Here is a 113,507-nt window from a genome sequence, read left to right as displayed (position 1 = left end):
GCTGGTGGAAAAACCCAGCGGCAAGCTTGGCCCCGAGCATTTCAAGATGATGGATGGCACGGTACCGGAGCCAAAGGATGGCGAGGCCCTGCTGCGCGTGCGTTACATCTCGCTCGACGCCGCCAACCGCGCCTGGATGCACGGCGCGACCTATCGCTCCGCCGTCGAAGCCAACAGCGTGATGGCCGGCGGCGCCATCGCGGAGGTCGTCAGCTCGAACGTGCCGGAGCTTGCGGCGGGCGACATCGTGTTCGGCGACACCGGCTGGCAGGAATTTGCCGCAGTGCCGGCAAAGCATCTCACCAAGATGCCGAAGCTCGAGCCGATGACCCATCTGCTCAGCGTGTTCGGCATCGCCGGCCTCACTGCCTATTTCGGTCTCCTGGAGATCGGCAAGCCCAGGGAGGGCGAGACGGTCGTGGTCTCTGCGGCTGCGGGCTCGGTCGGCTCGCTCGTCGGACAGATCGCAAAGATCAAGGGATGCCGCGTGGTCGGCATCGCCGGTGGCACTGATAAGTGCAACTGGCTGACCTCCGAGCTCGGCTTCGATGCTGCCGTGGACTATAAGGACGGCGCGGTGTTCAAGGCGCTGCGCGCCGCCGCCCCTGACGGCATCGACGTCTATTTCGACAATGTCGGCGGCGACATTCTGGAAGCCTGCCTGCCGCAGATGAACAATTACGGCCGCATCGCCTGCTGCGGCGCGATCTCGCAATATGACGGCGCGCCTGCCGCGCACGGCCCGCGCGGCGTGCCCGGGTTGATCGTGGTCAAGCGGCTCGTCATGCAGGGCTTCATCGTGATGGATTACATGAAGGAGAGCCAGCGCGCGCTCGCCGACCTGCAAGCCTGGGTCAAATCCGGCAAGCTGAAGGTGCAGGAGGACATCATCGACGGCCTCGAGAATACGCCGAAAGCGCTGATCGGACTGCTCGCGGGCGAGAACCGTGGCAAGCGCATGGTGAAACTGTAGCGTCGCCTCACAGCGTCGTCCTTGGACACAATCTGCTTGCGGTAGCGGACAAAGCGGCCAATGATGCCATGCACCGCATGGCTCGCGACGATTGCAATCGCATCACCTTTTTTAGAGCGCCGAACGGTCATTTGAACGCTCCAGCTATAGGGCAGGGACTCATACCGATGTTCGAGACATTGAAGCATGGCTCCACGCGCAGCGCATTGCTGGCGGCAGTGCTGTTCGCAACTGCAACAGTCGCCGTCGCGCAAACGCCGACCGACGCCCAGAAGCGCGCTATCCGCTCCGCATGCCAGTCGGACTTCATGGCGCACTGTTCGAGCGTGACGCCCGGTGGCGCGGAAGCGTTTCAATGCCTGCAGAAGAACATGTCCAGCCTGTCATCGGGATGCCAGACCGCCGTTCGCGCACTCGAGCCGCCAGCGGCACCGAAGGCTGAAGCCGCTCCCGCCGCACCGAAGACTGAAGCCGCGCCGGCGGCACCCGCCGCACCGAAGGCCGAGGCAGCGCCTGGCGCGCCGCCCCCTGAACCTGCCAGGCCTGCCGCGCCAGCGGCGGCGGCAAAGGCTGCTCCCGCCAAGCAGCCGAGCAGCGCGCAGGTCTCCGCCATCAAGAGCGCCTGCCGGTCTGACTATCCAAAAGTCTGCGCCAGCGTGACGCCGGGCGGCGCGGCTGCGCTCGAGTGCCTAGAGAAGAACAAGGCAAGGGTCTCACCCTCCTGCCAAAGCGCGCTGAGCGCAGCATCCGGCACAGCGGCCACGGCGGCACCTGCAGGTGCGGCTCCCGCGACTGCGCCCCCCGCGACACCGACCGCGATCGTGCTGCGGCCATTGCTGCCGCGCGAAGAGCTGTTCATCGCCAGATCGGCCTGCGGCGCCGATATCCGCACGCTCTGCGCCGGGGTGGCGCCAGGCGGCGGCCGGATCATACAATGCATTTCCAATCGGGCGGCATCGCTCTCGCCGGCCTGCAGAGACGTACTCGCGCCTTTCGCCGCGAGATAAGACGAAGCGGACTACGTACGTCCGCAGCTCAGACATGAATTGCGGCGTGCGCGACCGAATGTTCGCACGCTGGCGCGTGATTTCGCAGATCCTTTTTGAGACTCAGTTTCGATCACGATAAGACCGGGAGGACAACATGCGTTCATTGCTGCTCGTTGCTTCTGCTCTCTTCGCCTTCACCGCGACAATGACGTTCGAGACCACCGATGCCAATGCGGTGGTGTGCGCCCGCGGCGTCTATCGCGCCGGCTGCGCCGGTCCGAACGCCGCCGTCGTGGTCCGCAAGCCCGCGCCCGTGGTCCGTTGCACCAGGGTGCTGGTGAACGGGGTCTATGTGAGGCGCTGCGTCTGACTCGCCCGGGTGGCCAATCCGGCCCGGTTTCGCTATGATTCGTACCTGACGGTTTCGGGCACCCGCAAAACGTGTGCCTGAAGGCGAGCTATGGCGTGCCGGCCATGTCGATAATTCCGCTGGCGCCGGGCGCTGGAGCACATTAGTCTACCCCTAGATAGTAAGTATACTGTCAATTAGGGAGGCAGACGTTGCGGATCGCCGTGATCGGCGGGGGGCCCGGTGGGCTCTACTTCGCCTATCTCTGGAAGAAGCGTCACCCCGAGGATCAAGTCGACCTGTTCGAACAGAACCCGGCCGACGCGACCTGGGGCTTTGGTGTCGTGTTCTCCGACCAGGCCCTTGAGTTCCTTCGCGCCGATGACCCCGAGACGGTCGATGCGATCGCCCCGCATATGGAGAGCTGGGAGAACATCACGCTGAACCTGCACGGCGACAGCGTCGCAATCGACGGCGTCGGCTTCTCCTCGATCGGACGGCTCGAGCTCCTCAAGTTCCTGCAGCAGCGCGCGCTCGATGTCGGCGTCACGCCGCGCTTCGACACGCAGATTCAGGCGATCGACCAGCTCAATGGCCACGATCTGATCGTCGCCGCCGACGGGCTGAATTCGCTGGTGCGCCGGGCCTATGAGGGCGATTTCGGCACCTCGCTCTCCTACTCTTCCAACAAATTCGTCTGGTACGGCACGTCAAGGCGCTTCGACACGCTGTCGCAGACCTTCGTGAAGACCGACCGCGGCACCTTCAACGCCCATCACTACCGCTATTCGCCGACCATGAGCACCTTCCTGGTCGAATGCGATCACGCGACATGGCAGGCCTATGGCTTCGCCTACAAGGACGTCGAGCAGTCCAAGGGCGTCTGCGAGGAGGTGTTTGCCGACACGCTTGGCGGTCATTGCCTCGTCTCCAACAAATCGGTCTGGCGCAACTTCCCCTGGGTCTGGAACGAGCACTGGTCGTTCAAGAACATGGTGCTGATCGGCGATGCGCTGCATTCCGCGCATTTCTCGATCGGCTCGGGCACGCGGCTCGCGATCGAGGACGCCATCGCGCTGGTCAAGGCGCTGGAGTCGGATGCGCATCTTGCGACCGCGCTGCATCGCTATCAGGCCGCGCGCAAGCCCGTCGTGCAGAAGCTCGTCAATGCCGCGCGCACGAGTGCGTTCTGGTACGAACATTTCGCCGAGCACATGAAGCTTCCCCTGATGGACTTCGCCTACAGCTATATCACTCGCTCCGGCCGCATCGACGATTCCCGGCTGCGCGCGATGTCGCCGGCCTTCATGGCCCGCTACGAGGCGGCCAAGAACGGCGGAGATGCCGCATGAGCAACGAGATCAGAGACCAGGTGCCCGCCGACACCCCGGGCGCGCGCGAGATCGGCTTTGCCGTTCCTGAAACTTACAATGCCAGCCGCGTGCTGTTCGACAATCTCGGCAAAGGCCGCGGCGACAAGCTCGCGCTCATCGGTCCGGCGGGCACGCGGACCTATGCCGAGCTCTGCCGCGAAGCCTGCCGCTGGGGCAACGGTTTCGCCTCGCTTGGCCTCAAGCGCGGCGACCGCGTGCTCTTGTTCCTCGACGACACGCCGGCCTACCCGGCCGCATTCTTCGGCGCGGTGCGTGCCGGCTTCGTGCCGCTGCTGATCAACACGCTGACGCCGCCGGATCTCCTGCAATTCTATCTCGCCGATTCCGGCGCAACTGTTGCGGTCGCGGACGCCGAGTTCGCGGCGCGATTCAATGCGGAGGCCTGCAAGGACACGGGCTTGCGGATGCTGATCGTCGTCAATGGCGAGGCGGGCGATCACGCGGCGCCGCGGTCGGTCGCGGCGGGGAGCTGGCTCGCGCAATTCCCGGCTGAGCTGGCGGAAGCGCCGACGCATCGCGACGAAATGGCGTTCTGGATGTACTCGTCCGGCTCGACCGGTCGGCCCAAGGGCATCGTGCATCTCCAGCACGACATGGCCTACAGCGAAGCCGCCTTTGCGCGGAACGTGCTAAAGCTGACGCCCGATGACATCTGCTTCTCGGTGCCGAAGATCTTCTTCGCCTATGGCTTCGGCAACTCCGTCACGTTCCCGTTCTCGGCCGGCGCCGCAACACTGCTGCTGCCGGGCCAGCCGAAGCCTACGTCGATCTTCGCGGCGATCGAGCAATACAAGCCGACGGTCTTCTTCGGCCTGCCGACGCTCTACACGTCGCTGACCAAGGCCGAAGGTGCCGACAAAACCGACTTCTCCTCGCTGCGACTGTCGCTCTCCGCCGCCGAGGTGCTCTCGGCCGAGGTCTTCAATGGCTGGAAGACGCTCACCGGCCTCGAAATCGTCGAAGGTCTCGGCTCGACCGAGGTGCTGCACATCTACCTGTCGAATCGCGAGGGGCAGAAGAAGCTCGGTGCCGCCGGCTTGCGCGTGCCCGGCTACGAGGTCGCGCTGCGCGACACGGATGGAAGCGAGGTCGGCGACGACGAGGAAGGCATCTTGTGGGTCCGCGGCGATTCCAACACGCCGCTGTACTGGAACCGGCCGGACAAGTCGGCCGAGACCATCCGCGACGGCGGCTGGATCTACACCGGCGATCGCTTCGTCCGTGATGCCGACGGCTTTCACTTCTTCCGCGGCCGCGCCGACGATCTCATCAAGATCTCCGGCCAATGGGTCTATCCGCTCGAGGTCGAGCTATGTCTCGCCGATCACCCCGACATCCGCGAATGCGCGGTGTTCGCCGCCGAGCTGCCGGACCGTCGCATGACGCTGAAGGCGGTGGTGGTGATGAACGACCGCGCTGCCGATCAGGGCGAGGCAACGCGCAGGCTGCAGGATTATGTGAAGGGCAAGCTGCTGCCCTACAAATATCCGCGCGAGGTGATTTTCATCGACGAGCTGCCGAAGACGGGCACGGGCAAGATCGACCGGCAGGCGTTGCTGCGGATGTGAGGCAGGCGTCGCCGTACGTTCAGCAATCGTAGGGTGGGCAAAGCGAAGCGTGCCCACCGCTTCTGGTCCATTGGGGAGGATGTGGGCACGGCGCAAGGGCGCCTTTGCCCACCCTACGAGATCTCGCACTGGGCTCGCAAACAGTATGTTCGTGCCACCCCTCTCCTCACTCCGCCTTCCCCAGATGCTCCAGAGCATCCTCGGCCCGTAGCGGCACGCGGGAGGCTTCGTTGTTGAGATCGACCAGTTGCACCAAGAGCCCCATCAGCGTCTTGCGGTCTGCGGGCTTGAGCGGCTCCAGCATCCGCGCCTGGGCGCGCTCGACCGCGGGGATGATCTCGCGCAGGATCGCCGCGCCTGACTTCGTCAGATACAGCAGCTTGATCCGCTTGTCCTCGGGTGCCGGTTTGCGCTCAATATAGTCCTTGGCTTGCAGCCGCTCGATCACGCTGCCAAGCGTCGAGCGATCGAAGGCGATCACCGCCGACAGCCGCGTCGCGTCGATGCCGGGATGGGTATGGATCGCGATCAGCGCGGCATATTGCACCGGCGTCAGATCGAACGCCTTGCACTCCTCCATGAAGATCGAGACCGCGATCTGCTGCATGCGCCGGAACAGGTAGCCCGGCGCGGCGTAGACCGCGTCCATCGTGATCGGAGCGGCAGGCTTACTCGGCATCGGGCTGCTTCTCCGGTGCGGCACCGGCAAACGCCGGCAGCGCCTTCGCGGCGGCCTCGGCCTGGAGCAGGCGCGGATAGGCCGAGACATCGACGCCGAAGCGTCGCGCATTGGCGAGCTGCGGCACCAGGCAGAGGTCGGCGAGCGTCGGCGCATCGCCGAAGCAGAACGGACCCACTTCGTTCTTGATCAGCGTCTCGCAAGCCGACAGGCCCTCGCGATTGACCCAGGCCGCCCAGTCCTGGACCTTCTCCTCGGGCAGGCCCAATTCGCGCAGCCGCGCCAGCACTTTCAGGTTCTGCACCGGATGAGTATCGCAAGCGATCGCGAGCGCGAACGCGCGCACCTTGGCGCGCCGTAGCGGATCTTTCGGCAACAGCGGCGGATTGGGGTGAGTCTCGTCGAGCCACTCGATGATCGCGACCGATTGGGTCAGCACCGCACCCGCATCGTTCTCCAACGCCGGCACCAGGCCCTGCGGATTGATGGCAAGATAAGCGGGCGCACATTGCTCGCCCTTGCGCAGATGATGCGGCAAATGTTCGGCGCCGAGCCCCTTCAGGTTCAGTGCGATCCGCACCCGATAGGCAGCGCTGGAGCGGAAATAGCCATGCAGCTTCATCGGAACCCTCCTGTTTTCTCGTTGCTTGTACGTTGTTCGCCACGTTGACGCTAGCCAGATTGGCAGTATACTGTCAATTTAGGAACGGACAGGAGGCGGCGCCATGGAAGCCGTGACGAAGACGCCGGAACGCGAGGCGTTTTACAGGAAGATCGACGGCGAGAATCTCACCGCGCTCTGGACGGTCATGAGCGACCTGATCACGCCGGAGCCGAAGAGCGCGTGCCGCCCTCATCTCTGGAAGTTCGACGTCATCCGCGACTACATGCTTGAAGCCGGCAAGCTGATCACGGCCAAGGAAGCCGAGCGACGCGTGCTGGTGCTGGAGAACCCCGGCCTGCGCGGGCAATCCAAAATCACGACGTCGCTCTATGCCGGCGTGCAGATGGTGGTGCCCGGCGACGTCGCGCCTGCGCACCGCCACAGCCAGTCGGCACTGCGCTTCGTGCTCGAAGGCAAGGGCGCCCACACCGCCGTCGACGGCGAGCGTACCGCGATGGCGCCCGGCGACTTCATCATCACGCCATCGATGACCTGGCACGACCATTCCAACGAGACCGATCAGCCGATGTTCTGGCTCGATGGCCTCGACATCCCCCTGGTGCAGTTCTTCGACTGCTCCTTCGCGGAAGGCTCGAAAGAGGACCAGCAGAAAATTACAAAACCCGCAGGCGACAGTTTTGCGCGCTATGGCCACAACCTCTTGCCGGTCGACGTCAAGCGGAGCTCGAAGACATCGCCGATCTTCAGCTATCCCTATGCCTACACGCGCGAGGCGCTGGAGAAGGCCCGCGCGAGTCAGGAGTGGGACGCATGTCACGGGCTCAAGCTGAAGTTCAGCAACCCCGAGACCGGCGATTTCGCAATGCCGACCATCGGCACCTTCATCCAGCTGCTGCCGAAGGGCTTTAACACCGCACGCTATCGTTCGACCGATGCGGCGGTGTTCTGCCCGATCGAAGGTAAGGGGCGCAGCCGCATTGGTGACACCGTTTTCGAGTGGGGCCCGCGCGATTTGTTCGTAGTGCCGAGCTGGCACTGGATAACCCACGAGGCGGATGAGGACGCCGTGCTGTTCAGCTTCTCGGACCGGCCCGTGCAGCAGAAGCTGGATCTGTTTCGGGAAGATCGCGGCAACGCGTGAGGCTCCGCTCTCGTAGGGTGGGCAAAGGCGCCCTTGCGCCGTGCCCACCATGGCTCGATGATGCATGAGGAAGTGGTGGGCACGCTTCGCTTTGCCCACCCTACAGCGGCGGTGAATGCGGCTACCGCCAATGCAACAGCCGCGTCTCCAGCCAGCCGATCACCTTGCCCACTGCCAGCCCGAACACTGACAGGATCACCACGCCCGCGAGCAGCTGATCGGTCTGCATCAGATTGCCGGCCTGCAGCACGAAGGCGCCGATGCCGTATTGCGCGCCGATCATCTCGGCGCTGACGACGAGCAGCAGGGCCACCGACGCCGTGATGCGGAAGCCGGCGAGGATGGCCGGCAGCGCGCCCGGCCAGATCACCTTGCGCACGATGGTGGCGAAGGGCACGTTGAAACTCTGCGCCATACGGATCAGGTTGCGCGGCACCGCATCGACGCCGCTATAGACCGAGATCGCGGTCGAGAAGAACACGCCCAAGGCAATGGTCGCGATCTTGGGCTCTTCGCCGATGCCGAGCCAGAGGATCAAGAGCGGCAGGAGCGCGATCTTCGGGATCGGGAACAGCGCCGAGATGAAGGTGATGCCGACGCTGCGCGCCAGCCGCGACAGGCCGATGGCAAAGCCGACGCCGACGCCGGCCGCTGTCCCAAGCAGCCAGCCGACGCCGACTCGCAAGAGCGAAGCGGACAGATGCTGCCAGAGCGCGCCCGAGATCGCGAGCTGGTAGATCGCGCGTGCGATCGCCGAGGGCGTCGGCAGGAACAGCGGGTTGACCAGCCCGATGCTGCCGGCGGCCTGCCAGATCGCGATGACCAGGGCGAGCGCGATCCAGCCGCCGAAACGGCTCGACGCAGGCACGAAGCCTGCGCCGCGGAAGCGAACCCGGCGCGTCGTCTCATCCTTCGCAGGCAGGCCGGCGCGATCAAGCATGCTGGACCTCACGCTCGGCGTCGATGGCTTCGTTGCGGATCAGCGACCAGATCTGGTTCTGCAGCGCGAGCAGTTTTTCGCGCGCCGTCGTTTCGCCGCGCGCCGCCCGCGTCATCGGGACGGTCACGACCTCGCGAATGCGCCCCGGTCGCCGCGACAGCACCACGATGCGGTCGGCGAGCCGCGCCGCTTCCTCGAGATTATGGGTGACGTAGACCGCGCCCATGCCGCCATCGGCGAGCAGGCGAACGAAATCCTCCATCAGGAGCTCGCGAGTCTGCGAATCCAGCGCCGAGAGCGGCTCGTCCATCAGCAGGATGGCGGGCTTCACCGCGAGCGCGCGCGAGATGCCGACCCGCTGGCGCATGCCGCCGGACAGCTGCTTTGGATAAGTCTGGCGGAAATCGGTGAGGCCGGTGCGGCGCAGGGCGTCCTCGACCAGCGCGCGGCGCTGCGCGGCTGCGAGCTGCGTGTGTAGCAGCGGGAATTCGACGTTCTCCTCCACGGTGGCCCAGGGCAGCAGCGCAAAATCCTGGAAGACGAACGTCAACGGATTGAGACTGTCCGCCGGCGGCGCCCCGCGCAGCTCGGGCGCGCCGGCGGTCGGCTGCAACAGCCCGCCGAGAATCGACAGCAGCGTGCTCTTCCCGCAGCCGGAGGGACCGACGATCGCCACCACCTCGCCAGCGCCGACGGTGAAGGAGACGTCGTCGAGCACGGCGAGATCGCCGAAGCGATGGGTGATGTGGCTGGCGATCAGGTCCATGCGATGCGCTCACCTTCTTCACCCTCTCCTGGAGGGGGAGGGTCGGTTTGCATGCAGCGAAGCGACATGCAAACCGGGGTGGGGTGACAGTCCATCCACAATGATGCTGACGACGCCTGCCCTCGAACTTTGCGCGAGCGGCTGGCGCGAACGACGGACAGGCCGCCGCCGTGGCTCACCCCACCCCGCTCGCTCCGGACGATGCTGCGCATCGCCGGTGCGATCGACCCTCCCCCTCCAGGGGAGGGTGGCAGATCGCCCGTCGCGAGAGTCTGCATCGTTCGCATCAATCCGCCTTCACATAGTCCTTGGCGATGATCGCGTTCGCGTCAAAGCCCTTGTCGGCAAAACCCTGGTCCTGGAGCCATTTGATCTGGTTGTCGACGTTCTTCACGTCCAGTTTGCCGTCGGGATCGATATAGGCGCAATTGCCGACGACCTGCTCCACCGGCAGATTGGTGTACTTCGCGATGATCTCCAGCAGCGGCTTGGTCTGCTCGTTGATCGGCGCAACGCCGTTCTTCATCGCGGCGAGGATGACGTCGTGATATTCGCGGTCGGCTTTCGCGAGCACGCCGAGGAATTTCGTCACCAGCGCCTTGTTGGTCAGCGTCTTCGGCGAGGCGAACACCGCCCCTAACTGCCACGGCGTCTCGTCGCCGACCCAGCCCAGGAATTTTGCGCCACCCTCGTCCATCAATTTTCGCGCGGTCGAGATGGGAAGCAGCGCCGCATCGACGGTTTCGCCCTTCAGCGCGGCGGCCGCATTCGACAGCGATTGCAGCGGCACGATCTTCACATCCGCGAGCTTGAAGCCGTATTTGTCGGCGAGCAGGCCGAGCGAATAGTGAAAGCTCGATCCGACCTGCGTAACCGCAACGCGCTTGCCCGCGAGATCCTTCGGCGTCTTCAGCCCGGCGGCATAGGCATTGTTGCTGGCGAAATAGCCGATCAGGGGATAGCCAGGCCTCTCGCGGCTCATGCCGCCGATCACCTTCAGCACGCCCTTGCCGGCGAGATTGTAGAGGCCCGCGGTGAAGGCGGTGACGCCGAAATCGACGTCGCCCGAGGTGGTGGCGACCGCGATCGGCTGCGCCGCGTCGAAGAACTTCAGCTCGACCTCTAAGCCAGCCTCGCGGAAATAGCCCTTGTCCTGCGCGATGAAGACGGGCGCGGAGGACGACAGGCGGAGCACGCCGATCTTGGCCTTCAGCGCGTCCTCGGCCCGCGCCGTGCCTATCGCCATGATCGCTACCAGGCCCGCGAGCGCGAGCCGCACCATCCCGATCATCCTGTTTCCTCCGCCGTCGTTGTCTTGCAGTCCGTTAAAGCCCTTCGGGCACCGCCTGGTCTCGCCCGATGAAAGCGCCCTGTTGTTTCAACGTTTCCTGCAATTTTTCAACGGGGAAGTCACGCGGGATCCGATTTCCGGAGAGCGCCAGCGCGGCGGCGGAACCGGCGGCCTCGCCCATCACGAAACAGGCGCCTGAGACCCGCGCCGCCGACTGGCCCTCATGGGTCATCGAAGCACAGCGGCCGGCGACCAGGAGATTGTCGACGCCCTCGGGCACCAGCATCCGGTAGGGCAGCTCGTTGTAGCCGCGGGATTCCGGGATCGGCGGGAAGGTGAAGACGACGTCGCCGGGAACATGGGCCTCGATCGGCCAGCCATTGACGCCGATCGAGTCCGCGAACGAGGCGCAGCCGAGCACGTCCTCGCCGCTGAGCTGATAGCCACCCCTGATGCGGCGGGTCTCGCGGATGCCGAGCTGGGGCGGCAGGTCGACGATGTAGGACTTTTCAAACCCGGGCACGGTGCGCAGGAATTCAAACGCGGCGAGCGCCTGCTTGCGGCCTTCGATCTCGCCGCGGGTGAGGTCGTCGGGCTCGATGCCGTTGATGGCGTGGCCGTCCTCGCGCGCGATTTGCGTAAAGTTCACCCGCCATTCGATGCCGGACTTTTGCGGCCGCACGATCGCGCTCTTGCGCGGGAATGTGTGGGTGCCGGCGGCCGCGGCCTTTTCCATCAACTGCGGAATGGTCCGCCAGGCTTCGCCCGCCTTCTCAGGATCGATGCCATTGAGGCGGAGCATCATCGAGGGGTAGAGCGGATGACCGTGCGCGTCGCCGATGTCGAACGGCGCGCCTGCCCAGACCGCGAGATCGCCGTCGCCGGAGCAGTCGATAAAAATCTCCGCGCGCACGGCCTGCCGACCGGCCTTGGTCTCGACCAGCAACGCGTCGATGCGGCAGTCGTCGCCCATCACCACACCGGCGCCGAGCGCGTGGAAGAGGATATTCACTTTGTGACCTGCGAGCAGCTCGTCGGCCGCGATCTTGTAGGCCGCGCTGTCGTAAGCTTGCGCGAAGACCTTGCCGAGGATCAGATGCGGCGCGTTGAGGCCATTCAGATGATCGATCCGCGCCAGCAGCTCCGACGCCATGCCCTGCACCAGCCGCCGATGCTCACCATGGACGTTACCGTGCAGGCCGCAAAAGTTGGTGACGCCGGCCGCGGTGCCCATGCCGCCGAGAAAGCCGTAGCGTTCGATCAGTAAGGTCCGCCGTCCGGCCCGCGCCGCCGAGGCCGCCGCGATAATGCCGGCAGGACCGCCGCCGAGCACGACGACTTCATACTCGCCATAGAGCGGCACTTGTCGTGCCGGTTCTTCAATCGTCGTGGCCCGCATGGCGCGTCCGCTCCCGGAAATCTCTTGCTTGGGGCGACTATGAATTAACGCGAGGGAGCGTACAATCCACCAAGATACGCGATCAGCTTTCGCGAATCGAGAAAGGGCGACATGGACATCCTGGTGAACCTGCAGGCCTTCCTCGCCACCGCGGATGCCACCGGCTTCTCTGCCGCCGCGCGAAAGCTCAACGTCTCGACGTCGGTGGTCGCCAAGCGCGTCACGCAGCTGGAGACACGGATCGGCACGCCGCTGTTTCACCGCTCGACCCGGCAATTGCGGCTCACCGAAGCCGGGCAGCGCTATGTGCATCGCGCGCGCGGCGTGGTCGCCGACGCGACCGATCTGCTCTCGCGGATGGGCGAGAAGGGCCATGATCTCGTCGATCACCTTCGCATCAAGGCGCCGACTTCGCTGACCGTGGCGCGCCTCGCCGACGCCTTCAGCGCCTTCCAGACCCAGAATCCGCGACTGAAGCTCGAGATCGTGCTGATCGATCGTCCGGTCGATCCCGTCACCGAAGGTTTTGATATCGCCATCGGCGCCTTCCCGCATTCGTTCGGCGGTGTCATCGACGAGCCGCTGTGTCCGCTGAAGCGGCTGCTCTGCGCCTCGCCGGCTTACTTGAAGAAACATGGCACGCCAAAACATCCGCGCGACCTCGTCGAGCATCGCTGCCTCAGCTTCATGCCGACCGGACCGGAATGGGTCTTCGACGGACCGCGCGGCCGCATCAGCATCCAGGTCAGCCCACTGCTGTCCTCCAACGAAGGACACGTGCTGGCACGCAGCGCGATCGCCGGCAACGGCATCGCACTGATCTCGCATTATCTCGTAGCCGATGCGTTGCGCGATGGCAGGCTGAAGCCCGTGCTGCGCGACTTTCCGATTCCGGAATTGTGGGTGAAGGCCGCGATCCCCGAGCGGCGACGCAACGCCGCCGCGGTGCAGGCGCTGCTGACACTGCTGAAAACGTCACTGGCGCCGTCGCTGTGAGCCGTGTGAAGTGCCGTAGCCCGCATGAGTGAAGCGACATGCGGGATTTTTCTCGGCCTCCCCGGATATCGCTTCGCTCATCCGGGCTACGCACGGCAGAAGTTGCAGTTGCCCTCGATCAACGGACCTGACAGAAGTGTCCGCATGGATTCGACGCTCTTGAAATTCGCTCTGCTCGCTCTCGCGATCTCCGTCGCTCCCGCCGCAGCCCTGGAGCAAAACTGCCGCTTCATCCAGGCCAAGCCCGATCGCGAGGCCTGCTACAAGCGGCAGGAGGAAGAACTCGCCGCGAAGCGCAAGCCCGCCGCGCCGACCGACGAGAGCAAGACATTCGAAACGCTGCGCCAGATGCGGCAGGGCGACGACGCCGTCTATCGCAGCATCAACAACATCTGCCGCGGCTGCTGACGTTCACGTTTTTCCGCCGCTCCAATTCGCCGCCCGCTTCTCGGCGAACGAGGCCAGCCCTTCCGCAGCTTCCGCGCTCTGGCGCTTGAGCGAATGCAGCTGCACGAGCCGGTTATAGACGGCATCGTCCACCGCCATGCCACCGAAAGAGCTTTCGAGCGCCAGCTTCTTGGTTTCAGCCATTGCCTCCGGTCCGTTGGCGAGCAGTTGCTCGACCACCTTGCTGCCTGCAGCTTCGAGATCGGCGAGCGGCACCACCTCATGCACGAGGCCGATGCGGCGGGCGTCCTCGGCGCCGAAGCGCTCGCCGGTGAGCGCGTAGCGGCGGACTTGCCGGACACTGATGGCGTCGCAGAGCTGCGGGATGATGATCGCCGCGGTCAGGCCCCAGCGCACCTCAGTGATCGAGAACAGCGCGTTGTCCGCGGCAATCACGACATCGCAGGCCGCGATCACGCCGGTTCCGCCGCCGAAACAGCCGCCCTGCACCAGCGCGACGGTCGGGATCGGCAAGGTGTTGAGCCGCTGCACGGCCTCGAAGGTCGCACGCGAGGCCGCCTCGTTGGCTTCAGTTGATTGCGGCCGCACGCCGTTGATCCATTTGAGGTCAGCGCCCGCCTGGAAATGCTTGCCATTCCCCTTGAGAACGACGACGCGGAGGTTCGGCTTTTTAGCCAGATCGTCCATGGCCGCGAGCACGCCTGATATCAGCGCGCCGTCATACGCATTGTTGACCTCCGGCCGGTTCAACGTGACGGTCGCAACCCCACGCTCATCAAGGCTCCACAGGACGGGGCTGGCAGTCATCGGCGATCCTCCGGTCGTTTGTTTGCCCTGCACTATGGCCGAGGCTGCATGTCCCGATCCATATCTTTCCGGCGTAGGGCGGCCGCGTCCATCGCATGGCGGCTTGTGTCATGCTGCTGCCAGACGGCACCAAGGGATGGATACGGGATATCATCATGCGCATCTGCATTTTCGGCGCGGGCGCCGTCGGCAGCCACATTGCGGTACGGCTGGCGCGCGCCGGCCATGAGGTGTCGTGCGTGATGCGGGGGGCGCATCTGGAGGCGGCTCGCGCCAATGGCCTCAAGTTGCGCGTCGAGACTGAGCAAGAACTCGGCATTTTGGTGAGTTGATGTACGATTCTGTTCATGACGAATCGCACATTCAAGACCGGCGAGAGCCGCGACCAGGCCAGCCTGCTTCCTGCTCGGATTGAGGACTATGTCGGACCGGACAACCCCGTCCGGGCGATTGAGAGCTTCGTTCGTGTCCTCGACCTTGCCAAGCTCGGCTTTCGCCATGCGGATCGCAAGGCTGAAGAGGTCGGCCAGCCGCCATACGATCCAGCCGATCTGCTGAAGCTCTACCTTTACGGCTACATCAACCAAATCAGGTCGTCGCGTCGGTTGGAGCGGGAGGCCGGCCGCAATCTGGAACTGATCTGGCTGCTGAGGAATCTGAAGCCGGGTTATCGGACGATCGGCAATTTCCGCAAAGAGAACTGGGCGGCTCTGAAGGCAGCTAACCGCAGCTTCGTGCTGCTGATGCGCGAGCTTGGTCTTGTCGGCGGCAGCGTTGTTGCAATTGACGGCTCGTTCTTCCATGGCGACGCCAGCAAGGCCAGCATCTTTACGCGCAAACGGCTTGCCGATCAGATCATCAAGCTGGACCAAGAGATCGAGGCTTACGGCAAGTGCCTTGAGGACAATGATGCCGCGGAAGCCAAGAAGCCGGGCAAGGATGGCCCCGATGGCGGCGGCGGAGGTGGCGGCGACATCGGTGCGAAGATCGCGGCGCTGCTGGCGAAGCGCTTGCGCGCACAAGGCGACCTTGCTCGGCTGGAAGAGAATGGCGCGACGCAGCTATCCCTGACTGATCCGGATGCCCGGCTTCTGGTCAAGAGCGGCCAGGGCGTCGCAGGCTACAATGTGCAGACCGCCGTCGATGACAAGCACAAGCTCATTGTCGCCAGCGAGGTGGTGAACGACAGCAGCGATGTCGGCCAGCTACATGCGATGGCCATGGCGGCAAAAGAGGCTCTCGAGGTCGGGGCCCTGCAGGCGCTGGCAGATGAGGGCTATTACAGCAGTCGCGAACTGAAGGCCTGTGAAGACGATGGCATCACGCCCTATGTGCCGGTGCCGGAGGGCAACGCCCGGCTCGAGAAGCAAGGCCGCTTTGCCCTCAAGGACTTCAACTATGATGGCGCAACCGACACCTACCGTTGTCCTGCCGGCCAACCGCTACATCCGATGAAGAGCAGGCAAAAGAACACCAGCGGCCGCATCGAGATCCGCTATGCGGCGCGCGGAGCGATCTGCAGGACCTGCCCGCTCAAGGTCCAGTGTCTCTCGTCGAACGCGGCCTACCGGACGATCGGTCGCTGGGAGCATGAAGGCGTTCTTGAACGTCATCGCGCGCGGATGCAGGGTGCAGGCGAGCTGATGCGCCGTCGTTTTGCCATCGTCGAGCATCCGTTTGGCACGCTCAAATGCCGCGCCGGCTATCGTCATTTCCTGGTCCGCGGCTTCGATAAGGTCCGCGGTGAGTGGAACCTGATGGCGCTCTGCTACAACTTTACCCGCGTGCTCAACATTCTTGGCTTAGACGTGTTTCTGGCCGCCCTCGCAAAGACGCTCGCTCCTGGCCGAGGCACCCTCGCAGCCCTCCTGCAGGGCATCCAGCTTGCTCCAGAGGCCTTCTGGATCAATCACCGCCTCCGATCGCAATCGGTCGCCCACACCGGCCTGACTCCGCCAAAACCAGTAATTCTTGCTCAGTCTCGTCGGCGATTCCGAGGTCGGCGCCAAGGTGAACGCATCGGGCGATCCGGCCCAGCTCGGCGCGCAGGACGTCGTGATCTCTACGCTGAAGGCGACCGCGCTGCCGGGACTGGTGTCCAGCATCAAGCCGTTGCTGCAAGACGATACCGCGATCGTGTTCGCCCAGAACGGCATTCCTTGGTGGTACGGGATCGGGCTGCCGCCGCGACACCCGACCCCGCCCGACATTTCCTTCCTCGACCCCGGCGGCCGCCTGCGCGCCTGCATCCCGAAGGAGCGCATCATCGGCGGCGTCGTCTTCTCCTCCAACGAGGTGACCGCGCCCGGCGTGGTGCAGAACCTCACGCCGGACCGCAATCGCCTCCTGATCGGCGAATGCGATGACCGCAATTGCGAGCGGATCACGAAGCTTCGCGGCGTCTTCAACGATGCGCGGCTGGAATCGCCGCCGGTGGCCGAGATCCGCGAGGCGATCTGGTCAAAGCTGCTGACCAACATGTCGCTCTCGGTGCTGTGCCTGCTCACCGGCCAGACCGCGCGTGGCGTGCGCGACGACCCCGCTTTCGCGGAGGTGATTCCGCGCATGCTGAACGAAGCCAACGAGATCGCCCAGCATTTCATTCCCGAGGTCAAGCGCGTCACCCGCAGCGGCCCCGCCCCCAACCACAAGCCGTCGCTGCTGCAGGACTACGAGCTCGGTCGCGCCATGGAGATCGACGTGCTGGTGAAGGCGCCCCAAGCCTTCGCGCGCACCGCCGGCCTGTCGACACCGACGCTCGACCTGATCGCCGCGCTCGCGATCCAGAAGGCGCGCGACAAGGGGCTCTATTCGGCCTGAGCCTCAGGCGAGCGCATCGATCCAGGCCGCGAGCGCATCCAGCACCTCGGTGAGCGCCTCGTCATTGCTACGGCCGGACTTCTTTAGCACCGCAAACGAATGGTCGCCGCCTTCGACCTGGTGCAGCGTCGCCTTCGGGCCGAGCTTCTCGACGACAGGCTTGAAATAGCTTAGATCGGCAAGCGCATCGCGCGTGCCCTGCAGGAACAGCATGGGGATGGCGATGCCGGAGAGGTGCTCGGCGCGCTCCGACGACGGCTTCTTAGCGGCATGCAGAGGAAAGCCGAGGAAAGCGAGGCCTTTGACGTCAGGCAAAGGTGCCTTCGCCTGCGCCTGCGAGGTCATGCGTCCGCCGAAAGATTTGCCACCCGCAATGAGCTTCACGCCGGGACACAGCCGCGCCGCCTCCTCGATCGCCGCGCGGATGGCGGCGTGCGCGACGGCCGGCTGGTCGGGACGCCCCTTCTTCTCTTCCATGTAAGGGAAATTGAATCGGAACGTCGCGATGCCGCGCTCCGCAAGGCCAGATGCGACCTTCTCCATGAATGAATGCCGCATATCCGCGCCCGCGCCGTGCGTCAGCACGTAGCAGGCGCGCGCATGATCCGGCCGCGTCAGCATCGCCGAGACCGTGCCGATGCGCTCGATGTCGAGCTTGAGCTCTTGAGTTTTGACAGCCACAATCAGCCATCCCGACAGACGCTGTTACGGTCGCCTTGGTAGCGTCCCCAGCGCAGCCTGAAAACACAATAATTGCCGCGGCGGACTGGCCTACCAAGCCGGAACGCCGCACCAACCGAGGTAATCATGTCCTACCGCTCCTCCTGGATGACCGAAGAGCTCGACGTTTTCCGCGACCAGTTCCGGAAATACCTCGCCAAGGACTTGGCGCCGCACGCCGAAAAATGGCGCGCGCAGAAGATGGTCGACCGCTTCGCCTGGCGCGGGCTCGGCGAGATGGGCGCGCTGCTGGCGAGCGTGCCCGAGGAATATGGCGGCCTCGGCGCGACCTTCGCCTATGACGCCGCCGTGCTGGACGATCTCGAGAGCACGGTGCCGGAGCTAACGACCGGCGTCTCCGTGCACAGCGCCATCGTCGCGCACTACATCCTCAATTACGGCTCGGAGGAGCAGAAGAAGCGCTGGCTGCCGAAGATGGCCTCGGGCGAGATGGTCGGCGCCATCGCCATGACCGAGCCCGGTACCGGCTCGGATCTCCAGGCGGTCAAGACCACGGCGAAGAAGCAGGGCAATTCCTACGTTATCAACGGCCAGAAGACGTTCATCACCAACGGCCAAGCCGCCGACCTCGTCATTGTGGTCGCCCGCACGGGCGAAGCCGGCGCCAAGGGCATCTCGCTGATCGTGATCGAGACCGCGGGCGCGGACGGCTACAAGCGCGGGCGCAACCTCGACAAGATCGGGCTGCACGCCTCCGACACGTCCGAGCTGTTCTTCGATAATGTCGTGGTGCCGCCGGAAAACCTGCTCGGCAAGGAGGAAGGCCAGGGCTTTGTCCAGCTGATGCAGCAATTGCCGCAGGAGCGGCTTGCGCTCGCGGTCGGCGCCGTCGCCTCGATGGAGCGCGCCGTGAAACTCACCACCGAGTACACCAAGGAGCGGAAGGCGTTCGGCAAGCCACTGATGGATTTCCAGAACACCGCCTTCACGCTGGCCGAGCGCAAGACCGAGGCGATGATCGCGCGCGTCTTCGTCGACTGGTGCATCGAGCGCTTGGTCGCAAAAGACCTCGACACGGTCACGGCATCGATGGCGAAGTACTGGTGCTCGGAGAAGCAGGTCGAGACGGCCGACGAATGCCTGCAGCTGTTCGGCGGCTACGGCTACATGCAGGAATACCCGATCTCGCGCATCTTCATCGATTCCCGCATCCAGAAGATCTATGGCGGCACCAATGAAATCATGAAGCTGTTGATCGCAAGGTCGCTGTAGCGCTCAGCGCGTCCGCCAGTCGCGCGGACGGCAGCCAAAGCGCTGCTTGAAACGGCGCGTGAAATGGGAGAGGTCCGAGAAACCCCAGTCGAACGCGATGGCGCCGATCGCCCGATCCGCCATTGCGGCATCCCTGAGATCCTTGGCCGCCCCGTCGAGTCGATGGTCGATGACGTATTCGGTGAAGCTGGAGCCTGACCGCGCCAGAAGCTTGTGCACATAGCGCTCGCTGATGCCTACGGCCTCGGCGACATCGGCAACCGCAAGACCGGGCTGACGAAGCCGCTGGTGAATGGCTCGTTTCAGCGCCAGCGCGGTCGCATCGGCAAGACTCTCGGACTCTGCAGCACCTGCCCGGCTGCGCCGCGACAGGCTGACGGCGACCAGCTCGATCAGCGCGCGAAACAAAAGCACGCCCTCGTCCTCGGTCATGCGCAGCGCCCCGTCGCTGAGCGTGCGCGCAGTCTCGACGATGAGATGGCCGACGAAGGGATCGTCGGAGACGCGTACCGCGGAGATCTCGAACGAGGCCGGCAACCGCTCGCGCAAGGCCTCTGCCGGCACCCAGAACGAGGCGACCTGCAATTGCGGACCCCGGTCGTGCAGGAGGGCGAACTGCCGATCGCTGTCGAAGATACCGACCTGCCCGGGCGAGAGGCTGATCTCGCGGCCGTCCTGCTGGATGCGGCAGCGGCCGGCCAGCTTCAGGTTGAGGTAGAAACAGCTGCGGTCGGACGCCGCGATGTCGGCCGCGGAGCGGCGTACCACATGCTCAGGAAAGCTGACGCGGTTGATCGCAGCATCGCCAAGACGGACGTGCTCGACGCTGGCGGGAAAGCCAGCCGCGGCCGCCGGCTCCGGCGTCAGATTCATAAATGCCTGGCAGATCGCCTCGCGGTAATAGGCGAATTGCTCGTTCGGCCGCATGCCCGTGGTATTCCAGGCCGATTGCCGTGACGGAATGGCGCGCTCGATCTGCTGCATCGGTTCACTCCGAGACCAATCCGGTTCACTTCCAGCCAAGCGGCAAATCAGTCGCCGGTCCACAATTGACGCACGGCAGCGCCGCACCGGCTAGGGCCCATCGCAACCTCAATCTAACCACACCCTCGGGAGGAGCCACAACATGTCGACCTACGTTCTCGTTCATGGCGCCTGGCACACCGGTGCCGAGTTCGAGCCCGTCGCCGCGCCGATCCGCGCGGCTGGCCATCAGGTCCATACCCCCACCATCAAAGGCAACCGACCGGGCGATGCCAAGACGACCGGGCTGAAGGCAGCGATCCAGTCGATCGCCGACTACCTTGCGGAGAACGATCTGAAGGACGTCATCCTGGTCGGCCATTCCTATGGCGGCATGATCATCACGGGGGCGGCCGACCTCGCGCCGGAGCGCATCCGTCGCCTCGTCTACTGGAATGCCTTCGTGCCCAACAATGGCGAATGCCTCAACGACATGGTGCCACCGCACTATATCGGACTGTTCGACGCGATCGCGGCCGAGCGCGGCGACGGCTCGGTGGTGCTGCCCTTCCCGATCTGGCGCGAAGCCTTCATCAACGATGCGGATATCGAGCTGGCGCAGCGCGCCTACGACGTGCTCAATCCGCATCCGCTGGCGACCTTCACCGACAAGATCGTCCTCAAGACCAATCCGGCCGAGATGCCGCTGGCCAAATCCTACATCAACTGCACCGAGGACACCGCGCTGCCGCACAGCTATGGCTGGCATCCGCGTCTATCGGAGAAGCTCGGCCTGTTCCGTCTGGTGCAGGTCGCGGGAAGCCACGAGCTGTGCTTCTCCGATCCGGCGCGGCTCGCCAAGGCGATCATGGAGGCGGGACGCGACTGACGGGTAGATTCGGTGACGGCGCTCACGATCCGTGAGCACCGGTCAATTCGGATGCCACCAGCGGCCGCCGATGACGACGCCTTCGGACACGATCTTGCGATTCCCCGTCAGGTGCTCGCCGACGACGTCTTCATAGTCGAACTGGCCTTGTCTCACCGAAATCAGCGTGGCGTCGCCGACGCTGCCCGGTTTGAGGCTGCCGAGCTCGGGGCGTCGCAGCGCCATCGCCGCGTTCACCGTCGAGGCCGCAATCACATCCGGCAGCTCCATGCCCATACACAGGAACTTCGACATGGTCGTGACCTGGTCATAGGCCGGGCCGTCGATGCAGAGCTGATGGATATCGGAGGAGATGGTGTCGGGATAGAAGCCGTTGGCGAGCATGGCGCGCGCGGTCTTGAAGGCGAACGAGCCCTTGCCGTGGCCGATGTCGAAAAGCACGCCGCGCTCGCGCGCGTCCAGCACCGCCTTCTTCACCGTGCCTTGCGCGGTCGCGGGCGTGTTGGGAAAGGGGCGGAACGCATGGGTCAGCACGTCGCCGGGACGTAGGCGGGCGAGCACGTCCTCATAGCTCGGCGGCGGATGGTCGATATGCGCCATCAGGGGCATGCCGACCTCGTCCGCGACCTCGAGCGCGATGTCGAGCGGCACCGCGCCCGAGGTGCCCGAGGAATGCAAGCCGACGCGCACCTTGATGCCGACGATGAGGTCGCGATTGGCATCGGCCACCTTGGCCGCCTCGATCGGATTCATCAGCCGCAGCTCCTCGCTCTCGCCGACCATGATCCGGTGCGAGAAGCCGAAGATGCCGGCATGCGAGACGTGCAAATAAGCGAGGATGCGGACCTGGCTCGGCTCGATCACATGCTTGCGGAAGCCCGCGAAGTTACCGGGACCCGCACTGCCGGTGTCGACGGAGGTGGTGACGCCTGAGGTGCGGCAGAATTCCTCGGCATCGATGCCGAGCGAGGTGCCGCCCCAGTAAACGTGGGTATGGAGATCGATCAGCCCCGGCGTGACGATGAACCGTGAGACATCGCGCACATCGGTGCCCGGATCGGCCTTGAGCCCGCTGCCGATCGCCGCGACCTTGCCGTCCGAAAATGCGACATCCGTCACGGCATCGAGCTTCTGCGAGGGGTCAAGGACCCGCCCGCCACGCAGGATCAAGTCAAAAGGCATTATGGTCTCCGGATGTCGCGGTGAAGCGGCCGACCGGCAGTCAGCCGAAAGAAGGAAAGCCTTACACTTCTAGCAATTTTTGCGCCGGAGCCCCTGGCAAATGGGAACGATGCCCATGATAAAATGGCGGTCGATCCCAGGAGGAGTTGCGCTTCCGGCTCGCGGTGCCGCAAGCCCTCTCCTCCCGGATCGTCTCGAAGCGGCCTACGCGGAGCGGACCGTGGCGAGGCGCTCCAGCGCTTTGCGGACGCCGGCGCCATAGGCAGGATCGGCTTTCGTGCAGTTCGCGATGTGCCGCTCCTGGATATGGACCGCCGCAGCGCCGACGCTGCGTGCCGTATTGTCGAACAGGATCTGCCGCTGCGCCGCGTTCATCTTGCGGAACAAGTCGCCGGGCTGTTGATAGTGGTCGTCATCGACACGGTGATCCCAATGGGCGGCCGCGCCGTCAACGTCCAGCGGAGGCTCGTTGAGATCCGGCTGATCGGTCCACTCGCCGTGGCTGTTCGGGAAATAGGTCGGGGTCCGCCCAAGATTGCCATCCGTTCGCATGGCACCATCGCGATGGTAGCTGTGATACGGACATTTCGGAGCATTTACCGGTATCAAATGATGGTTGACGCCAAGGCGATAGCGCGCCGCATCGCCGTATGAGAACAGGCGCGCCTGCAGCATTTTGTCAGGCGAGAAACCGATGCCGGGCACGACGTGGGCGGGCGAGAAGGACGCCTGCTCGACCTCGGCAAAGACGTTCTCCGGATTGCGGTTCAGTTCGACAAAACCGACCTCGATCAGCGGAAAATTCGCCTTGGGCCAGACCTTGGTCAGATCGAACGGGTTGAACGGAAACGCTTTGGCTTCTTCATCGGTCATGACCTGCACGAACAGAGTCCAGCGCGGAAATTCACCGCGCTCGATGCTGCCGAACAAATCGCGTTGATGAGACTCCCGGTCCTTGCCGACGAGCGCTTCGGCCTCAGCGTCCGTCAGGTTCTCGATGCCCTGCTGTGTGCGGAAGTGAAACTTAACCCAGGTCCGTTCATCGGCAGCGTTGACGAAGCTATAGGTGTGGCTGCCGAACCCGTGCATATGACGATAGCTCTTCGGAATGCCGCGCTCACTCATGAGGATGGTGACCTGATGCAGCGCCTCCGGGAGCAGCGTCCAGAAATCCCAATTGTTGTCGGCGCTGCGCATGCCGGTTCGCGGGTCACGCTTGATCGCGTGATTGAGGTCTGGGAAGCGCAGGGGATCGCGAAAGAAGAACACCGGGGTGTTGTTGCCTACCATGTCCCAGTTACCTTCCTCGGTGTAGAACTTGAGCGCAAAGCCACGAATGTCACGCTCGGCGTCGGCCGCCCCGCGTTCACCAGCGACGGTCGAGAACCGTGCGAACATGGGCGTCTGCTTTCCGATCTGTGAGAAAATCTTCGCCTTGGTATAGCGGGTGATGTCATGGGTTACGGTGAAGGTGCCGTAGGCACCCGATCCCTTGGCATGCATCCGCCGCTCGGGGATCACTTCGCGGTCGAAATGAGCCAGCTTCTCGATCAACCAGATGTCCTGGAGAAGAGCGGGGCCACGGCGCCCAGCGGTCATGATGTTCAGATTGTCGCTGACGGGAGCGCCGTTCGCGTGCGTGAGATAGGGTGGCTTGTCGCTCATGTGATGACTCCTGATCGGTGATTTGGGGAGAGAGGCGGCAGGGCCGCGCTGCAGCGCCGAGCGCCCGCTCAGCCGTGCCAACGCGAGCCGCGGATAACGCTGCAAAAGTTGCCGCGATGAAAATGCGGTTCCTTGTCGGCGATGACATCGGCCTTGACGTTGCCGAAGGTGGTATCCGGCCTGTGCTTGATGCCGTCGTAGAACGCCTGGATGATGTCCTCCTTGAAGTGCGGCGTTCGCGGAAACGCCTTCACAACCGCCTCGCGTTCCTCGTCGGAATAGTCTGTGTAGGTAAGTCCGAGGACGTCCATCTCGACACCCGCCGTCACCAGCGCGACGACGGGATGCATGTGCTGCGGCACGCCGGGCGTGGTGTGCAGAGCGATCGCGGTCCAGACCGTGTACGCGTCAGCTTCAGAGACGCCGTAGCTGCGCAGGAAATCGCGCGCGGCGTGCGCGCCGTCGACCTCGAACCGCTCGTGCTTGCTGCCATGGCTCGGCATCAGGCCGACATCATGAAACATCGCGCCGGCATAAAGCAGTTCGCGGTCGAACTTCAGCCCGCGGCGGATGCCGGCCAGCGCGCCGAAATGATAGACGCGGCTGGAATGATTGAAGAGCAGGTCCGTCTCGGTATCGCGGATGTAGTCGGTGATGGCGCGCGCAAGCTTGCTGTCGGGGATGGCGGCGGCTTTGACAATCTGTGGCATGAGAGTCTCCTGAAATCTTTGGTGGCCCGCAAGCTAAATCCGGGCTATTCTGTCTTCAATTGACGTAACACGTCTAAAACGGACAAATACCGACCGAGGCGGACATGAGTGGGAAGCCAAGACCGAGAACCGTTGTGATCGTGGCGCTGCCCGGGGTGCAGCTTCTCGACGTGGCCGGACCGCTCGACGTTTTCGCCGAGGCCAACCTGCAGGCAGGCCATCAGGCCTATGTGCTTTGTGTGGCGGGGGCGGAGCCAGGCCCGATCCGCAGCTCTTCAGGCGTGCGGCTGATGCCGGACCGGATCATCGATCGCGGCTTCCAGGAGAGCATCGACACATTGCTGATCGCCGGATGCCCGCACGCCGCCGATATGCCGGCAGACGGCGTCGTGATCGATTGGCTCCGCCGGCGGGCGACCAGGACCCGGCGCTTCGGATCGGTTTGCAGCGGCGCGTTCTTCCTTGCAGCGGCGGGACTCCTCGACGGCAGGCGAGTCACGACGCACTGGGCAGTCGCCGACCGGCTTGCCGAAAAATTTCCGTCAGTCACCGTGGACAAGGACGCGATCTACGTCACCGACGGCAAGCTTCGCACGGCCGCCGGCGTGACCGCGGGACTCGATCTTGCGCTCGCTCTCGTCGAGGAGGATCTCGGGCGCGAGACGGCGATGAAGGTTGCGAGCCAGCTGGTCATGTTCTTCAAGCGGCCGGGCGGACAAATGCAGTTCAGCCGCAAGGGCGAGACTGTCCCCGCCGGCCGCGCAGCGCTGCAGGAACTGCAGCGCTGGGTCGCCGCCAATCCTGGACTGGACCACAGCGTCGCGAGCCTCGCGGCACGCATGGACATCAGCCCGCGTCATTTTGCGCGGCTGTTCCGTGCCGAAATCGGAACCACCCCCGCAACCTGGGTCGAGGAGGCCCGCGTCAACGCCGCGAGACGCCTGCTGGAGCTTGGAAACGAAGCGCCCAAGCAAGTGGCCCTGCATTGCGGTTTTGCGGACGCGGACACGTTGCGCCGCGCGTTCGCCCGCCATGTCGGCGTGACACCCGCCGAATATCGCAAGCGCTTTGCGCGGATCTCGACCTAATAAGCGATATGGGGGAAGATGAGATTGGCGATCCCGGGAAGACTCGAACTTCCGACCTACGGTTTAGGAAACCGCCGCTCTATCCGGCTGAGCTACGGGACCGCGGAACCCGAAAGGTGCGGGTTCGGCCTCCTCATAGCAGAGCAGGATGCGGTTCGCCAGCCGCAAGGCGGGCCAGATCAACTGCAAGCTGAGCAAGGCGGCCGTACAATGCGCCGAGGTCCCTCTTGGCGGAGCAGCCCACATGATCGAGAGCATCAGCGCCATCACGCTCGGCACCCATGACATGGCACGTGCCGTGCATTTCTACCGCTCGCTCGGGTTCGAGCTGCTGTATGGCGGCGAAGCCGCGGCATTCACGAGCTTTCGCGCCGGCAGCGGCTATCTCAACCTGACGGCGCAGCCGGACGACAAGCACTGGTCCTGGTGGGGCCGCGTCACTTTCTATGTCGCCGACGTCGACGCCACCTATGAGCAGGCGCGCGCTGCAGGATGGCAGCCGTCGACCACACCGCGCGATGCGGAATGGGACGAGCGCTACTTCCATCTCACTGACCCCGACGGCCATGAGCTCAGTTTTGCGCGGCCGTTGTCATGACCGGATAAGTCGCATCTGCTGACGTTCCAACGCGCAAGTAGCGCTCTCTTGCCCGCCGTGGCAAGCTCGGCACGCGTTCCTCAACTTCTAACCAGGGAGGACGACCATGGTAACCTATGTTGTGCTGGGGAACTTCACGGATCAGGGAGTCCGCAGCGTCAAGGACTCGCCGAAGCGGGCCGACGCCTTCAGGGAGATGGCCAAAACGTTCGGCGTGACTGTGAAAGAAATCGTCTGGACGCAGGGACGATATGACGTTGTGACCGTTCTTGAGGCTCCAGATGAGGCTGCCGCGATGTCGCTCAGCCTTAGTCTCAGCGCACTCGGCAATGTCCGCACCGAGACGCTGCGCGCGTTTTCGGCAGCGGATATGACAAAGATCGTTGGCAAGATGCTCTGACGCTCAGGCCCGCGCGAGCGCACCGGACCTGCCACCGGACCCGGGATGGCAATCCCGGGCAGAGGCCTTTTACGCCCTGATATTATTGTCCTTCACCACCTTGCCCCAATAGGCGACCTGCTTGTCGAAGAAGGTCTTGAACGCGGCGCCGTCCTCAAGCCGCAGCGTCATGTGCTGGGTGTCCTTGAGCTGGGCGGCGGTCGCGGGCTCGCTCAGGATCTCCCTGGATGCTGTCGCCATGGCCGCGACGACATCGGGAGGCGTGCCGGTCGGCGCGAAAATGCCCCACCATGCCAGCGTCTCGAAATCGGGAAAGCCGGCCTCGATTGCGGTCGGCGTATCCGGCAGGGCCGGCAGCCGCTCGCGGCCGAGCTGCAGGATCGGGCGCAGCATGTTGGTGCCGAGCTGGGCGGCGACCAGCGCCGCCGATCCCGCGATGAGATCGACATGGCCGCCGAGCACGTCGTTCATCGCCGGGCCGCCGCCGCGATAGGGCACGTGCATGATCTCGACGCCGGCCTTGCTGCCGAGCACGGTCATGGCGAGATGGCCGAGCGTGCCGATGCCGACCGATGCATATTTCACCGCGCCGGGCGTCGCCTTGCAGGCCGCCACCACATCGGCAAAGCTCTTGTAAGGGCGACCGGCACCTGCGGCGATCACGTAAGGCGCGGTGCCGATCAGCAACACCGGCATCAGCTCGCGCTCGACATCGACCGGCGGCTTGTCGAGGATCGACGGAATCACCGCATGGGAATCGAACGTCACCAGGAAGGTCGAGCCGTCCGCCGGGCTCTTCGCAACCTGCGCCGCACCGAGCGCGCCGGCCGCGCCGGATTTGTTCTCGACCACGACGATGCGATTGAGCTTGGTCTGCAAATTGCTCTGCAGCAGCCGCGCCATGGCGTCGGTTGATCCGCCCGGCGGAAACGGTACTACCAGCGTGATTTTCGAGACCTGCGCGCTCGCCGGTGCCATCGCGAGGATGGCGGGCGCGGCCAGCAGCGCCCGTCGTGTGATCGTCATGGTCCCCTCCCTTTGTGTGTAGCGCTTTGCTTTTTTGCTTTTGAGCGCTAGGTCGTTCCGAAGCCCGACCCTGCCTTTTTGTATTCTGGCCGCGGCGGACTGAAGATGTCCAGCACGCGGGCGCCCTCGGGGCCGGCGCGCATGGTGTGCGGCACGTTGCCGGGCGTGCGCCAGAGATCGCCCTTCTTCACCGGGATTTCCTCGTCACCCTGGACGCGAATGGCCGAGCCGTCGAGCAGCACGCCCCATTGCTCCTCGGGGTGATGGTGCAGCGTGCCTTGCGCATGCGGCGCCAGCGTCACAACCGACAGCATCGCCTGCTCGCCGGAGAAGATGCGCGTCGTCACGCCCGCGGCAAGCTCGCGGAAGAGGCCGTCGTTAGGATTATCGATGTTGTGGAATTCGTCCTTCTGGCTCACGGCATTCTCCCCTCTACGTTTATTTTGCGGCAGACTGGCTCACGACAGTCAGAAGCCGATCTTTGAACTCCCCCTTCAGGGTCACGTACACGCTGGACCAACGCCCAGCCTTGAAGTCGCAGCCGCCTTTCGGACAATAATCTTTATCGTGATGGTCGCCACTCAGAACGCCAAACAGCGTCATTCGATTGTCGCGCATGCGAAACAGGGCGCTACCGGACGCCCCAACTTCAAACTCGCAGTTCGTTTGGAATATCGCCCAGTCCATGACGGCGCGCACCTGACACTCCTGCATCGTCTTGTTGAACTGCCCGTACTTGTCCTTCTTTCCCGTGGCTTCGATATCATAACCGACGACCGCCAGAACATGCTCCAGCTCGGCCAGAATTTCCGTCCGTTCGTAGATCTCGTAAGGCGTCACTTCCGCGGGAAACACGAGTTTTGCGATAGCCCAATCGTTGACGGCCGCTCTCGGGGCAGCATCGGCGCAGGTGCCCATCCATAGGGCCGGCGACAAAGGAATGATCCGCCTCTCCGTTTCCGAATAGTACTCGAAGATGCACTTCTCGGGTAACGTATGTGGTTTGCAAAGATCCCGAAACGCGTGAGCCGCCGTCGTGATCACGTCGCGCGCTCCGGTTACTTGAGCGCTGCTAACTCCGCCCGGGCACCGCAGGGCTCCACTCGCTGCAAAGCGCTTTCCTACCTCACTCGGAGACAGACCATTTGCCTTTGCGTACGCCTCTTCCGTCATTCGCCGTACTGAACCTGTTGAAGCGACAGTGACGAACGGCGGGAGGGAATCATTGCTGTTGGCCTCGCGCATTTCCCGAGGGCCAACCTCGTTGTTTCCAGAGGCCAACAAAAAGATAACACTAGGCAGGGCGAACGCGTATTTCCCTATCATCTAAAATAATCCAGTATCAAAAGCATGAGACAAGTTCGGCCGAAACAGGACTCGTGAAATCACTTTAGAAAGTAGCAATGGCCGACCTCGGCTTTCAATCGCCTCAGCCATTGCCTGAGTTAGGACCCGCCTCGATCAGGCCTTGCCGTAGGAGCCCTGATAGCGCCCCTCGCGGATCGCCTTCATGGTCTCCTCCTCGCGCGCGACCTGGGCGCGCACCGCTTCGAGCAGCGCCGCTGCTCCCGCGGCGGGAAACGACACCACGCCGTCCTCGTCGCCAACCACGATATCGCCGGGCGCAATCACGCTGCCGCCGACCGTAACAGGCACGTTGATCTCGCCGGGGCCGTTCTTGTAGGGGCCGCGATGGATCACGGCGCGGGCGTAGCAGGGAAAGTCATCGGCGGCGAACGCCGCGACGTCGCGGATCGCGCCGTCGATGACATAGCCTTCGGCTTTGCGCCACTGCGCGATGTTCTTCATGATCTCGCCGACCAGCGCGCGCGTCTCGTCGCCGCCACCGTCGACCACGATGACGTCGCCGGGACCCACCAGGTCCAGCGCGCGATGGATGGCAAGATTGTCGCCGGGTCGCGTGCGCACGGTGAAGGCCGTCCCCACCAGCTTGCCGCCGCGGTGATAGGGCCTTAGCCCCACTGCTCCCGGCAGCCGGGCGAGATTGTCTGAGATCACCGAGGTCGGCGAGTGCCTGAAACCTTCGATGATATCGGCCGACGGCTTCGGCACGCTGCTCGCTGCGATGGTGATCGTCATGTCAGTCCTTCCGTATTTGTCTTATTCGGCGTGCGCCCGCGCCTTCGGCAAAATCCGGAAGGCGCGCCCCTCCTTCATCCACGCCGCGCGCTCATCGCGCAACAGCGTGCGGCGAACTTTTCCGGAATCATCGCGCGGCGGGGCACTGACGAATTCGAAGCTCTCAGGATGCTTGTAACGGCTGAGCCGGTCCTTGAGGAAATCTGCCATGCCGTCAGCAATGGCCTGGCCGTCGACATCGGGCTCCGGCTCGATGATCGCATGCACACGCTGGCCCAATTCCGGATCGGGAAGGCCCACCACGACGCACGAGCGCACGCCGGGAGCCTCGGACACCGCGGCCTCGACCTCGGCCGGATAGATGTTGGCGCCGCCGCGCAGCACCATGTCGGCGAGGCGGTCGCCGAGATAGAGATAGCCTTCCGCGTCCAGCCGGCCGATATCGCCAAGCGATTCCCAGCCATCGGCGCGACGCTTCGGCTCGGCCCCGAGGTAGTGATAGGTGGCATCCTTGCCGTCATTGTTGAGGAAGTAGATCTCGCCGGTCTCGCCCGGCGCGACATCGTTGCCGTCCTCGCCGATGATGCGAAGCTTTGCCATGTCGCCGATCTTGCCGACCGAGCCCTTGTGCGTCTGCCACTCGGTGCCGGAGATGATGCAGGCGCCCTGGCGCTCGGTGCCGCCATACAGCTCCCAGATCCGTTCAGGTCCGAGCCAGGCGATCCAGTTCTCCTTCAGCCACGGCGGCATCGGCGCCGCCATATGGAAGACCGTCTGCAGGCTCGATAGGTCGTATGAGTTGCGCAGGCTCTCCGGCAGCGCCCAGATTCGGTGCATCATGGTCGGCACGAAATTGACCCATTGCACGCGTTCGTGCTCGATCTGGCGCAGCGTCTCCTCGGCATCGAATTTGGTGAGGCCGGTGAGCTTGCCGCCGGCGAACAGCGCATAGTGCGACACGATGAACGGCGCATTGTGATAGAGCGGGCCGGGATTGAGCAGCGAGACGCCGAAGGGAATGTTGAGCGGCGGCGCGGCGACGGTGTCGATCACCGCTGGATGGTGATCGAGGATCACCTTGGGACGGCCGGTCGAGCCACCTGAGGTCATGGCCTTCCAGTAGCGCGCCACCGGCGGATTGAGCGGCTCGTCCGAAAAGCCTTCCGGCACAAAGTCCGCAGGCAGACGGTTCGGTGTATTCCAATCGGCCTCGCCGCCGACCACCAGTGCAGGTTTGAGAATGTCGAGCACCGCGGCGGCTTCGCCGCGCGGCAGCCGCCATGACAGCGAGGTCGGCGTCGCCCCGCACTTCCATACCGCAAAGGAGGTCTCGAAGAACGCGTTGCCGTTGGGCAAACCGATCGCGACGAAATCGCCAGGCTTGACACCCTTGGCCGCGAATGCCCGCGCGCGCCGGTTGGCGCGACGCTCGAGCTCGTCCCATGTCAGCGTGTCCTGCCCATGACGGATAGCGATCGTGCCTTGCGGTTTGCGCTCGGCGTACCAGCGCGGCACATCGGACAGGGGGAGCAGCATCAGGCGTTTCCACTTCGTTTTCTTGGCGTCGCCGCGGGGAGTGAGGCGTTCGCAACGCAAGTGTAACAGCCTGCCGGCGCAGCGCTGTGACTCCCACGCCACGTCAAGCACAAAATGTCAGCATCCCAGCCATGAAATTCCCGGGTTCCATGGGTGACAAGGCGGCGATAAAGGGGCAAAAATCCGGCTCGACTCAGTTCGAGTTGAGTCTTGTAGGGAATGCTCTCGTAGAATGTCGGCCGTCGTTACATCGCGTCGTGCAGCGCTGCTTGTCGTTGCCGCAACAGGGTTTTACCTGCTGATGCATGCGCATGCCGAGGCGCAATGGTGGAAACGTGCGCCGGTCGATTTCGAGGAATGCGCCGACGCCGCCGAAAAGGCCGCAACCAAGACCGAGAAGACAGCTGCGCTCGCCGATTGCAACGCCAAGTTCGCCGGCCGCCGCAAGCCGGGCGGCGGCTATTCCTACTACGACTTCCTCCAGGATCGCACCTTCGACATCGCTGGGCCGAACCCGACTCCGGAGGAGCAGAAGAAGATCGACGAAGCCTACACCGCCTATCTTGCCAACCAGCGCCGCAGCAATGAAGCGGCCCAAGCCACCGCGCGGCAGCAGCGCGAGCAGCAAGAACAACAGGTGCAGCAGCTTCAGCAGGTCGCGCTGCGAACCGAAGTCGAGCGCGTGCCGATCCCGGTCGAGCGGCCCAAGGTTCAGCAGGCTGTAGGCGCGAGGCCAAAGAGTGCGCCCTGCACCAAGGGCTCGTTCTCCTGCGAATGGCCGCGGCTATCGGAAAGCCTGAACGATCTGAAGAAGCTGTTCAACCCGACACCGAGCAAGCCCGCAAAGAAGGGGTGAGCTCACGACAGGCGTCATTGCGAGCGCAGCGAAGCAAATCCAGAGTCTCTCGGGAAAGATCCTGGATTGCTCACATGGGGATTTGATGTGTCAAGATTTATGGTCAGCTCTTTGTTCGATTGCAGGCCAGCTCTTCGTCCCGACCGCGGAACTTTTCGGATGGCGCGCGCAGATCAGGTCAAGACCGGCCCGTGAGGGCCGCCGCGAAGCGGCTTGGTCTTGACCTGAGCGAGCACGCCTTCAGGCTCGTTAGGTCGGGAAGTGCGGCGTGAACTACTCCTATGGTTGGCGATCCAAGGGTCGAGCCGGTTTTGGCAATCTGGTTTGCATGCCAGATCAAACTCACATTCGGTCGTTGCGCGGTGGCAACTGCACCAACATTCCGCTTGCGGCGGGCAGGCTCGAGAGGACGAGACCCTTCTTCGTTACGGCGTTTGAAGCCATGCAATCCATCGGTTCGTCCACCCGGATCGGCCGAGGCTGATCAACCTCGGCGGATTGGTTTTGAGGCTGAGAGGCGTGGTGTCAGGCGCCGGGCTTCACCACGGCTCCCTCGATCACGACGCCGGCGGTCACGTATTTCCACAGGGCCACGAGCAGCTTGCGCGCCAGCGCCACGATTGTGCGCTTGCGGCCGCGCTGGCTGTTGGCCTTGAACCACTGGGTCAGAGCCGATTGAGGCTGGTGACGTATCCACAGCCAGGCGAGCTGGATCATCGTGGTTCTCAGGCGCGGATTGCCGGCCTTCGACACGCCCTGCTCACGCTCAATGCCGCCACTGCGCCATGGCGTGGCCGCAAGACCGGCATAGGACGCAACCTGGCGGCGGTTGGTGAACTGACGGTGGAAGGCCTCCGACCAGAGAATGGCAGCAAAGTTCGGGCCCAGGCCCTTCAAGTCGAGCAGCATCGCGACCGGGTTCGATGCAGCCTTCTCGCCTGCTGGTCGGCTTGCAGCCAGCAATGCATCCTGCTCGCGCTCTACCGCCGCGATCTGGTCGAGCAGAAGTTCGAGCCGGTCGAGCTCGCGGCTGATCTGCGCCTTCAAATGCGCCGGCAGCAGCCGCCCGTCCCCGTGCGCAAGGCCTCGAGCCGCGTCCGTCGATCGCGCCGCAGCGGCACGTAGTCGAATATCCCTTGCGCAAACAGAACACCCTTGATCCGGTTCACATGCACGATCCGCTCCGCGATCAAGGTCCGCCGCTCCCGGCAAAGCCTGCGGCGGTCCTCTTCTTCCGGAGAGGGGGCAACGACCATCGCGCAGACCCGTGGCTCGCCGCGCTTGTAGGCCAGAAGCGACCGCAACAGCGTCTCGCCGTCCAACCGGTCCGTCTTGGCCCGCCGGCGTCGGCGCGGCGTCGCGATCGAGGCCGGATCGACCACGTAGCTCTCGACGCCCTCCGACTGCAGAGTGCGGTGAAGCCAGAACCCATCCAGCCCCGCCTCCTGGATGGTGATGATCGGATAACTCTCGCCCGTTCGCGCCTGGGCCTTACGCTTCAGCGCTGCAAAGAGCTTCAAAAGCTCCGCAATAGCGCCGGCCTTCACGCTGTGTTTGGACATCTTCTCGCCCTTGCCGGGCGACAGCGATGTAACCAGCCATGTCGAACGGCTCAGTTCCAATGACACAAAAATTGCGCCAATCTGCGTCCGGATAGCGGCCAGTCCGTCGGAAAGATGATCGAGCAACATCGTTGTCTCCAGGTTGAGTGCTTTCAGCAACCTCAGTCTGGCCTCAGACCCGGTCGCTATCCACTCCCCATGGAATCTTCGCTGCGCTCGCAATGACGAGGTGGATGGAGCTCCGCTTCCAATCCTCAGTTCGTGTGCTTCTTCTTGCCGCGCTTCGGCTTGACCGCCGGCGCACTCGCGGGATCCGCAATCGAACCACTCAATTGCGACCTGCTCTCCTGCAACCGCCTGTCATAGCCGGGAGAGTTCACGACCGTCGGTGGCCTCGCATAGGCGAGCGTCGATGCGCCGCAGAGCGCGGCCAGCGCGACCCCGATCATCAGACAACGCTTCATGGCGTTCCTCCTTCGCACTCACGCCACCCCCCGGATCTGCTGCGGCGTCAGCCGCGGCGGGCCGTTGCCGGCCGCCTCGGCTTCCTTGATCAGCGCAACAATGCGGCGCATCAGCGGCACGTTCACGCCGTTTTGCTCGGCGAGCGCGATGACCGCACCCTGGAGATGGTCGATCTCGGTTTTACGGCCCTGCTTCAGATCCTGCCACATCGAGGAGCGCGCCTCGGGATCGATCTTCATGGTTCGCCCGAGGATCGCGTTGAAGATCATGTCAGGCAGCCGCAGCAACGTCGGCGTCCACTTCATCGGGATCGGCGTCGACGAGACCGGCGCGATGCCGGCGGTGTTCAGCGCAGCCAGCCCTTCCGCCATCTGGTCGGCGAACAATCTTCGCCAGTCGCGATTCGCCAGTTGTGCGGCAAGCGGCATGTCGGACAGCGCGCTGAGCGCATTGTTCAGATTGATGATCAGCTTGCCCCATTGCACGCCGGTGATGTCACCGCTGGCGCGCACCGCAAGACCGGGCACCGAGAGCGCCCCGGCGGTGTTCGCCTCGTCTTCACCGACATGGATGTCACCGGAGCTCGAGCGGTGGAAGCGCCCCTCGCCCATCGCGACCACGTTGAATGGCACCATGCCGGCGAGCACGCGCCGGCTGTCGAGGCGTTCGCGCAACACCGCGACATTGCCGATGCCGTTCTGGAGCGAGACGATGACCGCATCCTGCGGCGCATGCTGCGCAATCTGGTCCGCGATATCGGCGGTGTCGGCGCTCTTCACCGTCACCAGCACGATGCCGGCGCTGTGGAAGATCGCAGGATCCTCCGACAACGCGAGCTGCCCCGCGCCGAGGCTCTTCTCGGAGCCGTCGAAATTGGTAAGCCGCAGGCCGAATCGCTCGATCTCGGTCTTCACCCGCGGCCGCACCAGCAGCGCGACACGGCGGCCGGCAACGGCCAGCATGCCGCCGACGAAACAGCCGATGGCGCCGGCGCCGGCCACCACGATCGGTCGATCCGTAACCACTGAGCTCGCTCCCTGAATGACCGGCCTTCGATAGCAGAGGTGAGGCCAGCTGCCCATCGCGTCGCAGGTGCCTTGTAACCGTCATGAGTGCCCCATATGTTTTCGCCCCGGGGGCAGTCAGCGGCGAGCACTCGCCGAACGAGAACGCCAAAGGAGAGTACCATGGGTCTACTTGACGTCCTCAACGGCATGCAGAACGGCCCGCGCGGCCCAAGCACGCCCAGCTCCGAGCAATCCTCCGGCGGCATGTCGCCAATGACTATGGCGCTGCTCGGCTTACTCGCCTGGAAGGCGTTCAAGCATTTCACGGCCAACCAGTCCGGCTCGGCGCCGCAACCGTCACCGTCGCCCGCGCCTCCGCCGGTGAACGCGGGTGCGGGTGGCGGTCTGAGCGATATACTGAAGGGCGGCCTCGGCGGCCTGCTCGCGGGCGGCGCGGCCGGCACAGTGCTCAGCGGCGGGCTCGGCGATCTCCTCAACCAGCTGCAGCAGAGCGGTCACGGCGACACCGCGAATTCCTGGGTCGGCAAGGGCGAGAACAAGCCGATCGCGCCGGGCGACCTCGCCAGCGCACTCGGCGCCGACCAGATCGACAGCCTGTCCGCCCAGAGCGGCCTGTCACGCGAGGAGCTGCTCTCCGGTCTCAGCCAATATCTGCCGCAGGTGATCGATCATCTGACGCCGGACGGACGGCTGCCGACTGAGAACGAACTCTCGCGGCGAATCTGATGGCAGTCTCGGGAAGGGGAGCACACTCATGAGCATGGGCGGCCTGTTGTGGATCATCGTCGTCGGCTTCGTCGCCGGCCTCATTGCGCGCTGGCTTGCGCCGGGACCGAACAATCCGAGCGGCTTCATCCTCACCACTATCCTCGGCATCGCCGGCGCCTTTCTGGCGACCTTCGTCGGCCAGGCCATCGGCCATTACAGCCCCGACCAGGGCGCCGGCTTCATCACAGCGACGATCGGCGCCGTGGTGGTGCTGTTCATCTGGCACCGGCTGGTGGCCAGCGGCGTGATCAAGGGGTGACGGCTTAATCTGTGGATTGAGGCACACCGTCTCCTCACACTCCGTCATTGCGAGGAGCCCTTGCGACGAAGCAATCCAGGTTATTTCCGTTGAGGGATTCTGGATTGCTTCGCTTCGCTCGCAATGACCAGTCACGTAATCAAATGCATCCCCGCATCCATGCGCACGACCTCGCCGGTCATGTTGCTGGAGGCCGGCATCGCCAGGAAGCAGACGAGCTGCGCGATGTCTTCGGCGGATGAGGCAACCTTGAGCGGCACCTTCGCCACCACGCTGTCGCGCACCTGCTTGGCGCCCGCCTCGCCGCGGCCCTTGGTGAACCAGGGCGTGTCGATGTAACCGGGGCAGACCGTGTTGACGCGGATCAGCGGCGCGAGCGCGCGCGACAGCGACAGCGTCATCGTATTCAGCGCGCCCTTGCTCGCAGAGTAGGCGATCGACGAGCCGACGCCACTGATGCCGGCGACCGAGGACACGTTGACCACTGCCGATGGACGCCCCGAAGCCTTCGCAGCGGCTTCCAGCAGGCTGCGCGCCGCGCGCACCATCTGGAACGGGCCGATGGTGTTGACGCCGTAGACCCGCTGGAAATCTTCCGCCGACAATCCGTCGAGATCGGCGTGAGCTACGTGCTTGGTGGTGCCGGCATTGTTGACGAGGATATCGAGCCGGCCCCAAGGCGCAGCGGCAGCGACGATCTTGCGGCAATCCTCATCCTTTGAAACGTCGCCCTGCGCGACCAGGACTTCCGCGGCGCCGGCCTTGCGGCAGAGCTCAGCCGTCGCCTCGGCCTCCTTCTGGCTCGACGCATAGTTGATGACGAGCCGCGCCCCGCTCCGTGCCAGAATTTCCGCGGTTGCTGCGCCAAGGCCTGAGGCAGACCCCGTCACGATTGCGCACAAGCTATCCTTTGCCATCCCGATTCCTTCCCCTGTCTCTGATCTCGGCGTCCTCTTTAGCGAGTTTGCCGCGCCCTGCAAATCGAGCAAACTCCGCTAAGCGGAATTAGCCTCTTATTGATCCTTGCGCCCATGCCCGCGCCGCAGGTTGACCTGCGATCAACGCTTGTCAGGGCCATGGCTTTTTCCGATCATCGGGCGCAAGAAGAACCTGCGCGCCGGCCCGCGCCAATGGCAAGACACGGGGAACGCTGTGGCGGAGAGTGACAATATCGTCGTCGAGACCGCGGAGAAAATCTTCGCCGATCTCGCCGATCCGCAAGAAATCAACAACGACAAAAAGAATACGTGGCAGGCGCCGCTATGGCAGGCGCTAAGCGAAGCCGGCCTGCCGCTGTCCTGGGTGCCGGACGATCTCGGCGGCTCCGGCGCAAGCCTCGCCGACGGCTTTGCGCTGCTGAACGCCGCCGGCCGTTTCGCCGTCGCGGTTCCGCTGGCCGAGACCATGCTGGCCGGCTGGCTGCTGGCGCAGGCCAGGATCGCCTCGCCCGACGGCGAGATGACGGTGCTGCCGGCGTCTCCGAAGGACCGCGTCAGCCTCGATGCCGACGGCTCGCTCTCCGGCCGCGCCCGCGGCGTGCCATTCGCAAAGGCGGCAAAGCATTTTGCGGTGCTGGCGCACGGCAAGGACGGTGTTTCCATCGCGCTGGTCGATGCGACCAAGGCGCGGATCGAATCCGGCCTCAATGTCGGCTACGACCACAGCGACACCGTCACGCTCGACAGGGTTCAGCCAATCACCATCAAGCCCGCCCCGAAGGGCCTTGACCAAACCGTGCTGATGCTGATGGGCGGTGTCGCGCGTAGCCTCCAGATCGCCGGCGCGCTGGAATCCATGCTCGACATCTCCGTGCGCTATTCCAACGAACGCGTCGCCTTCGAGAAGAAGATCTCGAAATTCCAGGCAGTGCAGCACAATCTCGCGCGGCTTGCTGGCGAATCGGCCGCAGCGCTCGCGGCTGCGACCTCGGCCGCCGATGCGATTGCGAATGCAAGATCGTTCAACGACGAGGTCTATCTCGAAGCCGCCTCCGCAAAAATCCGCTGCGCGGAAGCAGCCGAGAAAGGCGGCGGCATCGCGCATCAAGTCCATGGCGCGATCGGCTTCACCATGGAGCACATCCTGCATCGCTATTCGCTGCGGGCGCTGGCCTGGCGCGACGATTTCGGCTCGGAGAGCTACTGGGCCGTCGAGCTCGGCAAGCTCATAGCAAACCGCGGCGCCGACGAATTGTGGCCGCTCGTCGCTTCGCGCTGATCAGGGGACGAGACAACAATGACCGCTGCCCTCCGTTTCGATCCGATCCGCCTGCCCGAGAAATGCGAACAATTGCGCAAGGAAGTCCGCGCCTTCCTCGCCGAGGAAATCGCTGCCGGCACCTTTGATCCGCACAAGCCCAACCGCGAAGACACCGACGCGCCGGAATTTTCCCGCCGGGTCGGCGCCAAGGGCTGGCTCGGGATGACCTGGCCAAAAAAGTATGGCGGCCAGGAGCGCTCCTTCCTCGAGCGTTATGTGGTGACCGAGGAGATGCGCGTCGCCAACGCGCCGACGCGGCGCTTCTTCGTCGCCGACCGCCAGAGCGGCCCGGTGCTGCTGAAATACGCACCCGAGCACATCAAGATGGACATCCTGCCGCGCATCTGCCGCGGCGAGATCTGCTTTGCCATCGGCATGAGCGAGCCGAACTCCGGCTCCGACCTGTTCGCGGCGAAGACGCGCGCGACCAAGATCGACGGCGGCTATCTCATCAACGGCACCAAGATCTGGACCTCGTCGGCACACATTGCCGACTACATGATCGCGATCTTCCGGACCTCGCCGCCGACCAAGGAGAACCGCCGTCACGGCCTGACCCAGTTCCTGGTCAAGATGAAGCAACCGGGTATCAAGGTGAACCCGATCGGCCAGATCACCGGCCAGTACGAGTTCAACGAGGTCGTCTTCACCGATCACTTCATTCCCGACGATCACGTTCTCGGCGAGGTCGACGGCGCCTGGAAGCAGGCGACAAGCGAGCTCGCCTATGAGCGCTCGGGCCCCGAGCGTTTCCTCGAAACCTACTACGTGCTGACCGAGCTGGTGCGCGCAGTCGGGCCCAATCCCGATACGCGCAGCGCCGAAGGCATCGGGCGCCTGGTCGCGCAGCTCCACACCATGCGGCGCATGTCGGTCTCGGTCGCCGGCATGCTCGAAGCGGGCAAGGAGCCCGTGGTCGAGGCGTCCATCGTCAAGGACATCGGCACGGTCTGGGAACAGCAGCTGCCGCACCGCGTGCGCGATCTCGCCGCCTTCGTCGAGGAGACCGCGACCAACCGCGAGACCTTGGAGCGGCAGCTCGACTTCGCGATCAAGACCGCGCCGAAACTCACGATCCAGGGCGGCACCACCGAAGTGCTGCGCGGCATCATCGCCCGCGGACTTGGCTTGCGGTAACGCTCGTGGCGACCTGTCAGCCTCGCGCTCCGATCACCTCTCCCATAGGGAGAGGTCGATTTGCGTCAGCAAATCGGGTGAGGGGTTTTGCTCTCACGAGGGGCCGTAACCCCTCACCCGGCGCTCCGCGCCGACCTCTCCCTATGGGAGAGGTGGTTCTTCGCTACGGACGTATCGAGTTGTTTGGAGACAATCTATGAGCACGTATAAAGATATAGGCGTCGAGAAGGTCGGGCATGTCGGCACCATCGAGATCCGCCGCCCGCCGCTGAACTTCTTCGACATCTCGCTGATCAACCAGATCGCGGACGCGCTCGACGAATTCGACCGCGACATCGAGATCCGCGCCTCTGTTCTCTCCGCGCAGGGCAAGGCATTCTGCGCCGGCGCCAATTTCGGCGACCCGGCACGGCAGGCGCAGGAAGCGCGCGAGGCCGAGCAAGCCAAGAAAGGCGATCCGGCCGACAATCTCGGGCCGATCAGCCACCTCTACATCCAGGCGGTACGCATCTTCCGCGCCAAGAAGCCGATCGTCGCGGCCGTGCAGGGCGCGGCCATCGGCGGCGGCCTGGGCCTTGCAGTGTCGGCCGACTTCCGCGTCACCTGCCCGGAAGCGCGCTTCTCCGCGAATTTCACAAAACTCGGCTTTCATCCCGGCTTCGGCCTGACCGTGACGCTGCCCGAGCTGATCGGCAAGAACAATGCCGAGCTGATGTTCTACACCAGCCGCCGCGTCACTGGCGAAGAGGCCTACAAATGGGGCCTCGCCAACGAGCTGGTGCCGCAGGACCAAGTGAAGGCGGCCGCGATGAAGCTCGCCGGCGAGATCGCCGAATGCTCCCCGCTCGGCCTGCTCTCGACCCGCGCCACGATGCGCAATGGCCTCGCCGACCGCGTCATGGCCGCGACCAATCACGAGCTCGCCGAGCAGACGCGCCTGCGCGCGACGGAGGATTTTAAGGAAGGCGTGAAGGCCACGGAAGAACGGCGCGTGGCGAATTTCAAGGGAAGGTGATTGCGGCGGGATCTCGCCGTATCAGTTTGACATCGCAAGAGCCTCCCCTGTCGTCCCCGCCTAGTGCGCAAACTCGCACGTGGGGCGGGGACCCCTCAAGCCACAAGCCGGAACGTCACCCCGCCGAGCAGAAACTCATTGCCCGCGACCGCGAGCCCCTTCGCCTTTGCGGTATGCAGCACCTGAGCCGTGTCAGTCACCCGAAACTCCAGCGCGCTCATGATCTCGCTGGTGCCCTTGACGAAGCGGAAGGTTGCGTTCGGCAACTTCAGTTCGGCACCGCTACTCGGCGCAACGCCGATGATCTTCCCCCAATGCTCGGCGAGTCCCTGCGGGTCCGGGCTCTGCATCTCCACCGCCGTCAGCGCCTCCGTCACATCCGTGCGGATGAATTTTTGCCAGTCGGGTCCCGCCGGCGGATAGGCGCCCAGAATGTCGTCGCTGCCGTCGGTGTGGTTGAACTCGATGAAGGCGGCGCGGCAGTCGCGGGGGTGAAGCTGCACGCCGTGATAGGGCGCATGGTCGATGACGTTGGCCGTGCGCACGCCGAGCGCGTTGGCGTTGCGGCCGCGCTCGTCCGGATCATCGCAGCAGAAAATCGCCATGTAGCCGCCGCGGCCGCCGGTCTTCTCGATGAAGCGGCCGGCCGTGGTGCCGTCCTTGAAGGGCGCCACGACTTCCAGCAGTATCGTGTCGACCGGGAGCAGCGCGTTCTCCAGGCCGTATTTTGCGACATTACCGTCGCGATAGCAGATGGCCAGACCCATGATCCGGGCGATGTCGGAGATCACCGGCTCGAGGTGCGGCGCGACCAGGCAGATCTGCCGCAAGCGCATGTAGGACGACATGGTCACTCGCCCCTGAAGACGGGCTTGCGCTTCTCGACGAAGGCTTTTGCGGCCTCCTTGTGATCGGCGGTGTCGCCGCAGCGGGTGTGGTGGATCGCCTCGCCGTCGAAGCAATCCTCCAGCGCCAGATGCTCGGCATTGTTGATGTTGCGCTTGATGTAGCCGAGCGCGATCGAGGGCCCTTGCGCCAGCGACAGCGCGAGCTCGTGCGCAGCGGTGTCAATCTCGGCGTCGGGCACGACCTTCGTCACCAAGCCGATCGCGTGCGCTTCCCTCGCCGTGAGCACCGGCGACATCAGATAGAGCTCGCGCGCCCGCGCGCTGCCGAGCAGCTGCGTCAGGAAATAGGTGCCACCATAGTCGCCGGAGAAGCCGACCTTGGCGAACGCGGTGGTGATCTTGCAGGATTCGCTGGCGATGCGCAGGTCGCAGGACAGCGCCATCGACAGCCCGGCACCGGCCGCCGCGCCATCGAGCTGCGCCACGACGGGCTTCGGCATCTGATGCAGGATGCGCGAGACCTCCATGCCACGGCGGAGGTTTGCGAGCTTCTGCTCGAACGGCAGCGGCGCGCGGCCTGCTGCCATCGACTTGACGTCGCCGCCGACGCAGAACGAGCCGCCCGCGCCCTTGAACAGCACCGCCCGCACCTCGGGATCATCCGCCGCGCGACGCGCCGCCTCGACCAGGCCGGCGACCATCTCCGGGTTGAGCGCGTTCTTCCGCTCCGGGCGGTTCATCGTGATGGTGAGCAGCCCGCCTTCGAGCTTTTGCAGGACCATGTCGTTCATGGGGCGCCTCCCTTGTTGTTGTCTAGCCGAGCCATCTGCCCACCCGTCATTGCGAGCGAAGCGAAGCAATCCAGAAATGTTTCCGCGGAGACAGTCTGGATTGTTTCGTCGCCAGCGCAAAATTGCTTCGCAATTTGTCGCGGGCTCCTCGCAATGACGATCTCTATTTCTTCACCAGCGGGCAGCGCGACTGCTCGAGCGACTGGAACGCCTCGCTGCCGGGCACGGTCGCGAGCAGCTTGTAGTCGTCCCAGCGGCCCTTCGACTCCGAGGGCTTCTTCACCTCGAACAGGTACATATCGTGGATCATGCGGCCATCCTCGCGGATCTTGCCATTCTTGGCGAAGAAGTCGTTGATCGGCGTCTCCTTCATCACCTTGATCACCGCCGCGGCGTCGGTCGTGCCGGCCGCCTTCACGGCTTTGAGGTAATGCGTGACGGAGGAATAGACACCGGCCTGCGCCGAGGTCGGTACCCGCTTGGTGCGCTCCATGAAACGCTTCGAGAATGCGCGCGTGTCGTCGTTGAGGTCCCAATAGAACGCTTCGGCGAGCAGCAAGCCCTGCGCGGTCTCCAGCCCGATCGAGTCGATATCGGTGACGAAGGCGAGCAGCGGCGAGACCTTCTGGCCACCCTTGGTGATGCCGAACTCCGCCGCCTGCTTGATGGCGTTGATGGTATCGCCGCCGGCATTTGCGAGTCCGATCACCTTCGCCTTGGACGCCTGGGCCTGGAGCAGGAAGGACGAGAAATCCGACGTGTTGAGCGGATGGCGCACGCTGCCAAGCACCTTGCCGCCGGTCTTGGTCACGACGGCACTGGTGTCCTTCTCCAGATCCTGGCCGAAGGCGTAGTCGGCGGTGAGGAAGAACCAGCTGTCGAGGCCCGATTTCACGGCCGCAAGACCGGTCACATTGGCCTGGCCGTAGGTGTCGAACACGTAGTGGATGGTGTAGGGACCGCAGGCCTCGTTGGTGAGACGGATCGAGCCCGGGCCGTTGAACATGATGATCTTGTTGCGCGCTTTCGCGATCTCGCCGGCGGCAAGCGCGGTCGCCGAGGCCGCGACGTCGTAGATCATCTCGACACCCTGGTTGTCGAGCATGTCGCGGGCGATGTTGGCGGAGAGATCGGCCTTGTTGAGATGGTCGGCTGCCAGCACCTGGATCTTGCGCCCCAGCACCTCGCCGCCAAAATCCTCGACGGCCATCTTGGCCGCGGTCTCGCTGCCGGGGCCCGTGATATCTGCATAAAGGCTCGACATGTCGAGGATGCCGCCGATCTTCAGTGGCGGCTTGTCCTGGGCCTGCGCGGCGCTCGCATTGAGGGCAAACGCGGCGGCAAAAATGCCGGACAAAATAGTCTTCATCGAATACGACCTCCCTTTATCGCCTGTCTTCTAATGGCGGCTTAGTTATTGCTGTTGCCGCAATCATGCCGCATGCGCGAGAGGGCAGCAAGCGCGGGGTGCTGCAAGCGTACGATTGCCGCGCATGTTTTCCGCAAAACGGAATGGTGAGAAGCGGACAAATGCTTCCACGTCATTGCGAGCGCAGCGAAGCGATCCAGGGCCTTTCCGCAGAGGCGGTCTGGATTTGCTTCGCTACGCTCGCAATGACGGAGTATGGCGAAGCCTCTTCGCGGCCCACTACGCATGGGCTATGATTGCCGCGCAATGCAACCTATCCGGGCCACGTGACGCGACTGCTCCATCTCATCGTCGCATTTCTCATCATCGCGGCTAACACGGCGTTCGCGACGCCGTGCCAGTTCGAGTCTCAAGGCGAAGGCCGCGTCGCTGCCATCGTCGATGCGCGCAGCGTGCGCCTCGATGACGGGCGCGAGATCCGCCTGACCGGCATCGAGCCGACGGCGACCACGAAGCAGGCGCTGGCATCTCTGCTCACCGGCCGCGACGTGACGCTGCGCAGCCCCGACGACACGCCCGACCGCTACGGCCGCCAGGGCGCGCTGGTCTTCATCGGCGAAGCCGATACCTCGGTGCAGGCGATGCTGCTCGCCCAAGGCGACGCCATCGTCTCCGCGGAGATCGCGGACAAAGACTGTGCGGCCGCCCTGATGGCGTCCGAGGCCACGGCACGGCGCCAAAAAATGGGCAATTGGGCTGACCAGTCGGCCATAAAAAACGCGGAAAGTCCGGACGATATTTTGGCAGGGATCGGGCGTTTTATGGTGGTCGAGGGCAAAGTCCTGTCGGTCCGGCAAGCTGGGGCAATGACCTACCTCAACTTCGGACGAAGCTGGACACGCGGCTTTGCGGCGACTATCTCAAAGCGTTCGTTACCGGCGTTCGAGAGCGCCGGAATTACCCTTAAGTCCTTGGAAAATCGACGTGTTCGAGTTCGGGGCTGGGTCGAGGGGAACACGGGGCCGCGTATCGATGTACGCCTCGTGGGACAGGTCGAGCTGCTGGGCGCAAACGAGCCGACAGGGGTAAGGCCCTAAAAGGGCCGGGCACGGGTTAAGCGACGTGAATGGGGTGCTAGAACGGCACGAACGAGGTGATGGCTGCCGCCTGCGGGCGACGCCGGCTGCACTGTGCCTTGTCCTGGGCACGGCCCTCGCCGGTTGTGGCGATATGGGCCGGTTCCAGACCGCGGCGCCCCCGGCGACCGTGGTGATGCCGAAGCCGAAGCCCGCCGTGGCGCAAACCCCCGCCACCGAGAAGGAGCACGAACGCATCCTGGCGAGCTATGGCGGCACCTATGACGATCCCAAGCTCGAGGCGCTCGTCAGCAAGACCGTCGACCGGCTCGTCGCGGCCTCCGACCGTCCCGACCAGGGCTACAAGGTCACCATCCTCAATTCCGGCGCAGTGAACGCCTTTGCGCTGCCGAACGGCCAGCTCTACGTTACGCGTGGCCTGCTCGCGCTCGCCAGCGACACTTCGGAATTGTCCTCCGTGCTCAGCCACGAGATGGCGCATGTGCTGTCCAAGCACGCCGCGATGCGCGAGGACCAGGCCCGCCAGGCCGCGATCGTCACCCGCGTCGTCACCGACATGAGTAACGATCCCGATCTCACCGCGCTGGCGCTCGCCAAGACCAAGCTCACCATGGCGAGCTTCTCGCGCAAGCAGGAGCTCGAGGCCGACGGCATCGGCGTCGGCATCTCCGCCAAGGCGCATTTCGACCCTTATGGCGCTGCTCGCTTTCTGTCGGCGATGGAGCGTAATGCCGAGCTGAAGGCCGGCAAGAGCTCGCTCGATCCGCGCGCGCAGGATTTCACCTCGTCCCATCCGGCAACCCCGGAGCGGGTGCAGAACGCGCAGAATATCGCGCGGCAATACACTGCGCCTGAAGGCGCCGAGCGCGACCGCGAAAGCTATCTCGCCGCGATCGACAATCTCGTCTATGGCGAAGACTCCAGCCAAGGCTTTGTCCGCGGCCGGCGCTTCCTGCATCCGAAGCTCGGCTTCACCTTCCAGGCGCCGGACAATTTCACGCTCGACAACACCGCGCAGGCCGTGATCGGCGTGCGCGAAGGCGGCGCACAGGCGATGCGTTTCGACGTCGTGCGCGTGCCGGCCGAACAATCGCTCGGCGACTACCTGAATTCGGGCTGGATGGAAGGGGTCGAGAAGGCCTCGACCGAAGACCTCACCATCAACGGTTTTCCGGCGGCGTCCGCCACCGCCAAGGGCGATCAGTGGCAGTTCAAGGTCTATGCGCTGCGCTTCGGCAGTGACGTCTATCGCTTCATCTTCGCGACGCGGCAGAAATCGACCGAGAGCGAGCGCAACGCGCGCGAGACCGTCAACTCATTCCGCCGCCTGACGCTCGACGAGATCCAGGCCGCGCGCCCGCTGCGCATCAAGGTCATCACCGTGCAACCCGGCGATACCGTGGAATCGCTTTCCCACCGCATGGCCGGCGTCGACCATCCCGCCGAGCGCTTCCGCGTGCTGAACGGCCTCGATCGCACCGCGCAGGTGAAGGTGCGCGATCGCGTGAAGATCGTGGCGGATTGAGCTGCGCTGGCGCGCGTCGTAGCCCGGATGGAGCGAGGCGCAATCCGGGATTTGTGCGGCCGGTCAGTCTGCCCCGGATTACGCTGACGCTCCATCCGGGCTACGTATCGCGTGCTGCTTGAGCCTTAACGCCCCGTGTCCATATCACCCTTCTCGCGCTGGCCGCTGAGCCAGAGCGCGAGCAGGGTCCAGAACGCGCCGGACAGCAGATACGCGCCCGAAGCGATGACGCCGAGATTGGTGGCGAGCAGCAGCGCGACCAGTGGAGCAAAGCCGGCGCCGAACAGCCACGCCATGTCGGAGGTCAACGCCGAAGCCGTGTAGCGGTATGCCTGCCTGAAGTTCGAGGCGATCGCGCCCGAGGACTGGCCGAAGGACAGGCCGAGCAGGATGAAGCCGATCACCATGTAGATGGTCTCGCCGAACGCGCCGGCATCGAGCAGCTGCGGCGCGAAGCCGCTGTAGATCGCGATCGCGATCGCCGATCCCATCAAGAGCGACTTGCGGCCGACACGGTCGGCGATGATGCCGGAGACAACGATCGCGGCGACACCGAACACGGCGGCGACGATCTCGATGATCAGGAAGCGCACCGGGCTTTCGCGGGTGAACAGGAACACCCAGGACAGCGGAAACACCGTGACCATGTGGAACAGCGCGAAGCTTGCCAGCGGCGCGAACGCACCGAGCATGATGTTTTGGCCTTCGCGCGCGACGGTGTCGGAGATGCGCGAGGGCTGCAATTCGCGGGTCTCGAACAGCGAGGCATATTCCTCGGTCGTCACCATGCGCAGGCGGGCGAACAGCGCCACGACGTTGATGGCGAAGGCGACGAAGAACGGATAGCGCCAGCCCCAATCGAAGAAATCATCGGCCGAGAGGTTGCCGGCGAAATAGGCGAACAGCGCGCTCGCCACGATCAGTCCGAGCGGGGCGCCTAGCTGCGGCACCATCGCGTACCAGCCGCGCTTCGAGGCCGGCGCGTTCAACGCCAGCAGCGAAGCCATGCCGTCCCATGCGCCGCCCCAGGCCAGACCCTGTGCGATGCGCGCCAGCGCCAGCAGCCAGATCGCGGCAACGCCGATGTCGTGATAGCCGGGCAGGAACGCGAGCGCCACGGTCGCGGTGCCGAGCAGGAACAGCGCCGAGATCAGCTTCGCCGTTTTGCCGTAGGCACGGTCGATCGTCATGAAGATGACCGTGCCGATCGGCCGCGCCATGAAGGCCAGCGCGAAGATCATGAAGGAATAGAGCGTGCCGGTCAGTTCGCTCGCGAATGGGAACACCAGGCGCGGGAACACGATCACCGAAGCGATCGCGAAGACGAAGAAGTCGAAAAATTCCGAGGTGCGGCCGATGATGACGCCAATGGCGATCTCGCCGGGACTGGCCTGGTCGTGGCCGTGTTCGCCCGTGTGGAGGTCTGCCATTGCGGGGGTCTGTGCCGTCGCCATTCGTGCGCCCTTAACGTCCTGAAAACCAAAGCCGAACGCCCGGCCGGACGCCAGGCAATCTGCCCCTGTCTGACCTAACCTCCCGCACTGCAACATTGGACAAATTGTCCAATGTCCGGATTGTTGCGCCGCAGCTACCCGTTGGCCCCGCAAAGGAAACTCATTTTCTCAAAGGCTCGGCCCGTGTCTCGTCTCAAGATCCTGGCGCTACTACCTCTGACTGCCGCACTCAGCGGCTGCGACTACGTCGTGCTGGCGCCAGCCGGCGACATCGCTGCCCAGCAGCGCGACCTCGTCATCATCTCCACCGTCCTGATGCTCCTCATCGTCCTCCCCGTGATGGCGCTGACGGTGCTGTTCGCCTGGCGCTATCGCCAGTCCAACACGGCCGCTCGCTACGAGCCGGAATGGGACCACTCGACCAAGCTCGAGCTGGTGATCTGGTCGGCGCCGCTCTTGATCATCGTCTGCCTGGGCGCGCTGACCTGGATGGGCACGCATCTGCTCGACCCCTATCGCACCCTCGGCCGCATCCATGCCGACCGCGCCCTGGACCAGTCCAAAGCCCCGCTCGAGGTCGACGTCGTCGCGCTCGACTGGAAGTGGCTCTTCATCTATCCGGACTACGGCATCGCCACCGTCAACGAGTTGGCCGCGCCGGTTGATCGCCCGATCAACTTCCGCATCACCGCCTCGTCGGTGATGAACTCGTTCTACATCCCCGCGCTCGCCGGCCAGATCTATGCGATGCCGGGCATGGAGACCAAGCTCCACGCCGTCGTGAACCACGTCGGCACCTATAAGGGCTTTTCGGCGAACTACAGCGGCGCCGGCTTCTCCGGCATGCACTTCAACTTCCAGGGCCTCGACGACAAGGGCTTTGACGCCTGGATCGCCAGCGCCAAATCCGCCGGCGGCTCGCTCGGCCGGGCCGAATATCTCCAGTTGGAGAAGCCCAGCCAGAACGAGCCGGTGCGGCGCTGGGGCAGCGTCGATGCCGATCTCTACCGCCTGATCCTCAACATGTGCGTCGAGACCGGCAAGATGTGCCAGAGCGAGATGATGGCGATCGATGCCAAGGGCGGCAACGGCCATGAAGGCCTGAACAACACCCTGCCGCTCACCTACGACAAGTACGCCCGCCGCGGCACCGTGCTCGGACCGGAGCCGACCTTCGTCGCCGGCACCTGCACGCCGGATGCGCCGCAAGGCCAGACCACGGCGTCGATCAAGGCGCCCACTGACACAATGCCGCTCATCGGCGCCGGCCTGAAGCGGCCGTCGTTCACGCCGCTGAAGTCCTCGTCCTTCTTCCTCGGACTGCGTCCGAAGTCAGACTCCTAAAGAGAACGCGCATGTCTCCTGATCTTCTCAAGCTCATCTTCGGCCGGCTCGGTTTCGAGTCACTGCCGCTGCACGAGCCGATCGTCGTCGGCACTTTCGTGGTGGTCGCGCTCGGCGGCGCCGCACTGCTTGGCGGCCTCACCTATTTCCGCCTCTGGGGCTATCTCTGGCGCGAATGGTTCACCACCGTGGACCACAAGCGCATCGGCATCATGTACATGATCCTCGGCATCGTGATGCTGCTGCGCGGCTTCGCCGACGCGCTGATGATGCGCGGCCAGCAGATGCTCGCCTTTGGCGGCTCCGAAGGCTATCTCAACGCCCATCACTACGACCAGGTCTTCACCGCCCACGGCGTGATCATGATCTTCTTCGTGGCGATGCCGCTCGTCACCGGCCTAATGAACTACGTGGTGCCGCTCCAGATCGGCGCACGCGACGTGTCGTTCCCGTTCCTGAACAATTTCAGCTTCTGGATGACGGTCGGCGGCGCGGTGCTGGTGATGGCCTCGCTGTTCATCGGCGAGTTCGCCCGCACCGGCTGGCTGGCTTATCCGCCGCTCTCGAATATCGGTTACAGTCCCGATGTCGGTGTCGACTACTACATCTGGGCGCTGCAGGTCGCCGGCGTCGGAACGACATTATCCGGCATCAACCTGATCTGTACCATCGTCAAGCTGCGCTGCCCCGGCATGACGATGATGAAGATGCCGGTGTTCACCTGGACCTCGCTCTGCACCAACGTGCTGATCGTCGCATCCTTCCCGGTGCTGACCGTCGTGCTCGCGCTGCTGTCGCTCGATCGCTACGTCGGCACCAACTTCTTCACGAACGATTTCGGCGGCAGCCCGATGATGTACGTGAACCTGATCTGGATCTGGGGCCACCCCGAGGTCTACATCCTGATTCTCCCGGCGTTCGGCATCTTCTCGGAGGTCACCTCGACGTTCTCGGGCAAGCGGCTGTTCGGCTACACCTCGATGGTCTACGCCACAGTCGTCATCACCATCCTGTCGTACCTGGTCTGGCTGCACCATTTCTTCACGATGGGCTCCGGCGCCAGCGTCAACTCGTTCTTCGGCATCACCACGATGATCATCTCGATCCCGACGGGCGCGAAGATGTTCAACTGGCTGTTCACGATGTACCGCGGCCGCATCCGCTACGAATTGCCGATGATGTGGACGATCGCGTTCATGCTGACCTTCGTGATCGGCGGCATGACCGGCGTGCTGCTCGCGGTGCCGCCGGCCGACTTCGTGCTGCATAACAGCCTGTTCCTGATCGCGCACTTCCACAACGTGATCATCGGCGGCGTGGTGTTCGGCGCCTTCGCCGGCATCAACTACTGGTTCCCGAAGGCGTTCGGCTTCAAGCTCGATCCGTTCTGGGGCAAGATGTCGTTCTGGTTCTGGGTCACCGGGTTCTACCTGGCCTTCATGCCCCTCTACGTGCTCGGCCTGATGGGCGTGACCCGCCGCCTGCGCGTGTTCGACGATCCGTCCCTGCAGATCTGGTTCGTCATTGCCGCGATCGGTGCGCTCTTCGTCTTCATCGGCATCCTCTCGATGCTGATGCAGTTCGCAGTCAGCCTGCTCAAGCGCGAGCAGCTCAAGGACGTCACCGGCGATCCCTGGGACGCGCGTACGCTGGAATGGGCGACGTCCTCGCCGCCGCCGGACTACAACTTCGCCTTCACCCCCGTCGTGCACGACAATGACGCGTGGTGGGACATGAAGAAGCGCGGCTACCAGCGTCCACTCACCGGGTTCAAGCCGATCCACATGCCGAGCAGCACCGGCACCGGCATCATCCTCGCCGGCTTCGCCACCGCGATGGGATTCGGCCTGATCTGGTACATGTGGTGGCTGGCGGCCGTGAGCTTCATCGCGATGCTCGCCGTCGGCATCGGCCACACCTTCAACTATAACCGCGACTTCGACATTCCGGCTGAAGACGTCATCCGGACCGAGGACGCGCGCACCAAACTGCTCGCCGGAGCCAAGTAAATGACGATCGCTGTCAATCCCACCCAAACCGGCGAGCCGGTCTTCTATCTCGCCGACGAACATCCGCATCCGGAAGGCTACAGCACCTCGCTCGGCTTCTGGATCTACCTGATGAGCGACTGCCTCATCTTCGCGATCCTGTTCGCCACCTTTGGCGTGCTCGGCGGCAACTACGCCGCCGGGCCCGCGCCGAAGGACCTGTTCGACCTGAACCTGGTCGCGGTGAACACGTCCATGCTGCTGCTGTCATCGATCACCTACGGCTTTGCCATGCTGACGATGCAGCAAAACAAGATCGCCCAGACCCAGATGTGGCTGGCGATCACCGGTCTGTTCGGCGCCGCCTTCATCGGCATCGAGCTCACCGAGTTTGCCCATATGATCCACGAGGGCGCCACGCCGCAGCGCAGCGCCTTCCTGTCCGCCTTCTTCACCCTGGTCGGCACCCACGGCCTTCACGTCTCTTGCGGCCTGATCTGGCTGGTGACGCTGATGGTACAGGTCCAAAAGTTCGACCTGATCGAGGCCAACCGCCGCCGCCTGATGTGCCTGTCGATGTTCTGGCACTTCCTCGACGTGGTCTGGATCGGCGTCTTCACCTTCGTCTATCTCCTGGGAGTTCTGCGATGAGCACCGATACCCACGCCGCCCATGCGGACGACCATCACCACGGCGACGGCCACGCCCATGGCACGTTCTCGAGCTACATGCTCGGCTTCGTGCTCTCGGTGGTGCTCACCGCGATCCCGTTCTGGCTGGTGATGAGCGGTACGCTGCCGAGCAAGCAGATCACCGCGCTGGTGATCATGGCCTTCGCGGTCGTGCAGATCGTGGTGCACATGATCTACTTCCTGCACATGAACACGACGTCCGAGAACGGCTGGAGCATGATGGCGCTGATCTTCACCATCGTTATGGTGGTGATCGCACTGTCTGGCTCGCTGTGGGTGATGAGCCACCTCAACAGCAACATGATGCCGGTCCACCAGATGACGGGAATGAAGTGAGCGAGGCTCCAAAGTGAGCAAGGCCCGGGCCGTGACGCGCAAGACAGGAGGGACGCACATCGAGGCTGTGCGCGCCCCCACCCTGTGGCTCACGGTCCTCTCGCTTGTCGCCTTTGTACTTCTGATCGCGCTCGGCGTCTGGCAGATCGAGCGCCGCGCCTGGAAGCTGGCTCTGATCGACCACGTCGAGCAACGCGTCCACGCTCCGGCCCAACCGATCCCCTCGCCCGCTTCATGGCCCGCCATCAGCGCAGCGAACGACGAATACAGGCACGTCAGCGTCAGCGGCCGCTTCCTGCATGACCGCGAGACGCTGGTCCAGGCCGTCACTGAGGAAGGCCCGGGCTATTGGGTGCTGACGCCGCTCAAGCGTGATGACGGCACGCTGGTGCTGATCAACCGCGGCTTCGTGCCGTCCGAGCGGCGCGACGTGTCGACGCGCAGGGACGGCAATCCCGACGGTCAGGTCGAGATCACCGGCCTGCTTCGCGTGACGGAGCCGAAGGGCGGCTTTCTCCGGAACAACGTGCCCCAGCACAACCGCTGGTACTCGCGGGACGTCGCCGCCATTGCGGCGGCACGCGGCCTTCATGACGTCGCGCCCTTCTTCGTGGATGCCGACGCCGGATCACAAATTGCCGGCGGTCCAATCGGCGGATTGACCGTGATCCGCTTTCCCAATAACCACCTGATCTACGCGCTGACGTGGTTTGCCCTGGCTTTCATGCTGGCCGGCAGGTTTTTCGTCACATTCGGCGGCGGGCTGTTCCGCCGCAAGCGCTTCGTCCAGGAACCGGCTGGCGGCTCGGATGCTGCCGCCCGCAGGACGGGATCAGATGCTGGAACGATCGTCGAGCCGACCTGACGACGGGAAGACACTTCCCCAAACGCTTGCCCATGGCGGGGGGCCCGTCACGCTGCAATCGCAGGCGGACGCGCGCAGCGAGCTGATCGGCCCGGCTCCCACCGACGACGATACTAACCGCAAGAACATGGCGCTGCTGATCCAGCTGCGCTGGACCGCGGTGGTCGGCCAGATTGTCACCATCGGTGCCGTGCATTTCGGCCTCGGCATTCCCCTGCCGCTGGAGCGGATGGGCGCGGTGATCGGCGCGCTGGTGCTGCTCAACGTCTCCAGCCTGGTCTGGGTGCGCCATCGCGCCGCGATTACCAATAACGAGCTGTTGGTCGCCTTGATGCTGGACGTCGCTGCGCTGACCGCACAGCTCTATCTCTCCGGCGGCGCCACCAATCCCTTCACCTCGCTGTTCCTGCTCCAGGTGACGCTCGGCGCGGTGCTGTTAGATGCCCGCTCGACGTGGTCGCTGGTCGCTCTGACCTGCGCGAGTTTTGTCTGGCTGACATTGGCATACCGGCCGCTCGACCTGCCGCCAAATCCGTTGAGCGAGACTTATACGCTCACCGTGCTCGGCATGCTCCTCGGCTTCATGCTCAATGCCGTGCTGCTGGTGGTGTTCGTCACCCGCATCAACAGGAATTTGCGCGAGCGCGATGCGCATCTGGCGGCGCTGCGCCAGCATGCCGCAGAGCAGGATCACATCGTGCGCATGGGCCTGCTCGCCTCCGGCGCGGCACATGAGCTCGGCACACCGCTCGCTTCGCTCTCGGTGATCCTCAGCGACTGGCGCCGCATGCCGGATCTCGCCGCCGACCAGGAGCTCGCCGAGGACCTCGCGGAGATGGAAACCTCGCTGCAGCGCTGCAAGTCGATCGTCACAGGCATCCTGGTCTCGGCCGGCGAAGCGCGCGGCGAAGGCTCCTCGCCGACGACGGTGACGGCCTTCGTCACCGCGCTGGTCGACGAATGGCGCAACGCGCGCTCGGCCCGCACGCTCTACTTCGTCAACACCTTCGGCGAGGACGTCGCGATCGTCTCCGACGTCGCGCTGAAGCAGGTGATCTTCAACGTGCTCGACAATGCCTATGAGGTCTCGCGCGACTGGGTCGAGCTGGTGGCCGAGCGCGAAGGCGACAACCTCGTGCTGTCGATCTCCGACCGCGGTCCCGGCTTTGCGCCGGAGATGCTGGCGCAGCTCGGCAAGCCCTATCAGTCGAGCAAGGGGCGCGCCGGCGGCGGGCTCGGCCTGTTCCTGGTGGTGAACGTCGTACGCAAGCTGGGCGGCAGCGTGACCGCCGAGAACCACAGGAAGCGCGGCGCCACGGTACGCCTGACGCTGCCGCTCGCAACGCTTGCGATCGGAGGGAATTTTGACGCCTGACCGTTCGCTCATCGTCGTCGAGGACGATGCCGGCTTCGCCCGCACGCTGAAGCGCTCGTTCGAGCGCCGCGGCTACGAGGTCGTGCTCGCCGCCTCGATCGAAGAGGTGCGCCAAGTACTGGAGGAGCGCACCTTCGGCCATGCCGTGGTCGACCTCAAGCTCGGCGGCGCCTCGGGCCTCGCCTGCGTCGAGCTCTTGCACACGCATGATCCGGACATGCTGATCGTGGTGCTGACCGGCTTTGCCAGCATCTCCACCGCCGTCGAGGCGATCAAGCTGGGCGCCTGCCACTATTTGGCAAAGCCGTCGAACACCGACGACATCGAAGCCGCTTTCCACAAGGCCGAAGGCAACGCCGAAGTCGCGCTCGATGCGCGGCCGACCTCGATCAAGACGCTGGAATGGGAGCGCATCCACCAGACCCTGATCGAGACGGAGTTCAACATCTCGGAAGCGGCAAGACGGCTGGGGATGCATCGGCGTACGCTGGCACGAAAGCTCGAGAAGCGGCCGGTGAAGTAGGCCGCCTTCGCGAGGCTAATTCGCCGCCGACAATCCAGCGATCGACATGCGAAGGCGGAAGACGCAGTCCGCCACGTGCGACCCCGGACGGAGTCCAGTTGCGACCTACGCTTCCGCCCTCGCTGTCTGAGCGTTAGCAGACGACATCACTAGCAAGACGATGACAGCGGCTCACACTGTTATTGCGATGCCACGTTCCCGTTGGCGTCGCGGTCGTTCTTCGGGTTGTAGCCGGAGTCGTGGAGATTCTGCAGGTACATGGCGTGATCGCCGCTGTTCGCACCGCCCATCAATCCCATTGGCGGCGGAGATGCGGGAGTGGCAGCGGTTGCGTTCACCGCGTGGTGATGACGGTGATGCGCTGCCGAGGCGGCAGAAGCCGAGAGAGTCACGATCGCGAGAGCGACGAGCAGTTTTCCTGTCATGGGTAGCTCCTCCTAGGTTTTTGCCCCACTAGGTTTGGCCCCTGTAGCGTTACAAACCATGGCACAACCTAAGCGTTTGCAGAACCCGCAGCGCGCTCCGTCACCACAAAGTGAAATGCGCCTCGACCTCAGCAGTCATTGCAGCAGAGTTGGCTCACTCGGCATCGGTGCTTCCGAATGAAGAGGGAGGTGTCGCCTTCGCTTTCACCAACCTTGCAACGCGACGTCCATCGAACAAAAAGCCCGGCCGAGCGGCCGGGCTTTGATCTGTTGCGATCGACGCGACGTGGGCTTACGCCGCCTCGTCGGCGACGGTGGTGTCGTCGCCATCGGTATCGTCGGTATCGCCCTCGGCATCCGTGTCGGCTTCGCCATCAGCGGCTTCCGCCTTGGCGCTGGCGCGGCGCGGGCTCTTGGCGAGCTGGGCCTCGATCTCCTTGACCGCTTCGGTCTCGGTCGAGTGCTGCACCACCGCGATCTCGCGGGAGAGACGGTCGAGCGCCGCTTCATAGAGCTGGCGCTCCGAATACGACTGCTCCGGCTGCGACTCCGAGCGATAGAGGTCGCGCACAACTTCCGCGATCGCGACGATGTCGCCCGAATTGATCTTCGCTTCGTATTCCTGGGCGCGGCGCGACCACATGGTGCGCTTGACGCGGGCGCGGCCCTTGAGCGTCTCCAGCGCCTTCTTGACCAGCGCCGGATCGGACAGCTTGCGCATGCCGACATTGGCGACCTTGGCGGTCGGAACGCGCAGCGTCATCTTGTCCTTGATGAAGTTGATGACGAACAGCTCGAGCTTCGCACCGGCGATCTCCTGCTCCTCGATGGCCAGGATCTGGCCGACGCCGTGAGCGGGATAGACGACGAATTCGTTGGCCTTGAAGCCCTGACGCTGGGTCACGACCTTCTTTTCCTCGACCTTCGGCGCAGCAGCGGGCTTGGCAGCCGGCTTGGCGGCGGCGGGAGCCTTGGCAGGCGCAGCAGCAACAGGGGCCTTCGTCGCGGGCTTGGCAGCGGGAGCCTTGGCAGTCACAGGCTTGGCAGCAGCAGGCTTGGCAGCGGTCGCTTTCGCGGCCGGTTTGGCAGTCTTGTTAGGCATTGCGCTTCTTTTGTTCTTCGAGGACTTTGCAGCCGGCGCCTTCGTCGCGGTCCGACCCTTGGATGCGCTACGGCTGGCCGCGGCGACTTTTTTGGCCTCCTTATGGGAAGCCCTCGCTGAAGTACTCTTTTTACGCGTTTTCTGTGACACAGCCTGCGCGCGGAAACTGCCACGCCCCTGTTCGACATTCGGTTTCACGGGAACCCAGAGGGGCCAACGGGGCTGACGGGGTTCGGCTTAATGTGCTCAATATAGCACATTTCCCGCAAAAATCAATGATTTAGGGGTCTTGAGGGCTGGTTTTCGGCGGCAACGCCGCTATTAGGGTTAAGTTTGGGCGCGAATTAGTCTCCCGAGCCCGGGTTCGGAGAAAAATATTTCTCGAACTTACCTTCCATGCCGTCGAATTCCTTGGCGTCGGCCGGTGATTCTTTCTTCTGGGTGATGTTCGGCCAGCTCTTGGCGTATTCGGCGTTGACCTCGAGCCATTTTTCCAGGCCCGGTTCCGTGTCCGGCTTGATGGCGTCGGCGGGGCATTCCGGCTCGCACACACCGCAATCGATGCACTCGTCGGGGTGGATGACAAGCATGTTGTCACCCTCGTAGAAGCAGTCGACCGGGCAGACCTCGACGCAGTCGGTGTACTTGCACTTGATGCAGTTTTCAGTGACGACGTAAGTCATCCAACGCTCCGAAAAGCTCTTTTAAAAGTCGCGGCTTGCCTAGCGCGGATGGCCCGGCGCCGCAAGGTCGGGAAGGCCCGATCATGACGGCTTTGTGCGTTTGATCGACCAAGAAATGAATAGGAAGCGCAATTAATTGCGCGTCCCGAGCTCCTCGTAGAGCACCCGCGCCGAGGCGGCATCGCCGCGGCGCTCGTTGAAGGCGATCACCTTCAGAACGCGCACGGTGCGATCGAGCGCGATGGTGAGCACGTCGCCGGCCTTGATCGCATGCCCCGGCGATGTCTCGCGCGTGCCGTTGACGCGAACGTGGCCGGTGACGACCAGCTCAGCGGCGGAGGTGCGCGCCTTCACCACACGGGCGTGCCACAGCCATTTGTCGATGCGCTGGCGCTCGGTCGTGGGGCTACTCCTTCCGCCCCGACAGCTGCTCTTTCAGCGCGGCGAGCTTGGCGAAGGGCGAGTTCGGATCAATGGGACGATCGCGCTCGCGCGGATTGGCGCTCGAAGCGTAGGGACGCAGCGAGGGACCGGACTCGCGATCGCGACGATCGCGGCCCTTGTCGCGGTCGCGGCCCCGGTGCTCGCGGCCGCCGTCGCGATCGCCGGGCTTGCCCTTGCCCCGATCGCGATCCTTGCCTTCGAAACGGCGGTTGTTGTCGCTGCGCTGCTCGCGGCGATCGCCACCTTCTTCGCGGCCCTTGCGGAAATCTTTCCGATGTCCGCCATGGCGATGGCGCTCACCCGGCTTCGCGCCTTCAGCAGCTTCACCGGGTGCAGCGCCAGCTTCGGCTGCCGCCTGCGGACGCGGTTGATGGTGGTGACGCTGGTGACGATGGCGCTCGTGGCGCGGCTTGCGATCCTCGTGACGGCCGGCCGGACGCCAGACCTCGACGAGCTCGGGCTCGGCGGGCGCGGCCGCAGCCTCAGGCGCGGCAGCGTCGGGCGATGCGGCAGCTTCCGTTGCAGCCGTCTCGGCGGCGGCGGCTTCGAGGCCGGCAGCCTCGGTGGACGTCGCAGCCTCCTCTGCGGGCGGCGCGATGCCGGGGGCGTCCTCGGGCGTGACGGGCGCTTCTGGTGACGCCTCGAGCGCCGGCTCCTCATGAACCTCCCCTTGGGCCTCCTCTTGGGCGGGCTCGTCGTGCGGCTCCATGCCGGGGGCGTCTTCGACCGTGACGGATTCGGCCGCGGCTTCGGTGGTCGCAGTCGGCTCCTCCGGCAGGCCGGCAACGGCCTCCGCCGCGGCCTCGGTCGAGGTCTCCGCGCTGCCCTCGGCGGGCGGCGTCTCGGCCGCAACCGTTTCGGCGATGACGGGCTTCTGCGGCAACGGCGGACGCTTCTCCATGCGATAGCCAAGCGCGCGCAGCACGGAGGCAAAGTCTTCGCCGGCCGAGCCCGTGAGCGAGGTCATCGCCTGCGTGACGACGAAGCTGCGGCCATCGAACGCGCCGGCGGGCTTTTCGCCCGGCGAGTTCTCGCGCCAGGCCAGCGCCGGCCGGATCAGATCAGCCAGCCGCTCCAGGATATCGACGCGCACGGCGCGCTCGCCGGCCTGCTTGTAGCCGAGCACGCGATAGGCATCGCGCGGCAGCTGCTTGTCGACCGGGAACGACGTGCGCCCCGACGATGCCAGATGCTGTGCACCCGACAACGCGGAGAGATCGACATTGTCCTGCTTCAGCGCCCAGAGCAGCGCGGCGAGCGCACGCGCGGCGGGCTTGAGCAGGCCGGGGAAATAGATGTGATAGGCGCCGAAGCGGACGCCGTATTTCCGCAACACGGCGCGCGAGGGCTGATCGAGATCCTTCAGCTCGCTTGCAATCTTCGGACGCTCGAGCACGCCGAGCGCCTCGACCAGCTGATAGGCGATGCCGCGGGCAATGCCGGTGACGTCCTCGGCCTTCGACAGCTCGAACATCGGCCCGAGCAGTTTCTCGATATGGGTCTTGAGCCAGAGCTCGAGCCGCGCCTGCACCTTGTCGCGCGGGCCGCCGGTCAGGCGCTCGTCGGAGATGATGCGGATGCGCGGATGCAGCGCGTCCTCTGCGGCGGCGAGGCGCGCCACGGCATCGCCGGTCCAGCGGATGATGCCCTCGGAGGTCAGCACGAACTGCTCGTCCGGCGCGTTGCCCAGCTTCTCGGCGCGCGCATTGATCTCGCCGGCGAGCACCGCTTGCGCTGCAGCCTGCAAGGCTTTCGCATCCGAGCCGGCCTCCGCCGCATCCGGTGCAAAGGTGAAGCCGTCGAGGCGGCCGATGACATGGCCTTCGACGATGACTTCGCCGGTCTTGCCGATTTCAGTATTCAAGCTCGTGTTCTCCCGCAGGCGGCGCATCAATACACTGGTCCGGCGATCAACGAAACGCTCAGTCAAGCGTTCATGGAGCGCATCCGATAATTTATTTTCGACCTCCCGCGTGATCCCCTGCCAGCGTTCGGGGTCTCTCAGCCAGTCCGGGCGGTTGGCGACGAAGGTCCAGGTGCGGATCTGGGCGATTCGGGCCGACAGCGTATCGATGTCGCCGTCGATACGGTCGGCCTGGGTGACCTGGGCCTCGAACCAGGAATCGGGAATGCATCCCTTCCGCATCAGGAAGCCGTACAGCGTCGTCACCAGCTCGGCATGGGCGGCCGGCGACAGTTTTCGGTAGTCCGGGACCTGGCAGGCCTCCCAGAGACGCTCCACGGCGGCCTTGCCATGCGCGATATCGCGCACCTCGCCGTCGCGGGCGGCATGATCGAGCACGCGCATGTCCTCGGCGATCGGCGCGCGCGTCAGCGTCTCGTGGCCGGGGCCGAGATTCAGCGACACCTGCAGGGCGCCGAGCGAAGAGAAATCCAGCTTGGAGTTGCGCCATTGCAGCACCTTCACGGCATCGAAGGTGTGGTTCTGCAGCGCGTTGACGAGCTCGGGCTCGAACGGTGCGCAACGGCCGGTGGTGCCGAAGGTGCCGTTGCGGGTGGCGCGGCCGGCGCGGCCGGCCACTTGCGCGAATTCGGCCGGCGTCAGGCGGCGGAACTGGTAGCCGTCGAACTTGCGGTCGGAGGCAAACGCGACGTGGTCGACGTCGAGATTGAGGCCCATGCCGACGGCATCGGTGGCGACGAGATAGTCGACATCGCCGTTCTGGAACATCGCGACCTGCGCGTTGCGCGTGCGGGGCGAGAGCGAGCCCAGAACAACGGCGGCGCCGCCGTGCTGGCGGCGGATCAGCTCGGCGATGGCGTAGACCTCGTCGGCGGAGAACGCGACGATGGCGGTGCGGCGCGGCTGGCGCGTGATCTTGCGGTCGCCGGCGAATTCGAGGCGAGACAGGCGCGGCCGCGTGATCATGGAGACGCCCGGCAGCAGCCGCTCGATGATCGGGCGCATGGTGGCAGCACCCAGCAGCAACGTCTCGTCGCGGCCGCGGCGGTTGAGCAGCCGATCGGTGAAGACATGGCCGCGTTCGAGATCGGCGGCGATCTGGACCTCGTCGACGGCGAGGAAGGAGACGTCGAGATCCCTGGGCATCGCCTCGACGGTCGACACCCAATAGCGCGGATTCTTCGGCTTGATCTTCTCTTCACCGGTGACGAGCGCGACGCTGGCCGCGCCCGCGCGATCGGCGATCTTGTTGTAGACCTCGCGCGCGAGCAGGCGCAGCGGCAGGCCGATCATGCCAGAGGGATGCGCGAGCATCCGCTCGATGGCGAGATGGGTCTTGCCGGTGTTGGTCGGCCCGAGCACCGCAGTGACGCCTGCGCCAGGCACTCGATCGGAAAGTGCGCGCTCGGAAGCGAAGGGGGAGGAAGAAAAAGCCATGTCCAGGGATTAGGTAGTGGCGATTTGGGCGAATGTCAGTGCTGGATGAGGCGGTGAGGGGGCTGGGTGTCGGTGATGTCTCCGAACGCTGCGCGGGCAGCCACGCACTCCGCTGTCATGCCCCGGCTTGACCGGGGCATCCAGTACACCGCGGCCTCTCGCTCGACCACAACCGCCGCGGCGTACTGGATCGCCCGGTCAAGCCGGGCGATGACACCGTGGGTGTGGGCACGCTCTCCCCAATTCCCGCGCAACTGTCTCACTTTGCGACGCTTTTCCCGTTCGCTTTAAGCTTCGGAACGACTCTAGAACGAATCGCGGCCGAATCGCTGACTCCCTGACGAGTCCTGTTCCGTTCACGCAACATGTCGCGGGACTCGTATTGGTTGCGCACTAGATGGAGTTTTGCGCGGCCGCACAAGCGACCGGGTTCGTTAAAGCTGGGGATGGGCGTTGAGTCGAATCAGAATCGGGGAGGAGTCAAATGGATTCCCTGGACATGAACGCTGCCGAAGCAAAATGTGCGAAAACAACCCCATGCACAGTAGGTAAGTGATTGAAATAATGCGACTTCTTTTTACCCTCCCCTGGAGGGGGAGGGTCGGCTCCCAGCGCGCAAGCGATGCGAGACGGGGTGGGGTGATCTCTCCGCTCGGGCAGTCCCCGTGTTGAGAGATCACCCCACCCCGCTCGCGCTGCGCGCGATCGACCCTCCCCCTCCAGGGGAGGGTAAGGTCACTGCGTCTTGGCCACCCTTGGCGGCTGGGGGGAGGTGACGAAGCTGGTCGCTTCCAGCATGGCCGGGCCCAAGGGCGTCGGCACTTTCAGCCAGAACGGGACCAGGATGCGCGTGCCCGCCACCGGCGCAAAGGCGATCTCGATATTGCGCTGGGCGGCGAGATATTTGATCACGGGGCGATCGGGGATGTAGCCCGCCACAGGCACGAAATAGAGCGCGCAGACCACGACCGGGCCCTTGTAGCCCTTCTCCGCCTTCACGGTCTCCATGCGCTTGAAATCGAGCTTGAGGTCGTAGCGCATGCGGCCGTCGAACACGGGCGCCGCGTTGTGGCAGGCCTCCGGCGCAACGGGGTCGCTGGTGCCGGGCACGCGCAAGAGCGAGGCCGTCATCGGGTCCCAGACGCCGCGGCGATGCGCGTCGGTGACGACGATACGATCCGGGTCGACCGGCGGCTCCGGCAAGATGGCAAAATCCTTCACATTGCCCTTGTCGAGGGTGATGCGGATCTCTTCGGTCTTCTTCTGGGTGGTGGTGGAGGCCTGATAGCCGGTCGCCACCAGCGCGCCATTGACGACGCGCCCTTGGCTGGCGCCGGTGCCCGACCCGCCCGTGAACGACTTCAACAGCCCCGTGGTGCCGCCGGAGGCCGCCGCCGAGAACACGTCGTCCTGGATGTCGATGTTCCAGGCGCCCTTGCCGACGGGAATGCCGGCCAGCGAGGCCTCATATTGCGCCTCGAGCTTGCCCTGCGCCGCGGCCGGCACCGCGCCCCAGGCCAGGGCCAGCACGCAAAAGGCAGCCAGCCAGCCGGCCAGGCGCGGACGGGCCGGGCGCAGGTTTTGTGCAAATAGGGGGGTTGTCAGCACGAAATAATCCAATCGGAGCGCGATGCGCTGTTACTTAAGCCAAAAACCGCGGCAAACAATGTGTTGGGGCCATCGTGGCCCTGGGAACTCCACCGGACTCTTCGGCGGCGAATACGCCCTTTATGTGATGGTAAGGTGCGACAATCATTGCCGTTTTTGTGATCGGGCGGTAGCCGGGGGCTCCCACCTCTCCCGCTTGCGGGAGAGCACAGGCCGCCTTCGGCGGCCGTCCTCTTGAGAACGCCGAGGCGAAGCCTCGGCTATGGCGCAGCGCGGGTGAGGGCTCTCTCCTTTGGGGGGCACTCGCGACTGCCCCGCCGCGGAAAGAGCCCTCTCCCCAACCCTCTCCCGCGCGCGGGAGAGGGGGCGCACCAGCGCCGGGACGGGGCACGAATCCCCGCCCAAATCCTTGACTACCCGCCCCTTCCCCCCTATACGTCCGCCCGCTCCCTGCAAGGACAGAGAATTTGCCCCCGTGGCGCCCAGAATGGCGGCCGCAAATCGTTGGGGGTTCAGGATAAGGATTTTGCCATGTCTCGCCGCTGCGAACTGACGGCCAAGGGCCCCCTCGTCGGCCACAAGGTCAGCCACTCCAACATCAAGACCAAGCGCCGCTTCCTGCCGAACCTCGTCAACGTGACGTTCATGTCGGAAGCTTTGGGGCGCAACGTGCGCCTGCGCGTCTCCACCAACGCGGTCAAGAGCGTCGACCACAATGGCGGCCTCGATGCCTTCCTGCTCAAGGCCAACCCCGACGCGCTCTCCCCGCGCGCGGTCGAGCTGAAGCGTGCCATCCAGAAGAAGGTCGGCGACACCGCGCCGGCGAAGCAGGCGAGCTGAGATTTTTTGAATCGGGCGGGGGCTAAGTTGCGTCGCGTGGCGTAGGCTTAGCCAGTAGAGTTTGAGTAGCGGCCGGATCGGGAGATCCGGCCGTTTTTGTTTTTCACGCGCTAGGCTTTCTCGCTTCCGCAAAACCTGTGCCTAACTGGCTCGCCCTAAAGTTATACCGCAGCAACTCGCTCGAAAAGGTTGTACCCATCCTTATTGCTCATTTTTCATTTTGTGAGCTGAGGATTGTGTCAATGTCAGCTTCGTTCTCGGAAGTGACCAAACGACTCTTGGCCGGCCAAAGCGTGGCTTGGCAGAAATTCGGCGACCACAAAGCAGGGAGCATAAGGTTAGAAAAGCCCGAGCAGCGCCGCTTGCTTGAGTTCTTATTGAACGCTGACCCTGACAAGATCGCTAGCGGTGACGAAAGTCTTTTCACCGGCCTGGTCGCTGCATGGGAGAACAACAAGCACGATCCGGCGAATGTGGCGGCAGCGGCGCCAATCTCATCGGGCGATAAATCTTGGCGTCTCACACGCGTTGAAGCTTCTGGCTTCGGCGGCCTTACTATTTTTGGCGGCAAGTCTTTCGATCTATATGTCGGCGGGCACAACTGGTGCCTCGAAGGCCAAAATGGGTCCGGCAAAACATCGCTGGTAAGCGCTATTCTGTGGGCACTGACCGGCTACCGCATTCGAGAGCACGAAGGACCCGTGCTCGAACAAGGATTGCGCGAAGACGTTGACGGCGAGGACGGGAAACGGATTGGAACGTGGCCTCCTCTAGCGGCCTATCCGACCAAAGTTGCTGACCTGCAGAAATCTGCTGAGGTTTGGGTTCCGTTCGCTTCCAGCGACGGCAGTACGGTAACGGCTTTTCGCCGCATCGTTAGCCCGGCTCAAGGAGCTCCAACGTTAGAAGAAGAAATCGATCCTGCGATTGTTGATGCGCTTCGGCTTGCCGAAATCGGCATACTCATGCCAGCGCGCATCACCAAAGTCGGCTTCGGCAAGAGCAGCCTAACCCTCTATGAGGCTGTTAAACAACTTACCGGGCTCGATCGATTATCCGATATCGCAGATGGTTGCGCGGCATTCGGAGCCGCCAACCGAAAATTCATGAAATACGCAAAAGACAATCGCATCGATCTACACGAAAATCGATTCTACGAAAACATCGAGAAGGCAAAGCAAAGCTCCTTGAGTTAGAACAAGCATTGAACCACGCGCGCCCCCTAATCGAGGCACTCGAAGTTGTCGGCGTCCTCTTCGAACTGCCGAACAGCTAAATCACACTGACAAGACACTCTGGGCAAAGCAGAACAATATGACCGCCGAAAGTGAGCACAAGGTTATCTCCTTTGAGGAGGCCATCGGGTTAACCGAGAACGTTGAACGCTCAGTCCTGATTGGCAACGGTTTCTCATATGCCTACTTCAACTACACGAACCTTCTTAAGAACGCCGGACTAGAGACAAATGAATCGCTATTGAACTTGTTCGAAGCTCTCAAGACAGTTGACTTCGAATATGTAATAAGAACTCTTGAGGACGCTGCGCTTGTAGAGGAAAAATATCACAAGGCATCGAGAGCGCATGTATTGCGCAAAGAGGCTCAGAAACTTCGACGCGCCTTGGTCCACGCGATACGCGCGGTTCATCCGAATTTCTACACAGAGGTAGCAGGTATCGAGTTTGCATTTGAATTCATCGAACATTTCTCCAACCTATTCACATTGAACTACGATTTCTTACTCCATTGGGTTCGGCTGCGGGACACTGACACATTCACCGATGGATTTGGACTCGGCAACGACGATGGTGAATTTCGAGGCCCCTTCAGCGAAGAGGCATGGTGCAACGTATACAACGTGCACGGTGGACTTCATTTGTTTTCTGATGCTGATGGAGCCGTACGCAAACGCATTGGAGAACCAGCAATTGTCGAGGCTATTGGCAAAACCATAGTCGAGGGGAAACGGCTACCGCTCTATGTGGCCGAAGGAACCTCATCGCAAAAGCTCGCAAAGATATTTGGCTCCCCTTACTTGCGTTATTGTTACGAACAAATCCGACTGTGCAAGGGCGCGTTTTTCGTTTTTGGCCACTCGGCAGATAGAAACGATGAGCACATTTATCTGCAGATTTTCCGATCCGGCGTAGGCCACCTATACTTTTGCGTGCACAACCCGACGCCTGCCAAACTTGCCCAATTGAATGCAGATCTTGTTCGCTATCGAGCGCTTTCTGAATCTAACGCGGACTTCACCTTCGTGGACTCAGCTTCCGCAAACGCCTGGGGCGCATGAAGCCGCTCGTTTACAGAGCTGTTCATGAAGAAGACGTATGGATACCATCCTTCGCGAGTAAGAGGGGTTTTGCGATAACCGGGGCTCTCCTGCCACCCATTTTCCGCTATACTCGCCCCGGTAGCATCACCCGGAGGCGCATCCCATGGCGTACGCAGCCAGCACCGACCGCAAGCCCACCGGCAAGAACCTCGTCATGCTGTGACGGCACCGGCAACGAGATCTCGGAGAACATCTCCAACGCCCTGAAGCTCTAGCGCTGCCTGCGCAAGCCGGACCGGACGCCGGCGCAGCAGTGGTGTCTTTCGATACCGGGATCGGCGCGTTGACGACATTCGTAAACAGCGCCCCTCGTGCGTTAACCGTCCATTAACCAACGCAGCCTAGCCTGCTGCAATCGTCCAGCCATCACTAGCTCGAAATGCCTTCCCGGTTCGCTCCAGGAGAAGCGCCGATGTGCGTTGAGTTGTTGACGTATGCCGATCTCAGTGCCCGCCTCGATATCTCCCGAGAGGCCGCGCGTTCGCTGGCGAGACGCCGCCGATTGCCGCGTTCGCGGTCGGCGGACGGCAAGGCCCTGGTGAGCGTTGATTTCTCCGAGCTCCGCTACACGCCCCGCCCACGACGCGGCCGCCGGGCCGACCCGATCGATGCCTCCCTGGCAAAGATCGAGGCCGTCAAGATCGAGGCCTTCAAGGCGGAGGTCGCGCGGCTCGCGATGTTGCTAGCCAACACAAGGGCCGATTTCGAGCGGGAGCGCGAACGTGCCGATCGCCTCGCCGTCGAGCTGACGCAGGCGGCCGCAGAGACGGCGGCAGCCAATGCGTTGGCGGCACGACTGGAAGACGAAGTGGCGGTTCTGCGGACCGGTCGCCGGGCGGGCGGCGCGATCGCGGCACACGCCGCGCGCCGATTGGGACATCTGGCCGCCGCGATCGTGGAAGCAGACCGCGCGGCTTGCAGGTAGCACTCGAGACTCATCTCTATCCCCGGCTTGCCGGATCAATCACGAGGTAAGCATGACTGCCATCACCGATATCCAGGAAATGAAGGCCCGCATCGTCGTGTTCGGGGTGGGCGGCGCCGGCGGCAATGCGGTCAACAACATGATCACGGCCGGGCTGCAAGGAGTCGAGTTCGTGGTCGCCAATACCGACGCGCAGGCACTGGCCATGTCGAAGGCGAAGCGCCTGGTCCAGCTCGGCACAAAGGTGACCGCGGGCCTCGGCGCCGGCTCGCAGCCGGAATTGGGACGCGCCGCAGCCGAAGAGGCGATCGATACGATCCGCGATCAATTGACCGGCGCACACATGGTGTTCGTGACGGCCGGCATGGGCGGCGGCACCGGCACCGGGGCTGCACCCGTCGTCGCCAGGACCGCGCGCGAGCTCGGCATTCTCACGATCGGCGTGGTCACCAAGCCGTTCTACTTCGAGGGCCAGCGCCGCATGCGCTTTGCCGAAGCGGGCATCGATGAGCTGCTGAAGACGGTCGACACCCTCTTGATCATCCCGAACCAGAACCTGTTCCGGGTGGCCAGCGAGAAGACCACATTCGCCGATGCCTTCGCCCTTGCCGACCAGGTGCTCTATTCTGGCGTGGCCTGCATCAGCGATCTCATTGTCAAGGAAGGCTTGATCAACCTCGATTTTGCCGACGTCCTCTCCGTCATGAAGGAGAAGGGCAAGGCCATGATGGGACGGGGCGAGGCGTCCGGCGAGAAGCGCGTGCTTGCCGCCGCTGTCGCGGCGATCTCCAATCCATTGATCGAGAATCCCTCGATCAAGCGCGCCAGTGGCCTCATCATCTCCATCACCGGCGGCAAGGATCTCATGCTGTACGAGGTCGACGAAGCCGCGACCCGCATTCGCGACGAGGCCGACCCGGACGCCAACATCATCGTCGGCGCGTCCTTTGACGACAGACTAGACGGCATCGTCCGCGTCTCGGTGGTGGCGACCGGAATCGACAATCTCGACCCGGTGCCGCAGGCGCAACCGGTGGAAACCGCGCTCGCGCAGCTCGCCGGCAGGCTGCGCAACGACGGCCGCCGCATCGCCGATCGGATCGAGCGCAGTGCTTCCCTTCCGCAAGTGGAAAGCCCGCCGCTCCGCCCGCAGCCGCACCACCCCGTGGGGCCACCGGCAAGGCCGGGTCTGGATTATGCACGCCAGGCGACCGACCGGCCGCTCGATCCTTACGGCCGCGCCGCTGCGCGCAATGCGCCGGATGATGCCGTTCTCGATATCCCGGCCTTCCTGCGCCGCGCCGCCAACTGAGCGGTGGCGGGAGCTGGAGTTGCTCGTCTGCAATGCCGGATATGGACCGCGGCGACGCGGCTCCAAAGCGGATGAAATCAGGTTCGTCGGAGGTCCACCTCTCCCCGGCAGGGAGAGGTCGGACTGCCATCGCGCGCATTGCGCGCCTGAGCAATCCGGAGGAGGGGCCGCTGCGCTCAGTGAGACCGTATCCCCTCACCCGGATCGCATCTTACGATGCGCTCCGACCTCTCCCTCCGGGAGAGGTGGTCTGAGCGCTCGGCTGGCATCGACTCGAACAACACCCATCAAGCTTCTTAGGCTGCGCAGCGCGCCGATCGCTCACGCTGCCGTGCTGCGCGGGCTCTCCGCTGTTTCCTTCTTGTCCGCCTCCTTGTCGCGAGACAGCCATGCTGGAAAACGAAGCAGGCGTTCGTTGCTGTCTTTCGGCAGCTCGATGGCCGGTTCATCGGCCGAACTCGGGAGGTCTAGCGCGACGTGGCCTGTTCGCACCGCATCGGCGCGCTGATCGAGTTCGCGCAACAGGGGATCGAGCACGCTGTCGATTTCAGTCGCCACCGACACCAGGAAACTGTTGAGCTCGCGCGCCTCGGGCACGACTGCCGCAGCCGACTCGATCGCCTTGGAGAGACCATCGACGACGGGTGCAAACGCGCCGGCGGCTTGCTTGATTCGCGCCTTTATCGCTTCGATTTCAACCAAAACGCGCTCACGCTCCCGCCTTTTCTTCTCCTCCGAAAGGCGGGCTTCAATTTCGGCGATCTGGGCCGTCAGGGTCGTGGCTTCGGATGCGAGTGCATCGCGTCTTCCGCGCGCGCGATCGAGATCGCGGCTGAGATTGTCCACTAAGTCGTCCTTTCCAAACATGGCTTTGCTCCGTACGACAGCCGTTTTGGTCTGCAGGACGGCCTTGGCGCGAACCGCCAGCCTGGCAAGCAAACGGAAGGCTGGATCGGCCGAAACAGGCATCAACTTCGGTCGCGTCACATGGGCCGACATGGTGATCCCCCACTCGTCAACATTAGGCGACGGCATGGTTAACAAGTTGTTAATGTCAACAGATGATAGTGGGGGCACCCTGCCGGCGACGTCGCCTTCGTCTCCTAGCTGCCGTCCATTTCCGCTATACTCGCCCCGGTAGCATCACCCGGAGGCGCAGCCCATGGAGTCCGCAGCCAACACCGACCACAAGCCCGCCGGCAAAAACCTCGTCATCTGCTGTGACGGCACCGGCAACGAGATCTCGGAGAACATCTCCAACGTCCTGAAGCTCTATCGCTGCCTGCGCAAGACAGAGAAGACGTCGCCGCGGCAGCTGGTGTTTTACGATCCCGGGGTCGGCACGGTGACGGAGCCGACGACGTGGCACCGCTGGAAGGCCAACATCAACCTGGTGCTGGGGCTCGCCACCGGCTATGGGCTCGATGACAACGTGCTCAGCGCCTATTGCTTCCTGGTTCAGCATTACGCGCCGGGCGACAAGATCTATCTGTTCGGGTTTTCGCGCGGGGCTTACACCGTTCGCGTGCTGGCGGGGCTGATCCACAAGATCGGGCTGATCTCGCCGGAGCAGGCGAACCTCGCTGGGAGCGGGCTCATTGCCTACAAGCAATATTCCGGCACCGGGCGCGGCAACGATATCGAGGACCTCAAGGATATCGCCGTCGACGAGAGCGGGCCACTGCCGAAGGGCCCGTTCGACCTCGCCGCCCAGTTCGCGCGCATCACCTCGACGCGCTGGCCGACCATCCACTTCATCGGCGTCTGGGACACGGTGGCGAGCGTGATCGTGCCGCGGCGCGACAATTTCTTCTTCCTGTTCAGCCTGGAGGAGCTCGCCTTCACGCTGCGCAATCCGAGCGTCAAGATCTTCCGGCAGGCGATCGCGATCGACGAGCGGCGCTGCATGTTCCGCCTGAAGCAGTATGAGGAGCCGCAGGAGTTCTGGAGCAATCGCTACGTGCCCGACGAGAAGAAGGTGGCGCAGGACATTCTGCAGGTGTGGTTCGCCGGCGTGCATTGCGACGTCGGCGGCGGCTATCCGGAGGCCGAGAGCGGGGAATCCAAGTATCCGCTGCTCTGGATGATCGCGGAGGCGGAGAAGGCCGGGCTGAAATTCAACCCGCGCACGGTGAATCAGCTCGCCTGGGGCGTCCAGCGCAAGAACTCGCCGTTCAGATATGTGGAGCCGGCCTATACGGGGAAGACGGGCGAGTTGCACAATTCGATGAATGCGGCCTGGCGCGTGCTGGAGTATGTGCCGAAGCGCGCGACGTACAAGGAATGGCCGGAGCGGAAGGTCTATTTCGGCTTCTACATCCCCGATTGCGAGCCGCGCGTCATCCCCGAAGGCGCACATGTGCATGAGAGCGTGTTGAAGCGGATGGCGGTGGAGCCGGGGTATCGGCCGGTGAACCTGCCGAGGAGTTACGTGACCGTGCCGATGCCGGTGGGGCCGCAGCATGCGGAGGCGGCAGAGGCTGTGACGGATGAGAGCGTGACGGGGTGAGGCGGCGTGGTCCCGCTCTCTTACCCTCCCTGGAGGGTAGGGCTATCGCATATGGCCGAGGGTGGAGAGAAGGAAGTCATTATTCCATCTGGCTTGGAGCATTTTATGGCTGATGCGCGCAGGACCGGGGTTGCCTGCAGCGTATTGATGGCCAGCTTGCGGATGAGGGCGAGATTTTCCGCAGCGTGATCCTTGCGGCTGCGGCAGGCATCCTCATCGAACAGAACGTCGAGGACCCAGTGCAGGTTGTTCTCGATGCTCCAGTGGGTACGCACGACCTCGAGCAGCTTTTTGGCCGACAGCAGGCGCGAGGCCAGGAAGTATCGGACCGTATGCTTGGCGGTCTTGCCAGAGTTGGCGCGCCAACTGTCGATGCGAGCGACGGCGGCGATAGCGGGGAAGTCATATTGCTTCGCCAACTGTGGCGCCGGCGCGACGATGGCCTGCCGGCGCTCGACGCGGCCGTGCGCGGCGGCCTTCCGTTGACTCGCCCGTGCGGGCTTTCGGGCTGTGTCGATCAGCGTCTTGACGGCCTTGAAGAGCCGGCCACGGTTGCTCTTGATGGCCAACACGTAGTGCCCCTTCCGGTCGCGGATGGCCTGTGCGGTGTCGGGCCGGCAATGCAAGGCGTCGGCGGTGACAAGAGCCCCGTCCAGATCGAGCAGCGCCAGGACTTCGAGAGCCCCGGCAACCTCGTTGCGATTGGGAGCCTTCCGCTGAGCCAACGCCATGCGAGTGCCGGCCGCCCAGACATTGACCATATGCAGTGGCGTGGCCTGCCGGCCACGCGTGAAGGCTCCGCGCAGAGCCTTGCCGTCGATGCTGACCACCCCCTTGATGCCGAAGCTCTTGCTGAACTTGCGCAAAACCGCTTCCAGACCCTTCGGGTCCAACGCACGGAAGACGTTGCTGAACGTATCGTGGCTCGGAATGCCGTGCCTGAGCTCCAGAAATCGCCGCAACAGCTCCTCGCGGCCTTGGCCAAAGAACTCGAACTCGGTGCAGGTCTTGGCGCCAGCCAGCGTGGCTGCCAATGCAATGACAAGGACATCCACCAGATCGTGTCGGGTGTTGCTGGCGCGCGGATCCTTGAGCGGTCGAAACAGGCGCTTGAGCTTGCGCATTCAGGGCTCCCTCGAGAAGCGAGAGACACCCTAAGAATCCAGTTCCAACCCCTTTGCAATACCCCTCTAGCGCCATATGCGATTCCCCTACCCTGGAGGGGGAGGGTCGGCTCACGTTGAGCGCAGCGAAATGTGAGGCGGGGTGGGGTGACGGTCTCTCCACGCATGCGCTGCCCGTGTTGAGAGATCACCCCACCCCGCTCGCGCTGCGCGCGATCGACCACGGGCGAGCTACGCTCGTCCCGGACCCCTCCAGGGGAGGGTGGGCACCCCGCTACCGCCACTTTCCGCAGTCGCCGCAGCTTTTCATTAAAATTCTCCCGCCAACCTTAGCCGTATCGCATCATCTCTTTTCCATCATCGGGACAGACCACCCGCCGCGATACCTGCGGAATTGGAGGAGACGTGCCAATGCATCCGCGCAAATATGTCCGCGTGAAGCCCGCCGGGCTGGTGTCGCGACAAGCCAAGATCATCACCGACCCGCGCGCGCCGGCGATCAACTGCACACTGATCGACTATTCGCCCGGCGGGGCCTGCGTCGATCTCGGCGGCCAGGTGAAGATTCCCGATCGCTTCGAGCTGCTGCACGTCAACACCAGGAAGCGCTGCCGCATCGCCTGGAAGCGCGGCACGCGCGTGGGCGTGGTGTTTTAGGGAAATAGCGAGCTGTTGGCTTGCCCTCCCCTGGAGGGGTGAGAGCCGCACTACTTCCGCATCCTGGCCTTGGCGCCGGCGACGATCTGCATGGCGACGCCGCCGATCCAGCCGACGAAGACGAGCCAGGTCCAGGCCAGGTGCGGATCGAGCCGCAGCACGATCACAGCGACGGAGGCGAGCGTGGTCAGCGTGGCGCAGAGCGTGCCGGCCGAGCTGAGGAATTCCGCGGCGTCGATCTCGCTGTGCGCGTCGTCGAAAGGCATCTGCGGCGTGTCGATGCCGAGATAGAAGCCGACGGCGCCCAAGGCCATCATCAGCAGCAGGAATCCCTGCGTGGTGAGCGTGGGGATCGCCGAGCCGACATAGGCGCCGACGAACAATCCGCACGCGGCCCCCGCCATCGCAAGACCGACGCGCTCGAACACATGGGCAGTTTTGCGGATACCAAAGCGCATGGCCGGCCTCCGTGAGGCGTTGAATGCGGAGAGGTTAGGCCAGTTTTGGCGGACGTGGAAGGCGAAGGGGGTTATAGCGGGCGGCTTAGCTCCCTCTTCCCGCTTGCGGGGCCGGGACGAACTTCGTTCGCTCTGAGAGGATTGGGATGAGGCGGAGTCTCCGCGAAAACGCTGACAGCTGGACTCGTGGAGAGTCCCCTCACGGGGAATTTGCTCTCGCAAATTCCGGCCTCTCCCCGCACGCGGGGAGAGGCGAGAAGACCTCACCTCGCCCCGAACGTGGTCTTGCCGAACAGCGCCTTTTGCGTCGAGGGCTGCGAGCGCCAATATTGTGGCGGGACCTCGACCTCGCCGCCGAGCTCGGCGGCAGCGTGCCAGCCCCAGCGCGGGTCGTAGAGCATGCCGCGGGCGAGCGCGACCATGTCGGCTTTGCCGGATGCCACGATCTCCTCGGCGTGCTTGACTTCCGTGATCAGGCCGACGGCGATGGTGGGCAATCCCGTCTCGCGCTTGATGGCCTCTGCAAACTGCACCTGATAGCCGGGGCCGAGCGGGATCTTCTGCAACGGCGAGACGCCGCCGGAGGAGGCATCGATCCAGTCGACGCCGCGCGCCTTCAACGCTCTCGCAAATTCGATCGTCTGCGCCAGATCCCAGCCGCCCTCGACCCAATCGGTCGACGACACCCGCATGCCGACCGGCTTGTCAGCGGGGAACGCGGCGCGCACCGCGTCGAACACTTCGAGCGGAAAGCGCATGCGATTCGCGAGGCTGCCGCCATATTCGTCGGTGCGCTTGTTGCAGATCGGCGACAGGAATTGATGCAGGAGATAGCCGTGCGCGCCATGCACCTCGATGGCGTCGATGCCGAGCCGCGCGGCGCGTTTCGTGCAGTCGACGAAGGCCTCGCGAATGCGCTTCAGGCCCGCCGCATCCAGCGCCAGCGGGGCGGCCTCGCCCTCCTTGTGCGGCACCGCCGATGGCGCCACCGTCTGCCAGCCGCCATGCTCGACCGGAATCAGCTGGCCGCCGTCCCAGGGCCGCGCACTACTGGCTTTGCGGCCGGCATGGGCGAGCTGCATCGCGACCGCGGCGGAGGAATATTTGCGCACCGAATTGAGAATCGGCCTCAAGGCGGCCTCGCAGGCATCGTTGTAGAGCCCGAGACAGCCCGCCGTGATGCGGCCGATCGCCTCGACATGCGTCGCCTCGATGCAGAACATCGAAGCGCCCGACAGGCTGAGATTGTTGATGTGGGTGAAGTGCCAGTCGGTGGCGACGCCGTCCTCGGCCGAATATTGGCACATCGGCGACACCACGATGCGGTTCTTCAACGTCAGGCCGCGCAGCTTGATCGGGTTAAACAGGGCGCTCATGCGGGGGGAGTTCCGGGGGATGGGGGATCGTGAGGAGAGTGTAGTGAGCGAGGCGCGGATTGCCAGCCGCGCGGGGAGCATGACGGCTGGCGGCGCCATGCATTGCGCAAGCGTTCCGGTCGCAGCCGGCCCGCTACCGCTCGAAAACCCCAAGCTTCAGCTTGCCGACGCGGTTGCGATTCCCTCGCCCGATCGTGACAGTGGCGTGGGCGGCGAACTCGATCGAATAGCGGCCGTCCTCCATCTTGGTCAGGCTGCCGAGTTCGCCGATCTTCTCGGCAAGCGTCTTGTCGTTCTCGACGAAGAGACGGTAGTCGTTGAAATCATAGCGGCGCGGTCCCCGCCACTTCACCGTTGGGACATAGGTACGCATGTCGCCGTCGGTCTTGACGATGACGGTGCGGCCCGCCGCCTTGCGAAACAGGTCCGGCGTCTCGATCAGCCGGGCGCGATTGCCTTCGATCGCATAGATGTTCAGCGTCATGATGTGACGCTCGGTGCGGAAGGAGACCGCGACATAGCGCGAGTCGGGCGACCACTCCGCGTAATAGGCGTCGGCATCGGTGTCGAGATTGTTCTCGTGGCTGATGTTGTCAAGCACGGCCAGCCTGCGATGCTGCGGCTCCGCCATCAGATAGGCGTGAAATTTGTCGTGCGCGCCCTCCCCCTCGCCATGGACCGCGATGGCGAGCCGCTTGTTCGGCGCCCACCCGCCCGTGATGATGGCGTACTCGCGCTTGGCATAGGTGTGCTCGGCCGTGGCGTGCGCCTGCGGCAGCCCGGCAAGCAGGAGGACGAGGGCGAGAAGAACGCGGAGACGCGGCATGCGGTTTTGTCGCGGGCTCATGCATGCAAGTTCAACTTCAACGAGGTTGAGGCGCGGGCGCGAGACGACGCCCCTACTCCGCCAGCGTGAATTGCAGCAGCAAAGTGCGCTGGAGCATGGAAAAATTGTCGTCCGACACCAGCGTCAGCACGGTCTCGCCCTCGGCGGTGACATGGGCGTCGATGCCTTCCATGTTGTCGATCTCGTGGCCGAGATCGGCGGCGAACAGCGCGGGGCCATCGACCAGCGCACCGGGCGCGATTGACTTCAGGGGGATCGAGCGGATGCGGATGTTGACGCCGGTGAACCAGGAGAATTTGCGTTCGAGGATCAAGAGCTCGCCGGAGGGCAGCAGCACGGCATCGCTGATGTCGAATTTCTCGGTGCGGCGGACGCTGAACTGGCCGGGCGTGGGGCCGCCGATCAGGAAGGCGACGAGGTTGCCGTCGGCATCGAGCCCGCGCTCGGAGAAGGCGATCAGGGTGCCCGCGAGCGGCTGTCCTTTCGGCACGACCACCATCGCCTCCAGCCCCTTGTTGTAGGGCAGCTTGCGCAAGGCGGGCGGGACGGCGATCACCTCGCCGCGGGCACGCGTGCCGCCCTTGGCAAAATCGTAGCGCAGGATTTGGTTGACGCGCTCGAGCCCGACATAGACGAGATTGCCGTCGCGCGCGATCGATTCCGAATCCCACCAGAGGTGCTTGTCCGTGATAGGCCGCCCCTCGGCGCCGAGCAGCGGCGCGGCCTCGACGTCCGCGAGCCCGACCATCTCGCGGCCGGAATAGCGGATGGTGCCGGTGAACCAGGCAGCCTGGTCGGAGATCGCGAGGAAGCGCTCGCCCTTGCCATCGAGAAAGCGGAGGCCGGACAGGCCGCCGAAGCCGCGATAGGCCGAGGTCAGCACCAGGCCGCTGCGATAGTCCAGCGAGCCGAAGCGCGTGCGCGTGCGGTCGCGCGGTTCGAAATGGGGGATTGGACGCGCATTGACCTCGACGCTGACAGGCGTGGCGACGGCGTGCTCGACCTGGAGCTCGCGTGGCTCGGTCGCTGCTTGCGCCTGCGCCAGGCGAGAGAGCGCGAAAGTGGAGAATCCCGCCGCCGCGTGGCCAAGAAAGCTGCGGCGGGATGACAGCGTGCTCACGAATGCAATTTGCGTCGCGGGCGGCCGGGTGCTTGCGTGGGCGCCCCGTTGGTCTCGCTGAACAGCTCGGCGAGTTTTTCGGTGATGGCACCGCCGAGCTCCTCGGCATCCACGATCGTCACCGCGCGGCGATAATAGCGCGTCACGTCATGGCCGATACCGATCGCGATCAGCTCGACCGGCGAGCGGGTCTCGATCTCCTCGATGATGTGGCGCAGGTGCCGCTCGAGGTAGTTGCCGGGGTTGACCGACAGCGTGGAATCATCGACCGGCGCGCCGTCCGAGATCATCATCAGGATCTTGCGCTGCTCGGGCCGGCCGAGGAGGCGCTTGTGCGCCCAGTCCAGCGCCTCGCCGTCGATGTTCTCCTTCAAGAGGCCCTCGCGCATCATCAGGCCGAGATTCTTGCGCGCACGACGCCAGGGGGCATCCGCTGACTTGTAGATGATGTGGCGGAGATCGTTGAGGCGGCCGGGATTGGCCGGCTTGCCGGCGGCAAGCCACGCCTCGCGCGATTGCCCGCCCTTCCAGGCGCGCGTGGTAAAGCCGAGGATCTCGACCTTGACGCCGCAACGCTCCAGCGTGCGCGCGAGGATGTCGGCGCAGGTCGCAGCGACCGTGATCGGCCGTCCGCGCATCGAGCCGGAATTGTCGAGCAGCAGCGTCACCACGGTGTCGCGGAACGTCGCCTCCTTCTCGTGCATGAAGGACAGCGGGTGATAGGGATCGGTGACGACGCGCGACAGGCGCGCGGGATCGAGGATGCCCTCTTCGAGATCGAACTCCCAGGCGCGGTTCTGCTGCGCCATCAGGCGGCGCTGCAGGCGGTTGGCCAGGCGCGCGACGATGCCCTGCAGATGCGCGAGCTGCTTGTCGAGATACGCGCGCAGCCGCTCCAGCTCGTCATGGTCGCAGAGGTCCTCGGCCGCGATCACCTCGTCGAACTTGGGTGCGAAGGCGTGATATTCCGGCCCGCGCGGCTCGTTCCTGCCGTGCGCGTTCGGACGCGTCGCCTCGCCCGGAGTCTCGTCGTCGCCGAGCTCGCCGTCGTCGAAGGTGTCGGAGGTCGAGGCCTGCGCGCTTTCCATCGCGCTCTCGCTCATCTCCTCTGATGTCGCCTGCGCCTGGTCGGCGCTCATCTCCTGCGCGGCGTCGGAATCGGGCGAGCCCTCGGCGCCGGACTGATCGTTGTCGCCGTCCTGGTTCTCGTCGTTCTCGTCATTGTCCTCGCTGTCGGCGTTGCGCTCGTCGCCGAGCTCGAGCGCCGAGAGCAGATCGTGCACGGCGTCGCCGAACCGGGTCTGGTCCTCGAGCACGCCGTCGAGCCGGTCGAGCCGCTTGCCGATCTTGTCCTCGAGAATGGGACGCCAGAGATCGACCATCTTCTTCGCCGCCGCCGGCGGCGCCAGCCCGGTTAGGCGCTCGCGCACCAGCATCGCCAGCGCATCGGCGAGCGGCGCATCGGCGCGGTCGGTGATCTCGTCGAACTTGCCGCGATGGAAATGGTCGTCGAGCATCGCGGTGAGGTTCTTCGCAACACCCGCCATGCGGCGCGCGCCGATCGCTTCGACGCGGGCCTGCTCCACCGCCTCGAACACCCCGCGCGCCTGCGGATTGCCGGGCATCAGCTTGCGATGAACCTTGGGATCGTGACAGGCGAGCTTGAGCGCGATGGAATCGGCGTGGCCGCGCACGATTGCGGCGTCGCGCCTGGTCATTTTCCGCGCGGGCTCGGGCAAGCGGGCTTTGCCCGGCGCGAGACCGGGCCGCTCGGCCGCAAAGGAGATGTCGAGCTCGGGCGTCTTGGCGATCGCCTTGAGGCAGGAGGCGACCGAGCGCTTGAACGGCTCGGTCGGCGCTTCCTTGTTGCTGCGGAATTTCGAGTTGGAGGTGGTCATCTCACCCTGTCCGTCGTCCCGGAAGGCCGGGACGACATCACTGGTCCTTAGCTCAGCGCGACGTTCACCGCCGATTCCGGCAGCTCCGCATTGAAGCAGCGCTGGTAGAACTCGGCGACCAGGGGACGTTCGAGCTCGTCGCACTTGTTGAGGAAGGTGACGCGGAAGGCGAAGCCGATATCGCCGAAGATGTCGGAGTTCTCCGCCCAGGTGATCACCGTGCGCGGGCTCATCACCGTCGACAGATCGCCATTGGCGAAGGCGTTGCGGGTGAGATCGGCGAGGCGCACCATCTTGTTGACGATGTCGCGGCCTTCCTGCGTGCGATAATGCTTGGCCTTGGCCAGCACGATCTCCACTTCCTCGTCATGGCTGAGATAGTTCAGCGTTGTGACGATCGACCAGCGGTCCATCTGGCCCTGGTTGATCTGCTGGGTGCCGTGATAGAGGCCCGAGGTGTCGCCGAGGCCGACCGTGTTCGCGGTGGCGAACAGACGGAACGCCGGGTGCGGCTTGATCACCTTGTTCTGGTCGAGCAGCGTCAGACGGCCCGAGACTTCCAGCACGCGCTGGATCACGAACATCACGTCCGGGCGGCCGGCGTCGTATTCGTCGAACACCAGCGCGACGTTGTTCTGCAGCGCCCAGGGCAGGATGCCGTCGCGGAATTCGGTGACCTGCTTGCCGTCGCGGACCACAATGGAGTCCTTGCCGACGAGGTCGATGCGGCTGATATGGCTGTCGAGGTTGACGCGCACGCAGGGCCAGTTCAGGCGCGCGGCGACCTGCTCGATATGGGTGGATTTGCCGGTGCCGTGATAGCCGGTCACCATCACGCGGCGATTCTTGGCGAATCCGGCGAGAATGGCGAGCGTGGTGGCGCGGTCGAAGCGGTAGTCGGAATCGACTTCGGGCACATGAGGATCGACTTCGGAATAGGCGGGGACTTCGAGATCACTGTCGATCCCGAACACCTGGCGCACCGACACTTTCATGTCGGGCAGACCGGAAACTTCCTCAACTTTGGACAGGGCGGCGGTCGTCATCAATCCTCCGAGGTCCCGGGCGGTCCCGAAACCGGTTATTCGCACGTTGGCTGCGGCTGGGTGCTGGAACGCAACCTATCAGAGACAACGAGCCGGCAGAAGCCCGGGCACCAATCAAAGTTCCGTTGTCTTTTCATTTAGATAGGCAAGGAACGCAGTTTTTGGAGGGCTGCGTTGCGAATCACGCCCGAATTTCGGGCGAGCTAATGCCCTCGCCTGCTCGGATGGCACTCTTGCCGCAGAGGCTTACTTAGGTAGGGTCTGAACCCAATGCTCCAGCCCGCCACAGAGACGACGTGACGTCCTTCCTCGATCCCCTCATCTCCTTCGTCTCGGCCCATGCGTGGCTGGGCTATCTGACCCTGTTCCTGGCGGCGCTGCTCGAAGCCGTGCCGATGGTGGGATCGGTGATCCCCGGCTCGACCATCATCCTGGCGCTGAGCGCGCTGGTTCCCGGGGGCGAGCTGAAACTGCCATGGGTGCTGCTGGCGGCAGCGCTTGGCGCCGTGCTCGGCGACGGATCGGCCTATTGGATCGGGCACCGGCGGCAGCGCGAGATCCTCAACACCTGGCCGCTGACCAATTATCCGCGCCTCGTCGCGGAGAGCGAAAGCTTCTTCAACCGCTTCGGCACCTGGGCCGTGTTCTTCGCCCGCTTCGTGCCACCGATCCGCGCCTTCGTCCCCGTGACCGCCGGCGCGCTCGGCATGGCGCCCGCGAAATTCTACGCGGTGAACGTTCCCGCGATCCTGCTCTGGGCGCCGGCGCATGTGCTGCCGGGCGTGCTGGCGATCTCGGCGCTGCACGAATATGCCGGGCTGCACCATCATGGGCATGTCGGCAAGCACATCTGGATTCTGACCGTCGTTGGGGTTGCGATCGTTGTCGGCCTTGCGATCTGGACCATCCGCCGCCGACAAGGCAGCGCGGTCGCGGAAGCCAAACCACGGGCCTGATGGCGCGACGCCCGGCGTCCGGTCGCGGCCTCGACCTTGCTCCTCTCAAACACGACGGCCGAAAAAGCGGCATTGGATGAGGATCACGCCGCACAAGAGGCGGGCAAACAGAGCTCTGCGTTGCCCAAATTGCGATCCGCCACGGCTCCGCGATGCGCAAATGTTCGTCAGCGGGACACGTTGTCGATTAATTGCTTCACTGCGCATTGCCTTCGGATGACCCTCCTCCAATCACAGGCTGGCCGTTGCGGCCGCCGACATGACCGGAGGTGGTTGCATGCGCGCGAAAACAGCTCTTCGCATGGTCTCGTTTGCGATCTCGGCCTGTGCGGGCATCTTGAATCCGGCTTCCCAAGCCACGGCCGAAGAAGTCCTGAAGGCACGGCTTGCGCAGAACCTCGCACCGATCTCGGCCCTCGCGATTGTCGCTAAGGCGAACGGCCTCTTCGGCAAGCAGGGACTCGATATCTCGGTCTCGAATTTCACCAGCGGAAAGCAGTGCCTCGACACGGTGATGGGAGGAGGAGCGGATATCGCGACGACCGCCGAAGCTCCAGTCACGGCGGCCGCGATGGCCCAGCAGCCGATCGCCTTCGTCGCCGGCATGGAGTACTCGGATCTGAAGACGATGACGGCCGCGTCCGCCGCAATCAGGACCAAGGCGGATCTCCGCGGCAAACGCATCGGCTTCACAGCCGGCACGGGGAGCGAGGTCTACACTTCGGCTCTGCTGAAGGCGGCGGGATTGACCGCCAAGGACGTCACGCTCGTAAATCTTCGTCCCCAGGAGATGCTTCCCGCACTGGTGGCCGGGAGCATCGACGCGTTCGACACCTGGGAGCCGCACCTGGCCAATGCAAAGAAGGCGCTCGGCGAGGGTGCCGTCCTGCTCGATACCAAGGGTCTCTACTCGGAGACCTTCAACATCGTCGTGACGCAGCCCTATCTGGAGGCAAACCCGGCAATCGTCAGCAAATTCCTGACCGCTCTCATTGAAGCGGAAGGCTGGGTCAAGGCTCATCCGGACGAAGCGATCGACATTGTTGCCGCCGCAACCGGCATGAAGCGCGACGATCTGGCGCCGATCTGGTCGGATTACGTCTATCGCGTGCGTCTCGACGACAAGCTGCTCGAGACGCTGAAGACGCACGCAGCCTGGCGGCTCGAGACCGGCAATCACCCGCCGGGGACGGGGATGCCTGATTTCTCGAAGGTCATTGCAGCGGCGCCGCTGAAGGCGCTCGATCCCGCACGTGTGACACTGTCGGCCAATCCATGAGCACTGGCGGGCGGAGCCGTGCGACGACGGCCGGACGTCTGAGCGTGCTTGTCGGCGCGCTTTCCGTGCCAGCCTTCGTCGGCGTATGGGAATTGATCGCACGCTCGCGGATCGTCAACGCGGTGCTCTTCCCGCCGCCGTCGACGGTCGCTGTCGCCGTCCTAGACTGGATCCACAGCGGCCAGTTTTTCGGCGACCTCTGGGCGAGCCTATTCCGCGTCACCGCGGGCTTCCTGATCGGGACCACGGGCGGAATCATGCTCGGCGTGCTGACGGGGCGATTCCGGCTGGTCTCGAGCCTGCTCTCCCCGTTGTTTCATATCCTTCGCCCGATCCCTCCGATCGCCTTCGTACCGATCGTGATTCTCTGGTTTGGCTTGTCCGAGGCCGGCAAACTCTTTCTGGTCGTCTGGGGCGTGTTCTTCACCGTGTGGCTCGCGACCCATATCGGCGTCCAGAAGGTCGATCGCGGCCTCATTCGTGCCGCGCTGATGCTCGGCACGCCACGTCGGCAGATGCTGTCGGAGATCATCCTGCTGGGGGCGCTTCCCTACATCGTTGTCGGCCTGCGCACCGCCGTCAGCATCTCCTTCTACACGCTCGTCGCCGCCGAGCTGGCGGGTGCGTTCGCCGGCATCGTCTACCGGATCGAGATTGCGCAACAGAACATGCAGACCGGACAGGTCATGGGAGGGCTGGCGGCGCTCGGACTGCTCTCCTTCGTCGCCGATCGTTCCTTCGCGGCCATTGCCGAGCGCGCCGTATGGTGGCGATGATGCACAACCCGCTTCGACCGACATCACCGCTCCGGCTCGTGGATGCTCCGCCGGAGCCTTCATCGGCAGCGCCGGAAGCGATTATCCGGGTTCAGCATTTGAGCATCGTGTTCGATGTGCCGCGCGGCGAGGTCATTGCCGTGGACCGGGTGTCCCTGGCCGTGATGCCGGGTGAATTCGTCTCGCTGGTTGGTCCGTCGGGCTGCGGCAAGTCGACGCTCTTGAACGCGATGGCGGGCCTCGAACGGCCGTTCGAAGGCGAGGTCATGATCGCTGGCAAGCCGATGCTGGCACCTCGACCGGACATCGGGATGGTCTTCCAGCAGCCGCATCTGTTCCCCTGGAAATCGGTGCGCCGTAACATCGCTCACGGACCGCGCGCGCTCGGCAAGTCGAAAACGGAGGCGCTTCGGATCGCCGACGACCTGATCGACATGATCGGGCTGACAAAATTCGCGACCGCCTATCCGCATACGCTTTCAGGCGGCATGCAGCAGCGGGTGGCGATTGCTCGCGCCCTCGCGAACCAGCCGCGTGTGCTGCTCATGGACGAACCCTTCGGTGCGTTGGACGCGCAGACCCGGGCCGTGATGCAGGATAACCTGCTCGAGCTCCGCGACCGGATCAACGCCACGATCGTTTTCGTCACGCATGACATTGACGAAGCCATTCTGCTGTCGGATCGCGTGCTGATCATGAGCGCCGGGCCGGGCCGAATCCTGCGGGATCTTTCCGTGGCCCTGCCGCGCCCGCGCTCCAGTACTATCCTGACCGACCCCGCCTATCTCGCGCTCAAGCGGGATTGCCTTGACCTGATCCGGACCGAAGGCCGCAAGGCGTTCGAGCAAATGGAAGCGGTGACCTAAAGCGCGATGAGATGAGGCTCGATAGCCGCAAAGACGAAGGTGCGCTCCCTCTCCCGCTTGCGGGAGAGGGTTGGGGAGAGGGTGCTTCTGCAATGGGACAATCCCCTAGCGGAGAGAGCCCTCACCCGGCACTTCGCCATAGCCGAGGCTTTGCCTCGGCGTCTCTTGAGATCACGGCCGCCGAGGGCGGCCTGCGCCTCTCCCGCAAGCGGGAGAGGTGAACGAGCCGCGGCAATCGATTCAACCTAAAGCCATTCCGCTCTAAAGCGCGGTGGGCTCGCTCCGATTTAGCTGAAGCGCGGGCTGGCATAGCTCTTGAATGGATCTGCTCCAGCTACGAGGGAGCGGACAGATGTCAGCGGCAACTCTCAAGACGACAGCGGGGATCATGCTGGCGGAGTCGGATGCTCTGGTCAGATCGCTGCCAGGCTTGCTCGACCCCTTGAGCGAGGCTGACCGGCGCCGTGTGCTGGCAATCGGTCGCCACGAGGTTCTGAACACCGGCAAGCATATCTGGCGCCAGGGAGACACGCAGAACGGCATATATCTGATCGAATCCGGCCGGATCCGCAGCTATTACGCAGCACCTTCTGGGCGTGAGGTGACGCTCGCCTACTGGTTCGGGGGCAATTTCGTCGGCGGGCCCGACCTCTTTGGAACTGGCGCGCATATGTGGTCTTCGGTTGCCATCGAGCGCAGCCGGCTCCTGTTTCTGCCTGGCCCCGCTCTGCGCGAGCTTGCGCTTCAATCGTCGCCCATCGCGGTGGCGCTGCTGGATGCGCTGGCCTTCAAGGCAAGGTGTTACTCGGCCATGGCGCAAATGCTCGGCACACGATCGGTGACCGAGCGGTTACAGCGTCTGCTGATCTTTCTCTCGAATATCTACGGCTCGCAGCTCGGCCGCGAGATCGTGCTCGGCATTCCTTTCACCCATGGCGATCTCGCCAACTTGATCGGCGCGACACGGCAATGGGTGACGGTGCAGCTCTCTCGCATGCAGGCGAGAGGCATCATCCGCTACGACAGGGGTCTGATCGTCATTCTGAATTTGCGCGCGCTCGACCTCGAGATCGTCTAACGCGCAGTACGCGAATAGACGTTCAGCCCGAACAGAGCGCCGCCATTGTCCGGCTGCCATCGCGAGGCGAAGTCCAGGAGGGCGTGGTCGTGCCATGCGGGTGCCAGCAGGGTGACGCCCACCGGCATCCCGCTGGTGAGCGTCGCATTGGGAAGCGCCACCGCACACAGATCCAGAAGATTGACGGAATAGGAGTAATGACCAAGACGCGTATTGAGCGCGATGGGATCTTCCAGCATGTCCGCAATGGTGAAAGGACGCGGCGCAGTCGGCACGACCAGGACGTCGATCTGCTTGAACAGGAGCTGGACCTGCCGCCGCAACTTCAGGAGACGATGTTGCGCCGCGAATGCGTCAGCTGCTGAAAATTGCGCCGCGGAATGCAGGACTTTGCGCGTGACCTCCAGCAAATCACCTTGATCGATGTCAAAGAGCTTGCTGATCGCCGCGTAGCGTTCGGCGATCCACGGTCCCGAGAAGAGCATTTCGCCGGCCTCGACGAAAGGTGTGAAGTCGATCTCGAGGGCCTCGCCTCCCAGTCCCACCAGTCTCCCACAAGCCTGTTCGTAAAGCGCGTCGCACTCGGGCAACCCGAATGAATTCAGCTGAGAGGCGGGAATGCGCCCGAAGCGGAATTCGTTGGGGACAGCGGATGACGGGCCGCGCGCTTCGCGGCTGTAGGGATCCTCTTCATCGAAGCCCTCGATGAGCTCCAGCAACAACTTGCCCTCGGTGACGGAATTGCAGAAGATCGACGGACAATCGAGCGTGGGGCAGTTCGGAACGAGCCCGCGGGATGAGACAAGCCCGACCGTTGGCTTTATTCCGATGATGCCGTTGAAACCTGCCGGCACCCGGCCTGAGCCGCCGGTGTCGGTGCCAAGTGAGAAGGCAACGTGACCGGCCGCCACGGCGACGGCCGAGCCCGAGCTCGATCCGCCCGAGATATAGCGATCATCGGCGGCGCTCGGGCAGGCGCCGTGAGGTGACCGGGCGCCGGACAGCCCGGTTGCGAACTGATCCAGATTTGTCTTGCCGAGACAGATTGCGCCGGCCGCGACGAGGCGCTCGACGCACTGAGCCGATCGCTCCGCAACATAGGCGAAGGACGGACAGGCCGCCGAGGTCGGCATGCCCTCCACGTCGATGTTGTCCTTGACGGCGAAAGGCACGCCGAGCAGAGGCAGCAATTCGCCCTGCGCGCCGCGCCGTGCGAGAGCCTCGACCTCCGCCAGCGCCTCTTCCATAGGCCTCACATAGATCCAGCTATTGCGGTGTTGGTCACGTTCGATGCGCTCGTATGCCGTCGCGATCGCCGAACTCAGTTCGGCCGAGGTGCGAAGGGGGCGGCTGCGGCGAGTTAGGGCGGCGGCTTGCGACACAATTGGCTCCCGAGGAGATCGAAGGTGCTGCAAGCCTGCCCGGAGGTGGACGGGACGGAAAGCAATTAAGCGCTTCTGCTGCCAGCGTGAACCGGACCGCAAGCGCGAGCGATCACGAATTTCCTGCCCTCCGCCCCGGCGCGGGCCCGACATACCGCGCCCGCGGCCGGATCAGCTTGCCGAACTGCAATTGCTCGCTCGCATGCGCGATCCAGCCGACGCTGCGGGCCATGGCGAACAGCGCGAGCTCGCTACCGGCGGGCAGGCGCAGCGCGTGCACGAGGACGGCGAGGGCATAGTCGATGTTGACGAATTCGCCGGTTGCTTCGGCGATGCGCTCCGGCACCTCGCGGGTGAATTTGCGCGGGGCGCCGGCGCGCGACAGGGCGTTGAGCAGCGATTGCGCGCGGGGATCGCCGCGCTTGTAGACGCCGTGGCCGAAGCCCGCGAAACGCTCGCCGAGCGCGACGCGCTCGCGCACCATCGGCTCGACGTCGCGGTCGACCAGCGTCTTGACGAGCTGCGAAGCCAGCACGCCAGCCCCGCCGTGCTTCGGCCCTTTCAACGCGGCGAGCCCGGCGATGACGGAGTCGTAGAGATTGAGGCCGGTCGAGGCCGCGCAGCGCGCGGTGAAGGTCGAGGCGTTCAGCTCGTGATCGGCGAGCAGCACCAGCGCGCGGCGGATCAGGTCGCCCGCGTGCTTGTTGTCCGCCGCCCAGGCACGCGCGACCTGCTGATGCAGCGGCTCGGCCGACGGCTCGGCGTTGAGCATGGTCGCGACCAGCAAGCGGACGATGCGCGCACCGACCATGGCGCGGCCGTCAGGCGCGCGGGTGAAGGCGCGCGGATCGGCGCTCGCGGCGAGCGCGAGCACCGCGATGGCGCGGTCAATCGGCGCGGCGCGGCGCGCGGCTTCAGCGATCGTGCGCATCTCCTCGGAAATCTCGGGCTGATTGTCCGGATCGAAGGGATCGACGCCCGAGACGTCCCAGAGCAGTGTCGCGGCGTGCTCAAGCGTGTCGCGCTCGGAAAGATCGACGCAATTGACGCCGCGATAGATCGCGCCCTCCTCCGTGATGGTCGAGATCTCGGTGTCCATCACCGGCAGGTCGGCATCAAAACTGCGCAGGCCGCGCGGTTCCGGCGACGGCACCCGGCGCTCCTTCAGCGCGCGGACGTCCTCGGCGCGGTAGCGGTTCTTGCGCGAGTCCGGCGTCGGCTCGGAGCGGATCAGGCCGCGGCTGACATAGGCGTAGAGGGTTGCCGGCGAGATCGCGAGCTCGGCAGCGGCTTCCCGGGCGGAGAGGTACAGCTCCGGAGAATTTTTCATATTGATTTATGTAATCAAGATTGATCAATCTGTCGAGAGGCCCGACCTTTCCAGTCGTGAAAGGAGACAGGCCATGAACATCCACCTCACCAAAAGCCAGATCGGGCTGGACGGTGTTCCCGCGGCTGAGACCGTGCTGAGCCATGTCGACGGCGAGCGCGGCGAGCTGATCATCGCCGGCGAGCATGTCGGGCGCCTCGCCGCCAAATCGAGCTTCGAGGGCGTCACCGCCCGGCTCTGGAATGGCGCCAGCAAGACCAGCCTCAGCGAAGCCAATGTGCGGGCGAGACTGGGCGCGGCGCGCGAGCGCGCCTTCGCGCGGCTGGACGACTTGCTGCCCGTGACGCGCGGCATGGGCATTGTCGACGGGTTCCGCGCAGCGGTCGCGGGGCTTCGCGCGGAGCACGGCCTCGAACATGAGGCGACCATCGTCGGCGCATTTCCGGTGATCGCGGGCGCGCTGGTCCGGAGCGCCAAGGGGCTCGAGCCGGTCGCGCCGGATCCGAACGCAAGCCATGCGGCCGATACGCTGCGGATGCTGCGCGGCGCCGCGCCGGAGCCGCGTGAGGTCGCCGCGCTCGATGCGTATCTCGTTACCGCCAGCGATCACGGCATGAACGCCTCGACCTTCACCGCGCGCGTGGTGGCCTCGACGCAAGCCGACCTGTTTGCCGCGGTGACCGCCGGCTATTGCGCACTCACGGGTCCGCTGCATGGCGGCGCGCCGGAGCCGGTGCTGGAAATGCTCGACGCGATCGGCTCCAGCGAGCGCATCCGGCCGTGGGTGGATGCGGCGCTGGCGCGCGGCGAACGGCTGATGGGCTTTGGCCATCGCGTCTACCGCGTGCGCGATCCGCGCGCCGACGTGCTCAAGGCCGCGATCGAGCGGCTTTCGGCGGATGGCGCCGACCTGCCGTTCGCCGGCGAGGTCGAGGCCTATATCCGCAGCGCGCTGCGCAAGAAGAATCCGGATCGGCCGCTGGAGACGAATGTCGAGTTCTTCACCGCGATCCTGCTCGATGCGCTGGCGATTCCACGGCAGGCGTTCACGCCGATCTTCGCGGTGGCACGCAGCGCGGGCTGGACCGCGCATGCGCGCGAGCAGCAGCGGACCGGGCGGTTGATCCGGCCGAGCTCGTCCTATGTGGGAACGATGCCAGAGAGATAGGGAATACGTAGCCTGGATGGGGCGAAGCGTAATCCGGGAAAGTCGTCATTGTGAGAGAGACCACGGATTGCGCTTGCGCTCCATCCGGGCTACGGGGCGGTGCTCAGCATTCGTAGGGTGGGCGAAGGCGCTCTTGCGTCGTGCCCACCGTCGTTCCGAATTGCAACAGAAGTCGTGGGCACGCTTCGCTTTGCCCACCCTACGATAGTGAGACAACCCCTCATCCGGCGCTTCGCGCCACCTTCTCCCACAAGGGGAAGGGAAGAAAGCTAGCTGAGAGGCCCTACGCCTCCCGCACTACCGTCTTCAGATAATTATACGCCTTGATGATCTCGATCAGGCGGTCTTCGGTGGAGCGGTCGCCGCCATTGGCGTCGGGGTGGTGCTGCTTGACCAACGCCTTGTACTTGCTCTTGACGTCGGCGAGCGTGGCGTCGGCGCCGAGGCCCATGACTTGAAGCGCCTTGCGCTCGGCGTTCATCACCTTGCGCGTCTCGGCCTTGGGCTGCGCTTCGGGGCCGCGGCGCCAGCTGGCGCGGCCGTTGATCTCACTGAACATGCTGAACGGATCGAAGGCGCCATCGATCTCGGCTTCCGATCCCTTCTTGCCGCCATTGGCACCCATCTTCCAGGTCGGGCGATGGCCGGTCAGCGCATCCTTCTGGTAGCGCGCGACGGCCTCGGCATTCATGCCGGAGAAGAAATTGTAGTTCTGGTTGTACTCGCGCACGTGGTCCAGGCAGAAGTGCCAGTACTCGCGCTGGTTCTCGCGTCCCTTCGGCGCGCGATGGCTGCCCTTGTTCTGGCAGCCGGCCCATTCGCAGGCGACCACGGTCTCGCGCGGCTTCGCTTCCGGTTTCGCGCCTCTCGGCTTGACGCGGATGGAGTCGAAGAACTTTGATGAATCGATCGGCATGGCTGACTTTGACTACGCAATGCAAAAACCTTCAAGTCTTGACATTGCAATTCGCTGAGCACCCGGTCGCAGTTACCTTGAACGTCCGGGTATTGACGGGGTGCGATCGCGCACCTTAATGGCACACATGGCTATGAAAGACACTATCAGCAACAAGTTGCAGGAGGCTTTCACGCCTGAACGCCTGCAAGTCGTCGACGAGTCACATTTGCATGAGGGCCACGCCGGCCATCGGCCGGGCGGCGAGACCCACTTCCGTGTGTATATCGTGTCTGCCGCCTTCAAAGGGAAGAGCCGGGTCGACCGCCATCGTATGATAAATTCGGCGCTCGCCGCGGAACTCTCCGGCAGCGTGCACGCGCTTGCGATCAATGCGCAGGCGCCGGGGGAAGGGTAACTCTTCTTACCCTCCAGGGGAGGGTAAGAAGCTAAAACGACGTCCCGGCCCTTCTCGGCTTTGCCTCTTCCAGCTCGGCCTCGCGCGGCACCGGCGAAATACGGAGCGCGGTGATGCGGTTGCGCTCGCGGCGCAGCACGCGGAAGCGGAAACCGTGGAAGGTGAAGCTCTGGCCGCGGTCCGGGATCGAGCGCGCCTCGTGAATGACGAGGCCGGCCACCGTGGTCGCCTCTTCATCGGGCAAGTGCCAGTCCATGGCGCGGTTGAGGTCGCGGATCGGCACCGAGCCGTCGACCACGACGGAGCCGTCCGGCTGGGCGCGCACGCCCGCCACCACGACGTCGTGCTCGTCGGAGATGTCGCCGACGATCTCCTCCAGGATATCTTCCAGCGTCACGAGGCCTTCAACCTCCCCGTACTCGTCGACGACGAGCGCGAAATGGGTTTTCCGCCGGCGGAACGCCTTGAGCTGTTCAGAGACCGGGCGCATCTCCGGCACGAACCAGGGCGGCAGCGCGATGGTGGAGACGTCGATGCGCGAGGTGTCGCCGTCGGAGGCGCGGATCGCACGCAGCAAATCCTTGGCGTGCAGCACGCCGATGATGTTCTCCGGCTTCTCGCGCCACAGCGGAATGCGGGTGTATTCGGTCGCCAGCACCTCGCGCACCAGCTCTTCCGGCGGCAGATCGGCGTTGATCATCATCATCTCGGTGCGATGGATCATGACGTCGGACACCTGGAGCTCGCGCAGGTCCAAGAGGCCGCCGAGCATGTCGCGGTCCTGCTTCTCGAACTTGCCCTCGTGGTGCAACAGGTCGACTGCACCGCGCAGGCGCTCGGTCGGAGACAGAATGGCCTGATGCTCGCCGGCCAAACCAAACAGCCGCATCAGCAGGCGCACGATGACCTCGACAACTCTGAGCAGCGGCCCCAGCACATACATCGTCAGCCGCATCGGGCGTGCGACCGCGAGCGCGATGCGGTCAGGCGCGTTGATCGCGATGGTTTTGGGCAGCACCTCGGCGAAGATCACGACCAGCGCGGTCATCACGCCGGTGGCATAGAGCACGCCGACATCGCCGAACCACGCCGTGAAGATGCCGGTTGCAAGCGCGGAAGCCCCGATATTGGCGATGTTGTTGCCGAGCAAGAGCGCGCCGATCAGGCGCTCGCGCATGTCGAGCAGATCCGAGACGACGTCGGCGTCGCGATTACCCTGCTTGGACAGCCTGAGCATGCTGGCGCGCGAGGCGCCGGTCAGCGCGGTCTCGCTCGCGGCGAAGAACGCTGAGACCAGCAGGCAGAGGACGACGATGGTGAATCCGAGCCAGTCCATGCACCACTCGATAGAACGTTTGCCCGCGCGTCAAACTTTCTGCGCGAGCTTCTCTTGCAGGAAGTCGTGCACCGGCGCCGGCTCGACGTCTTTAGCAATGACAGCGCGTCCGACGGCCTCCAGCAGGATGAAGGTGAGCTTGCCGCGCTTGACCTTCTTATCCTGCGCCATCAGCGCCATCAGCGCGTCGGCATCGGCAAGCCCCTCCTGCGCGAAGCCTGCGATATCCTGCAGCCGCGTCGGCAGGCCTGCCTCGATCAGATGCCGCTCGATCCGCGCCGCGTCCGCCTCGCCGATCATGCCGAGCTTCGCCGAGAACTGCGCCGCCAGCGTCATGCCGATGGCGACGCCCTCGCCATGGAACAGGCGGTCGGAGAAACCGGTTGCCGCTTCCAGCGCGTGACCGAAGGTGTGGCCGAGATTGAGCAGCGCGCGCTCGCCGGTCTCGCGCTCGTCGCGCGAGACGACGCCCGCCTTGGCGCGGCAGGAGGTCGCGATCGCATGCTCGCGCGCCGAGCCGCCCTTGAAGATGTCGGAATGGTTCTTTTCGAGCCAGGTGAAGAAGGCCTCGTCGCCGAGCACGCCATATTTGGCGACCTCGGCATAGCCGGCGCGAAATTGGCGCGGCGACAGCGTGTCGAGAACGGCGGTGTCGGCGATGACCAGCACCGGCTGGTGGAAGGCGCCGAGCAAATTCTTGCCCTGCGGCGAGTTGATGCCTGTCTTGCCGCCGACCGAGGAATCGACCTGCGCCAGCAGCGAGGTCGGCACCTGCACGAAATCGACGCCGCGGCGCAGGATCGCCGCTGCAAAGCCGGCGAGATCGCCGACCACCCCGCCGCCGAGCGCGATGACGAGATCGTTGCGCTCGATTCTCGCGGCGATCAGGGCCTCGCTGACCTTTTCCAGACCCGCATAGGTTTTCGAGATCTCGCCTTCCTCGACGACGATGCGCGAGGTCGGAATGCCGGCGGCCGCGAGTGAGGCCTCGGTAGGCTCGAGCCAGTATTTTGCGACGGTGCGGTCGGTGACAACAGCGGTACGTACGCCCGGCCGCAAGGCTGCGATCCGCTCGCCGAGCGAGGACAGCACGCCGCGGCCGATGACGATGTCATAGGCGCGATTCTCCAGCGCGACGTCGACTTTGACGGGATCGGAATGTTTCATCGGCGCGGTCATCGTGCGGCACTCGCAACGTCGGCAGGTGGTTGGGCGGCCTGTCCGCCACAGAGATGGGCGTGCAGCGCCGCGATGCATTCCTCGACGATTCTGTCGTGCGGCACGTCGCGCGAGGCGATCGTGAGGTCGGCATTGGCATAGACCGGCTCGCGCTCGGTGAGGAGGCGCGTCACGGTTCCCTCGGGGTCGGCGGTCTGAAGCAGCGGACGGTCGGCACGACGGCGTACGCGGCGCATGATGACGTCGTGGTCCGCCCTGAGCCAGACCGAGATGGCTTTCGCCGCGATGCGCGCGCGCGTCTCCTCGCGCATGAAGGCGCCGCCGCCGGTCGCCAGCACCACGGGGCCGCCCTCGAGCAGACGCGCGATCACACGGGCCTCGCCATCGCGGAAATGCTGCTCGCCATGGCGCTCGAAGATTTCCGGTATGGTCATGCCGGCCGCCGCCTCGATCTCGGTGTCCGCATCGATGAAAGGCAGCTTGAGCCTGAGAGCCATGCGCCGGCCGATAGTGGATTTGCCCGCCCCCATCATGCCGACGAGCACGATCGAGCGCGCACCGAGCGCCGACAGGATGTCGGCCTCAGGCGAAGCAGGAAGCGGCAACGCGGCGTCGGACATTGTCTCGCTCGATTGGATCTCGCTCGAACTGCCGCCAGATGCGGCATGGTTTGGCCACCTATACGACCCCATGGGGGCCCTCGCCAGAGGACTCTTGCCACGAAACGGCGAACATGTTGGATGATTTCATTGGTTAATTTGGCTGCCCGGACCCTTACCCGAGACCCCAGAACGATGCCGAGCTTGTTCCGCTTCCTGACGGTCGTCGCCGTGATCGCCGGCATCGTCTATGGCGTGGTGTTCGCGCTGGCGAACTTCGTCAATCCGAAGCCGCGGGAAATGACGGTGACGATCTCGCCGGATAAGTTTCTCAAGAAATAGGAGCTAGCCTCCAGGGCATGCCTACCCAGCCCTCAGACGCCAAGCTCATCGGCCTGTTCCTCGACATGCTCGCAGCGGAACAGGGCGCCGGGCCCAACACGCTCGACGCCTATCGCCGCGACCTCACCGATTTCTCGGAATTTCTCGACCGGGTCGGTCATAAATTCGCGGACGCGGAGACGCAGGTCCTGCGCGACTACCTCGCCGATCTCGATACCCGCGGCTTCAAATCCACCAGCGTCGCCCGCCGGCTGTCGGCGATGCGGCATCTCTATCGCTTCCTCCTGAACGAGCGCATCCGCACCGACGATCCCGCGGCGATCCTGTCCGGCCCGAAGCGCGGCCGCGGCTTGCCAAAAGTGCTGTCGATCGCGGATGTTGACCGCATGCTCCGCCGCGCCAAGGAGTTGAGCGAGGCGGAAGATGCTTCGCCCTCGAAACGGCTGCGCGCCTTGCGGCTCTATTGCCTGCTGGAGGTGCTCTATGCCACGGGCCTGCGCGTCTCCGAGCTGGTGGCGCTGCCGCGCTCGGCGGCCAAGCGCGACGCGCGCATGATCGTGGTGCGCGGCAAGGGCAACAAGGAACGGCTGGTGCCGCTCAACGAGGCCTCACGGCAGGCGATGGCGGCTTATCTCGCCGCGACGGAAGCGGCAAAGGCCGACACGAAGAACAGCGTGGCCGCCTCGAAATGGCTGTTCCCCTCGTTCGGCGAGAGCGGGCATCTGACGCGGCAGCATTTTGCCCGCGACCTCAAGGAGCTCGCGGTCGCCTCCGGGCTTCAGGCCCGCCTGGTCTCCCCGCACGTGCTGCGCCACGCCTTTGCCAGCCACCTGCTGCACAACGGCGCGGATCTGCGCATCGTGCAGACCCTGCTCGGCCATACCGACATCTCCACGACCCAGATGTACACCCATGTGGTCGAGGAACGGCTGAAGAGCCTGGTGCGCGACCTGCACCCGCTGGCGGAGAAGTAGCAGGTCTCGTGCCCCGAACGCGGCGCAGCGATCCCGGCGATGCGAAGCATCGTCCAGTGCGATGCGACCCAGGGCCGGGGCCCGTGCCCCTGGGTCCCGGGTCTGCGCAGCAGCGCTATAGAAGCGCTGCCGCGCCTCCGGGACACGAGATCAGGGCCGGGACGACGGCGGAGGCGAAACCGCCTTGACTTCGGCCACATCTCCGCAGAAAGAGCCGTGGCCTCACGCATGATTTGGCCGGCTGCCACGAGCACATAAGCCAAACCATTGAAGACGCTACACTTCTGTCCGCGACCCGAACCTCGCTTCGCTTCTCTAGCCCCGTCCCCTTATATTGAGTTGATGCAAGACCAGATGCGCAGCTATCTCGACTTCGAAAAGCCCGTCGCCGAGCTCGACTCCAAGGTCGACGAATTGCGCGCGCTCGCTGCCTCCGGCACCGACATCGCTGAAGAGATCGGACGGATCGAGGACAAGGCCGCGCAGGCGCTGGCCGACCTCTATCAAAACCTGACGCCGTGGCAGAAGACGCTGGTGGCGCGGCATCCGCAGCGGCCGCATTTCAACGACTTCATCAAGGGCCTGATCACCGAATTCACCCCGCTCGCCGGCGACCGCAAGTTCGGCGAGGACGAGGCGCTGGTCGCCGGCTTCGGCCGCTTCCGCGGCGAGCCGATCTGCGTGATGGGCCAGGAAAAGGGCGATTCCACCGAGAGCCGGATCCGGCACAATTTCGGCATGGCGCGGCCCGAGGGCTATCGCAAATGCGTGCGGCTGATGGAGATGGCCGAGCGGTTCGGCCTGCCGGTGCTGTCGCTCGCCGATTCCGCCGGTGCCTATCCCGGCATCGGCGCCGAGGAGCGCGGCCAGGCCGAGGCGATCGCGCGCTCGACCGATGCGTGCCTCGCGCTGACCGTGCCGAACGTCGCCATCATCACCGGCGAAGGCATGTCGGGCGGCGCCATCGCCATCACCACTGCCAACAAGGTGCTGATGCTGGAGCACGCGATCTACAGCGTGATCTCGCCGGAGGCGGCCTCCTCCATCCTCTGGCGCGACGGCACCAAGGCGCAGGAAGCTGCCAACAACATGAAGATCACCGCCCAGGACATGCTCCGCTTCGGAGTGATCGATCAAATCCTGAAGGAGCCGGTCGGCGGCGCCCATCGCGACCCCGCCGCCATGATCGCCACCACGGGCGAGGCCATCGCGAAGGCCTTTGACGAGCTCCGGGGCCTCGATGCAGACGCCATCCGCAAGCAGCGGCGCGAGAAATTCCTCGATATCGGCCGGAAACTGGGCTGATTCGGCAGCCGCGACGGCGGTGCGCTCCCTCCCCCGCCTGCGGGGGAGGATTGGGGAGAGGGTGCTTCCGCATCGGGACAATCCCAACGCGGCGCGAGCTCCCTCCCGACCTCCCCCGCAAGCGGGGGAGGTGAAGAACGCCGGTAACCCCGCATTAACCCTTTTTTTGCCCAAATCGGCGATCTCAGTCCCGATGGGCCCAAAAGGCCCAAGTAAGGCCCAAAGTCGCGTCCATTTAATCTTCGTTGACCATGCCACTGGGCCAACGCCCTCGTGATCCCCGCTCGGGTTGCGACCACATGACCCAGAGGTTAGAATTTTAATCAATGGCTTCAGGGCATAAGCGCTGGAGCGTGGTCTGAAAAAGGCCCGTTGCGACGGGCCCCGGGTACCCGGTCGGATCATGCGCCAAACGAATTGGGGTTCGCGCTTGCTGCCCGGCACGGTGTGGGGTCCATCTTGATTTCTCGTTCGCTTGCTCGCGCGCTCTTGGCTTCGGTTGCGCTGATGACGGCCGGCGTTCTGCTCACCGGCTGCGACACCGACCAGGTCTCGCTCGCGACCAATGCCAAGGCCAATCAGCCGGTGCCGCCGAAGCTGATCGCCGCGATGGCCGAGAAGGACATGGATCTGCAATCGCCGATCCTGGTGCGCCTGTTCAAGCAGGAGGCCGAGCTCGAGGTCTGGAAGCAGACCCGCTCCGGCCAGTTCGCACTGCTCAAGACCTATCCGATCTGCCGCTGGTCGGGCGATCTCGGCCCCAAGGTGCGCGAGGGCGACCGCCAGGCGCCGGAGGGATTCTACTCGATCAATCCGAGTCAGATGAATCCGCAATCGGCCTATTACCTCTCCTTCAACACGGGCTATCCGAACGCCTTCGACAAGGCGCTGGGCCGCACCGGCTCGCAGCTGATGGTGCACGGCGATTGCTCCTCGCGCGGCTGTTACGCGATGACGGACGAGCAGATCGCCGAGATCTATTCGCTCGGGCGCGAATCCTTCTTCGGCGGCCAGAAGGCGTTCCAGCTGCAGGCCTATCCATTCAAGATGACGCCGGTGAACATGGCCAAGCACCGGAACAATCCGAACATGCCGTTCTGGAAGATGATCAAGGAAGGCTATGATCATTTCGAGGTGACGCGGCAGGAGCCGAAGGTCGATTTCTGCGAGAAGAAGTACGTCTTCGACGCCGCGAAGCCGGCCGACGCCAAGCGTGACCCGGTATTCGACGCCTCGGCAAAGTGCCCGGCCTATGTGATCCCCGAGGACATCGCCAGCGCCGTACGCGAGAAGCAGGCCAAGGACGAAACGGAATATGCGAGGCTCGTCGCCAAGGGCACGCCGGTGGCGCGCATGAACACCGGCATCGACGGCGGCATGAACAAGATCTTCGCCGCGAAAATTCCGGAAGGCTCGACCGGCCTGTCGGAAAGCGCTGAGGGCACCACGCTGCAGATGCTGGCGATGGCGAAAGCGCCGGGCACGATCCCCGGCCACGTCAATCCGCCCAAGCCGAATCTCGATGCGGTGGCGTCCGCGCCTGCGCCGCGGGAGGAGCCGGTCGTGGCCGTGAGCGCACCCGCAGCCAACACCCGCGTCGCCACCGCCGCGCCGGCTGAAAAGTCCGGCGGCTTCTTCTCCAACCTCGGCCGCAAGATGGGTCTCGGCGCCGCCGATACGACGGCGACGGCGACGGCGACGCCTGCGCCGCAGGCCACCGCATCCGTGGCACCGGCCCAGACGTCCACGACGCCGCCCACGGCCGCGTCGCGGCTCAAGGCTGCAGTGACGAGATTCGTGCCGGGGCACGACAAGTCCAAGGATGCCGCGAAGGACGCGCCGAAACCGGCCGTTGCCACGGCCAAGCCCGCCGAGCCGCCGAAGCCGGACACCCGCCTCGCCGCAACGCGCCCGGCGCTGAAGCCGTCGATGTCGGATGGCGCGGCCGACAGCGGCCAGATGGCTGGCGCCGCACCGGTAGTGCAATCGAACTCGTTCGAGAGCCGGTTCGGGGCGATGAAGTAGGCGTTCGGCGCCATCCCTGCGTGGCCGATCATCGAGGCCGCAGTGTAGTCAATTCGCTTCCGCTTCCCAGACATCGTGCCACTCACGGCTGACACGCACGCTGCAGCGCTCACGCTTGCCCGTGACCACAATTTTGCATTTTACGACGCGCTGATCGTTGCGACCGCAATCGAGGCAGGCTGCGACTCCCTTCACAGTGAAGACCTGCAGCACGGCCGCAGCATTGCGGGACTCACGATCATCAATCCGTTTGTCGGCAACATCTCACCGTCCCCCAGAGATGGCCGCTTCTTCAGCGGCCCTCGAGGAGCGGCGGCCCGCCTGACAGCTCGGCCGTGCATCCTGCGAGGCTCGCTACGCGGTGCTTTTGCACCGCGCAGCTCGCGCCTCGGGATGACGGGACGGACAAAGTGCTCGCTGCAAAGAGACGGTGTCAGCGGCGTCGCCTACGGCGCCAGATAGCGCATCAGCTCCGGATTGCCCCGCACCTCGCCCGCCTCGCCTTGCAGCGCGACCCGGCCGCGGTCGAGCACATAAGCGTAGTCGGCGACGCGGAGCGCCAAGTCGAGGTGCTGCTCGACGATGATGACGGCGATCGTCTTCGCGAGCTCGATCAGGCGTTCGGTGATCTCCTCGATCACGCCGATCCAGACGCCTTCGGTCGGCTCGTCCAGCAACAAGAGCTTCGGATCCCCTAACATGGCGCGGCCGATCGCGAGCATCTTGCGCTCGCCGCCCGAGAGGGTGCCGGCGGGCTGGTCGAGACGCTGGCCGAGCTTGGGGAAGATGGTCAGAACGCGGTCGACCGCGGACGTATCCTTGTTCGCGAGCGAGCCGACGGCGAGATTGTCGCGCACCGACAAGCGCGCGAACACCGAATGCTCCTGCGGCACGTAGCCGATGCCGGCACGGACGCGCTCCTGCGTCGCGCGGCGGCTGATGTCGCGGCCGTCGAAGGCGACCTCGCCTTTCCACGCCGGCAACTCGCCGACGATGGTCTTCATCAGCGTGGTCTTGCCGGCGCCGTTGCGCCCGAGCACGGCGACGCCGCCGCGCCAGGGGATGCCGAGGCTGACGTCGAACAGGACCTGGCTGCGACCATAGCCGGCGTCGAGATGCTTGATGTCCAAAAATTCAGGCACGGCGCAGATAGATCTCCTGGACGGACTTGTTGGCCTGGATCTCCGACACCGTGCCCGAGGCCAGCACCTTGCCCTGGTCGAGCACGGTGAGGCGGTCACAGATGTCGCGGATGAAATCGAGGTCGTGCTCGACGATGACGAGCGAGCAATGTTTTTTGATCGGCTGCAGCAATTCGCCGGTGCCGCGGCGCTCCTCCAGGCTCATGCCGCCCGTGGGCTCGTCGAGCAGCAACAGCTTCGGCCTGCCGGCGAGTGCCATCGCGATCTCCAGCCATTGCTGCTGGCCGTGCGACAGCGCCGCCGCTGCATCGAAGGCGCGATCAGCGAGACGGAATTGCGTCAGCATGGACATGACCTGATCGTGCAGCGCGCCCCGGGTGCGCGAGAACACGAGATCGAACAGCGAACACTGCGCCTGGAGCGCGAGCAGGATGTTGTCGTACAGCGTCAGCGACGGCAGCACGCTCGTGATCTGGAATTTCAGGCTCATGCCGGCGCGCGCACGCTCTGTCGGCGTGAACGCGGTGATGTCGGTGTTGACGAACGACACCTTGCCCTGCGTCGGCACTTCGGCGCCGGCGATGCACTTCATCAGTGTGCTCTTGCCGGAGCCGTTCGGGCCGATCAGACCGTGGAATTCATTCTCGCCGACGGTGAGCGCCGCACCATCGAGCGCGGTGAGCTTGCCGAAGACCTTTTTGATGCCGGCGGCTTCAAGAAGCGGCATTGCGCTTCTCCTTTGGTTTTTCACCAAAGCCGCCGACCCGCTCGCGCTCGCCGAGCACGAAACTGATCAGGCCGAGCGGCCGGAACAGGATGACGAGCAGCAGCAGCAAGCCCAGGATGATCGGCCAGACGTCCCGGTAATTGTCCGACAGCCAGAAGCTGACACCCTCGACGATGACGGTGCCGATGACGGCGCCGATCAGCGTGCCGGAGCCGCCGAACAGCACGTAGAGCACCACCTGGGTCGAGACCACGACGCCGACCATGTTGGGCCAGACGAAACCTTCGTGGAACGCGTAGAGGCTGCCGGCAAGGCCTGCGATGGCGCCGCCGACGGTGAAGATGATGGCTTTCAGGTGCTGGGCCCGATAGCCGAAGAAGGCGATGCGCTGCTCGTTCTCGCGCAGGCCGGCGAGCGCGAGGCCGAACTGCGAGCGGACCAGGAAGCGGCAGAGCAGGTAGACGACGACGAGGATGCCGAGCACGAGATAGTAGAACGCCGGCCCTTCCGAGAACTCGTAAGTACCGAGCGACATCGGCGCGATCGAGGGGATGCCGTTCTGGCCGCCGAGGTAGTACCAGCCGCGCGCCAGACGATCGGCGGCGTAGGAGCCGGTGAGCGTGCCGAGCGACACGAAGATCACGCTGGAGGGATGACGGCCCAGCAGCAGAAAGCCGCCGAGCAAGAGCGCGAAGGTAAGGCCGATCAACGTGCCCGCCGGCAGCACGAGAAAGATGTTGGTGATGTCGAGGTCGCGCGCGAGCAGCGCCACACCATAGCCGGCCGAACCGAAGAACAGGGCCTGGCCGAAGCTCATGATGCCGGCATAGCCCCAGACCAGATCGAACGACAACGCGAACAGCGCGAGGATGATCACGCGGGTCGCGAACACGGTGAGATAGTCTTGCAGCACCAGCGGCGCGAGCAGAGCCGCGACGAGGACGATGCCCTCCAGGATCGGCAGGACCTTTCGTGCCGAGCCTCGTTCTGCCGGCGCGTGTTCGATCGCTGGAACATCGGCCTCGCTGTCGACTTCGGCACGAAGGGCCTGCTTAGCTGCACCCATGGATTTCAGTATTCCGAGTTAAGCGCTTGGTGGTGGACGACACCTTTCCCCGACCGGGAGAGGTCGGATTGCGGCTGGCGATGCGAAGCATCGTCCAGTGCAATCCGGGTGAGGGGCCGCGGCAGCCAGTGAGACCTGATCCCCTCACCCGGATCGCATCTTGCGATGCGATCCGACCGCTCCCTACGGGAGAGGTGAAGATTCAGCATTCCTTGGGGTCGACGAGGCCGTTGCTGCGGGCGACGATCTCGTAATTCCCGGCCTTGGCGACGGCGGTGTACATCTTCATCTTGCAGTGCCGCTTGCCGGGGACCATCTCGGCAGGTCCGCCCGGACCTTCGGCGATCTTGGCATGGTCGAGCGCGGCGGCGACCGCTTCGCGATCGATCTTGCCAGCTTCCTTCATGGCGGCTTCCCACAGCTTCAGGCCGCGATAAGTGCCGGTGGCCGCACTGCCAGCGGCGAACAGGAAGTTGCCGGGAAAGTCCTTCTCGTAGGCCGCCTGGATCTTGGCGTCGAACGGGTTCTCCTTGGTCAGCACCTTGAAATAATCGAGGCAGCTGGCGAGGCCCTCGATCTCCGCGGCCTGGTTGATGTTGAGCGTGTTCTCGTCGTAGTAGACGCAGGCGAGACGCCCCCCGTTCTTGAGAAAGCCGGCTTCATAGAGCTGCTTGAAGAACGGCCCGACGCCCGGCGGGATGACGGTGTTGAAGACGACGTCGACCTTGTTGGAGATGATGCGGTTGACGGTCGCGGAGAAGTCGACCTGATCGAGCGGGTAGTATTCCTCGAACACGACCTCGCCGCCATTCGCCTCGATGACCTTGCGGGCGTAGACGTTGAGCGTGTGCGGCCAGACATAATTGGCGCTCGGCAATGCGAATTTCTTGCCGCCGTTCTTGATCAGCCAGGGGATGAACTCGTCGCATTGCTGCGCCGGCGTCGGCCCGGTGCAGAACAGATAGGGCGTGCACTCCTTGCCTTCGTAGAGCTGCGGATAGATGTAGAGCGTCTTGCCGCGCGCCACGATCGGGTCCTTGATCGCGTTGCGCATCGAGGAGGTGATGCCGCCGAGCACCATGTCGACTTTGTCGCGCTGGATCAGCTTGCGCACGTTGCCGACGGCTACGGATTCGTTGGAGGCGGTGTCCTCGATGTAGAGCTCGAGCGGGCGGCCGAGCAGGCCGCCGGCCGCGTTGATCTCCTTGATCACCATCTTGGCGACGTTGGCGTCGGCGTTACCGGCATAGGCGATCGGGCCGGTGAGATCGGTGGCGATGCCGACCTTGATCGGAGCCTCGGCCGCATTGGCCCAGGGCGCCGGGATCACCCAACTGCCGACGCCGGTAGCGACCGCGCCTGACGCAAAAGCGAAATTGGAAAGGAAACGACGTCGTGTGAGCTGAGTACGATCGAGCATGCGACTAAACCCCTTTTCCAGCGATGAGGCCCTGCGGGCGGAATTTGATGAAGACAATGGCGAGCACGAAGACGAGGACGTCGGCGACGACGGGCGCCATCACCCATGGCAGCGCGGCACTGAGCGTGCCGATGACGCCGGCGCCGGCGACCGGTCCGATGAAGGAGCCGACGCCGCCGACCATGACCGCGACGAAACCCTGGATCAGGAAGCGCAGGCCGAGATCGGCGAACAGGCTGAACACCGGCACGATCAGCGCGCCGGCAAGGCCGGCCAGCGCCGCGCCAAAGGCAAAGGTGGCACCGTAGATCAGCGGCGTGGAGATGCCCGACGCGCGGGCCAGCGACGGATTCTCCAGCGTCGCTCTCACGCGCAGGCCGAAGCTGGTGCGCGACAGCAGCAGGTAGCAGCCGCCCATCACCAGCAGCGTGATGACGATGATGGTGAAGCGCCAGGCCGAGATGTGCATGGCGCCGATATCGATCGAGCCGCCGATCGGCTCCGGCACGGTGAGATAGAAGCCGCCGATCAGACCGCGCACGGATTCCCGGATGATCAGGCCGAGCGCATAGGTGCCGAGCATGGCGACGATCGGCGCCGCATAGAAGCGGCGGATGATCAGCGCCTCCAGCACAAAGCCGAGCGCGCCGACCACGAAGGGCGCCGCGACCATCCCGGCCCAGATCGGCAGTCCCTTGGCATAGGCGAGATAAGTGATGTAGGCCCCGAGCAGGACGAACTCGCCCTGCGCGAAGTTGAAGATGCCCATCATACTGGCGATGATCCCGAGCCCCAGCACGATCAAGACGATGATCGCGCCGAAGCTCAGGATCTCGAACGCTGCGACGAACGCGTTAGCCATGCTTTGCCGTTCCGTCCGTCTTCATCAGAGCTCGCTCACATCTTCTTCCAATCGCCGATCTGCTCGAAGGCATGCGCGGCGCGGTAGATGGTCGACTCTTCGAACATGCGGCCGACCAGCATCAGGCCGACCGGCAGGCCGTCGACCATGCCGCAGGGCAGCGACATTGCGGGATGGTGGGTGATGTCGAACGGCGCGGTGTTGGAGATCATCTCGAGTGCGCGGGCAACGTATTCCTCGCGGCTGGCATTGGGCTCCGGCAGCTTGGTCGCCTTCATCGGCGTGGTCGGCAGCAAGAGCAGATCGTAATCCCCAAATGCCTTGTCGTAGGCCGCAGTCAGCCGGCGCGAGATGTTGAGCGCCTTGCCGTAGAAGCGTGGACCGAAATTATTGTTGATGTAGGTCCCGAGCATCATGAACAGCTTCGTCGTCTCGGACAGCGAGTCGGCCTGCCGGCGCCAGCCGCGATGGAAATCCATCAGCGAGGTCGAATAGAGATCGCCACGGCTGAGGCCGTAGCCGTCGCCAAACATCATGGTCTGGGTCAGGCCTTCGGTGCCGATCGGCGTCCAGATCGCGGGGCCGATGAGGTGCATGGGGATCGATACCGTGTCGACCGTTGCGCCGAGATCCTTGAAGCGCTTGGCGGCCTCGCGCACGCTTTCGTTGACGGCAGCTTCCGCCGTCGGCTGCTCAAAACCTTCCTTGAGGATGCCGATCCTCATGCCCTTGACGCCCTGGCCGAGCGCCTTGGTGTACTCCTCGACCTTCGGCGCCTTGATCCTGGGATCGTAGCCGTCGTCGCCGGCGAGGACTTCGAGCAGCAGCGCATTGTCGGCGACCGTCGCCGTCATCGGGCCGGTGTGGTCGACATAAATCTCGATCGGCATGATGCCGGTGTAGGGCACGAGGCCCCAGGTCGGCTTCATGCCGTAGGTGCCGCAGAACGAGGACGGCATTCGGATCGAGCCGCCCTGGTCGCCGCCGATCGCCATGTCGACCTCGCCGAGTGCGACTACGACGCCCGAGCCCGACGATGAGCCGCCGGCCGAGTAGCCCATCTTGTGCGGGTTATGCACAGGTCCGTAGGAGCCGGTGTGGCTGCCGCCGGACAGGCAGAAATGCTCGCAATGGGTCTTACCGACGATCTCGGCGCCGGCATCCAGCATGCGCGTAACGATAGTGGCGTCGAAATCGGGCACATAGCCTTCCAGCGTCGACGAGCCGTTGGTCATGGGCACGCCGGCCAGCATGATGTTGTCCTTGAGCGCAACGGTCTTGCCCTTGAGCTTGCCGCTGGCGGCGCCCTTCACGGTCGACTTGCGATACCAGGCATTGCGCGGGTTCTCTTCGGCCGAGGGGCGATAGCCCGGCGTGCGCGGATATTTCACCTCCGGCACCTCGTCCGGCATCGCGGCAACGAGATTGTAGGCTTCGATCGAGCCCTGCATCAGGCCGCGGAATGAGGCGACGTCGTCGTCGGACAGCGAAAGGCCGCACTGCTCGGCGACGCTGCGAAGTTGGGCGGGCGTGGGAAGGACAACTGTCACGGCGCTCTCCTCTGAGGCTTCTTGATCCCTGGCGTTGAACGGAAGCCCCTCGCTCGCGCCTGCAGGGCGCGGGCCAACCGGCTTCATATCGTTACTAGAGACGGAAATATTTTCCTTTTCAAGTATTATTTCGCAAACCCGCTGCGGCGTTCAGCAGCCGTCCCTCAAAGCGTCTTGATGATCTTGAAGTCGAGACCGTCGGCTTCAGCGAGGTACATCGGCATTTCGGCGCGGCCGTCTTGAAGCGTCACGGGACCGCGGCCCGCCGAGTAAACGGTGTTGCGCGCGGCCTTCAGCAACGGACGGAAGGCCAGCGAGCCGGCGCGGTTGGCCACGGACTCCAGGAACCGCAGCCCTTCATAGTTCGACTGCCCGACGGAGCCGACCGGCGGCGCGTTGGCACCGAACATGGAATAGTAGGCGCCGAGGAACTCGTCATTGGCGCGCGAGACCAGGCCGTTGAAATAGCCGGAGGCGCAGAACAAATTCTCGGTGTTGTCGGCGCCGATGCCGAGCAGCACGGTCTCGTCCATCGCACCGGCAAGCCGCAGCGTCGAGGGGGCAAGGCCCGCTTCGGCGAAGGCGCGGTTGAAGGTGATGCTGTCGGTGCCGATCAGCGAGATCAGCACCACGTCCGGCTTGGCGGCGCGGATGCGCGCCAGATGCGGCTCATGATTGTCCTCGCCGACCGGGACGAACTCCTCGCCGACGACCTGGCCACCCGCTTCCTTGATGTAGCGCTTCACCGCGCGGTGCGATTGCCATGGCCAGACGTAATCGCTGCCGATCAGGTACCAGCGCGCGGCCTTCTTGACCTCCGCCAGCCAGTGGATCGCCGGCCGGCTCTGGCAGCGCGGCGTCTCGCCGATCGCCATCACGCCCGGCGTGCGCTCGCCGCCTTCATAGACCGGGGTGTAGATGTAGGGGATGCGGTTGCCGGTGACCTTGCGCAACGCGACGCGGACCGCGCTGATATGCGAGCCCATGATGAGGTCAACCTCGTCGAAGGCGATCGCCTGCTCGGCGCGGCGCACCACGTCTTCGATCGGCCCGCCGGAATCGTAGATCGACAGCTCCAGCTCACGGCCCAGAATGCCGCCGCGCTTGTTGATCTCGGCGACCGCCAGCATCGCACTGTTGGTGGAGGTCGGGCCCCAGATCCCGGGCGAACCGGTGAAGGTGAGAAAATTGCCGATGCGCAGCTTGCTGCGCGCGCCACGGCGCTTCATGAAATGCGCATCAACCGGAGACAGGTCGAAATCCGCCGCCGATGACGACAAATTCCTGAACAGCAAGGACGGCGGCAACGCCGGGCCGCCGTGAGCCGGGAAGTTCACCGTCGCGCGCACGCCAACTCCTGTCTGGGATCAGACCTGAAAGCACATTGAGCAGGCGGCCGCGGCTTCCGCCCTTTTGTTGGGCAATGATCCTATTTTGAAAATATTGAATATTCAACAATTGAAGTGCATATAGATGCAGCATTGATTGCAAGACATTCACTCATTTGGGTCAAGACGAAGTCTTAGCCGTGGCAAAACCGCCGAAAGAAAACTCTCCGATCACCGAACACCTCGCCTATCTGCTCGCGCAAGCCAACCGGGAGATCAACCGGCAGCTCGAACTGCGGTTGAGCAAGGAGGGCGTGCCGGTCGAGCAATGGCGCATCTTGAAAGTGCTCTCGGATGGCAACGGCCATTCGATGGGCGAGCTTGCGGACGCCGTGCTGCTCAACCATCCGACGCTGACCAAGATGATCGACCGTATGGTCTCCGACACGCTGGTCTACCGCGTGCAGGACCCCAACGACCGCCGCAAAGTGCTGATGTTCATCTCAGATCGCGGCAAGGTGCTGTGCAAGAAGCTCAACTCGCTCGCAATGGACCAGGAGGAGCACATCCTGGAGAGCTACGGCGACAAGTCGACGAGCGAGCTCAAGCGGCTGCTGGAGAGCTTGATCGACAGCTCGAATTAGGCGGGGCACGGTTGCGCCTTGCTGACAGCCGTAGCCCGGATGGAGCGCAAGCGTAATCCGGGTCGCTCCCCCAGCAACAGCATTCCCGGATTGCGCTTCGCTCCATCCAGGCTACGAGCACACACCACATACTCGCTGTCATCGCCCGATTTCATCGGGCGATCCACTATCCCAGAGACTGATATGATTGAGCCGAGGAGCCGCGGCGTCCTGGGTCGCCCGGTTAAACCGGGCGACGACAGCGGAGAATGAGGCGACGACTTCGCGCCTCATATCTGCGTAGCTAGCAACTACGCATATCGCCCGTGGCAGTGCTTGTACTTCTTGCCGCTCCCGCACGGGCAATCCTCGTTGCGGCCGATCTTGCCCCAGCTGGCCGGGTTCTTCGGATCGCGCAGCGCCGCATCGGTGGCCTGCGCCCCGAGCGTGACGCTGGCGAGCGCGATCTCGTCCTCGCCGGTATTCGGGTCGAACTTGTGCGCTTCCATTGCAGGCAGCACCGGGGCTTCCTGCTCCGGCGGGACGATCTCGACGCGCATCAGCTGCGCGGTGACGGCCTCACGCAAATGAGCGCTCATCTCCTGGAAGAGGTTGAAGGCCTCGGTCTTGTACTCCTGCAAGGGATCGCGCTGGCCGTAGCCGCGCAAGCCGATGACCTGGCGCAGATGGTCGAGCATGATCAGGTGCTCGCGCCAGAGGTGGTCGAGCGTCTGCAACAGGATGGTCTTCTCGACGTAACGCATCACGTCGGGGCCCCATTGCGCGACCTTGGCCGCCATGTGCTCGTCGGCCTTGGTCTCGATGCGCGTGAGCAGCTCCTCGTCGGCGATGCCCTCTTCCTTGGCCCATTCGTCGACCGGCAGGTCGAGATCGAGCACGCGCTTCAGTTCGTCCTTGAGCCCGGCGACGTCCCACTGCTCGGCATAGGCATGCTCGGGCACGTGCTTGGCGACGAGGTCGTCGATGAAGGCATGGCGCATGTCGGCGACGGTCTCGGCGACGCTCTCGTCCTTCATCAGCTCGACGCGCTGATCGAAGATCACCTTGCGCTGGTCGTTCTGGACGTTGTCGAACTTGAGCAGGTTCTTGCGGATGTCGAAGTTGCGCGCCTCGACCTTCTGCTGCGCCTTCTCCAGCGCCTTGTTGATCCAGGGATGGATGATGGCCTCGCCCTCTTGCAGGCCGAGACGCTGCAGCATGCTGTCGAGCCGATCCGAGCCGAAGATGCGCATCAGGTCGTCTTCCAGCGACAGGAAGAATTTCGACCGGCCGGGGTCGCCCTGACGGCCGGAACGGCCGCGCAGCTGGTTGTCGATGCGGCGGGATTCGTGACGCTCGGAGCCGATGATGTAGAGGCCGCCGGGCTTCTTCACGGTCTTGGCGGACTTGCCCCCCTTCGCCGGCTCGACCTCGACGGTCTCCTCGGCCTTCAGCACGATGTCGCGGAAGTGTTCGATATCGGCCTTGATCTGCTCGATCTTCCTGGCCTTCTCGGCCTCGTCGGTGATGCCTGCGGTCTCCTGCTGGATGCGCATCTCCAGCGAGCCGCCGAGCTTGATGTCGGTGCCGCGGCCGGCCATGTTGGTCGCGATCGTGATCGCGCCGGGCACGCCGGCCTCGGCGACGATATAGGCTTCCTGCTCGTGGAAGCGCGCGTTCAGCACCGCGAACAGCTTGGCCGGCTTGCCGGCACGGGCCGCGGCATAGAGCTTGTCGAGCGCGCCCTCTTTGCCGAAATCGATCTGCTTGTAACCGTTCTTCTTGAGGAATTCGGCCAGCACTTCCGACTTCTCGATCGAAGCCGTGCCGACCAGCACCGGCTGCAGCCGGGCATTGGCGCGCTCGATCTCGGCGAGGATGGCCTGATATTTTTCCTTGTGCGTGCGATAGACCTCGTCGTCCTCGTCGAGGCGCGCGATCGGCAAGTTGGTCGGGATCTCCACGACCTCGAGCTTGTAGATGTCGAACAATTCGTCCGCTTCGGTCGCCGCCGTGCCGGTCATGCCCGCCAGCTTCTCGTACATGCGGAAGTAGTTCTGGAAGGTGATCGAAGCCAGCGTCTGGTTCTCGGGCTGGACCTGGACGTGCTCCTTGGCCTCCAGCGCCTGATGCAGGCCTTCCGAATAGCGGCGGCCCGGCATCATGCGGCCGGTGAACTCGTCGATGATGACGACCTCACCCTCCCGGACGATGTAGTCCTTGTCGCGCGTGAACAGCGTGTGGGCGCGCAGCGCCTGGTTGATGTGGTGCACGACGGAGACGTTCTCGACGTCGTAGAGCGATTCGCCCTTGAGCTGGCCGGCATCGCGCAGCAGCGTCTCGATCTTCTCCATGCCGGCTTCGGTCAGTGTCACCGTGCGCTGCTTCTCGTCGACCTCGTAGTCGGTCTTGTCGAGCTTGGGCAGGAAGCTGTCGATGGTGTTGTAGAAGTCGGAGCGGTCGTCGAGCGGACCGGAGATGATCAGCGGCGTGCGCGCTTCGTCGATCAGGATGGAGTCGACCTCGTCGACGATGGCAAAGAAGTGCGGCCGCTGGACCATGTCCTCGAGCCGGTACTTCATGTTGTCGCGGAGATAATCGAAGCCGTATTCGTTGTTGGTGCCGTAGGTGATGTCGCAGGCATAGGCCGCCTTGCGCTCGGCATCGTCGAGGCCGTGGACGATCACGCCGGTGGTCATGCCGAGGAAGCCGTAGATCTGGCCCATCCAGCCGGAGTCACGGCGGGCGAGGTAGTCGTTGACGGTGACGACGTGGACGCCCTTGCCGGCGAGCGCGTTGAGATAGACCGCGAGCGTCGCCACCAGCGTCTTGCCTTCGCCGGTCTTCATCTCGGCGATGTCGCCCTCGTGCAGCACCATGCCGCCGATCAGCTGGACGTCGAAATGGCGCTGGCCGAGCGTGCGCTTGGCGGCCTCGCGCACGGTGGCGAAGGCGGGGACGAGGAGGTCGTCGAGCGTCTTGCCGTTCGCGAGCTGCTGTCTGAATTCCGCGGTGCGGGCCTTGAGCGCCTCGTCGGAGAGCTTTGAAAGCTCAGGCTCCAGCGCGTTGATCGCGTTGACGCGGGACTGATATCCCTTCACCCGCCGGTCGTTGGCGGAGCCGAAAAACTTGCGGGCGAGCGCGCCGATCATGCTTAGTTCCTGTGTTCGCGATTTAACCGCGTTGGCCTAAGAAGTTGTCACCCGCCTGCCTATCAACTCACCGTGACGCTTCGCGGCGTCAGAGCCCGGACTGCGGGGGTCATCCGCCATATGGGTGGGAATTGGGCAAGTCTGGGTTCAACGGCCAAAAACGCAGCAAAATAAACGCCATCGCCATGGTCGCGACCGGGCAGAGATATGGCCCGGTCAGGGCCTTGTCAACGGCGGGCGCATTGCGGCTAATTCATCATTTTGACAGACTTTTCGCGTTGCCAAGCCCCCCTGAATTGGGCGAGTGTCCGCCCCGCTCGAGCAGCCCACTGCTTCAACATAAGGATTTTCCATGACCACCTCGTTCCCGGTAACCACCGGCCAGCGCTTTCGCCATGCGTCCGCCCTGGCTGGCAGCCTCGCTCTGGCGCTGTCCCTGGCGTTCGCGGGCCCGCTCCGGGCCGCCGATGATCCGGTGCTGGCGAAGATCAATGGCGCGGAAATCAAGAAGAGCGACGTCACCATGGCCGAGGAGGAACTCGGGCCGAGCCTCGCCCAGATGGACCCGGCGACCAAGGACGAGAACGTCCTGTCCTTCCTGATCGACATGAAGATCGTCAGCAAGGCTGCCGAAGATAAGAAGCTCGCCGACAGCGAGGAGTTCAAGAAGCGCCTGGCGTTCGCCCGCAACCGGCTTCTGATGGACAGCCTGCTCGCCAATGAGGGCAAGGCCGCCACCACGCCGGACGCCATGAAGAAGGTCTATGAGGAGGCCTCCAAGCAGATCACCGGCGAGCAGGAGGTGCGCGCCCGCCACATCCTGGTCGAGACTGAGGACGAGGCCAAGGCCGTGAAGGCCGAGCTCGACAAGGGCGCCGATTTCGCCGAGCTCGCCAAGAAGAAGTCCAAGGACCCGGGCTCCGCCGATGGCGGCGATCTCGGCTTCTTCACCAAGGAGCAGATGGTGCCGGAGTTCTCGGCCGTCGCTTTTACGCTCGAGCCGGGCAAGATCTCCGATCCCGTCAAGTCGCAGTTCGGCTGGCACATCATCAAGGTCGAGGAAAAGCGCAACCGCAAGGCGCCGGAATTCGAGCAGGTCAAGGCCCAGATCGAGAACTACGTCACCCGCAAGGCTCAGGCCGAGTATGTCGCCAAGCTGCGCGCCGAAGCCAAGGTCGAGCGGCTGGACCAGCCGGCGGCGGATGCCAAGCCGGCCGATGCGGCCAAGCCCTCCGACAGCAAGATGGCTCCCCCGGCGAAGAAGTAAGAATTCGCTGTCACTTCGCTGACGTGAAGAGTATCTAAGCCTTCGTGATGCCCGGCCCCCGCGCCGGGCATCTGCTTGTCCAGATCCCACCAAGGCGCCCGCGATGTCCTCCTCCGTCTCTCCCCTCGCCCCGAAACACGTTCCCGACATGCCAGTGATCGCGGGCATCCGCCTTGCGACGGCCGAGGCCGGCATCCGCTACAAGAACCGCACGGACGTGCTGCTGGCGGTGATGGACAAAGGCACTGCGGTGGCCGGCGCCTTCACCAAATCGAAATGCCCGTCGGCACCGGTCGAATGGTGCCGCGCCAAGCTGAAGGGCGGCAAGGCGCGCGCGCTCGTGGTCAATTCCGGCAACGCCAATGCCTTCACCGGCAAGACCGGCCGCGCCTCCACCGCGCTGACCGCGAAGATCGCGGCCAAGGCGGTCGGCTGCAGCGAAAGCGAGATCTTCCTGGCTTCGACCGGCGTCATCGGCGAGCCGCTGGACGCGACCAAGTTCGACGGCGTGCTCGGCCGCCTCGCCGAGGCTGCAGAGCCGGGTAATTACCTGGCTGCGGCCAAGGCGATCATGACCACAGACACCTTCCCGAAGGTCGCGACCGCCACCGTCAAGCTCGGCAAGGCCAAGGTCACCATCAACGGCATGGCCAAGGGCGCCGGCATGATCGCCCCCGACATGGCGACGATGCTGTCTTTCATCTTCACCGACGCGCCGATCGCGCCCGCCGCGCTCCAAGCCCTGCTCAAGAGCGGCGTCGAGGACACCTTTAATGCCGTGACGATCGATGGCGACACCTCGACGTCCGACACGCTGCTGGCCTTTGCGACAGGTGCTGCTGCCGAGCAGGGCGCGCCAAAGATCAGCCGCGCCAGCGATCCCAGGCTGAAGGCGTTCGTCAAGGCGTTCAACCAGGTGCTCGCCAACCTTTCTGAACAAGTGGCGCGCGACGGCGAAGGCGCGCGCAAGCTGGTCGAGATCACGGTCGAGGGCGCCAAGACCAAGGCCTCGGCGCGCAAGATCGCGATGTCGATCGCCAACTCGCCGCTGGTGAAGACCGCGATCGCCGGCGAAGATGCCAATTGGGGCCGCGTGGTGATGGCGGTCGGCAAGGCCGGCGAGCCGGCCGATCGCGACAAGCTCTCGATCTCCTTCAACGGCATCCGCGTCGCGAAGAGCGGCGCGCGCGATCCTGACTATGACGAGGCGCAGGTGTCGGAAGCGATGAAGGCGCCGGAGATCGCGATCAAGGTCTCGCTCGGCCTCGGCAAGGGCCGCGACCGCGTCATGACCTGCGACCTCACCAAGGAATATGTCGCGATCAACGGGGATTACAGGTCGTAAGTCTCGAACCGGTCATTCCGGGGCTCGCGAAGCGAGAACTATGGAGCGCAATTGCGCTCCTGAGAATCTCGAGATTCTCAGGTGCGCAACGGCGCACCAGAGTTCGATACTGACGCATCGCCCCGGAATGACGCCTCTGGCATCACCCAGAGATCCGCGCGTCGGCGACCGCCTTCTTGAACAGCGCGGTCATGGCGTCCGCGATGCCCTGCGTCGGGCTTACCTCGAAATACAGACCTGGCGAAGCGCAGCTCTGCATGTTCTGCGCGATCTCGCTGTTCGGTGACGGGCCATAGGGACCGGCATTGAATGGATTGATCCATTTCATGTACCAGGCGTTGGTGGGCAGGGCGAGGTACGTCGTGTACAGCACGGCGATCTTGACGCCTCGATCCTTCATCGTCTTGCAAAGCGCCGCATTGAGCGGCGACTGGCAACGCGTGGTGCCCGAGAGCGGTTTCAGGCACGCGGTATTGTTCTCGTCAGCGACCCCGTCGGACACGAAGAACAGATATTTGAGCGGACTGGACGACGTGCCGCTTCCGGGGGAGCTGATCTCGCCGTTGATCGCAGGAAAGATCGCGGTGAATGCCGTATCCTGGTCGTTGTTCTCGTTTTGCCCGTTCACCGACATCAGGTCGATGTTGCCGGCCGCCGACTTGGCGCTGGAGAGGGACGCCGACAGCGAAAACAGGCTGCGCAGACCGAGCGTGCTTGCGGAGCCGCCGAAATCATAGATCGCCATTCTGAACTGGTTTGAATAGGTTTCGGTCGCGCTCGCCGTATCCATCAAAGACTGCGTCGCGCTCCGAAGCACGTCGATCCGCGTCGTCACGCCGAGCTTCTTGGCAAGGTCGTAGTAATTGTTCGTGTTCTTGAGATCGTGGCAGGCGAAAGCGCATTTGTCCGACGTGTTGTTGACCATCGTCTGCACGTCGGTCGGCGTCGCGCCGACGCCCATCGACGGCGAATTGTCGAGCAGCAGATAGAAGTCGATGTAGAGCGGCATGCTGGCCGTCGCCTTCGACGTCCCGCTCATCGTCAGCGCGGCCTTGCCGATCACGCCGAGGAACATGGTGTTAACGCTGGCGGTGAACGAGACCGTCGAGGTCACCGTCGAGCCGCTCTTGACCACCGTGGGCGTGAGGCCGTTCAGCGTATAGCCGGTCAAGTTCGCAACGTTGGCGTTGAAAATGTTCTGTGCGTCGGTGACGCCGACCGGGATCGTACCGTCCGAGGTCATCGAACCCGCGGCGGCAAACCCGGGCGAAGCCTTGGCGACCGAGCCGACGCTGGCCGCATCGGCCGCAGCCTGCAGCTTGGAACGGACCTGCGTCGCACGGGCGTAATCGACCGCGCAGCCGACCACTGTGATCAGGGGGGGGCAGGCGAGTGCGAAAATCACCGCGATATTGCCGCGCCGGTCGTGGATGAACCGGCGGAGGATGATGGAAAGCGCAGCGCGCATGGGTCGGCCTGGAGTGGTTTTAAGGAGTTCCCACTCTAGGAACCGCGGATTAAATATGACTTATGGAGACCTTGGAAACACGGACGCCAACGAGGTTAACAAACCGTTGCGGACGATCTTCAGCGAGCGACAGACACGCATGGCCGATCTCAAACTGACACTGGTGGTGGCCTGCGCGCTGGTCGACGCCGACAAGCGCGTCCTGATCGCGCAGCGCCCCGCGGGCAAGGCGCTCGCCGGCCTGTGGGAATTTCCCGGCGGCAAGTTAGAGCCCGGCGAGCGGCCGGAGCAGAGCCTGATCCGCGAGCTGCATGAAGAGCTCGGCATCACCGTCGCCGAGCCGTGCCTCGCGCCGCTGACCTTCGCCAGCTATGGTTACGAGACCTTTCATCTCCTGATGCCGCTCTACATCTGCCGGCGCTGGGAAGGCTTGGTCACGCCGCGCGAGGGCCAGAACCTCGCCTGGGTCCGCGCCAACAAGCTGCGCGACTATCCGATGCCGCCCGCGGACATTCCGCTGATCCCGCATTTGATTGATTTGCTGATGTGAGGCCTGCTGTGCCCCGGACGCAGCGGGAAGCGCTGCCGAGCCGGGGCCCAGGGCTGCGAAACTGGGTCCCGGCTCTGCGCAGCAGCGTAAGAACGCTGCAGCGCGTCCAGGACACGCGTCACTCCTTCCCCGCCTTCTTCACCGCCTCCGCCAGGCTCGCCTTGGCCGACCCTGGCTTCAGCGGCTGCTGCTGACTCGCATGCGGGGCCCAGCCGG

Annotated in this window: 104 protein-coding genes, 1 tRNA gene and 7 pseudogenes (2 of these 112 running past the window's edge); 55 read left to right on the top strand and 57 right to left on the bottom strand. The window is 64.3% G+C overall.

The annotated features are described in order from the left end of the window. The 5 genes from P6U29_RS03965 to P6U29_RS03945 form a co-directional block, all read left to right on the top strand. A protein-coding gene (locus tag P6U29_RS03965) for an NADP-dependent oxidoreductase (RefSeq protein ID WP_407116405.1) crosses the window boundary here: on the top strand, positions 1-973 show its 3' portion. 29 nt of this gene lie to the left of the window's left edge; only the last 973 of its 1,002 coding nucleotides appear in the window; its start codon lies beyond the left edge, outside the window; it ends in the stop codon at positions 971-973. Positions 974-1,140: 167 nt separating this feature from the next. Then, entirely contained in the window at positions 1,141-1,980 is an 840-nt protein-coding gene (locus P6U29_RS03960) for a cysteine rich repeat-containing protein (RefSeq protein WP_407116404.1), read from the top strand. A 136-nt stretch (positions 1,981-2,116) separates the two neighbouring features. Beyond that, positions 2,117-2,332 (top strand): hypothetical protein, encoded by a 216-nt coding sequence (locus tag P6U29_RS03955; RefSeq protein WP_407116403.1) that lies wholly within the window; start codon positions 2,117-2,119, stop codon positions 2,330-2,332. Between the two features lie 191 nt (positions 2,333-2,523). Next, positions 2,524-3,663 (top strand): FAD-dependent monooxygenase, encoded by a 1,140-nt coding sequence (locus tag P6U29_RS03950; protein WP_407116402.1) that lies wholly within the window; start codon positions 2,524-2,526, stop codon positions 3,661-3,663. Beyond that, the gene (locus tag P6U29_RS03945) at positions 3,660-5,273 is read left to right on the top strand and encodes a benzoate-CoA ligase family protein (protein ID WP_407116401.1); all 1,614 of its coding nucleotides are present in this window, start codon (positions 3,660-3,662) and stop codon (positions 5,271-5,273) included. Before P6U29_RS03950 ends, P6U29_RS03945 begins: the two co-directional genes overlap by 4 nt. A gap of 166 nt (positions 5,274-5,439) precedes the next feature. Here P6U29_RS03945 and P6U29_RS03940 read toward each other — a convergent pair whose 3' ends face one another. Beyond that, positions 5,440-5,952, bottom strand: a complete 513-nt coding sequence (locus P6U29_RS03940; protein ID WP_407116400.1) for a MarR family winged helix-turn-helix transcriptional regulator — start codon at positions 5,950-5,952, stop codon at positions 5,440-5,442. Further along, positions 5,942-6,574: a maleylacetoacetate isomerase gene (gene maiA, locus P6U29_RS03935; RefSeq protein ID WP_407116399.1), complete on the bottom strand. Its 633-nt coding sequence runs from the start codon at positions 6,572-6,574 to the stop codon at positions 5,942-5,944. Before maiA ends, P6U29_RS03940 begins: the two co-directional genes overlap by 11 nt. Positions 6,575-6,677: 103 nt before the next feature. On the opposite strand from maiA, the gene gtdA reads away from it, so the two are divergent. Further along, a complete protein-coding gene (gtdA, locus tag P6U29_RS03930) occupies positions 6,678-7,718 on the top strand; it encodes a gentisate 1,2-dioxygenase (protein ID WP_407116398.1) in 1,041 nt (346 codons plus the stop codon). A 121-nt stretch (positions 7,719-7,839) separates the two neighbouring features. On the opposite strand, the gene P6U29_RS03925 is transcribed toward gtdA, so the two are convergent. From P6U29_RS03925 to P6U29_RS03910, 4 genes are all read right to left on the bottom strand, one after another. After that, on the bottom strand, positions 7,840-8,658 hold the full coding sequence (locus P6U29_RS03925) for an ABC transporter permease (RefSeq protein WP_407116397.1): 819 nt from the start codon (positions 8,656-8,658) through the stop codon (positions 7,840-7,842). After that, the gene (locus tag P6U29_RS03920; protein ID WP_407116396.1) at positions 8,651-9,424 is read right to left on the bottom strand and encodes an ABC transporter ATP-binding protein; all 774 of its coding nucleotides are present in this window, start codon (positions 9,422-9,424) and stop codon (positions 8,651-8,653) included. Before P6U29_RS03920 ends, P6U29_RS03925 begins: the two co-directional genes overlap by 8 nt. A 286-nt stretch (positions 9,425-9,710) precedes the next feature. Then, a complete protein-coding gene (locus P6U29_RS03915) occupies positions 9,711-10,715 on the bottom strand; it encodes an ABC transporter substrate-binding protein (protein WP_407116395.1) in 1,005 nt (334 codons plus the stop codon). A 34-nt stretch (positions 10,716-10,749) separates the two neighbouring features. Next, positions 10,750-12,114: an FAD-dependent oxidoreductase gene (locus P6U29_RS03910; RefSeq protein ID WP_407116394.1), complete on the bottom strand. Its 1,365-nt coding sequence runs from the start codon at positions 12,112-12,114 to the stop codon at positions 10,750-10,752. Between the two features lie 111 nt (positions 12,115-12,225). On the opposite strand from P6U29_RS03910, the gene P6U29_RS03905 reads away from it, so the two are divergent. Beyond that, complete coding sequence (locus P6U29_RS03905; protein WP_407116393.1) at positions 12,226-13,110, top strand: LysR family transcriptional regulator; 885 nt, start codon at positions 12,226-12,228, stop codon at positions 13,108-13,110. Between the two features lie 144 nt (positions 13,111-13,254). Then, complete coding sequence (locus P6U29_RS03900) at positions 13,255-13,518, top strand: hypothetical protein (protein WP_407116392.1); 264 nt, start codon at positions 13,255-13,257, stop codon at positions 13,516-13,518. Positions 13,519-13,521: 3 nt separating this feature from the next. Here P6U29_RS03900 and P6U29_RS03895 read toward each other — a convergent pair whose 3' ends face one another. Next, complete coding sequence (locus P6U29_RS03895; RefSeq protein WP_407116391.1) at positions 13,522-14,325, bottom strand: enoyl-CoA hydratase-related protein; 804 nt, start codon at positions 14,323-14,325, stop codon at positions 13,522-13,524. Between the two features lie 155 nt (positions 14,326-14,480). On the opposite strand from P6U29_RS03895, the pseudogene P6U29_RS03890 reads away from it, so the two are divergent. From P6U29_RS03890 to P6U29_RS03880, 3 pseudogenes are all read left to right on the top strand, one after another. Further along, positions 14,481-14,621: pseudogene (locus P6U29_RS03890) on the top strand (2-dehydropantoate 2-reductase N-terminal domain-containing protein); the annotation flags it as partial. A gap of 51 nt (positions 14,622-14,672) precedes the next feature. Further along, positions 14,673-16,058, top strand: a pseudogene (locus P6U29_RS03885) (IS1182 family transposase); the annotation flags it as partial. 250 nt (positions 16,059-16,308) lie between these two features. Further along, positions 16,309-17,145, top strand: a pseudogene (locus P6U29_RS03880) (ketopantoate reductase C-terminal domain-containing protein); the annotation flags it as partial. Between the two features lie 3 nt (positions 17,146-17,148). Here P6U29_RS03880 and P6U29_RS03875 read toward each other — a convergent pair. Continuing rightward, on the bottom strand, positions 17,149-17,826 hold the full coding sequence (locus P6U29_RS03875; RefSeq protein WP_407116390.1) for an alpha/beta family hydrolase: 678 nt from the start codon (positions 17,824-17,826) through the stop codon (positions 17,149-17,151). A gap of 126 nt (positions 17,827-17,952) precedes the next feature. Here P6U29_RS03875 and P6U29_RS03870 point away from each other — a divergent pair, with 126 nt between their 5' ends. Beyond that, the gene (locus P6U29_RS03870; protein WP_407116389.1) at positions 17,953-19,098 is read left to right on the top strand and encodes an acyl-CoA dehydrogenase family protein; all 1,146 of its coding nucleotides are present in this window, start codon (positions 17,953-17,955) and stop codon (positions 19,096-19,098) included. Between the two features lie 3 nt (positions 19,099-19,101). On the opposite strand, the gene P6U29_RS03865 is transcribed toward P6U29_RS03870, so the two are convergent. Then, positions 19,102-20,082 (bottom strand): helix-turn-helix domain-containing protein, encoded by a 981-nt coding sequence (locus P6U29_RS03865; RefSeq protein WP_407116388.1) that lies wholly within the window; start codon positions 20,080-20,082, stop codon positions 19,102-19,104. 142 nt (positions 20,083-20,224) lie between these two features. Here P6U29_RS03865 and P6U29_RS03860 point away from each other — a divergent pair, with 142 nt between their 5' ends. After that, positions 20,225-20,950, top strand: a complete 726-nt coding sequence (locus P6U29_RS03860) for an alpha/beta fold hydrolase (RefSeq protein WP_407116387.1) — start codon at positions 20,225-20,227, stop codon at positions 20,948-20,950. 42 nt (positions 20,951-20,992) lie between these two features. Here P6U29_RS03860 and P6U29_RS03855 read toward each other — a convergent pair whose 3' ends face one another. From P6U29_RS03855 to P6U29_RS03845, 3 genes are all read right to left on the bottom strand, one after another. Beyond that, positions 20,993-22,132: an amidohydrolase/deacetylase family metallohydrolase gene (locus tag P6U29_RS03855; RefSeq protein WP_407116386.1), complete on the bottom strand. Its 1,140-nt coding sequence runs from the start codon at positions 22,130-22,132 to the stop codon at positions 20,993-20,995. Between the two features lie 204 nt (positions 22,133-22,336). Further along, positions 22,337-23,797, bottom strand: coding sequence for a catalase (locus P6U29_RS03850; protein WP_407116385.1), 1,461 nt, complete (start codon positions 23,795-23,797; stop codon positions 22,337-22,339). A gap of 68 nt (positions 23,798-23,865) precedes the next feature. Then, entirely contained in the window at positions 23,866-24,507 is a 642-nt protein-coding gene (locus tag P6U29_RS03845; RefSeq protein WP_407116384.1) for an HD domain-containing protein, read from the bottom strand. A gap of 104 nt (positions 24,508-24,611) precedes the next feature. On the opposite strand from P6U29_RS03845, the gene P6U29_RS03840 reads away from it, so the two are divergent. Next, positions 24,612-25,595 carry a GlxA family transcriptional regulator gene (locus tag P6U29_RS03840; protein WP_407116383.1) on the top strand — a complete coding sequence of 328 codons (984 nt, stop codon included), beginning with the start codon at positions 24,612-24,614 and terminating at the stop codon, positions 25,593-25,595. Positions 25,596-25,620: 25 nt separating this feature from the next. Here P6U29_RS03840 and P6U29_RS03835 read toward each other — a convergent pair. Next, a tRNA-Arg gene (locus tag P6U29_RS03835) sits at positions 25,621-25,697 on the bottom strand. 142 nt (positions 25,698-25,839) lie between these two features. On the opposite strand from P6U29_RS03835, the gene P6U29_RS03830 reads away from it, so the two are divergent. Both P6U29_RS03830 and P6U29_RS03825 read left to right on the top strand, forming a co-directional pair. Next, positions 25,840-26,193, top strand: a complete 354-nt coding sequence (locus P6U29_RS03830) for a VOC family protein (protein WP_407119596.1) — start codon at positions 25,840-25,842, stop codon at positions 26,191-26,193. A gap of 106 nt (positions 26,194-26,299) precedes the next feature. Next, a complete protein-coding gene (locus P6U29_RS03825; protein WP_407116382.1) occupies positions 26,300-26,593 on the top strand; it encodes a GYD domain-containing protein in 294 nt (97 codons plus the stop codon). 69 nt (positions 26,594-26,662) lie between these two features. Here P6U29_RS03825 and P6U29_RS03820 read toward each other — a convergent pair whose 3' ends face one another. From P6U29_RS03820 to P6U29_RS03800, 5 genes are all read right to left on the bottom strand, one after another. After that, complete coding sequence (locus P6U29_RS03820) at positions 26,663-27,619, bottom strand: tripartite tricarboxylate transporter substrate-binding protein (RefSeq protein ID WP_407116381.1); 957 nt, start codon at positions 27,617-27,619, stop codon at positions 26,663-26,665. A gap of 47 nt (positions 27,620-27,666) precedes the next feature. Further along, positions 27,667-28,038, bottom strand: coding sequence for a cupin domain-containing protein (locus tag P6U29_RS03815; RefSeq protein WP_407116380.1), 372 nt, complete (start codon positions 28,036-28,038; stop codon positions 27,667-27,669). 19 nt (positions 28,039-28,057) lie between these two features. Continuing rightward, positions 28,058-28,663 (bottom strand): hypothetical protein, encoded by a 606-nt coding sequence (locus P6U29_RS03810; protein ID WP_407116379.1) that lies wholly within the window; start codon positions 28,661-28,663, stop codon positions 28,058-28,060. A 417-nt stretch (positions 28,664-29,080) separates the two neighbouring features. Further along, on the bottom strand, positions 29,081-29,719 hold the full coding sequence (locus P6U29_RS03805; protein WP_407116378.1) for an RraA family protein: 639 nt from the start codon (positions 29,717-29,719) through the stop codon (positions 29,081-29,083). Between the two features lie 21 nt (positions 29,720-29,740). Further along, entirely contained in the window at positions 29,741-31,255 is a 1,515-nt protein-coding gene (locus P6U29_RS03800) for an AMP-binding protein (protein ID WP_407116377.1), read from the bottom strand. A gap of 232 nt (positions 31,256-31,487) precedes the next feature. Between P6U29_RS03800 and P6U29_RS03795 the strand changes: the two genes are divergently transcribed. Beyond that, entirely contained in the window at positions 31,488-32,111 is a 624-nt protein-coding gene (locus P6U29_RS03795; protein WP_407116376.1) for a hypothetical protein, read from the top strand. 525 nt (positions 32,112-32,636) lie between these two features. Here P6U29_RS03795 and P6U29_RS03790 read toward each other — a convergent pair. The 3 genes and pseudogenes from P6U29_RS03790 to P6U29_RS03780 form a co-directional block, all read right to left on the bottom strand. Further along, positions 32,637-33,802, bottom strand: a pseudogene (locus P6U29_RS03790) (IS110 family transposase). A 125-nt stretch (positions 33,803-33,927) separates the two neighbouring features. Then, complete coding sequence (locus P6U29_RS03785) at positions 33,928-34,137, bottom strand: hypothetical protein (protein ID WP_407116375.1); 210 nt, start codon at positions 34,135-34,137, stop codon at positions 33,928-33,930. Between the two features lie 18 nt (positions 34,138-34,155). Further along, positions 34,156-35,163 carry a 2-dehydropantoate 2-reductase gene (locus tag P6U29_RS03780; protein WP_407116374.1) on the bottom strand — a complete coding sequence of 336 codons (1,008 nt, stop codon included), beginning with the start codon at positions 35,161-35,163 and terminating at the stop codon, positions 34,156-34,158. A gap of 162 nt (positions 35,164-35,325) precedes the next feature. On the opposite strand from P6U29_RS03780, the gene P6U29_RS03775 reads away from it, so the two are divergent. Together P6U29_RS03775 and P6U29_RS03770 are read left to right on the top strand one after the other, a co-directional pair. Then, positions 35,326-35,892 carry a YidB family protein gene (locus P6U29_RS03775; RefSeq protein WP_407116373.1) on the top strand — a complete coding sequence of 189 codons (567 nt, stop codon included), beginning with the start codon at positions 35,326-35,328 and terminating at the stop codon, positions 35,890-35,892. A 28-nt stretch (positions 35,893-35,920) separates the two neighbouring features. Beyond that, positions 35,921-36,193, top strand: coding sequence for a GlsB/YeaQ/YmgE family stress response membrane protein (locus P6U29_RS03770; protein WP_174221543.1), 273 nt, complete (start codon positions 35,921-35,923; stop codon positions 36,191-36,193). Positions 36,194-36,324: 131 nt separating this feature from the next. Here the strand turns inward: P6U29_RS03770 and P6U29_RS03765 are convergent, their stop codons facing one another. Then, positions 36,325-37,110, bottom strand: a complete 786-nt coding sequence (locus P6U29_RS03765) for an SDR family NAD(P)-dependent oxidoreductase (protein ID WP_407116372.1) — start codon at positions 37,108-37,110, stop codon at positions 36,325-36,327. Between the two features lie 235 nt (positions 37,111-37,345). Here P6U29_RS03765 and P6U29_RS03760 point away from each other — a divergent pair, with 235 nt between their 5' ends. The 3 genes from P6U29_RS03760 (at position 37,346) to P6U29_RS03750 (ending at position 40,604) form a co-directional block, all read left to right on the top strand. Next, positions 37,346-38,410 (top strand): acyl-CoA dehydrogenase family protein, encoded by a 1,065-nt coding sequence (locus P6U29_RS03760; RefSeq protein WP_407119595.1) that lies wholly within the window; start codon positions 37,346-37,348, stop codon positions 38,408-38,410. Positions 38,411-38,428: 18 nt separating this feature from the next. Then, the gene (locus tag P6U29_RS03755; RefSeq protein WP_407116371.1) at positions 38,429-39,589 is read left to right on the top strand and encodes an acyl-CoA dehydrogenase family protein; all 1,161 of its coding nucleotides are present in this window, start codon (positions 38,429-38,431) and stop codon (positions 39,587-39,589) included. Between the two features lie 196 nt (positions 39,590-39,785). Further along, complete coding sequence (locus tag P6U29_RS03750; RefSeq protein ID WP_407116370.1) at positions 39,786-40,604, top strand: enoyl-CoA hydratase/isomerase family protein; 819 nt, start codon at positions 39,786-39,788, stop codon at positions 40,602-40,604. Between the two features lie 95 nt (positions 40,605-40,699). Here the strand turns inward: P6U29_RS03750 and P6U29_RS03745 are convergent, their stop codons facing one another. The 3 genes from P6U29_RS03745 to P6U29_RS03735 all read right to left on the bottom strand — a co-directional run bounded on the left by P6U29_RS03745 (position 40,700) and on the right by P6U29_RS03735 (position 43,612). Beyond that, a complete protein-coding gene (locus P6U29_RS03745; protein WP_407116369.1) occupies positions 40,700-41,452 on the bottom strand; it encodes a hypothetical protein in 753 nt (250 codons plus the stop codon). Positions 41,453-41,454: 2 nt separating this feature from the next. Next, a complete protein-coding gene (locus P6U29_RS03740; protein WP_407116368.1) occupies positions 41,455-42,243 on the bottom strand; it encodes an enoyl-CoA hydratase in 789 nt (262 codons plus the stop codon). 163 nt (positions 42,244-42,406) lie between these two features. Next, positions 42,407-43,612, bottom strand: coding sequence for an ABC transporter substrate-binding protein (locus tag P6U29_RS03735; protein WP_407116367.1), 1,206 nt, complete (start codon positions 43,610-43,612; stop codon positions 42,407-42,409). Between the two features lie 296 nt (positions 43,613-43,908). Between P6U29_RS03735 and P6U29_RS03730 the strand changes: the two genes are divergently transcribed. Further along, complete coding sequence (locus P6U29_RS03730) at positions 43,909-44,709, top strand: thermonuclease family protein (RefSeq protein WP_407116366.1); 801 nt, start codon at positions 43,909-43,911, stop codon at positions 44,707-44,709. 133 nt (positions 44,710-44,842) lie between these two features. Continuing rightward, on the top strand, positions 44,843-46,234 hold the full coding sequence (locus P6U29_RS03725) for a M48 family metalloprotease (RefSeq protein ID WP_407116365.1): 1,392 nt from the start codon (positions 44,843-44,845) through the stop codon (positions 46,232-46,234). 125 nt (positions 46,235-46,359) lie between these two features. Here P6U29_RS03725 and P6U29_RS03720 read toward each other — a convergent pair whose 3' ends face one another. Further along, positions 46,360-47,688: an MFS transporter gene (locus P6U29_RS03720; RefSeq protein WP_407116364.1), complete on the bottom strand. Its 1,329-nt coding sequence runs from the start codon at positions 47,686-47,688 to the stop codon at positions 46,360-46,362. 183 nt (positions 47,689-47,871) lie between these two features. Here P6U29_RS03720 and cyoA point away from each other — a divergent pair, with 183 nt between their 5' ends. From cyoA to P6U29_RS03685, 7 genes are read left to right on the top strand one after another with little or no spacing between them, the layout of a single operon-like run. Continuing rightward, positions 47,872-49,032: a ubiquinol oxidase subunit II gene (cyoA, locus tag P6U29_RS03715; protein WP_407116363.1), complete on the top strand. Its 1,161-nt coding sequence runs from the start codon at positions 47,872-47,874 to the stop codon at positions 49,030-49,032. Between the two features lie 11 nt (positions 49,033-49,043). Further along, entirely contained in the window at positions 49,044-51,041 is a 1,998-nt protein-coding gene (cyoB, locus tag P6U29_RS03710) for a cytochrome o ubiquinol oxidase subunit I (RefSeq protein ID WP_407116362.1), read from the top strand. Further along, positions 51,042-51,671: a cytochrome o ubiquinol oxidase subunit III gene (gene cyoC / locus P6U29_RS03705; RefSeq protein ID WP_407116361.1), complete on the top strand. Its 630-nt coding sequence runs from the start codon at positions 51,042-51,044 to the stop codon at positions 51,669-51,671. It begins immediately after the preceding gene. After that, a complete protein-coding gene (gene cyoD / locus P6U29_RS03700) occupies positions 51,668-52,048 on the top strand; it encodes a cytochrome o ubiquinol oxidase subunit IV (protein WP_407116360.1) in 381 nt (126 codons plus the stop codon). Before cyoC ends, cyoD begins: the two co-directional genes overlap by 4 nt. A gap of 13 nt (positions 52,049-52,061) precedes the next feature. Beyond that, positions 52,062-52,913, top strand: coding sequence for an SURF1 family protein (locus P6U29_RS03695; RefSeq protein WP_407116359.1), 852 nt, complete (start codon positions 52,062-52,064; stop codon positions 52,911-52,913). Then, positions 52,885-54,288 (top strand): ATP-binding protein, encoded by a 1,404-nt coding sequence (locus P6U29_RS03690; protein WP_407116358.1) that lies wholly within the window; start codon positions 52,885-52,887, stop codon positions 54,286-54,288. The genes P6U29_RS03695 and P6U29_RS03690 overlap by 29 nt, the downstream gene beginning before the upstream one ends. After that, positions 54,278-54,811: a response regulator transcription factor gene (locus P6U29_RS03685; protein ID WP_407116357.1), complete on the top strand. Its 534-nt coding sequence runs from the start codon at positions 54,278-54,280 to the stop codon at positions 54,809-54,811. Before P6U29_RS03690 ends, P6U29_RS03685 begins: the two co-directional genes overlap by 11 nt. Before the next feature lie 179 nt (positions 54,812-54,990). On the opposite strand, the gene P6U29_RS03680 is transcribed toward P6U29_RS03685, so the two are convergent. The 6 genes from P6U29_RS03680 to P6U29_RS03655 form a co-directional block, all read right to left on the bottom strand. Continuing rightward, the gene (locus P6U29_RS03680; RefSeq protein WP_407116356.1) at positions 54,991-55,236 is read right to left on the bottom strand and encodes a hypothetical protein; all 246 of its coding nucleotides are present in this window, start codon (positions 55,234-55,236) and stop codon (positions 54,991-54,993) included. Between the two features lie 292 nt (positions 55,237-55,528). Beyond that, on the bottom strand, positions 55,529-56,338 hold the full coding sequence (locus P6U29_RS03675) for a CarD family transcriptional regulator (protein WP_407116355.1): 810 nt from the start codon (positions 56,336-56,338) through the stop codon (positions 55,529-55,531). Between the two features lie 344 nt (positions 56,339-56,682). Further along, the gene (gene fdxA, locus P6U29_RS03670) at positions 56,683-57,021 is read right to left on the bottom strand and encodes a ferredoxin FdxA (RefSeq protein WP_063698041.1); all 339 of its coding nucleotides are present in this window, start codon (positions 57,019-57,021) and stop codon (positions 56,683-56,685) included. A gap of 132 nt (positions 57,022-57,153) precedes the next feature. Beyond that, positions 57,154-57,405 (bottom strand): RNA-binding S4 domain-containing protein, encoded by a 252-nt coding sequence (locus P6U29_RS03665; RefSeq protein ID WP_122400573.1) that lies wholly within the window; start codon positions 57,403-57,405, stop codon positions 57,154-57,156. A 22-nt stretch (positions 57,406-57,427) separates the two neighbouring features. Next, complete coding sequence (locus tag P6U29_RS03660) at positions 57,428-60,826, bottom strand: helicase-related protein (protein WP_407116354.1); 3,399 nt, start codon at positions 60,824-60,826, stop codon at positions 57,428-57,430. Between the two features lie 735 nt (positions 60,827-61,561). After that, positions 61,562-62,371 (bottom strand): DUF3108 domain-containing protein, encoded by an 810-nt coding sequence (locus tag P6U29_RS03655; RefSeq protein WP_407119594.1) that lies wholly within the window; start codon positions 62,369-62,371, stop codon positions 61,562-61,564. Positions 62,372-62,965: 594 nt separating this feature from the next. Here P6U29_RS03655 and rpmB point away from each other — a divergent pair. From rpmB to ftsZ, 6 genes and pseudogenes are all read left to right on the top strand, one after another. Beyond that, a complete protein-coding gene (gene rpmB / locus P6U29_RS03650; RefSeq protein WP_407116353.1) occupies positions 62,966-63,274 on the top strand; it encodes a 50S ribosomal protein L28 in 309 nt (102 codons plus the stop codon). Positions 63,275-63,516: 242 nt separating this feature from the next. Continuing rightward, positions 63,517-64,470 (top strand): ATP-binding protein, encoded by a 954-nt coding sequence (locus P6U29_RS03645; RefSeq protein ID WP_407116352.1) that lies wholly within the window; start codon positions 63,517-63,519, stop codon positions 64,468-64,470. Positions 64,471-64,588: 118 nt separating this feature from the next. Beyond that, complete coding sequence (locus tag P6U29_RS03640; RefSeq protein WP_407116351.1) at positions 64,589-65,569, top strand: DUF4917 family protein; 981 nt, start codon at positions 64,589-64,591, stop codon at positions 65,567-65,569. 140 nt (positions 65,570-65,709) lie between these two features. Next, a pseudogene (locus P6U29_RS03635) lies at positions 65,710-65,900 on the top strand (phospholipase effector Tle1 domain-containing protein); the annotation flags it as partial. A gap of 123 nt (positions 65,901-66,023) precedes the next feature. Next, the gene (locus P6U29_RS03630) at positions 66,024-66,536 is read left to right on the top strand and encodes a hypothetical protein (protein WP_407116350.1); all 513 of its coding nucleotides are present in this window, start codon (positions 66,024-66,026) and stop codon (positions 66,534-66,536) included. A gap of 52 nt (positions 66,537-66,588) precedes the next feature. Then, positions 66,589-67,539: pseudogene (ftsZ, locus tag P6U29_RS03625) on the top strand (cell division protein FtsZ); the annotation flags it as partial. A 630-nt stretch (positions 67,540-68,169) separates the two neighbouring features. On the opposite strand, the gene P6U29_RS03620 reads toward ftsZ, so the two are convergent. After that, a complete protein-coding gene (locus P6U29_RS03620) occupies positions 68,170-68,847 on the bottom strand; it encodes a hypothetical protein (RefSeq protein ID WP_407116349.1) in 678 nt (225 codons plus the stop codon). Between the two features lie 163 nt (positions 68,848-69,010). Here P6U29_RS03620 and P6U29_RS03615 point away from each other — a divergent pair, with 163 nt between their 5' ends. Continuing rightward, entirely contained in the window at positions 69,011-70,357 is a 1,347-nt protein-coding gene (locus P6U29_RS03615) for a DUF2235 domain-containing protein (RefSeq protein WP_407116348.1), read from the top strand. A 42-nt stretch (positions 70,358-70,399) separates the two neighbouring features. On the opposite strand, the pseudogene P6U29_RS03610 reads toward P6U29_RS03615, so the two are convergent. Next, positions 70,400-71,481, bottom strand: a pseudogene (locus P6U29_RS03610) (ISAs1 family transposase). A gap of 411 nt (positions 71,482-71,892) precedes the next feature. Here P6U29_RS03610 and P6U29_RS03605 point away from each other — a divergent pair. Beyond that, a complete protein-coding gene (locus tag P6U29_RS03605; protein WP_407116347.1) occupies positions 71,893-72,138 on the top strand; it encodes a PilZ domain-containing protein in 246 nt (81 codons plus the stop codon). Positions 72,139-72,188: 50 nt separating this feature from the next. Here the strand turns inward: P6U29_RS03605 and P6U29_RS03600 are convergent, their stop codons facing one another. The 6 genes from P6U29_RS03600 to cobS form a co-directional block, all read right to left on the bottom strand. Beyond that, positions 72,189-72,596, bottom strand: a complete 408-nt coding sequence (locus P6U29_RS03600) for a hypothetical protein (protein ID WP_407116346.1) — start codon at positions 72,594-72,596, stop codon at positions 72,189-72,191. 263 nt (positions 72,597-72,859) lie between these two features. Beyond that, positions 72,860-73,972 carry an NADH:flavin oxidoreductase/NADH oxidase gene (locus P6U29_RS03595; protein ID WP_407116345.1) on the bottom strand — a complete coding sequence of 371 codons (1,113 nt, stop codon included), beginning with the start codon at positions 73,970-73,972 and terminating at the stop codon, positions 72,860-72,862. A 133-nt stretch (positions 73,973-74,105) separates the two neighbouring features. Next, entirely contained in the window at positions 74,106-74,798 is a 693-nt protein-coding gene (locus tag P6U29_RS03590; RefSeq protein WP_407116344.1) for a hypothetical protein, read from the bottom strand. Between the two features lie 73 nt (positions 74,799-74,871). Beyond that, positions 74,872-75,939 carry an esterase-like activity of phytase family protein gene (locus tag P6U29_RS03585; protein ID WP_407116343.1) on the bottom strand — a complete coding sequence of 356 codons (1,068 nt, stop codon included), beginning with the start codon at positions 75,937-75,939 and terminating at the stop codon, positions 74,872-74,874. Continuing rightward, the gene (gene cobT, locus P6U29_RS03580; RefSeq protein WP_407116342.1) at positions 75,936-77,837 is read right to left on the bottom strand and encodes a cobaltochelatase subunit CobT; all 1,902 of its coding nucleotides are present in this window, start codon (positions 77,835-77,837) and stop codon (positions 75,936-75,938) included. Before cobT ends, P6U29_RS03585 begins: the two co-directional genes overlap by 4 nt. Positions 77,838-77,884: 47 nt before the next feature. Next, entirely contained in the window at positions 77,885-78,883 is a 999-nt protein-coding gene (gene cobS, locus P6U29_RS03575; protein WP_122400559.1) for a cobaltochelatase subunit CobS, read from the bottom strand. A 296-nt stretch (positions 78,884-79,179) separates the two neighbouring features. Between cobS and P6U29_RS03570 the strand changes: the two genes are divergently transcribed. The 5 genes from P6U29_RS03570 to P6U29_RS03550 all read left to right on the top strand — a co-directional run bounded on the left by P6U29_RS03570 (position 79,180) and on the right by P6U29_RS03550 (position 83,838). Further along, complete coding sequence (locus P6U29_RS03570; protein WP_407116341.1) at positions 79,180-79,839, top strand: DedA family protein; 660 nt, start codon at positions 79,180-79,182, stop codon at positions 79,837-79,839. Between the two features lie 277 nt (positions 79,840-80,116). Further along, positions 80,117-81,118, top strand: a complete 1,002-nt coding sequence (locus P6U29_RS03565; RefSeq protein ID WP_407116340.1) for an ABC transporter substrate-binding protein — start codon at positions 80,117-80,119, stop codon at positions 81,116-81,118. A 65-nt stretch (positions 81,119-81,183) separates the two neighbouring features. After that, on the top strand, positions 81,184-81,894 hold the full coding sequence (locus P6U29_RS03560) for an ABC transporter permease (protein ID WP_407116339.1): 711 nt from the start codon (positions 81,184-81,186) through the stop codon (positions 81,892-81,894). Beyond that, positions 81,882-82,760: an ABC transporter ATP-binding protein gene (locus tag P6U29_RS03555; protein ID WP_407116338.1), complete on the top strand. Its 879-nt coding sequence runs from the start codon at positions 81,882-81,884 to the stop codon at positions 82,758-82,760. Before P6U29_RS03560 ends, P6U29_RS03555 begins: the two co-directional genes overlap by 13 nt. A 352-nt stretch (positions 82,761-83,112) precedes the next feature. After that, a complete protein-coding gene (locus P6U29_RS03550; protein WP_407116337.1) occupies positions 83,113-83,838 on the top strand; it encodes a Crp/Fnr family transcriptional regulator in 726 nt (241 codons plus the stop codon). Here the strand turns inward: P6U29_RS03550 and atzF are convergent. Then, the gene (gene atzF, locus P6U29_RS03545) at positions 83,835-85,220 is read right to left on the bottom strand and encodes an allophanate hydrolase (RefSeq protein ID WP_407116336.1); all 1,386 of its coding nucleotides are present in this window, start codon (positions 85,218-85,220) and stop codon (positions 83,835-83,837) included. The two genes, P6U29_RS03550 and atzF, sit on opposite strands and share 4 nt — an antisense overlap. A 112-nt stretch (positions 85,221-85,332) precedes the next feature. Further along, entirely contained in the window at positions 85,333-86,550 is a 1,218-nt protein-coding gene (locus P6U29_RS03540) for a citrate/2-methylcitrate synthase (RefSeq protein ID WP_407116335.1), read from the bottom strand. Between the two features lie 73 nt (positions 86,551-86,623). Here P6U29_RS03540 and P6U29_RS03535 point away from each other — a divergent pair, with 73 nt between their 5' ends. Beyond that, entirely contained in the window at positions 86,624-87,718 is a 1,095-nt protein-coding gene (locus P6U29_RS03535; RefSeq protein WP_407116334.1) for a citrate synthase/methylcitrate synthase, read from the top strand. A gap of 283 nt (positions 87,719-88,001) precedes the next feature. Here the strand turns inward: P6U29_RS03535 and P6U29_RS03530 are convergent, their stop codons facing one another. Then, on the bottom strand, positions 88,002-88,634 hold the full coding sequence (locus tag P6U29_RS03530; protein ID WP_407116333.1) for a J domain-containing protein: 633 nt from the start codon (positions 88,632-88,634) through the stop codon (positions 88,002-88,004). A 127-nt stretch (positions 88,635-88,761) separates the two neighbouring features. Here P6U29_RS03530 and P6U29_RS03525 point away from each other — a divergent pair, with 127 nt between their 5' ends. Then, the gene (locus P6U29_RS03525; RefSeq protein WP_407116332.1) at positions 88,762-89,031 is read left to right on the top strand and encodes a BolA family protein; all 270 of its coding nucleotides are present in this window, start codon (positions 88,762-88,764) and stop codon (positions 89,029-89,031) included. A gap of 31 nt (positions 89,032-89,062) precedes the next feature. Here P6U29_RS03525 and P6U29_RS03520 read toward each other — a convergent pair whose 3' ends face one another. The 3 genes from P6U29_RS03520 to P6U29_RS03510 are packed head-to-tail and all read right to left on the bottom strand — an operon-like array spanning position 89,063 to position 92,166. Continuing rightward, positions 89,063-90,367, bottom strand: coding sequence for an HlyC/CorC family transporter (locus tag P6U29_RS03520; protein WP_407116331.1), 1,305 nt, complete (start codon positions 90,365-90,367; stop codon positions 89,063-89,065). 30 nt (positions 90,368-90,397) lie between these two features. Further along, the gene (gene aroB / locus P6U29_RS03515) at positions 90,398-91,546 is read right to left on the bottom strand and encodes a 3-dehydroquinate synthase (protein WP_407116330.1); all 1,149 of its coding nucleotides are present in this window, start codon (positions 91,544-91,546) and stop codon (positions 90,398-90,400) included. Then, a complete protein-coding gene (locus P6U29_RS03510) occupies positions 91,543-92,166 on the bottom strand; it encodes a shikimate kinase (RefSeq protein ID WP_407116329.1) in 624 nt (207 codons plus the stop codon). Before P6U29_RS03510 ends, aroB begins: the two co-directional genes overlap by 4 nt. A 174-nt stretch (positions 92,167-92,340) precedes the next feature. Between P6U29_RS03510 and P6U29_RS03505 the strand changes: the two genes are divergently transcribed. The 5 genes from P6U29_RS03505 to P6U29_RS03485 all read left to right on the top strand — a co-directional run bounded on the left by P6U29_RS03505 (position 92,341) and on the right by P6U29_RS03485 (position 97,253). Then, positions 92,341-92,487: a histidine kinase gene (locus tag P6U29_RS03505; RefSeq protein ID WP_209968130.1), complete on the top strand. Its 147-nt coding sequence runs from the start codon at positions 92,341-92,343 to the stop codon at positions 92,485-92,487. A 17-nt stretch (positions 92,488-92,504) separates the two neighbouring features. Then, complete coding sequence (gene xerD, locus P6U29_RS03500; protein ID WP_407116328.1) at positions 92,505-93,461, top strand: site-specific tyrosine recombinase XerD; 957 nt, start codon at positions 92,505-92,507, stop codon at positions 93,459-93,461. A gap of 342 nt (positions 93,462-93,803) precedes the next feature. Continuing rightward, complete coding sequence (locus tag P6U29_RS03495; RefSeq protein ID WP_407116327.1) at positions 93,804-94,766, top strand: acetyl-CoA carboxylase carboxyltransferase subunit alpha; 963 nt, start codon at positions 93,804-93,806, stop codon at positions 94,764-94,766. Positions 94,767-95,225: 459 nt separating this feature from the next. Beyond that, positions 95,226-96,791: a L,D-transpeptidase family protein gene (locus tag P6U29_RS03490; protein WP_407116326.1), complete on the top strand. Its 1,566-nt coding sequence runs from the start codon at positions 95,226-95,228 to the stop codon at positions 96,789-96,791. A gap of 75 nt (positions 96,792-96,866) precedes the next feature. Next, positions 96,867-97,253: a hypothetical protein gene (locus P6U29_RS03485; RefSeq protein ID WP_407116325.1), complete on the top strand. Its 387-nt coding sequence runs from the start codon at positions 96,867-96,869 to the stop codon at positions 97,251-97,253. Here the strand turns inward: P6U29_RS03485 and P6U29_RS03480 are convergent. The 8 genes from P6U29_RS03480 to P6U29_RS03445 all read right to left on the bottom strand — a co-directional run bounded on the left by P6U29_RS03480 (position 97,238) and on the right by P6U29_RS03445 (position 105,049). Further along, positions 97,238-97,933, bottom strand: coding sequence for an ABC transporter ATP-binding protein (locus P6U29_RS03480; RefSeq protein ID WP_407116324.1), 696 nt, complete (start codon positions 97,931-97,933; stop codon positions 97,238-97,240). The two genes, P6U29_RS03485 and P6U29_RS03480, sit on opposite strands and share 16 nt — an antisense overlap. Next, positions 97,926-98,660: an ABC transporter ATP-binding protein gene (locus P6U29_RS03475; protein ID WP_407116323.1), complete on the bottom strand. Its 735-nt coding sequence runs from the start codon at positions 98,658-98,660 to the stop codon at positions 97,926-97,928. Before P6U29_RS03475 ends, P6U29_RS03480 begins: the two co-directional genes overlap by 8 nt. Then, positions 98,647-99,738 carry a branched-chain amino acid ABC transporter permease gene (locus tag P6U29_RS03470; protein WP_407119593.1) on the bottom strand — a complete coding sequence of 364 codons (1,092 nt, stop codon included), beginning with the start codon at positions 99,736-99,738 and terminating at the stop codon, positions 98,647-98,649. The genes P6U29_RS03475 and P6U29_RS03470 overlap by 14 nt, the downstream gene beginning before the upstream one ends. Positions 99,739-99,928: 190 nt before the next feature. Continuing rightward, complete coding sequence (locus tag P6U29_RS03465; protein WP_407116322.1) at positions 99,929-101,146, bottom strand: substrate-binding protein; 1,218 nt, start codon at positions 101,144-101,146, stop codon at positions 99,929-99,931. 4 nt (positions 101,147-101,150) lie between these two features. Continuing rightward, on the bottom strand, positions 101,151-102,008 hold the full coding sequence (locus tag P6U29_RS03460; protein WP_027577047.1) for a branched-chain amino acid ABC transporter permease: 858 nt from the start codon (positions 102,006-102,008) through the stop codon (positions 101,151-101,153). 35 nt (positions 102,009-102,043) lie between these two features. After that, positions 102,044-103,558, bottom strand: coding sequence for an amidase (locus P6U29_RS03455; protein WP_407116321.1), 1,515 nt, complete (start codon positions 103,556-103,558; stop codon positions 102,044-102,046). Positions 103,559-103,722: 164 nt separating this feature from the next. Then, positions 103,723-104,907: a substrate-binding domain-containing protein gene (locus P6U29_RS03450; protein WP_407116320.1), complete on the bottom strand. Its 1,185-nt coding sequence runs from the start codon at positions 104,905-104,907 to the stop codon at positions 103,723-103,725. Next, positions 104,798-105,049 carry a hypothetical protein gene (locus tag P6U29_RS03445; RefSeq protein ID WP_407119621.1) on the bottom strand — a complete coding sequence of 84 codons (252 nt, stop codon included), beginning with the start codon at positions 105,047-105,049 and terminating at the stop codon, positions 104,798-104,800. Before P6U29_RS03445 ends, P6U29_RS03450 begins: the two co-directional genes overlap by 110 nt. 37 nt (positions 105,050-105,086) lie before the next feature. On the opposite strand from P6U29_RS03445, the gene P6U29_RS03440 reads away from it, so the two are divergent. Then, a complete protein-coding gene (locus P6U29_RS03440) occupies positions 105,087-105,530 on the top strand; it encodes a MarR family winged helix-turn-helix transcriptional regulator (RefSeq protein WP_407116319.1) in 444 nt (147 codons plus the stop codon). Positions 105,531-105,820: 290 nt separating this feature from the next. Here the strand turns inward: P6U29_RS03440 and secA are convergent, their stop codons facing one another. Next, positions 105,821-108,661 carry a preprotein translocase subunit SecA gene (gene secA, locus P6U29_RS03435; RefSeq protein ID WP_407116318.1) on the bottom strand — a complete coding sequence of 947 codons (2,841 nt, stop codon included), beginning with the start codon at positions 108,659-108,661 and terminating at the stop codon, positions 105,821-105,823. Positions 108,662-109,013: 352 nt separating this feature from the next. On the opposite strand from secA, the gene P6U29_RS03430 reads away from it, so the two are divergent. Further along, on the top strand, positions 109,014-109,928 hold the full coding sequence (locus tag P6U29_RS03430; RefSeq protein WP_407116317.1) for a peptidylprolyl isomerase: 915 nt from the start codon (positions 109,014-109,016) through the stop codon (positions 109,926-109,928). Positions 109,929-110,031: 103 nt separating this feature from the next. Continuing rightward, on the top strand, positions 110,032-111,273 hold the full coding sequence (gene argJ / locus P6U29_RS03425) for a bifunctional glutamate N-acetyltransferase/amino-acid acetyltransferase ArgJ (protein ID WP_407116316.1): 1,242 nt from the start codon (positions 110,032-110,034) through the stop codon (positions 111,271-111,273). A gap of 142 nt (positions 111,274-111,415) precedes the next feature. On the opposite strand, the gene P6U29_RS03420 is transcribed toward argJ, so the two are convergent. Next, the gene (locus tag P6U29_RS03420; protein ID WP_407116315.1) at positions 111,416-112,741 is read right to left on the bottom strand and encodes a TadE/TadG family type IV pilus assembly protein; all 1,326 of its coding nucleotides are present in this window, start codon (positions 112,739-112,741) and stop codon (positions 111,416-111,418) included. Positions 112,742-112,880: 139 nt separating this feature from the next. On the opposite strand from P6U29_RS03420, the gene P6U29_RS03415 reads away from it, so the two are divergent. Continuing rightward, positions 112,881-113,291 (top strand): (deoxy)nucleoside triphosphate pyrophosphohydrolase, encoded by a 411-nt coding sequence (locus tag P6U29_RS03415; protein WP_407116314.1) that lies wholly within the window; start codon positions 112,881-112,883, stop codon positions 113,289-113,291. A gap of 118 nt (positions 113,292-113,409) precedes the next feature. On the opposite strand, the gene P6U29_RS03410 is transcribed toward P6U29_RS03415, so the two are convergent. Continuing rightward, positions 113,410-113,507 carry the 3' portion of a methyltransferase domain-containing protein gene (locus tag P6U29_RS03410; RefSeq protein WP_407119592.1) on the bottom strand. Its footprint extends 751 nt past the window's final position, so 98 of the gene's 849 nt are visible here — the last part of the coding sequence; its start codon lies off the right edge, out of view — the gene reads right to left on this strand; it ends in the stop codon at positions 113,410-113,412.

The organism is Bradyrhizobium sp. LMG 9283, assembly GCF_045571415.1.
In the GTDB taxonomy this organism is placed as follows: domain Bacteria; phylum Pseudomonadota; class Alphaproteobacteria; order Rhizobiales; family Xanthobacteraceae; genus Bradyrhizobium.
Note: the sequence above shows the minus strand (reverse complement) of the source record. Positions and strands in the feature narration are given on the sequence as shown.

Bases quoted from the DNA above. Each gene is read 5' to 3' on its own strand.
- P6U29_RS03505 (WP_209968130.1), top strand. From the start codon at position 92,341: ATGCCGAGCTTGTTCCGCTTCCTGACGGTCGTCGCCGTGATCGCCGGC.
- argJ (WP_407116316.1), top strand. From the start codon at position 110,032: ATGTCCTCCTCCGTCTCTCCCCTCGCCCCGAAACACGTTCCCGACATG.
- P6U29_RS03590 (WP_407116344.1), bottom strand. From the start codon at position 74,798: ATGCCGCGTCTCCGCGTTCTTCTCGCCCTCGTCCTCCTGCTTGCCGGG.
- P6U29_RS03605 (WP_407116347.1), top strand. From the start codon at position 71,893: ATGCATCCGCGCAAATATGTCCGCGTGAAGCCCGCCGGGCTGGTGTCG.
- P6U29_RS03945 (WP_407116401.1), top strand. From the start codon at position 3,660: ATGAGCAACGAGATCAGAGACCAGGTGCCCGCCGACACCCCGGGCGCG.
- P6U29_RS03555 (WP_407116338.1), top strand. From the start codon at position 81,882: ATGGTGGCGATGATGCACAACCCGCTTCGACCGACATCACCGCTCCGG.
- P6U29_RS03615 (WP_407116348.1), top strand. From the start codon at position 69,011: ATGGAGTCCGCAGCCAACACCGACCACAAGCCCGCCGGCAAAAACCTC.
- P6U29_RS03775 (WP_407116373.1), top strand. From the start codon at position 35,326: ATGGGTCTACTTGACGTCCTCAACGGCATGCAGAACGGCCCGCGCGGC.
- P6U29_RS03420 (WP_407116315.1), bottom strand. From the start codon at position 112,741: ATGCGCGCTGCGCTTTCCATCATCCTCCGCCGGTTCATCCACGACCGG.
- P6U29_RS03900 (WP_407116392.1), top strand. From the start codon at position 13,255: ATGGATTCGACGCTCTTGAAATTCGCTCTGCTCGCTCTCGCGATCTCC.
- P6U29_RS03770 (WP_174221543.1), top strand. From the start codon at position 35,921: ATGAGCATGGGCGGCCTGTTGTGGATCATCGTCGTCGGCTTCGTCGCC.
- P6U29_RS03940 (WP_407116400.1), bottom strand. From the start codon at position 5,952: ATGCCGAGTAAGCCTGCCGCTCCGATCACGATGGACGCGGTCTACGCC.
- P6U29_RS03460 (WP_027577047.1), bottom strand. From the start codon at position 102,008: ATGGCTAACGCGTTCGTCGCAGCGTTCGAGATCCTGAGCTTCGGCGCG.
- P6U29_RS03475 (WP_407116323.1), bottom strand. From the start codon at position 98,660: ATGCCGCTTCTTGAAGCCGCCGGCATCAAAAAGGTCTTCGGCAAGCTC.
- P6U29_RS03675 (WP_407116355.1), bottom strand. From the start codon at position 56,338: ATGCCTAACAAGACTGCCAAACCGGCCGCGAAAGCGACCGCTGCCAAG.
- gtdA (WP_407116398.1), top strand. From the start codon at position 6,678: ATGGAAGCCGTGACGAAGACGCCGGAACGCGAGGCGTTTTACAGGAAG.
- P6U29_RS03850 (WP_407116385.1), bottom strand. From the start codon at position 23,797: ATGAGCGACAAGCCACCCTATCTCACGCACGCGAACGGCGCTCCCGTC.
- P6U29_RS03745 (WP_407116369.1), bottom strand. From the start codon at position 41,452: ATGTCGTCCTACATGCGCTTGCGGCAGATCTGCCTGGTCGCGCCGCAC.
- P6U29_RS03855 (WP_407116386.1), bottom strand. From the start codon at position 22,132: ATGCCTTTTGACTTGATCCTGCGTGGCGGGCGGGTCCTTGACCCCTCG.
- P6U29_RS03905 (WP_407116393.1), top strand. From the start codon at position 12,226: ATGGACATCCTGGTGAACCTGCAGGCCTTCCTCGCCACCGCGGATGCC.
- P6U29_RS03765 (WP_407116372.1), bottom strand. From the start codon at position 37,110: ATGGCAAAGGATAGCTTGTGCGCAATCGTGACGGGGTCTGCCTCAGGC.
- P6U29_RS03825 (WP_407116382.1), top strand. From the start codon at position 26,300: ATGGTAACCTATGTTGTGCTGGGGAACTTCACGGATCAGGGAGTCCGC.
- P6U29_RS03725 (WP_407116365.1), top strand. From the start codon at position 44,843: ATGGGCCGGTTCCAGACCGCGGCGCCCCCGGCGACCGTGGTGATGCCG.
- cobT (WP_407116342.1), bottom strand. From the start codon at position 77,837: ATGACCACCTCCAACTCGAAATTCCGCAGCAACAAGGAAGCGCCGACC.
- P6U29_RS03595 (WP_407116345.1), bottom strand. From the start codon at position 73,972: ATGAGCGCCCTGTTTAACCCGATCAAGCTGCGCGGCCTGACGTTGAAG.
- P6U29_RS03845 (WP_407116384.1), bottom strand. From the start codon at position 24,507: ATGCCACAGATTGTCAAAGCCGCCGCCATCCCCGACAGCAAGCTTGCG.
- P6U29_RS03600 (WP_407116346.1), bottom strand. From the start codon at position 72,596: ATGCGCTTTGGTATCCGCAAAACTGCCCATGTGTTCGAGCGCGTCGGT.
- P6U29_RS03520 (WP_407116331.1), bottom strand. From the start codon at position 90,367: ATGGACTGGCTCGGATTCACCATCGTCGTCCTCTGCCTGCTGGTCTCA.
- cobS (WP_122400559.1), bottom strand. From the start codon at position 78,883: ATGACGACCGCCGCCCTGTCCAAAGTTGAGGAAGTTTCCGGTCTGCCC.
- P6U29_RS03540 (WP_407116335.1), bottom strand. From the start codon at position 86,550: ATGAAAAATTCTCCGGAGCTGTACCTCTCCGCCCGGGAAGCCGCTGCC.
- P6U29_RS03525 (WP_407116332.1), top strand. From the start codon at position 88,762: ATGGCTATGAAAGACACTATCAGCAACAAGTTGCAGGAGGCTTTCACG.
- P6U29_RS03680 (WP_407116356.1), bottom strand. From the start codon at position 55,236: ATGACAGGAAAACTGCTCGTCGCTCTCGCGATCGTGACTCTCTCGGCT.
- P6U29_RS03870 (WP_407116389.1), top strand. From the start codon at position 17,953: ATGTCCTACCGCTCCTCCTGGATGACCGAAGAGCTCGACGTTTTCCGC.
- P6U29_RS03430 (WP_407116317.1), top strand. From the start codon at position 109,014: ATGACCACCTCGTTCCCGGTAACCACCGGCCAGCGCTTTCGCCATGCG.
- P6U29_RS03910 (WP_407116394.1), bottom strand. From the start codon at position 12,114: ATGCGGGCCACGACGATTGAAGAACCGGCACGACAAGTGCCGCTCTAT.
- P6U29_RS03795 (WP_407116376.1), top strand. From the start codon at position 31,488: ATGTCGGCCGTCGTTACATCGCGTCGTGCAGCGCTGCTTGTCGTTGCC.
- P6U29_RS03800 (WP_407116377.1), bottom strand. From the start codon at position 31,255: ATGCTGCTCCCCCTGTCCGATGTGCCGCGCTGGTACGCCGAGCGCAAA.
- P6U29_RS03955 (WP_407116403.1), top strand. From the start codon at position 2,117: ATGCGTTCATTGCTGCTCGTTGCTTCTGCTCTCTTCGCCTTCACCGCG.
- fdxA (WP_063698041.1), bottom strand. From the start codon at position 57,021: ATGACTTACGTCGTCACTGAAAACTGCATCAAGTGCAAGTACACCGAC.
- P6U29_RS03535 (WP_407116334.1), top strand. From the start codon at position 86,624: ATGAACATCCACCTCACCAAAAGCCAGATCGGGCTGGACGGTGTTCCC.
- P6U29_RS03865 (WP_407116388.1), bottom strand. From the start codon at position 20,082: ATGCAGCAGATCGAGCGCGCCATTCCGTCACGGCAATCGGCCTGGAAT.
- P6U29_RS03895 (WP_407116391.1), bottom strand. From the start codon at position 14,325: ATGACTGCCAGCCCCGTCCTGTGGAGCCTTGATGAGCGTGGGGTTGCG.
- P6U29_RS03830 (WP_407119596.1), top strand. From the start codon at position 25,840: ATGATCGAGAGCATCAGCGCCATCACGCTCGGCACCCATGACATGGCA.
- maiA (WP_407116399.1), bottom strand. From the start codon at position 6,574: ATGAAGCTGCATGGCTATTTCCGCTCCAGCGCTGCCTATCGGGTGCGG.
- aroB (WP_407116330.1), bottom strand. From the start codon at position 91,546: ATGACCGCGCCGATGAAACATTCCGATCCCGTCAAAGTCGACGTCGCG.
- P6U29_RS03415 (WP_407116314.1), top strand. From the start codon at position 112,881: ATGGCCGATCTCAAACTGACACTGGTGGTGGCCTGCGCGCTGGTCGAC.
- P6U29_RS03920 (WP_407116396.1), bottom strand. From the start codon at position 9,424: ATGGACCTGATCGCCAGCCACATCACCCATCGCTTCGGCGATCTCGCC.
- P6U29_RS03720 (WP_407116364.1), bottom strand. From the start codon at position 47,688: ATGGCGACGGCACAGACCCCCGCAATGGCAGACCTCCACACGGGCGAA.
- cyoB (WP_407116362.1), top strand. From the start codon at position 49,044: ATGTCTCCTGATCTTCTCAAGCTCATCTTCGGCCGGCTCGGTTTCGAG.
- P6U29_RS03755 (WP_407116371.1), top strand. From the start codon at position 38,429: ATGACCGCTGCCCTCCGTTTCGATCCGATCCGCCTGCCCGAGAAATGC.
- P6U29_RS03840 (WP_407116383.1), top strand. From the start codon at position 24,612: ATGAGTGGGAAGCCAAGACCGAGAACCGTTGTGATCGTGGCGCTGCCC.
- secA (WP_407116318.1), bottom strand. From the start codon at position 108,661: ATGATCGGCGCGCTCGCCCGCAAGTTTTTCGGCTCCGCCAACGACCGG.
- P6U29_RS03660 (WP_407116354.1), bottom strand. From the start codon at position 60,826: ATGGCTTTTTCTTCCTCCCCCTTCGCTTCCGAGCGCGCACTTTCCGAT.
- P6U29_RS03640 (WP_407116351.1), top strand. From the start codon at position 64,589: ATGACCGCCGAAAGTGAGCACAAGGTTATCTCCTTTGAGGAGGCCATC.
- P6U29_RS03465 (WP_407116322.1), bottom strand. From the start codon at position 101,146: ATGCTCGATCGTACTCAGCTCACACGACGTCGTTTCCTTTCCAATTTC.
- P6U29_RS03925 (WP_407116397.1), bottom strand. From the start codon at position 8,658: ATGCTTGATCGCGCCGGCCTGCCTGCGAAGGATGAGACGACGCGCCGG.
- P6U29_RS03550 (WP_407116337.1), top strand. From the start codon at position 83,113: ATGTCAGCGGCAACTCTCAAGACGACAGCGGGGATCATGCTGGCGGAG.
- P6U29_RS03565 (WP_407116340.1), top strand. From the start codon at position 80,117: ATGCGCGCGAAAACAGCTCTTCGCATGGTCTCGTTTGCGATCTCGGCC.
- P6U29_RS03645 (WP_407116352.1), top strand. From the start codon at position 63,517: ATGTCAGCTTCGTTCTCGGAAGTGACCAAACGACTCTTGGCCGGCCAA.
- xerD (WP_407116328.1), top strand. From the start codon at position 92,505: ATGCCTACCCAGCCCTCAGACGCCAAGCTCATCGGCCTGTTCCTCGAC.
- P6U29_RS03960 (WP_407116404.1), top strand. From the start codon at position 1,141: ATGTTCGAGACATTGAAGCATGGCTCCACGCGCAGCGCATTGCTGGCG.
- P6U29_RS03750 (WP_407116370.1), top strand. From the start codon at position 39,786: ATGAGCACGTATAAAGATATAGGCGTCGAGAAGGTCGGGCATGTCGGC.
- P6U29_RS03630 (WP_407116350.1), top strand. From the start codon at position 66,024: ATGTGCGTTGAGTTGTTGACGTATGCCGATCTCAGTGCCCGCCTCGAT.
- P6U29_RS03915 (WP_407116395.1), bottom strand. From the start codon at position 10,715: ATGATCGGGATGGTGCGGCTCGCGCTCGCGGGCCTGGTAGCGATCATG.
- cyoC (WP_407116361.1), top strand. From the start codon at position 51,042: ATGACGATCGCTGTCAATCCCACCCAAACCGGCGAGCCGGTCTTCTAT.
- P6U29_RS03530 (WP_407116333.1), bottom strand. From the start codon at position 88,634: ATGCCGATCGATTCATCAAAGTTCTTCGACTCCATCCGCGTCAAGCCG.
- P6U29_RS03805 (WP_407116378.1), bottom strand. From the start codon at position 29,719: ATGACGATCACCATCGCAGCGAGCAGCGTGCCGAAGCCGTCGGCCGAT.
- P6U29_RS03495 (WP_407116327.1), top strand. From the start codon at position 93,804: ATGCAAGACCAGATGCGCAGCTATCTCGACTTCGAAAAGCCCGTCGCC.
- P6U29_RS03735 (WP_407116367.1), bottom strand. From the start codon at position 43,612: ATGAAGACTATTTTGTCCGGCATTTTTGCCGCCGCGTTTGCCCTCAAT.
- cyoD (WP_407116360.1), top strand. From the start codon at position 51,668: ATGAGCACCGATACCCACGCCGCCCATGCGGACGACCATCACCACGGC.
- P6U29_RS03820 (WP_407116381.1), bottom strand. From the start codon at position 27,619: ATGACGATCACACGACGGGCGCTGCTGGCCGCGCCCGCCATCCTCGCG.
- P6U29_RS03690 (WP_407116358.1), top strand. From the start codon at position 52,885: ATGCTGGAACGATCGTCGAGCCGACCTGACGACGGGAAGACACTTCCC.
- P6U29_RS03860 (WP_407116387.1), top strand. From the start codon at position 20,225: ATGTCGACCTACGTTCTCGTTCATGGCGCCTGGCACACCGGTGCCGAG.
- P6U29_RS03510 (WP_407116329.1), bottom strand. From the start codon at position 92,166: ATGTCCGACGCCGCGTTGCCGCTTCCTGCTTCGCCTGAGGCCGACATC.
- rpmB (WP_407116353.1), top strand. From the start codon at position 62,966: ATGTCTCGCCGCTGCGAACTGACGGCCAAGGGCCCCCTCGTCGGCCAC.
- P6U29_RS03740 (WP_407116368.1), bottom strand. From the start codon at position 42,243: ATGAACGACATGGTCCTGCAAAAGCTCGAAGGCGGGCTGCTCACCATC.
- P6U29_RS03785 (WP_407116375.1), bottom strand. From the start codon at position 34,137: ATGAAGCGTTGTCTGATGATCGGGGTCGCGCTGGCCGCGCTCTGCGGC.
- P6U29_RS03620 (WP_407116349.1), bottom strand. From the start codon at position 68,847: ATGTCGGCCCATGTGACGCGACCGAAGTTGATGCCTGTTTCGGCCGAT.